This is a genomic window from Micromonospora sp. WMMD812 (assembly GCF_027497215.1).
Taxonomy (GTDB): domain Bacteria; phylum Actinomycetota; class Actinomycetes; order Mycobacteriales; family Micromonosporaceae; genus Micromonospora.
This window is the reverse complement of record NZ_CP114904.1, coordinates 3902793-4015048: the sequence shown is the minus strand read 5'-3', so window position 1 is coordinate 4015048 and position 112256 is coordinate 3902793. Positions and strand designations below refer to the sequence as shown.

General features: G+C 73.8%; 113 protein-coding genes, 2 tRNA genes and 4 pseudogenes (2 of these 119 cut by a window edge). 68 read left to right on the top strand and 51 right to left on the bottom strand.

What is annotated here, in order from left to right; all coding sequences use genetic code 11:
• Positions 1–563, top strand: partial view of a potassium channel protein gene (locus O7603_RS18435; protein WP_281571047.1) — the 3' portion only. Its footprint begins 451 nt before the window's first position; the window shows 563 of its 1014 coding nt (coding positions 452–1014); the start codon falls outside the window, past its left edge; its stop codon occupies positions 561–563.
• A 16-nt stretch (positions 564–579) separates the two neighbouring features.
• Here O7603_RS18435 and O7603_RS18430 read toward each other — a convergent pair whose 3' ends face one another.
• Positions 580–1068: a MarR family winged helix-turn-helix transcriptional regulator gene (locus tag O7603_RS18430; RefSeq protein ID WP_281571046.1), complete on the bottom strand. Its 489-nt coding sequence runs from the start codon at positions 1066–1068 to the stop codon at positions 580–582.
• 82 nt (positions 1069–1150) lie between these two features.
• Here O7603_RS18430 and O7603_RS18425 point away from each other — a divergent pair, with 82 nt between their 5' ends.
• Positions 1151–1798, top strand: coding sequence for an NAD(P)H-dependent oxidoreductase (locus O7603_RS18425; RefSeq protein WP_281571045.1), 648 nt, complete (start codon positions 1151–1153; stop codon positions 1796–1798).
• Positions 1799–1873: 75 nt separating this feature from the next.
• Here O7603_RS18425 and O7603_RS18420 read toward each other — a convergent pair whose 3' ends face one another.
• From O7603_RS18420 to O7603_RS18410, 3 genes are all read right to left on the bottom strand, one after another.
• Positions 1874–2908, bottom strand: coding sequence for a 2-oxoacid:ferredoxin oxidoreductase subunit beta (locus tag O7603_RS18420; protein ID WP_281571044.1), 1035 nt, complete (start codon positions 2906–2908; stop codon positions 1874–1876).
• Positions 2901–4748 (bottom strand): 2-oxoacid:acceptor oxidoreductase subunit alpha, encoded by a 1848-nt coding sequence (locus O7603_RS18415; protein ID WP_281571043.1) that lies wholly within the window; start codon positions 4746–4748, stop codon positions 2901–2903. The genes O7603_RS18420 and O7603_RS18415 overlap by 8 nt, the downstream gene beginning before the upstream one ends.
• A 297-nt stretch (positions 4749–5045) precedes the next feature.
• Entirely contained in the window at positions 5046–6470 is a 1425-nt protein-coding gene (locus tag O7603_RS18410; RefSeq protein ID WP_281571042.1) for a hypothetical protein, read from the bottom strand.
• Between the two features lie 161 nt (positions 6471–6631).
• Between O7603_RS18410 and ndhC the strand changes: the two genes are divergently transcribed.
• Positions 6632–7009 (top strand): NADH-quinone oxidoreductase subunit A, encoded by a 378-nt coding sequence (gene ndhC, locus O7603_RS18405; protein WP_281571041.1) that lies wholly within the window; start codon positions 6632–6634, stop codon positions 7007–7009.
• 33 nt (positions 7010–7042) lie between these two features.
• Here ndhC and folP read toward each other — a convergent pair whose 3' ends face one another.
• Positions 7043–7912: a dihydropteroate synthase gene (folP, locus tag O7603_RS18400; protein ID WP_281571040.1), complete on the bottom strand. Its 870-nt coding sequence runs from the start codon at positions 7910–7912 to the stop codon at positions 7043–7045.
• A gap of 150 nt (positions 7913–8062) precedes the next feature.
• On the opposite strand from folP, the gene O7603_RS18395 reads away from it, so the two are divergent.
• Positions 8063–8746 carry a DivIVA domain-containing protein gene (locus O7603_RS18395; RefSeq protein WP_281571039.1) on the top strand — a complete coding sequence of 228 codons (684 nt, stop codon included), beginning with the start codon at positions 8063–8065 and terminating at the stop codon, positions 8744–8746.
• A complete protein-coding gene (locus tag O7603_RS18390; RefSeq protein ID WP_281571038.1) occupies positions 8743–9240 on the top strand; it encodes an SRPBCC family protein in 498 nt (165 codons plus the stop codon). Before O7603_RS18395 ends, O7603_RS18390 begins: the two co-directional genes overlap by 4 nt.
• A gap of 23 nt (positions 9241–9263) precedes the next feature.
• Here the strand turns inward: O7603_RS18390 and O7603_RS18385 are convergent, their stop codons facing one another.
• Complete coding sequence (locus tag O7603_RS18385) at positions 9264–10256, bottom strand: sterol desaturase family protein (protein ID WP_281571037.1); 993 nt, start codon at positions 10254–10256, stop codon at positions 9264–9266.
• Positions 10257–10398: 142 nt separating this feature from the next.
• On the opposite strand from O7603_RS18385, the gene O7603_RS18380 reads away from it, so the two are divergent.
• Both O7603_RS18380 and O7603_RS18375 read left to right on the top strand, forming a co-directional pair.
• A complete protein-coding gene (locus O7603_RS18380; protein WP_281571036.1) occupies positions 10399–10980 on the top strand; it encodes a DNA-3-methyladenine glycosylase I in 582 nt (193 codons plus the stop codon).
• Positions 10981–10993: 13 nt separating this feature from the next.
• Positions 10994–11614, top strand: a complete 621-nt coding sequence (locus O7603_RS18375) for a hypothetical protein (protein ID WP_281571035.1) — start codon at positions 10994–10996, stop codon at positions 11612–11614.
• 37 nt (positions 11615–11651) lie between these two features.
• On the opposite strand, the gene O7603_RS18370 is transcribed toward O7603_RS18375, so the two are convergent.
• Both O7603_RS18370 and O7603_RS18365 read right to left on the bottom strand, forming a co-directional pair.
• The gene (locus tag O7603_RS18370) at positions 11652–12443 is read right to left on the bottom strand and encodes an enoyl-CoA hydratase-related protein (protein ID WP_281571034.1); all 792 of its coding nucleotides are present in this window, start codon (positions 12441–12443) and stop codon (positions 11652–11654) included.
• 4 nt (positions 12444–12447) lie between these two features.
• Positions 12448–13266 carry a PaaX family transcriptional regulator C-terminal domain-containing protein gene (locus O7603_RS18365; RefSeq protein ID WP_281571033.1) on the bottom strand — a complete coding sequence of 273 codons (819 nt, stop codon included), beginning with the start codon at positions 13264–13266 and terminating at the stop codon, positions 12448–12450.
• Between the two features lie 189 nt (positions 13267–13455).
• On the opposite strand from O7603_RS18365, the gene O7603_RS18360 reads away from it, so the two are divergent.
• Together O7603_RS18360 and O7603_RS18355 are read left to right on the top strand one after the other, a co-directional pair.
• Complete coding sequence (locus O7603_RS18360; protein WP_007455245.1) at positions 13456–13623, top strand: DUF3117 domain-containing protein; 168 nt, start codon at positions 13456–13458, stop codon at positions 13621–13623.
• 146 nt (positions 13624–13769) lie between these two features.
• Positions 13770–15242: a leucyl aminopeptidase family protein gene (locus O7603_RS18355; protein WP_281571032.1), complete on the top strand. Its 1473-nt coding sequence runs from the start codon at positions 13770–13772 to the stop codon at positions 15240–15242.
• Positions 15243–15291: 49 nt separating this feature from the next.
• On the opposite strand, the gene O7603_RS18350 is transcribed toward O7603_RS18355, so the two are convergent.
• A complete protein-coding gene (locus O7603_RS18350) occupies positions 15292–15864 on the bottom strand; it encodes an O-methyltransferase (RefSeq protein ID WP_348651024.1) in 573 nt (190 codons plus the stop codon).
• A 298-nt stretch (positions 15865–16162) separates the two neighbouring features.
• Between O7603_RS18350 and O7603_RS18345 the strand changes: the two genes are divergently transcribed.
• Both O7603_RS18345 and O7603_RS18340 read left to right on the top strand, forming a co-directional pair.
• Positions 16163–17497: a trypsin-like peptidase domain-containing protein gene (locus O7603_RS18345; RefSeq protein ID WP_281576728.1), complete on the top strand. Its 1335-nt coding sequence runs from the start codon at positions 16163–16165 to the stop codon at positions 17495–17497.
• 76 nt (positions 17498–17573) lie between these two features.
• Entirely contained in the window at positions 17574–17996 is a 423-nt protein-coding gene (locus tag O7603_RS18340; protein WP_281571031.1) for a preprotein translocase subunit TatB, read from the top strand.
• A gap of 509 nt (positions 17997–18505) precedes the next feature.
• Here O7603_RS18340 and O7603_RS18335 read toward each other — a convergent pair.
• The 3 genes from O7603_RS18335 to O7603_RS18325 all read right to left on the bottom strand — a co-directional run bounded on the left by O7603_RS18335 (position 18506) and on the right by O7603_RS18325 (position 21701).
• Positions 18506–19654, bottom strand: coding sequence for an Mrp/NBP35 family ATP-binding protein (locus tag O7603_RS18335; RefSeq protein WP_281571030.1), 1149 nt, complete (start codon positions 19652–19654; stop codon positions 18506–18508).
• A 165-nt stretch (positions 19655–19819) separates the two neighbouring features.
• Positions 19820–20425: a DUF1003 domain-containing protein gene (locus tag O7603_RS18330; protein ID WP_281571029.1), complete on the bottom strand. Its 606-nt coding sequence runs from the start codon at positions 20423–20425 to the stop codon at positions 19820–19822.
• Entirely contained in the window at positions 20418–21701 is a 1284-nt protein-coding gene (locus O7603_RS18325; RefSeq protein WP_281571028.1) for a CBS domain-containing protein, read from the bottom strand. Before O7603_RS18325 ends, O7603_RS18330 begins: the two co-directional genes overlap by 8 nt.
• Positions 21702–21734: 33 nt before the next feature.
• Here O7603_RS18325 and O7603_RS18320 point away from each other — a divergent pair, with 33 nt between their 5' ends.
• Both O7603_RS18320 and O7603_RS18315 read left to right on the top strand, forming a co-directional pair.
• Entirely contained in the window at positions 21735–22604 is an 870-nt protein-coding gene (locus tag O7603_RS18320) for a PhzF family phenazine biosynthesis protein (RefSeq protein ID WP_281571027.1), read from the top strand.
• A 59-nt stretch (positions 22605–22663) separates the two neighbouring features.
• Entirely contained in the window at positions 22664–23173 is a 510-nt protein-coding gene (locus O7603_RS18315) for a hypothetical protein (RefSeq protein ID WP_281571026.1), read from the top strand.
• A 58-nt stretch (positions 23174–23231) separates the two neighbouring features.
• Here the strand turns inward: O7603_RS18315 and O7603_RS18310 are convergent.
• Positions 23232–23909 (bottom strand): annotated as a pseudogene (locus tag O7603_RS18310) (HAD family hydrolase); the annotation flags it as partial.
• A 94-nt stretch (positions 23910–24003) separates the two neighbouring features.
• On the opposite strand from O7603_RS18310, the gene O7603_RS18305 reads away from it, so the two are divergent.
• From O7603_RS18305 to O7603_RS18290, 4 genes are all read left to right on the top strand, one after another.
• Positions 24004–24963 carry a DMT family transporter gene (locus O7603_RS18305; protein ID WP_281571025.1) on the top strand — a complete coding sequence of 320 codons (960 nt, stop codon included), beginning with the start codon at positions 24004–24006 and terminating at the stop codon, positions 24961–24963.
• A 159-nt stretch (positions 24964–25122) separates the two neighbouring features.
• Complete coding sequence (locus tag O7603_RS18300; protein ID WP_281571024.1) at positions 25123–27327, top strand: APC family permease; 2205 nt, start codon at positions 25123–25125, stop codon at positions 27325–27327.
• Positions 27328–27393: 66 nt separating this feature from the next.
• Positions 27394–27921 carry a SigE family RNA polymerase sigma factor gene (locus tag O7603_RS18295; protein WP_281571023.1) on the top strand — a complete coding sequence of 176 codons (528 nt, stop codon included), beginning with the start codon at positions 27394–27396 and terminating at the stop codon, positions 27919–27921.
• Positions 27918–29294 carry a hypothetical protein gene (locus tag O7603_RS18290; protein WP_281571022.1) on the top strand — a complete coding sequence of 459 codons (1377 nt, stop codon included), beginning with the start codon at positions 27918–27920 and terminating at the stop codon, positions 29292–29294. The genes O7603_RS18295 and O7603_RS18290 overlap by 4 nt, the downstream gene beginning before the upstream one ends.
• 57 nt (positions 29295–29351) lie before the next feature.
• On the opposite strand, the gene O7603_RS18285 is transcribed toward O7603_RS18290, so the two are convergent.
• Together O7603_RS18285 and O7603_RS18280 are read right to left on the bottom strand one after the other, a co-directional pair.
• Positions 29352–30077: a GNAT family N-acetyltransferase gene (locus O7603_RS18285; RefSeq protein ID WP_281571021.1), complete on the bottom strand. Its 726-nt coding sequence runs from the start codon at positions 30075–30077 to the stop codon at positions 29352–29354.
• 49 nt (positions 30078–30126) lie between these two features.
• On the bottom strand, positions 30127–30951 hold the full coding sequence (locus O7603_RS18280) for an SDR family NAD(P)-dependent oxidoreductase (protein WP_281571020.1): 825 nt from the start codon (positions 30949–30951) through the stop codon (positions 30127–30129).
• 124 nt (positions 30952–31075) lie between these two features.
• On the opposite strand from O7603_RS18280, the gene O7603_RS18275 reads away from it, so the two are divergent.
• On the top strand, positions 31076–32032 hold the full coding sequence (locus O7603_RS18275) for a CoA ester lyase (protein WP_281571019.1): 957 nt from the start codon (positions 31076–31078) through the stop codon (positions 32030–32032).
• A gap of 25 nt (positions 32033–32057) precedes the next feature.
• Here O7603_RS18275 and O7603_RS18270 read toward each other — a convergent pair whose 3' ends face one another.
• On the bottom strand, positions 32058–32567 hold the full coding sequence (locus tag O7603_RS18270) for a DUF4190 domain-containing protein (RefSeq protein ID WP_281571018.1): 510 nt from the start codon (positions 32565–32567) through the stop codon (positions 32058–32060).
• A gap of 118 nt (positions 32568–32685) precedes the next feature.
• Here O7603_RS18270 and O7603_RS18265 point away from each other — a divergent pair, with 118 nt between their 5' ends.
• Positions 32686–33591, top strand: a complete 906-nt coding sequence (locus tag O7603_RS18265; protein ID WP_281571017.1) for an SDR family NAD(P)-dependent oxidoreductase — start codon at positions 32686–32688, stop codon at positions 33589–33591.
• A 27-nt stretch (positions 33592–33618) separates the two neighbouring features.
• Here O7603_RS18265 and O7603_RS18260 read toward each other — a convergent pair whose 3' ends face one another.
• Positions 33619–34203 (bottom strand): DUF4190 domain-containing protein, encoded by a 585-nt coding sequence (locus O7603_RS18260; RefSeq protein ID WP_281571016.1) that lies wholly within the window; start codon positions 34201–34203, stop codon positions 33619–33621.
• Between the two features lie 177 nt (positions 34204–34380).
• Here O7603_RS18260 and O7603_RS18255 point away from each other — a divergent pair, with 177 nt between their 5' ends.
• Positions 34381–35577, top strand: a complete 1197-nt coding sequence (locus O7603_RS18255) for an acyl-CoA dehydrogenase family protein (RefSeq protein WP_281571015.1) — start codon at positions 34381–34383, stop codon at positions 35575–35577.
• A gap of 42 nt (positions 35578–35619) precedes the next feature.
• Here O7603_RS18255 and O7603_RS18250 read toward each other — a convergent pair whose 3' ends face one another.
• From O7603_RS18250 to O7603_RS18240, 3 genes are all read right to left on the bottom strand, one after another.
• Positions 35620–36378 (bottom strand): hypothetical protein, encoded by a 759-nt coding sequence (locus tag O7603_RS18250; RefSeq protein ID WP_281571014.1) that lies wholly within the window; start codon positions 36376–36378, stop codon positions 35620–35622.
• Positions 36379–36571: 193 nt separating this feature from the next.
• Entirely contained in the window at positions 36572–36979 is a 408-nt protein-coding gene (locus O7603_RS18245) for a CoA-binding protein (protein WP_281571013.1), read from the bottom strand.
• 61 nt (positions 36980–37040) lie between these two features.
• Positions 37041–39107, bottom strand: coding sequence for an intein-containing Rv2578c family radical SAM protein (locus O7603_RS18240; RefSeq protein ID WP_281571012.1), 2067 nt, complete (start codon positions 39105–39107; stop codon positions 37041–37043).
• Positions 39108–39198: 91 nt separating this feature from the next.
• Between O7603_RS18240 and O7603_RS18235 the strand changes: the two genes are divergently transcribed.
• Positions 39199–39579 carry a DUF393 domain-containing protein gene (locus O7603_RS18235; protein ID WP_281571011.1) on the top strand — a complete coding sequence of 127 codons (381 nt, stop codon included), beginning with the start codon at positions 39199–39201 and terminating at the stop codon, positions 39577–39579.
• Between the two features lie 31 nt (positions 39580–39610).
• Here the strand turns inward: O7603_RS18235 and O7603_RS18230 are convergent, their stop codons facing one another.
• The 6 genes from O7603_RS18230 to O7603_RS18205 form a co-directional block, all read right to left on the bottom strand.
• Positions 39611–40306 (bottom strand): hypothetical protein, encoded by a 696-nt coding sequence (locus O7603_RS18230; protein ID WP_281571010.1) that lies wholly within the window; start codon positions 40304–40306, stop codon positions 39611–39613.
• Between the two features lie 89 nt (positions 40307–40395).
• Complete coding sequence (locus tag O7603_RS18225) at positions 40396–40776, bottom strand: DUF742 domain-containing protein (RefSeq protein ID WP_281571009.1); 381 nt, start codon at positions 40774–40776, stop codon at positions 40396–40398.
• Complete coding sequence (locus tag O7603_RS18220) at positions 40754–41212, bottom strand: roadblock/LC7 domain-containing protein (RefSeq protein ID WP_281571008.1); 459 nt, start codon at positions 41210–41212, stop codon at positions 40754–40756. The genes O7603_RS18225 and O7603_RS18220 overlap by 23 nt, the downstream gene beginning before the upstream one ends.
• On the bottom strand, positions 41209–43230 hold the full coding sequence (locus O7603_RS18215; RefSeq protein ID WP_281571007.1) for a nitrate- and nitrite sensing domain-containing protein: 2022 nt from the start codon (positions 43228–43230) through the stop codon (positions 41209–41211). The genes O7603_RS18220 and O7603_RS18215 overlap by 4 nt, the downstream gene beginning before the upstream one ends.
• Positions 43227–45797, bottom strand: a complete 2571-nt coding sequence (locus O7603_RS18210) for a LuxR family transcriptional regulator (RefSeq protein WP_281571006.1) — start codon at positions 45795–45797, stop codon at positions 43227–43229. The genes O7603_RS18215 and O7603_RS18210 overlap by 4 nt, the downstream gene beginning before the upstream one ends.
• 5 nt (positions 45798–45802) lie before the next feature.
• On the bottom strand, positions 45803–47074 hold the full coding sequence (locus O7603_RS18205) for an Hsp70 family protein (protein ID WP_281571005.1): 1272 nt from the start codon (positions 47072–47074) through the stop codon (positions 45803–45805).
• A gap of 302 nt (positions 47075–47376) precedes the next feature.
• Here O7603_RS18205 and O7603_RS18200 point away from each other — a divergent pair, with 302 nt between their 5' ends.
• The 3 genes from O7603_RS18200 (at position 47377) to O7603_RS18190 (ending at position 51711) form a co-directional block, all read left to right on the top strand.
• A complete protein-coding gene (locus O7603_RS18200; protein WP_281571004.1) occupies positions 47377–48270 on the top strand; it encodes an IniB N-terminal domain-containing protein in 894 nt (297 codons plus the stop codon).
• Between the two features lie 118 nt (positions 48271–48388).
• A complete protein-coding gene (locus O7603_RS18195; RefSeq protein WP_281571003.1) occupies positions 48389–50245 on the top strand; it encodes a dynamin family protein in 1857 nt (618 codons plus the stop codon).
• The gene (locus tag O7603_RS18190) at positions 50242–51711 is read left to right on the top strand and encodes a dynamin family protein (protein WP_281571002.1); all 1470 of its coding nucleotides are present in this window, start codon (positions 50242–50244) and stop codon (positions 51709–51711) included. Before O7603_RS18195 ends, O7603_RS18190 begins: the two co-directional genes overlap by 4 nt.
• A 51-nt stretch (positions 51712–51762) precedes the next feature.
• Here O7603_RS18190 and O7603_RS18185 read toward each other — a convergent pair.
• From O7603_RS18185 to trxA, 3 genes and pseudogenes are all read right to left on the bottom strand, one after another.
• A pseudogene (locus O7603_RS18185) lies at positions 51763–52572 on the bottom strand (MFS transporter permease); the annotation flags it as partial.
• Positions 52569–53009 (bottom strand): hypothetical protein, encoded by a 441-nt coding sequence (locus O7603_RS18180; protein WP_281571001.1) that lies wholly within the window; start codon positions 53007–53009, stop codon positions 52569–52571. The pseudogene O7603_RS18185 and the gene O7603_RS18180, both read right to left, overlap by 4 nt.
• A 130-nt stretch (positions 53010–53139) precedes the next feature.
• The gene (gene trxA / locus O7603_RS18175; RefSeq protein ID WP_281571000.1) at positions 53140–53502 is read right to left on the bottom strand and encodes a thioredoxin; all 363 of its coding nucleotides are present in this window, start codon (positions 53500–53502) and stop codon (positions 53140–53142) included.
• 550 nt (positions 53503–54052) lie between these two features.
• On the opposite strand from trxA, the gene O7603_RS18170 reads away from it, so the two are divergent.
• From O7603_RS18170 to O7603_RS18120, 11 genes are all read left to right on the top strand, one after another.
• Complete coding sequence (locus O7603_RS18170) at positions 54053–54568, top strand: MaoC family dehydratase (protein ID WP_281570999.1); 516 nt, start codon at positions 54053–54055, stop codon at positions 54566–54568.
• A 127-nt stretch (positions 54569–54695) separates the two neighbouring features.
• Positions 54696–55232 carry a hypothetical protein gene (locus tag O7603_RS18165; RefSeq protein ID WP_281570998.1) on the top strand — a complete coding sequence of 179 codons (537 nt, stop codon included), beginning with the start codon at positions 54696–54698 and terminating at the stop codon, positions 55230–55232.
• A gap of 75 nt (positions 55233–55307) precedes the next feature.
• Positions 55308–55931, top strand: a complete 624-nt coding sequence (locus tag O7603_RS18160; RefSeq protein ID WP_281570997.1) for an RNA methyltransferase — start codon at positions 55308–55310, stop codon at positions 55929–55931.
• 130 nt (positions 55932–56061) lie between these two features.
• A complete protein-coding gene (locus O7603_RS18155) occupies positions 56062–56760 on the top strand; it encodes a DUF6758 family protein (RefSeq protein ID WP_348651023.1) in 699 nt (232 codons plus the stop codon).
• A gap of 116 nt (positions 56761–56876) precedes the next feature.
• Positions 56877–57035, top strand: coding sequence for a hypothetical protein (locus tag O7603_RS18150; protein WP_007455302.1), 159 nt, complete (start codon positions 56877–56879; stop codon positions 57033–57035).
• Between the two features lie 6 nt (positions 57036–57041).
• A complete protein-coding gene (locus tag O7603_RS18145; protein ID WP_281570995.1) occupies positions 57042–57917 on the top strand; it encodes a PH domain-containing protein in 876 nt (291 codons plus the stop codon).
• Between the two features lie 103 nt (positions 57918–58020).
• Positions 58021–58863 carry a SigE family RNA polymerase sigma factor gene (locus O7603_RS18140; protein WP_281570994.1) on the top strand — a complete coding sequence of 281 codons (843 nt, stop codon included), beginning with the start codon at positions 58021–58023 and terminating at the stop codon, positions 58861–58863.
• Between the two features lie 56 nt (positions 58864–58919).
• Positions 58920–60125, top strand: a complete 1206-nt coding sequence (locus O7603_RS18135) for a hypothetical protein (protein ID WP_281570993.1) — start codon at positions 58920–58922, stop codon at positions 60123–60125.
• A 21-nt stretch (positions 60126–60146) separates the two neighbouring features.
• The gene (locus tag O7603_RS18130) at positions 60147–61025 is read left to right on the top strand and encodes a PHP domain-containing protein (protein ID WP_281570992.1); all 879 of its coding nucleotides are present in this window, start codon (positions 60147–60149) and stop codon (positions 61023–61025) included.
• Positions 61026–61065: 40 nt separating this feature from the next.
• On the top strand, positions 61066–61680 hold the full coding sequence (locus tag O7603_RS18125; RefSeq protein WP_281570991.1) for a MarC family protein: 615 nt from the start codon (positions 61066–61068) through the stop codon (positions 61678–61680).
• A gap of 44 nt (positions 61681–61724) precedes the next feature.
• Positions 61725–62660, top strand: a complete 936-nt coding sequence (locus O7603_RS18120) for a PD-(D/E)XK nuclease family protein (protein WP_281570990.1) — start codon at positions 61725–61727, stop codon at positions 62658–62660.
• A gap of 184 nt (positions 62661–62844) precedes the next feature.
• On the opposite strand, the gene O7603_RS18115 is transcribed toward O7603_RS18120, so the two are convergent.
• Together O7603_RS18115 and O7603_RS18110 are read right to left on the bottom strand one after the other, a co-directional pair.
• Positions 62845–63744 (bottom strand): oxygenase MpaB family protein, encoded by a 900-nt coding sequence (locus O7603_RS18115; RefSeq protein ID WP_281570989.1) that lies wholly within the window; start codon positions 63742–63744, stop codon positions 62845–62847.
• A gap of 32 nt (positions 63745–63776) precedes the next feature.
• Positions 63777–64205 carry a Fur family transcriptional regulator gene (locus O7603_RS18110; RefSeq protein WP_281570988.1) on the bottom strand — a complete coding sequence of 143 codons (429 nt, stop codon included), beginning with the start codon at positions 64203–64205 and terminating at the stop codon, positions 63777–63779.
• 196 nt (positions 64206–64401) lie between these two features.
• Here O7603_RS18110 and O7603_RS18105 point away from each other — a divergent pair, with 196 nt between their 5' ends.
• A complete protein-coding gene (locus O7603_RS18105; RefSeq protein ID WP_281570987.1) occupies positions 64402–64884 on the top strand; it encodes a DUF2231 domain-containing protein in 483 nt (160 codons plus the stop codon).
• Between the two features lie 48 nt (positions 64885–64932).
• On the opposite strand, the gene O7603_RS18100 is transcribed toward O7603_RS18105, so the two are convergent.
• Positions 64933–65268, bottom strand: a complete 336-nt coding sequence (locus O7603_RS18100; RefSeq protein ID WP_281570986.1) for a hypothetical protein — start codon at positions 65266–65268, stop codon at positions 64933–64935.
• Between the two features lie 117 nt (positions 65269–65385).
• Here O7603_RS18100 and O7603_RS18095 point away from each other — a divergent pair, with 117 nt between their 5' ends.
• Positions 65386–65559 carry a hypothetical protein gene (locus tag O7603_RS18095; RefSeq protein ID WP_281570985.1) on the top strand — a complete coding sequence of 58 codons (174 nt, stop codon included), beginning with the start codon at positions 65386–65388 and terminating at the stop codon, positions 65557–65559.
• 7 nt (positions 65560–65566) lie between these two features.
• Here O7603_RS18095 and O7603_RS18090 read toward each other — a convergent pair whose 3' ends face one another.
• The 3 genes and pseudogenes from O7603_RS18090 to O7603_RS18080 form a co-directional block, all read right to left on the bottom strand.
• On the bottom strand, positions 65567–65845 hold the full coding sequence (locus tag O7603_RS18090; protein WP_281570984.1) for a hypothetical protein: 279 nt from the start codon (positions 65843–65845) through the stop codon (positions 65567–65569).
• Positions 65846–66281: 436 nt separating this feature from the next.
• On the bottom strand, positions 66282–66629 hold the full coding sequence (locus tag O7603_RS18085) for an FmdB family zinc ribbon protein (RefSeq protein WP_281570983.1): 348 nt from the start codon (positions 66627–66629) through the stop codon (positions 66282–66284).
• A 194-nt stretch (positions 66630–66823) separates the two neighbouring features.
• Positions 66824–67435, bottom strand: a pseudogene (locus O7603_RS18080) (5-formyltetrahydrofolate cyclo-ligase); the annotation flags it as partial.
• An 85-nt stretch (positions 67436–67520) separates the two neighbouring features.
• Between O7603_RS18080 and O7603_RS18075 the strand changes: the two are divergent.
• The 6 genes from O7603_RS18075 to O7603_RS18050 all read left to right on the top strand — a co-directional run bounded on the left by O7603_RS18075 (position 67521) and on the right by O7603_RS18050 (position 74432).
• Positions 67521–70136, top strand: a complete 2616-nt coding sequence (locus tag O7603_RS18075; RefSeq protein WP_281570982.1) for a diguanylate cyclase — start codon at positions 67521–67523, stop codon at positions 70134–70136.
• Between the two features lie 9 nt (positions 70137–70145).
• Positions 70146–71102 (top strand): UTP--glucose-1-phosphate uridylyltransferase, encoded by a 957-nt coding sequence (locus O7603_RS18070; protein WP_281570981.1) that lies wholly within the window; start codon positions 70146–70148, stop codon positions 71100–71102.
• Positions 71099–72382, top strand: coding sequence for a gephyrin-like molybdotransferase Glp (glp, locus tag O7603_RS18065; protein ID WP_281570980.1), 1284 nt, complete (start codon positions 71099–71101; stop codon positions 72380–72382). The genes O7603_RS18070 and glp overlap by 4 nt, the downstream gene beginning before the upstream one ends.
• A 129-nt stretch (positions 72383–72511) precedes the next feature.
• Positions 72512–73162 carry a GNAT family protein gene (locus O7603_RS18060; protein ID WP_281570979.1) on the top strand — a complete coding sequence of 217 codons (651 nt, stop codon included), beginning with the start codon at positions 72512–72514 and terminating at the stop codon, positions 73160–73162.
• A 177-nt stretch (positions 73163–73339) separates the two neighbouring features.
• Complete coding sequence (locus tag O7603_RS18055; RefSeq protein WP_281570978.1) at positions 73340–74134, top strand: hypothetical protein; 795 nt, start codon at positions 73340–73342, stop codon at positions 74132–74134.
• Positions 74135–74358: 224 nt separating this feature from the next.
• Positions 74359–74432, top strand: a tRNA-Ala gene (locus O7603_RS18050).
• A gap of 60 nt (positions 74433–74492) precedes the next feature.
• On the opposite strand, the gene O7603_RS18045 is transcribed toward O7603_RS18050, so the two are convergent.
• Positions 74493–74669 carry a hypothetical protein gene (locus O7603_RS18045; RefSeq protein WP_281570977.1) on the bottom strand — a complete coding sequence of 59 codons (177 nt, stop codon included), beginning with the start codon at positions 74667–74669 and terminating at the stop codon, positions 74493–74495.
• A gap of 141 nt (positions 74670–74810) precedes the next feature.
• Between O7603_RS18045 and O7603_RS18040 the strand changes: the two genes are divergently transcribed.
• The 3 genes and pseudogenes from O7603_RS18040 to O7603_RS18030 form a co-directional block, all read left to right on the top strand.
• Entirely contained in the window at positions 74811–75242 is a 432-nt protein-coding gene (locus O7603_RS18040; protein ID WP_281570976.1) for a hypothetical protein, read from the top strand.
• Positions 75239–75535, top strand: coding sequence for a transcriptional regulator (locus tag O7603_RS18035; RefSeq protein ID WP_281570975.1), 297 nt, complete (start codon positions 75239–75241; stop codon positions 75533–75535). The genes O7603_RS18040 and O7603_RS18035 overlap by 4 nt, the downstream gene beginning before the upstream one ends.
• Positions 75536–75633: 98 nt before the next feature.
• A pseudogene (locus O7603_RS18030) lies at positions 75634–76119 on the top strand (transposase); the annotation flags it as partial.
• Here the strand turns inward: O7603_RS18030 and O7603_RS18025 are convergent.
• Positions 76107–77009, bottom strand: coding sequence for an NAD(P)H-binding protein (locus O7603_RS18025; protein ID WP_281570974.1), 903 nt, complete (start codon positions 77007–77009; stop codon positions 76107–76109). The pseudogene O7603_RS18030 and the gene O7603_RS18025 overlap by 13 nt on opposite strands.
• A gap of 92 nt (positions 77010–77101) precedes the next feature.
• On the bottom strand, positions 77102–77956 hold the full coding sequence (locus O7603_RS18020; protein ID WP_281570973.1) for a hypothetical protein: 855 nt from the start codon (positions 77954–77956) through the stop codon (positions 77102–77104).
• 287 nt (positions 77957–78243) lie between these two features.
• Here O7603_RS18020 and O7603_RS18015 point away from each other — a divergent pair, with 287 nt between their 5' ends.
• The gene (locus O7603_RS18015; RefSeq protein WP_281570972.1) at positions 78244–78840 is read left to right on the top strand and encodes a TetR family transcriptional regulator; all 597 of its coding nucleotides are present in this window, start codon (positions 78244–78246) and stop codon (positions 78838–78840) included.
• Positions 78841–78979: 139 nt separating this feature from the next.
• Here the strand turns inward: O7603_RS18015 and O7603_RS18010 are convergent, their stop codons facing one another.
• Positions 78980–79171 (bottom strand): general stress protein CsbD, encoded by a 192-nt coding sequence (locus tag O7603_RS18010; protein ID WP_281570971.1) that lies wholly within the window; start codon positions 79169–79171, stop codon positions 78980–78982.
• 182 nt (positions 79172–79353) lie between these two features.
• Between O7603_RS18010 and O7603_RS18005 the strand changes: the two genes are divergently transcribed.
• Positions 79354–79998, top strand: coding sequence for a GNAT family N-acetyltransferase (locus O7603_RS18005; RefSeq protein WP_281570970.1), 645 nt, complete (start codon positions 79354–79356; stop codon positions 79996–79998).
• 70 nt (positions 79999–80068) lie between these two features.
• Here O7603_RS18005 and O7603_RS18000 read toward each other — a convergent pair whose 3' ends face one another.
• Positions 80069–80488: a hypothetical protein gene (locus O7603_RS18000; protein ID WP_281570969.1), complete on the bottom strand. Its 420-nt coding sequence runs from the start codon at positions 80486–80488 to the stop codon at positions 80069–80071.
• Positions 80489–80583: 95 nt separating this feature from the next.
• Positions 80584–82017: an FAD-dependent oxidoreductase gene (locus O7603_RS17995; protein WP_281570968.1), complete on the bottom strand. Its 1434-nt coding sequence runs from the start codon at positions 82015–82017 to the stop codon at positions 80584–80586.
• A 167-nt stretch (positions 82018–82184) separates the two neighbouring features.
• Between O7603_RS17995 and O7603_RS17990 the strand changes: the two genes are divergently transcribed.
• Positions 82185–82622 carry a VOC family protein gene (locus O7603_RS17990; protein ID WP_281570967.1) on the top strand — a complete coding sequence of 146 codons (438 nt, stop codon included), beginning with the start codon at positions 82185–82187 and terminating at the stop codon, positions 82620–82622.
• Positions 82623–82717: 95 nt separating this feature from the next.
• On the opposite strand, the gene O7603_RS17985 is transcribed toward O7603_RS17990, so the two are convergent.
• Positions 82718–83374: a 4'-phosphopantetheinyl transferase superfamily protein gene (locus O7603_RS17985; protein ID WP_281570966.1), complete on the bottom strand. Its 657-nt coding sequence runs from the start codon at positions 83372–83374 to the stop codon at positions 82718–82720.
• A 193-nt stretch (positions 83375–83567) separates the two neighbouring features.
• Between O7603_RS17985 and O7603_RS17980 the strand changes: the two genes are divergently transcribed.
• Positions 83568–83834 (top strand): hypothetical protein, encoded by a 267-nt coding sequence (locus O7603_RS17980; protein ID WP_281570965.1) that lies wholly within the window; start codon positions 83568–83570, stop codon positions 83832–83834.
• Positions 83835–83884: 50 nt separating this feature from the next.
• Here the strand turns inward: O7603_RS17980 and O7603_RS17975 are convergent, their stop codons facing one another.
• The 3 genes from O7603_RS17975 to O7603_RS17965 form a co-directional block, all read right to left on the bottom strand.
• Positions 83885–84676 carry a peptidase gene (locus O7603_RS17975; RefSeq protein WP_281570964.1) on the bottom strand — a complete coding sequence of 264 codons (792 nt, stop codon included), beginning with the start codon at positions 84674–84676 and terminating at the stop codon, positions 83885–83887.
• 2 nt (positions 84677–84678) lie between these two features.
• Positions 84679–86022 (bottom strand): VWA domain-containing protein, encoded by a 1344-nt coding sequence (locus tag O7603_RS17970; protein WP_281570963.1) that lies wholly within the window; start codon positions 86020–86022, stop codon positions 84679–84681.
• Between the two features lie 415 nt (positions 86023–86437).
• Positions 86438–88129: a phospholipid carrier-dependent glycosyltransferase gene (locus O7603_RS17965; protein ID WP_281570962.1), complete on the bottom strand. Its 1692-nt coding sequence runs from the start codon at positions 88127–88129 to the stop codon at positions 86438–86440.
• Positions 88130–88212: 83 nt separating this feature from the next.
• Between O7603_RS17965 and rsmI the strand changes: the two genes are divergently transcribed.
• The gene (rsmI, locus tag O7603_RS17960) at positions 88213–89061 is read left to right on the top strand and encodes a 16S rRNA (cytidine(1402)-2'-O)-methyltransferase (protein WP_281570961.1); all 849 of its coding nucleotides are present in this window, start codon (positions 88213–88215) and stop codon (positions 89059–89061) included.
• Between the two features lie 55 nt (positions 89062–89116).
• On the opposite strand, the gene O7603_RS17955 is transcribed toward rsmI, so the two are convergent.
• Positions 89117–90307, bottom strand: coding sequence for a hypothetical protein (locus O7603_RS17955; protein WP_281570960.1), 1191 nt, complete (start codon positions 90305–90307; stop codon positions 89117–89119).
• A gap of 855 nt (positions 90308–91162) precedes the next feature.
• Here O7603_RS17955 and metG point away from each other — a divergent pair.
• On the top strand, positions 91163–92965 hold the full coding sequence (gene metG / locus O7603_RS17950; protein ID WP_281570959.1) for a methionine--tRNA ligase: 1803 nt from the start codon (positions 91163–91165) through the stop codon (positions 92963–92965).
• A 97-nt stretch (positions 92966–93062) separates the two neighbouring features.
• Here the strand turns inward: metG and O7603_RS17945 are convergent, their stop codons facing one another.
• On the bottom strand, positions 93063–93914 hold the full coding sequence (locus tag O7603_RS17945) for an alpha/beta hydrolase (protein ID WP_281570958.1): 852 nt from the start codon (positions 93912–93914) through the stop codon (positions 93063–93065).
• Between the two features lie 93 nt (positions 93915–94007).
• Entirely contained in the window at positions 94008–95255 is a 1248-nt protein-coding gene (locus tag O7603_RS17940; protein ID WP_281576727.1) for a hypothetical protein, read from the bottom strand.
• Between the two features lie 120 nt (positions 95256–95375).
• Between O7603_RS17940 and O7603_RS17935 the strand changes: the two genes are divergently transcribed.
• Positions 95376–96284, top strand: coding sequence for a TatD family hydrolase (locus tag O7603_RS17935; protein WP_281570957.1), 909 nt, complete (start codon positions 95376–95378; stop codon positions 96282–96284).
• A 44-nt stretch (positions 96285–96328) separates the two neighbouring features.
• On the opposite strand, the gene O7603_RS17930 is transcribed toward O7603_RS17935, so the two are convergent.
• Entirely contained in the window at positions 96329–96997 is a 669-nt protein-coding gene (locus O7603_RS17930) for a hypothetical protein (protein ID WP_281570956.1), read from the bottom strand.
• Positions 96998–97202: 205 nt separating this feature from the next.
• On the opposite strand from O7603_RS17930, the gene O7603_RS17925 reads away from it, so the two are divergent.
• The 8 genes from O7603_RS17925 (at position 97203) to O7603_RS17890 (ending at position 104354) form a co-directional block, all read left to right on the top strand.
• Positions 97203–98351 carry a histidine kinase gene (locus tag O7603_RS17925; protein WP_281570955.1) on the top strand — a complete coding sequence of 383 codons (1149 nt, stop codon included), beginning with the start codon at positions 97203–97205 and terminating at the stop codon, positions 98349–98351.
• Complete coding sequence (locus O7603_RS17920) at positions 98348–99004, top strand: response regulator transcription factor (protein ID WP_281570954.1); 657 nt, start codon at positions 98348–98350, stop codon at positions 99002–99004. Before O7603_RS17925 ends, O7603_RS17920 begins: the two co-directional genes overlap by 4 nt.
• Before the next feature lie 53 nt (positions 99005–99057).
• Positions 99058–99927: a 16S rRNA (adenine(1518)-N(6)/adenine(1519)-N(6))-dimethyltransferase RsmA gene (gene rsmA, locus O7603_RS17915; RefSeq protein ID WP_281570953.1), complete on the top strand. Its 870-nt coding sequence runs from the start codon at positions 99058–99060 to the stop codon at positions 99925–99927.
• A gap of 9 nt (positions 99928–99936) precedes the next feature.
• Positions 99937–100098, top strand: a complete 162-nt coding sequence (locus tag O7603_RS17910) for a hypothetical protein (RefSeq protein ID WP_281570952.1) — start codon at positions 99937–99939, stop codon at positions 100096–100098.
• Entirely contained in the window at positions 100095–101045 is a 951-nt protein-coding gene (locus tag O7603_RS17905) for a 4-(cytidine 5'-diphospho)-2-C-methyl-D-erythritol kinase (protein ID WP_281570951.1), read from the top strand. The genes O7603_RS17910 and O7603_RS17905 overlap by 4 nt, the downstream gene beginning before the upstream one ends.
• A gap of 269 nt (positions 101046–101314) precedes the next feature.
• The gene (locus O7603_RS17900) at positions 101315–103120 is read left to right on the top strand and encodes an ABC-F family ATP-binding cassette domain-containing protein (protein WP_281570950.1); all 1806 of its coding nucleotides are present in this window, start codon (positions 101315–101317) and stop codon (positions 103118–103120) included.
• Between the two features lie 134 nt (positions 103121–103254).
• Entirely contained in the window at positions 103255–103710 is a 456-nt protein-coding gene (locus O7603_RS17895) for a DUF4383 domain-containing protein (protein WP_281570949.1), read from the top strand.
• A 167-nt stretch (positions 103711–103877) separates the two neighbouring features.
• Entirely contained in the window at positions 103878–104354 is a 477-nt protein-coding gene (locus O7603_RS17890; protein WP_281570948.1) for a DUF4383 domain-containing protein, read from the top strand.
• A 111-nt stretch (positions 104355–104465) separates the two neighbouring features.
• Here the strand turns inward: O7603_RS17890 and O7603_RS17885 are convergent, their stop codons facing one another.
• Both O7603_RS17885 and O7603_RS17880 read right to left on the bottom strand, forming a co-directional pair.
• A complete protein-coding gene (locus O7603_RS17885; protein ID WP_281570947.1) occupies positions 104466–105152 on the bottom strand; it encodes a TetR/AcrR family transcriptional regulator in 687 nt (228 codons plus the stop codon).
• A 226-nt stretch (positions 105153–105378) separates the two neighbouring features.
• The gene (locus O7603_RS17880) at positions 105379–106335 is read right to left on the bottom strand and encodes an acyl-CoA desaturase (protein WP_281570946.1); all 957 of its coding nucleotides are present in this window, start codon (positions 106333–106335) and stop codon (positions 105379–105381) included.
• Between the two features lie 131 nt (positions 106336–106466).
• On the opposite strand from O7603_RS17880, the gene O7603_RS17875 reads away from it, so the two are divergent.
• From O7603_RS17875 to O7603_RS17845, 7 genes are all read left to right on the top strand, one after another.
• A complete protein-coding gene (locus O7603_RS17875) occupies positions 106467–107330 on the top strand; it encodes a helix-turn-helix domain-containing protein (RefSeq protein ID WP_281570945.1) in 864 nt (287 codons plus the stop codon).
• Between the two features lie 13 nt (positions 107331–107343).
• Positions 107344–107415, top strand: a tRNA-Gln gene (locus O7603_RS17870).
• 103 nt (positions 107416–107518) lie between these two features.
• Complete coding sequence (gene glmU / locus O7603_RS17865) at positions 107519–109054, top strand: bifunctional UDP-N-acetylglucosamine diphosphorylase/glucosamine-1-phosphate N-acetyltransferase GlmU (protein ID WP_348651022.1); 1536 nt, start codon at positions 107519–107521, stop codon at positions 109052–109054.
• 59 nt (positions 109055–109113) lie between these two features.
• Positions 109114–110094, top strand: a complete 981-nt coding sequence (locus O7603_RS17860) for a ribose-phosphate diphosphokinase (protein ID WP_281570944.1) — start codon at positions 109114–109116, stop codon at positions 110092–110094.
• 264 nt (positions 110095–110358) lie between these two features.
• Positions 110359–111057 (top strand): 50S ribosomal protein L25/general stress protein Ctc, encoded by a 699-nt coding sequence (locus O7603_RS17855; RefSeq protein WP_281570943.1) that lies wholly within the window; start codon positions 110359–110361, stop codon positions 111055–111057.
• Between the two features lie 101 nt (positions 111058–111158).
• Complete coding sequence (gene pth / locus O7603_RS17850) at positions 111159–111749, top strand: aminoacyl-tRNA hydrolase (protein ID WP_281570942.1); 591 nt, start codon at positions 111159–111161, stop codon at positions 111747–111749.
• Positions 111750–111882: 133 nt separating this feature from the next.
• Positions 111883–112256 carry the beginning of an inositol monophosphatase family protein gene (locus O7603_RS17845; protein WP_281570941.1) on the top strand. It continues 457 nt past the right edge of the window, so only the first 374 of its 831 coding nucleotides appear in the window; its start codon is at positions 111883–111885; its stop codon lies beyond the right edge, outside the window.

Sequence of the window (112256 nt, the reverse complement as noted above, 5' to 3'; positions counted from 1 at the left end):
CCGTCGTCGAGCGCAGCGGCGCGGCGCTGCGGCAGGCCACCTCGGCCGGGCTGGTCGCGATCGAGGGATCGGCCACCCGGTCGGCGACGCTGAACGAGGCCCACGTCCGCACCGCCAAGGCCGTGATCATCGCGACCGACAGCGACGACGCGTCGGTCCTCGTGGCGCTGACCGTGCGACAGTTGACCGCCGGGCAGGTGCGGATCATCGCGGCCGCCCGGGAGGCGGAGAACGCCCCGCTGCTCAAGCAGAGCGGCGCGCACCACGTGATCGTCTCCTCGGCGACCGCGGGTCGGCTGCTGGGCCTGTCCACCTCCGCCCCGCCGCTGATCGACGTCGTCGAGGACCTGCTCACCCCGGGGCAGGGCATGGCGCTGGCCATGCGGTCCGCCGAGCGGGACGAGGTGGGCCGCTCCCCGCGCGAGTTGGACTCCCTGGTCATCGCGTTGGTGCGGCGGGGCAAGGTGGTCACCCTGGCGGACCGGGCCGGCGCGGTCATCGAGACCGGCGACATGCTGGTGCACGTGCGGGACGACCGCCCGCAGTCGACGGCCGTCGTCTGACCGCCCCGGGCCCGGATCAGCAGCGCGGATCCGGCTCCTGGGGGATCGCGGTCGCGTCGGCGCAGCTCATCCCCGCGCCCGTGGCCGCGCGGCGGAGCAGGTCGTAGAGCGTGTCGCGGTCGGCCGGGTCCAGCGCGCCGAGCACCTCGTCCTCGGCGGTGGCGAGGGCGCATTCGGCCTCTCTGAGGCGTTTCCCGCCGGTGTCGGTCAGGGTCACGACGTGCCGGCGGCGGTCCTCGGGTGATCGTCGCCGTTCCACCAGGCCGGCCGTCTCGAGGTCGTTGAGCAGCCCCACCACGTTCGTGCCGTCGATCTGCAGGTTGCTCGCCAGCCCCTGCTGGCTGATCGCGCCCGCGTCGCGCAGCACGGTGAGTGCGACCAGGTGCCGGGGGCGCAGGCCGAGCGGCCCGAGCACCGACTCCGACCGCAGTCGCATCCGGCGGGCCAGGTAGTCGAGCAGCGCCCCGGAGCGGCTCTGTCGCTGGTCGACCGGCCCGGCAGTCATGTGACCCACTTTACCTCGCGACGAAAGGTCCGCCTGCTATAAATGGTTGGTGCCACACAAACGATCTGTGGAGGATTAGCAAATGTCACACCTGTTGCACATCGACTCGAGCATCCGCGGGGAGCAGTCCGTCAGCCGCCGGCTCACCGCACGCGCCGTCGCCGCCTGGCGCGCCGCCCACCCGGGCGGCACCGTGACCCACCGTGATCTCGGCAAGCACCCGCTGCCGCACCTGGACGAGGCGGGTGGCCTGGCGCGGATGGTGCCGGCGGAGCAGCACACGCCGGAGCAGCGCGCGTCCTGGGAGCTGACCGAGCAGTTGGTCGCCGAGGTGAAGCGGGCCGACACCGTCCTGCTCGGTCTCCCGCTCTACAACTACGGCGCGCCGAGCAGCGTGAAGGCCTGGGTCGACCACCTCATCGCCGCAGGCCTGTCGTACGACCCGGCCACCGGCGCCGGCCTGCTCGGCGACCGCGATTTCATCGTGCTGGCCAGCCGCGGCGGCGGCTACGGCGCGGGTACCCCACGCGAGGGCTGGGACCACGCCGAGCCCTGGCTCCCGCACGGCATCTCGCAGACCGGCCTGGAGCCGCGGTTCATCGCCGCCGAGCTGACCCTCGCCCCGGTGGTGCCGGCGATGGCCAAGCTGGTGCCGCTGCACGAGGAGAGCCTCGCGTCGGCCGAGCGCGCCATCGACGAGCTCTGGGTGCCGGCCTCGGCGGCGGCCTGACGGGCGCGCCCCTCGTACGACGCAAGGGCGGGCCGTTCCGGATGGAAACGGCCCGCCCTTCGGCGTCTCGGCGGGTCACATGATGGTCCAGGTGTCCCCACTGCTCAACAGGCCGGCGAGCTGCTGCTCCGGGGTCTCGGTGACCTTCGCCCGCGCCGCCTCCAGCTGGGTCTGCACCACGCTGTCGTAGGACGGTCGGTCCACCGAGCGGAACACCCCGATCGGGGTGTTGCGCAGATCCAGGCCGGGCAGGCGGGAGAGCGCGAAGGCGTACGCCGGGTCGGTGACCGTCGCGTCGTGCACGACGATCTCGTCGGAGCTCGTCGCCGCGGTCTCCCGGACCTCCAGGCCGAAGCCGCCCGGCGGGTGCACGACGCAGAACTGCCCGTCCTTGCCGAACGTGATCGGCTGGCCGTGCTCCAGCCGGATCAGGAAGTCGTCCCGGGTGGCCGGCTCCTTGAGCTGGTCGAACGCGCCGTCGTTGAAGATGTTGCAGTTCTGGTAGATCTCGACGAACGCCGAGCCCTGGTGTTCGGCGGCGGCGCGGAGCACCGACTGGAGGTGCTTGCGGTCGGAGTCGATGGTGCGGGCCACGAAGGTCGCCTCGGCGCCGAGGGCGAGCGAGAGCGGGTTGAACGGCGCGTCCGCGGAGCCGACCGGCGTCGACTTCGTGATCTTGCCCAGCTCGGAGGTGGGGGAGTACTGGCCCTTGGTGAGCCCGTAGATCCGGTTGTTGAAGAGCAGGATCTTGAGGTTGACGTTGCGGCGCAGCGCGTGGATCAGGTGGTTGCCGCCGATGGAGAGGGCGTCACCGTCACCGGTGACCACCCAGACCGAGAGGTCGGGGCGGGTGGCGGACAGGCCGGTGGCGATCGCCGGGGCGCGGCCGTGGATGGAGTGCATCCCGTAGGTGTTCATGTAGTACGGGAAGCGCGAGGAGCAGCCGATGCCGGAGATGAAGACGGTGCGTTCGCGGGGGATGTTCAGCTCCGGCATGAACTGCTGAACGGCGGCCAGAATGGCGTAGTCGCCGCAGCCGGGGCACCAGCGCACCTCCTGGTCGGACTTGAAGTCCTTGGCGGTGAGCTTGAGGGCGATGGGCTCAGACATTCTTCAGGACCTCTTCCAGCATCGTCTCCAGCTCGGCGGCGGTGAAGGGCAGGCCGCGGACCTGGTTGTAGCCGATCGCGTCGACCAGATACCTCGCCCGGATCACGTGGGCGAGCTGGCCGAGGTTCATCTCGGGGATGACCACGCGGTCGTACGAGCGCAGCACCACCTCGAGGTTGGCCGGCATCGGGTTCAGGTGCCGCAGGTGCGCCTGGGCGATGGAGTGCCCGCGCTGGCGCAGGCCGCGGCAGGCGGCGCCGATCGGTCCGTACGTCGACCCCCAGCCGAGCACCAGCACCCGGGCGTCGCCGTCCGGGTCCTCCACCTCGACATCCGGCACCGGGATGGTCTCGATCCGGGCGGCCCGGGTGCGCACCATGAAGTCGTGGTTCGCCGGGTCGTACGAGATGTCGCCGGTCTTGTCGGCCTTCTCCAGCCCGCCGATCCGGTGCTCCAACCCCGGCGTGCCCGGGATGGCCCACGGCCGGGCCAGGGTCTCCGGGTCGCGCAGGTACGGCAGGAAGGTGGTGCCGTCCTCGCCGTTCGGCGCGGTGGCGAACTCCACCCGCAGGTCGGGCAGGGACTCCACGTCGGGCAGCAGCCACGGCTCGGAGCCGTTGGCGACGTAGTTGTCCGACAGCAGGATCACCGGGGTGCGGTAGGTGAGCGCGATCCGGGCGGCCTCCAGCGCTGCATAGAAGCAGTCGGACGGCGACTTCGGCGCGATCACGGCCACCGGGGCCTCGCCGTGCCGGCCGTAGAGCGCCATGTTCAGGTCGGCCTGCTCGGTCTTGGTCGGCATGCCGGTCGACGGCCCGGCCCGCTGCACGTCGACGACGACCAGCGGCAGCTCCAGCGCCACCGCCAGGGAGATCGTCTCGCTCTTCAGCGCCACACCGGGGCCCGAGGTGGTGGTCACCCCGAGTGCACCGCCGTACGACGCGCCGAGCGCGGCGCCGACGGCGGCGATCTCGTCCTCGGCCTGCATGGTGAGGACGCCGAACTCTTTGTGCTTGGACAGCTCGTGCAGGATGTCCGAGGCCGGCGTGATCGGGTACGCGCCGAGGAACACCGGCAGCCCGGAGCGGACGCCGGCGGCGACCAGACCGAGCGACAGCGCGGCGTTGCCGGTGATGTTGCGGTAGGTGCCCGGCTGCATCTTCGCCGGCTTGACCTCGTAGCGGACCGCGAAGTCCTCCGTGGTCTCGCCGAAGTTCCAGCCGGCCCGGAAGGCGGCGACGTTCGCGGCCACCAGCTCCGGCCGGGCCGCGAACTTGCGCTCCAGGAACCGCAGCGTCGACTCGTACGGCCGGGAGTACATCCAGGAGAGCAGGCCGAGCGCGAACATATTCTTCGCCCGCTCGGCGTCCTTCTTGGACACTTCCTGGTCGGCGAGGGCGCCGATCGTCATCGAGGTCAGCGCGACCGGGTGCACCACGTAGCCGGCGAGCGACTCGTCGTCGAGCGGGCTGACCTGGTAGCCCACCTTCGCCAGGTTGCGCCGGGTGAACTCGTCGGTGTTGACGATGATGTCCGCGCCGCGGGGCAGGTCCGCCAGGTTCGCCTTCAGCGCCGCCGGGTTCATCGCGACCAGCACGTTCGGCGCGTCACCCGGGGTCAGGATGTCGTAGTCGGCGAAGTGCACCTGGAAACTCGACACGCCGGGCAGGGTGCCGGCCGGCGCCCGGATCTCGGCCGGGAAGTTGGGCAGGGTCGAGATGTCGTTGCCGAGCTGCGCCGTCTCCGAGGTGAACCGGTCCCCGGTGAGCTGCATGCCGTCACCGGAGTCGCCGGCGAACCGGATGACCACCCGGTCCAGTTGACGGATCTGCTTGGTCACGCCTGCACCTCGCTTCGCTGCGCGCGGTCGCGCGGGCGGCTCGCAATGATGGTGACCTCGCCTTGCCCGGCCACGGGACCTCCTTGACACACCGCTGCACCGCACCGGGACGTGAAGTGGCCCGGCCTGCCGTGGTTTCTCACCTGAGAGCCTACGTCGGATCGACCCGTCACCTTCCCAAGAGGTTCGCCGACTGGGACCGAATCGTGGGGCGAAATTCACCTTTTAGTGGCGTTTCCCACGGCCCGCGTAATCGAGATCACCGTTGGCCGATGCTCGCGCGGGGCGCCGGCCCGCTCAATCCCGCGCCGTGGCCGTCGGCTCGGTCACCGGCTCGTTGAGCCGTCGGCGCAGCGAGGTGGTCGCCAGCCAGAGCGCGAGCACGACCAGCAGGGTCGAGACCGCGACGAGGATTCCCGCCGTACGCCGCACCGAGGTCTCCCCGCCGGCGGCCGGCGCGGGATTGCCGGCCAGCACCCCCTGTGAGCCGGTCGGCGCGGGGGCGGCGGCCACCGGGGTGGCCAGCGCCGCCACGGCGGTGATCCGGAAGCTCATCTGCACCTGTCTGGTCCGGCCACTGCGGGGGTCGAGCCGACCGACCACGGCGCCCGAGAGCGGCGCCTGCCGCTGGGCCTCCGGCGTCGCCTCGACCGGCAGGCGGAGTTCGGTGTTCTCTCCGGCGGGGACGGCACCCACGTCGCAGCGGGTCCGGGTCGGGTCGACCATGACGCAGCCCGCGGGCGGGGCCGGCACCGTGACCCCGTCGGGAAGGATCACCTCGATCCCGCCGGCCGCGTCCACCGTGCCGGTGTTGCCCAGCCGCACGCTGAGGTCGCTCGCCGTCCCGCTGATGTCGAACGCCACCTCGTCGGCCGCCAGCGCGATCCCGGGCACCGGCGGACCCGGCGGGAACAGCACGGCGAAGCCCTCGTCGTCGCTCGCCGTGCCGGACAGGCCGGGCGCGTACGCGGTGACCGCGACCGAGCCGCTGAGCGGCATCCGCCGCCAGGCGTCGCCGGAGACCCGGACCCGGATCAGGGTGCTGAACCGGGCGCCGGCCCGGGCCGTCCACTCACCGCAGTGGAACGCGCCGCCACCCCCGGCGTCGCAGCCCTTCGTGCCGGCGTCCGTCAGTCCGGCGGGAAGCGTGTAGGAGAGCCGCATCCGCGCGGCCGCGGTGCCGGTGTTCGCCACGGTGACCCGCAGCGTGGTGACCGTGCTCGCCACGTTCCAGTACTGCCCGGGCAGGGCGACGTCGCCCGTGGTGACCCGGACCCCGAGTGGCTTCGGCGCCGGGGCGGCCCCGGGTGCCGGTGGCCGGACCGGTGGCGGCGCCGGCGGGAGCGGCGGACGGCTCGAGGTGCCGGGGCCCGGGGTGGGCGGCGTGGTGCTGGGCGCCACCGTCTCCGGTGCGGTGGTGACCGGGGCCGGTCCGGTGGTCTCCGGCGGTGACGTCGTCTCGTCAGGCGGATCGATCGTCGGCGGTGCCGTGGTCGGGTCGGTGCCGGTCCCGGTCGGCTCCGCCGTCGGGGTCTCCCCGCCCGGGTTCTCCGCCGGATCGGTGGCCACGGCGACCGGGCTCGTCGCCGGTCGGGCCGCGGTGGCCCAGCTCGGCACGAGGGCGACCGCGGCCAGCACGCCCAGGGTGAGCGAGACCGCCAGCGCGGGCGCGTGCCGGCGGCCTCGCGCTGGTCGCTCGGGTGGTACGTCCACGCTGGTCATCGGTCCCCCCTGTCGCCGGCCGTCTGGTCGCCTACTGGCGGGTAAGACGGTCCGGCGTCCAATGTTCGGCAACGCTTGCCCCGCGGCACTAGTACCGTCCGGAAACAAATCCGTAACGTGTTCGGGACGGGGCACCCGGGGCGGGCGGTAGGCTGCCGACCGTGACCGGATACCTGGGCTCGTACGCGACGCTCGGGCTGTTGCTGCTCGCCAGCGTTCTCTTCTTCGTTACGGCGTTCTCGGCCAATCGGATGTTACGTCCTGGCCGTCCGGCTGATCCTCCGGGCAAGCGGGCCAGCTACGAGTGCGGCCTGGATCCGGTCGGCGGCGACTGGGCCCAGATGCAGATCCGCTACTACGTGTACGCCTACCTGTACGTGCTGTTCGCGGTGGAGGCGGTGTTCCTCTTCCCCTGGGCGGTGGTGTTCGACCGGCCCGGGTTCGGCGTGGTCACGGTCGTCGAGATGGCGATCTTCGTGGCGGTGCTGGCGCTGGGCATCCTCTACGCCTGGCGCAGGAACATCCTGCGCTGGACCTGATCCCACCGGCCGTTCGTCGGCCGGCACCGCGGGTCAGGCGAGACCGCGCCGGGTGGCCGCCGGCGGGCGGTCGCCCCGGATCGCGGCGACCATGTCGAGCACCCGCCGGGTCGGCCGGACCTGGTGGGCCCGGAACACCCGGGCGCCCAGCCAGGCGGAGATCGCCGTCGCCGCCAGCGTCCCCTCCAGCCGCTCGGCGACCGGCAGGTCGAGCGTCTCGCCGACGAAGTCCTTGTTCGAGAGCGCGACCAGCAGCGGCCAGCCGGTGGCGGTGAGCTCGTCCAGCCGTCGGGTGATCTCGAGCGAGTGGCGGGTGTTCTTGCCGAAGTCGTGCGCCGGGTCGATCAGGATGCCGTCGCGGCGTACGCCCAGGGCGACCGCGCGCTCGGCGAGGCCGGTGACCGTGCCGACCACGTCGGCCACCACGTCGTCGAACGCGGCGCGGTGCGGCCGGGTGCGCGGGGTGAGGCCGCCGGCGTGCGAGCAGACCAGGCCGGCGCCGGTCTCCGCCGCGACCCGGGCCAGTGCGGGGTCGGCGCCGGACCAGGTGTCGTTCAACAGGTCCGCCCCGGCGGCCACCGCCTCCACCGCGACCTCCGCCCGCCAGGTGTCTATGGAGATCACCACGTCGGGGAAGGCCTCCCGGACGGCCGCGATGGTGTCCACGGTGCGCCGGATCTCCTCGGCCGCGTCGACCTCGGTGCCCGGGCCGGCCTTGACCCCGCCGATGTCGACGATCCCGGCGCCCTCGTCGACCGCCCGCTCCACCGCGCGCAGCGCGCTGTCCGCGGCGAAGGTCGCGCCCCGGTCGAAGAACGAGTCCGGGGTGCGGTTCACGATCGCCATCACCACCAGCTCGCCGGGGGCGAACGCCCGCCCACCGAGCCGCAGCTCCCCGGCCATGCCGCCTCCCTCAGGTCCGCCTGCCGACGCACCGCGCCGCCGGCCGATCACGACGCTAGCCGGTCCCGCAGCCCCTCCTCCGGGCGGTCCGGCGGACCCGGCGTGGGTGGCGGGGTCGCTCCGGCCCGGTCGACATGCCACGATCTGTGCATGGGTCAGGTTCTGCTCACGCTGGTCGTGGCGTTGACCGTCGCGGCGGTCGTCTTCGGGGTGACGGTGCTGGTCAGCGGCCGGGATCCCGGCCTGGCGCCCGCCGAGCCGGACGGGAGCGCGGTGCCGCTGCCGGGCAACCGGCCGCTCCGCGAGACGGACGTGGGGGACGTCCGGTTCGACACCGCGCTGCGCGGGTACCGGATGACGCAGGTCGATCAGGCGATGCGCCGCGCGGCGTACGACATCGGCTACAAGTCGGAGCTGATCGGCGTGCTGGAAGCGGAGGTGACCGCGTTGCGCGAGGGACGGACGGCGGACGCCGAAGCCCTGCGCCGGGCGCGCGAGCAGGCGGCCGGGGCCTCGACGGCGGCCAACGGCGTGGTCTCCGTGCCGGGTGCGGCCCCCGCCCCGGCGGCCGGTCAGCCGGCGGTCGGGCCGGTCACGGTGACGGCGGCCGACAGCGAGCCGGCAGCCGGCCGTCCGACGCCCGCGGGCGGCGTGCCCGCGAACGGTGCGGCGTCGACGGCCCCGCTGCCGGGCGACGCCGATGGCGCAGGGCAGCCCCGGTTCCCCGACGCCACCGCGTCGCCGGCGGACGCCGACGGCACGGCGCCGGCCGGCGGCGAGCCGACCGAGGGGGCGGGACGGCCCGGTCCGGTGGTGCCCTCGGAGTCGGCGTGACGGATTCCGACGGCGACGACGGCCTGCGCGAGGCGGCCCAGCCGGGCGCCGGCGAGGTGACCGCCACGGTGATCGTCGACGCCCCGGCCGAGCGGGTCTTCGCGGCGCTGCTCGCCTGGGAACGCCAGTCGGACTGGATCCCGTTCACCCGGGTGCGCGTGGTGGCGGGCGACGGCCGTGAGGGCAGCCTCGTCGAGGCGGTCACCATGCTCGGCCCGGCCGAGTTGCGGGACGAGATGCGGGTGGTCCGGGTCGACGAGCCGTACGAGATCGGGGTCGTGCACTGCGGCAGGCTGCTGCGCGGCCCGGGCGTGCTGCGGTGCACCCCGTTGGCGCGCGACCGCACCCAGGTGGTGTGGCACGAGTGGTTCCACGTCCCGGGCGGGCCGGTCGGCCGGGTGACCTGGCCGGTGCTCTGGCCCGGCTCCAAGTTCGGCCTGACCCAGGCGCTGCGGAGGTTCGGCCGCCTGGTCGAGCAGGGCCGCCTTCCCTGAACGCCCCGGCCCGCGTCAGCCTGTCAGGCCGGCTTGACACCGCTCGCGGTCGCTGGGCTGGCCGTGCCGGCCGGCCTGCGGGCGTCCGCCGCCCGCCCACCGCCGGCCGGCACGGGGTCGTCCGCCGCCGGACCGGAGCCGACCGGACCGGGTGCGCGCACGGCGGCGGCCAGTGACCCGCCCGCCGGGGCGGGCTGCCAGCCGGGTGAGCGGAACAGGTGGCCGGCGCGCTGCCGCCAACTCGCCGCGGCCCGCAGGTCACGGCCGATCGCCACGTACTCGTGGAAGGCCACCCGGACGGGGTTGTAGGTGCCGATGTTCTTGGTGAGGCCGTAGACGCAGCGCTCGCCCTCGGGGGCGAACGTGCCGAAGAGCCGGTCCCAGACGATGAAGATGCCGCCGAAGTTGCGGTCCAGGTAGCCGCCCTGCGAGGCGTGGTGCACCCGGTGGTGCGACGGGGTGTTGAACACCGCCTCGTACCAGCGGGGCAGCTTGTCGATCCGCTCGGTGTGGATCCAGAACTGGTAGAGCAGGTTGACCGAGCCGGCGAAGGCGACCACGGCCGGGTGCACCCCGGCCAGGATCATCGGGATGTAGAAGACCCAGCTGGTCAGGCCGGTCCACGGCTGGCGCAGCGCGGTGGAGAGGTTGAACCGCTGGGACGAGTGGTGCACGACGTGCGAGGCCCAGAGGATGCGGATGACGTGGTGCCCGCGGTGCGACCAGTAGTAGCAGAAGTCCTGAGCGACCAGGATCAGCGGCCAGCTCCACCACACCTCGGCGACCCGCAGCGGGGTGACCGCGTAGAGCAGCGCGTACGCGGCGGCGACCGGGACCTTCCACAGCAGGTCGGTGAAGACGCTGCCCAGCCCCATCGTCAGGCTGGTCGCGGTGTCCGCGCCGCCGTAGCCGACCTCGTCGTCGTCCCGGTGCATGAAGTACGAGATGCGTTCCAGCACGATCAGCAGCAGGAAGGCCGGGATCGACCAGGCGATGATGTCCGGGAACTCCTTCATGGGCGGCCTCCCGCGGTCGGTGCCCTCGGCGCGGCCGGCGCCCATCGACGATGCCGCTCCTACCGGTCGGTAACCTGCACGATAGGCAGCCTTCGGCCGGGAGGCAATGGGGCTGTCGGACGCCTGCCCTAGCGTGTAGGCCGTGAGTGACCTGGTGATCGGCGCCGACGGGCTGCCACGCTGTGCCTGGGGGGCGAGCACCCCGGACTACGCCCTCTACCACGACACCGAGTGGGGCCAGCCGTTGCACGGCGACGACGCGCTCTACGAACGGATGACGCTGGAGGCTTTCCAGTCCGGGCTGTCCTGGTTGACCATCCTGCGCAAGCGGCCGGCGTTCCGGCTGGCCTTCGACGAGTTCCGGATCCCGACGGTGGCCGGCTACGGCGACGCTGACGTGACCCGGCTGCTCGGCGACGCCGGCATCGTCCGCAACCGGGCCAAGATCGAGGCAGCGATCGCGAACGCGCGGGCGGCCAGCGAGTTGCCCGAGGGGCTCTCCGCGCTGCTCTGGTCGTTCGCCCCGGCGCCCCGGCCGGTCCGCCCGGCCTCGTTCGCCGGCGTGCCCGCGATCACCCCCGAGTCCACCGCGATGGCCAAGGCGCTCAAGAAGCGCGGCTTCCGCTTCGTCGGGCCCACCACGGGTTACGCGCTGATGCAGGCCACCGGGATGGTCGACGACCACCTCGACGGCTGCCACGTCAAGCCGACCGGGACGGCGTGATGGGATGGACGCCATGACGACCGACACCGCGCACCGGGCGAACGGGACGAGTCGGCCGGCGAGCACCGCGGCCTGGGCGGTGCTGCTGCCCGCCGGCCGCTACGACGCCGAGCGGCTCGTGCACCACGACACGCTCGACCTGACCGGCCTGGACGACGCCGGCCGGCCGCAACCCGGCGACGACGTGGCGGTGCTGGTCGACGAGCCGCTCCGGCTGGTCGCGCTCGGCCGGGTAGCCGCGCCGAGCGGCGCGCGTCCGGAGGACCCGGACGACCCGCAGTCCGACCGCGAGGCGGCGCTGGTGGTGACGTACACCCGGCGGTCCTTCGACGAGCCGGTGCCGACCGGGCAGCTCACGCTCGACGGGCCGGTCACCGCGCTCGACCCGGCGGCCTACCGCGCGCTGGCCGACCGGCTCGGTCCGCCGCCGCCCCGCCGCACCTGGCTGGTCAGCCTGGACCTGCCGATCGAGGCCGACTCGCCGGCCGAGGCGGTCCGGCTGTTCTGGTCCTACGTGCAGGAGCTGGGCCCGCGCGAGCTGCCCGCCTTCGTCTCGCCCTCCGGCGACGAGCTGGCCATGCAGGCGTTCGTGCTCGGCGCGGAGGCCAACCAGGATCCGGAGGAGGACGACTGACCCAACCCGGGCGTCCGGGTGGGGTGCCGCGGGTGGCTCAACGCCCCTCGAAGACCGGCTTCTGCTTGCCGACGAAGGCCATGGTGGCCGCGCGGTGGTCGGCGGTGGTGCCGCAGATCGTCTGCGCCTGCGCCTCCGCGGCCAAGGCGTCGGCGAGGGTGCCCGCGTCGGCGATGGAGAGCTGCCGCTTGATCGCCCCGTACGCGACGGTGGGTCCGGCGGCCAGGCGGGCGGCCAACTCCTGGGCGGCCGGCAGCACCTGCTCGTCGTCGTCCACGAGGCGGTTCAGCAGTCCGAGCCGGCAGGCCTCCTCGGCGCGGACCGGCTCGGCGAGCATCAGCAGCTCGATCGCCTTGGCGTGGCCGACCAGTCGGGGCAGCGTCCACGAGGCGCCGGTGTCGGCGGCGAGCCCGACCTTGGCGAACGCCATCAGGAAGCTGGTGGTCGGGCCGCCGATCCGGATGTCGGCGAGGAAGGCCAGCGAGGCCCCCGCGCCGGCGGCCATCCCGCGCACCGCGGCCACCACCGGCTTGGGCAGGTTGGCCAGGCGGGCGGCGATCGGGTTGTAGTGCGCCCGGACGGTGGACAGCGGGTCGCCGGCGGCGGACTCCAGGGTCGCCACGTGCTCGCGCAGGTCCTGCCCGGCGCTGAACGACCCGCCCGCCCCGGCGAGCACCACGGCGCGGCAGGTCCGGTCGGTCTCCAGCTCGGCCAGGGTGTCCCGGAGCGCCTCCTTGAGTGCCACGTCGAGCGCGTTCATCGCCCTCGGGCGGTTCAGCGTCAGGGTGACGACGGCGTCGGTCCGGTCGACGAGCAGCGGCTCGGTCACTTGTTCAACGACCCTTCTGTCGGGCGATGCGGTTGCCGTTGTCGAGGCACTGCTCGACGTACCGGTCGGCGGCCGGCCGCAGCCGGGCCGCGTGCCGGTCGAAGAAGCTGGCCGCGGCCGTGCCGGGCCAGCGTTCCGGGAGCAGAGCCGGGGGCAGCTGCGGGTCCCGGAACAGGAACGTACGCCACGCGTGCACCAGCCGGAACCGGGCGGCGTACGCCTCCTCGTCTCCGCTGCGCACGGTCACCCCGGCCAGCAGCGGGCGCTGCTCGGCGACGAACCGCTCGTACGCCCGGCCGATCTCGGCCAGGTCCCAGGCGCGGCGCACGACGCCCATCGCCCCCGGGGTGCCGGCGGCGTGGGCCGCGGTGAACCGCTCGTACCGCACGCCGGCCTCCGTGAGCAGCAGGTCGACGTCCTCGCCCGCGCGGGTCGCCACCCAGGTGCACTCGTCGAGCGTGCCGTAGCCGAGGAAGCTCAGGTTGGCGGCGAGCCGCTGGCGCTCCCGCCGGGAGGCCGGCGCCTCCAGCACCAGCAGGTCGAAGCGGCCGTCCCACCCGACGCGGCCGGTCCGGTAGATCCGCGCCGCCGCCTCGTCGAGTCGCCGGGCGGCTTTCGGCGTGATCGAATATCCCGGCCCGGACGCCAGCCGGAGCGGGTCGAGCCAGCCCTGGCGGACCATCCGGGAGACCGCGGTGCGCACGGCCGGCGGGGCGATGCCGAGCGGCGCCAACAGCTTGACCAGGGCGGCGACCGGTGCGCGGCCACCCCGCGGTCGGAGGTGGTCGCCGTACAGGTCGAAGAGTGCCGACCGTGCCTGCATGACCGCACATTGTGACAGGCCTTCTCAAGATAAGCTAGATGCTGTTACATCAATGCTGCTTCGGTTTGGGTCCGGCGGTGTTCATCAGGGAAAATCGTTGGTCGACACCCCGCGGCGGTTGCGGGTGGTCGTGACGAAGTGGCTGTGGGGCAACCCACCGACCCTGGTGTAGGTCTGAGGGGAGACAACATGGCGGCGATGAAGCCGCGGACGGGCGACGGTCCGCTGGAAGTCACCAAGGAGGGCCGCGGCATCGTCATGCGGGTCCCGCTGGAGGGCGGTGGCCGGCTCGTCGTCGAGATGACTCCGGACGAGGCCAACGCGCTCGGTGACGCGCTGAAGGCGGCCGCCGGCTGATCGAGGAATGGTTTGGACGGCGGCCGCCGTCCGGACGGTTCGTCATACCCTGAGCCACCGGCCGGTGCCGGTGGCTCAGGGCATCACCGGTGCGGAGCGTCGGGATGTCCCGCTCCGCGAACCCATTTCTGGAGGTACGGTCCCGCGTGCTCGCCATCCGTCTGGTAGCCGAGCCCGAACGGCTCGACACCCTCGTCCTGCCCATCCGACCGGCCGGGACGGAGGCGGGCGGCGACGCTCCGGCCGTGCCGCTCCCCGCCGCGGTGACACTCCCCGACGGCGTCGCCGACGAGGCCACCGCGCTGGCCCCCGCCGCCCGGCTCACCGGCCGGGCCGGTGAGGTCCGCACCCATCTGCGTCCGGGGGGCACGCCCGGCGTGCTGGTCCTGGCCGGGGTGGGCGGCGGCGACGAGACGGGCTGGCGGCGGGCCGGCGCCGCGATCGCCCGCACCGCCAAGGATGAGACGCACATCACGATCGCGCTGCCGGGCGACGCGTCTCCGGCCGCCGTCCGCGGTCTCCACGAGGGGCTGCTGCTCGCCTCCTACCGCTTCCGGCTGACCGACGCCGGCGAGGTGCCGGCGCTCGCCGGGGTCGACCTGCTGGTCGGCGACCCGGACCGGTATCTGGCCGTGACCGAGACGGCGCGCACCACCGCCCGGATGACGCGGTGGGCCCGCGACCTCACGAACACCCCGTCCTCGGTGAAGAACCCGGAGTGGTTCGCCGCGCAGGTCGCCGAGCGCGCCGTCGGGGCGCCCGACCTGCACCTGCGGGTACGCGAACCGGCCGAACTGGCGGCCGAGGGCTTCGGCGGCATCCTCGCCGTCGGCGGCGGATCGGCCAGCGGCCCGCGCCTGGTCGAACTGGACTGGCGCCCGGCCGGCGCGACCACGCACGTGGTGCTGGTCGGCAAGGGCATCACCTTCGACACCGGCGGCATCTCCATCAAGCCGGTGCCGGCGATGAAGCTGATGCGCAAGGACATGGGCGGCGCGGCCGCGGTGGTCGCCGCCACCCTCGGCGCGGCCGCGCTGCGCCTCCCGGTCCGGGTCACCGCGCTGGCGCCGCTCGCCGAGAACGCGGTCAGCGGTGCGGCCTTCCGTCCCGGCGACGTGATCCGGCACTACGGCGGGTTGACCAGCGAGTCCACCAACTCCGACGCCGAGGGGCGGCTGGTGCTCGCCGACGCGCTCGCGTACGCCGTCGCGCGGCTCAAGCCGGACCTGCTGGTCGACCTGGCCACGCTGACCGGCGCGAACGCCGTGGCGCTGGGCAAGCGCACCGGCGCCCTCTACAGCGAGAACGACCAGCTCGCCGCCGACGTGCTCGCGGCGATCGAGGCGGCCGGCGAGGCGGCCTGGCGGATGCCGCTGCCCACCGACTACGTCGAGTACCTGGGCAGCGAGGTGGCCGACCTGTACAGCGCGCCCGAGCCGGCCAAATCCGTCACGTCCGCGCTCTTCCTGCGCGAGTTCACCGGCGACCTGCGCGATCGCTGGCTGCACGTGGACATGTCCGCGCCGTCCTGGGCCGAATCCGACGACGCGGAGCTGACCAAGGGCGCGACCGGCTGGGGCGTACGCTCCCTGCTGCGCTGGCTTGCCACGCTGGGCTGACCGGCCGACGGAGCCCCACCCCGACGGGCCGGCCGCCCGCCGGGGAGGCTCAGCACTTGACCGCGGCCAGCAGCCCGTGCCCGACCGGCAGCAGCGCCGGGATCCAGTGCTCCGACTCCCGGATCGCCTTGATCGTCTCCCGTACGGTCACCGTCTCGGCGTCCCGGGCGGCCGGGTCGCCGATGCGGCCGCCGGCCAGCGTGCCGTTGAGCGCGAGCACGCCGCCGGGGCGCAGCAGCCGCAGCGCGGCGTCGACGCAGGCGTGGAACCCTGTCGCCTCGGCGTCCACGAAGACGAGGTCGTACGCCCCGTCGGCGAGTCGGGGCAGCACGTCCAGGGCACGACCGGTGATGATCCGGGTCCGGCCCGCGGCGAAGCCCGCCTCGGCGAAGATCCGTCGGGCGATCCGCTGGTGCTCCACCTCGACGTCGATCGTGGTGAGCACGCCGTCCGCGCGCATCCCGCGCAGCAGCCAGACGCCGCTCACGCCGGTGCCGGTGCCGATCTCGACCACGGCGCGGGCGTTGCCGGCCGCGGCGAGCAGCCGCAGCGCGGCGCCCGAGCCGGGCGTCACCGCGTCGAGGCCCACCTCGCGGGCGATACTGCGGGCGGTACGCAGCACGAGGTCCTCGGTGACGTACTGCTCGGCGAACTGCAGGGCCGGGCTCGTGGAACTCCCGGAACCGGCGACCGTGGCGATGGGGCACCTCCGGGCGGCGAGTGGTGCGGGGGGCGGGTTGGCGCTATGAGCCTAGAGGCGGCGTGTCGCGGGCGCAGCCGCGCATCCGGCCTACTGGATCACGCCGGTGGCAACCGGTGACCCCAACCCGGACATCCGTGCAATCCTGGAAGCGGTGTCCCGCCAGTCGCGGCCCCGGCGCGTGTGTCGTCGGGCCGTACGGCGGGAGCCGGGGGACGGACTGGGAGGCACCGACGTGACCGACGGCTGGGACTGGCGCCGGCCCGGTGAGGCTTCGGCTCCGGGGGGACCACCGGGGGCGGGCACCCCGCCGGCGTCGGGCGCCGCGGGCAGCGCCGGGGACGGCACCGCGTCGCCCTGGTGGTCCGATGCGCTGGCCGACCCCTGGCGGGATCCGGCGGCGCCGGCCGCGGTGGTCGTCCCCGCGGCGATCGACACCGGGACGCAGCCCGAGCCGGTCACCGACCCCGACGCTCCCGGCCGGCCCGCGCTCCGCCAACTGCTGCTGATCCCCCTGGTGACGGCGCTGCTCGCCGGCACGCTCGGCGGCGCGCTCGGCTACGCGTTCGCGGTCCGTGGCGGCGCCGGGGCCGGCACGGTGCTGGGCGCAGACCCGGCTCAGCCGCCCGGGCTCGCCCAGCGCAAGCCGGAGTCGCTGGCCGGGGTCGCCGAACGGGTCCTGCCCAGCGTGGTGACCGTCCGGGTGAGCAGCCTCGGCGGGACGAGCGAGGGCTCCGGCTTCGTCGTGAGCGCCGACGGGCACGTGATCACCAACGACCACGTGGTCGCCGGCGGGACCGGCAAGGCCTCGGTGGTCTTCAACGACGGCAGTTCCGCCCCCGCGACGGTGATCGGGCAGGACCCGGAGTCGGACGTCGCCGTGATCAAGGTGGACCGCACCGGGCTGCGGCCGGTGGAGTTCGGCGACTCCGAGGCGCTGGCCGTCGGCGATCCGGTCCTGGCGATCGGCTCGCCGCTCTCGCTGGCCAACACGGTCACCGCCGGCATCGTGAGCGCCCTGGACCGGACGATGCAGGCCGGCGAGCCGGGCGGTCCGGTCCGCTATTACGCCGCCATCCAGACCGACGCGGCGGTGAACCACGGCAACTCCGGCGGGCCGCTGGTCGACGCGGCCGGCCGGGTGGTCGGGGTGAACTCCACGATCAAGTCGCTGGTCTCCGACGGGCAGGAGGCGGGCAACATCGGGCTCGCGTTCGCCATCCCGATCAACCAGGCCAAGCGGGTGACCCAGGACATCATCGGCACCGGCAAGGCTCGGCGTACGGTGATCGGCGCCCAGGTCGGTGGCCCGGGGGCGGGCGTGGCCGGCGGCGGCGTACGCCTGGCGAGCGTCGAGCCGTCCGGGCCGGCGGCCGGAGCCGGGCTGAAGGCCGGCGACGTGATCCTGCGGTTGAACGGCCGGCCGATGAGCGAGCCGCCCGACCTGATCGCGCTGGTGCGCAAGTTCGCGCCCGGCTCGGTGGTCACCGTCGAGTACCGCCGGGGATCGAGCCGGCAGAATGCCTCGGTGACGCTCGCCGCGGATGCCAAGTGAGGACCTCGTCACCCCCTCCCCGGTCCGTCCCCGACGTGCGTAGTCTTGCTGCGGATGCCGAGAGGAGGCCCGCCGCATGTTCGAGAACCTGAACTGGTGGGAGATCGGTGCGCTGCTGCTCCTGGCGCTGCTGATCTTCGGTGACCGGCTGCCGGCGGTCATCAACGACGGTCTGCGCCTGGTGCGCAACCTGCGCAACATGGCCCGCAACGCCACCGGCGACCTGAGTCGGGAGCTCGGCACCGACATCCAGCTGGAGGACCTGCACCCGAAGGCGTTCATCCGCAAGCACCTCCTCAGCGAGGAGGACGAGCAGGCGATCCGGAAGCCGCTGCAGGGCGTCTACGACAACCTGCGCGCGGACGTCACCGGTGTGCACAACGACCTGAAGGACGTGGCCGAGGCGGCCGACCTCCGGTCGAACGGCGGCCGGCCGGCAACCGCCACCGGAGGCGCCTCCGCACCCGCCCAGCGCGCCAGCTACGACGACGCCACCTGATCCGTCCCGCCGCGAGCCGTCGCGAGCCCGGCCGGCGTCGCCCGGGGATGTGTGGGTCGCGTCCTTGAGAGCTGAGTCGCCTGCGTCATCACGCGCGCCAGGCGCTGCGTGCTGCCCCGCGGATTTGACGGACCGGTGATGGGCCGCCAGCCGTGGATCGTCTTCGGCGAGATGCTCACCCGCAACGGCGTTTGCGCAGCGTGTCGCGTTCGTGCCTCGCTGGCTGAAGCTAGGTGGCTGACGCTGCGCTGCGCTGGCGCTGACGCCGGCCTTGGGTGGCGTCGAGGCGGTCGACGTCTACCGGGCGCACGCGTGGGACCCGCTGACCCCGCTGCCGCCGGCGAGCGGATGAATCGTTTGCGATATCAGCTCTAAAGGACACCCGCAGGCACGTCGACCCGTCGCGCCCAGAGCGGAGCCGGCCACGTCACGAAAACCGGCCCGGGGTCGCGCCGCCCAGTGGTGCCGCGCGCCCTTGGCTGCTGGTCGAATCTTGGTGTGGCGTCGGGTCAGCGGTTGGAGGGCTTGAGGCCGAGGGGCTTGCCCAGCAGGGACTCGCGCCGGACGGCGAGGCGGTCGGCCACCGTGCCCAGCGCCACCGCGGCCGGCGAGTCCGGCTCGGCCAGCACGATCGGGTTGCCCGCGTCGCCGGCCTCGCGGACCCGGGTGTCCAGCGGGATCTGCCCGAGCAGCGGCACCTGGGCGCCGATGGTCCGGCTCAGCGACTCGGCGACCGTCTGTCCCCCGCCCGCGCCGAAGATCTCCATCCGGGAGCCGTCCGGCAGCTCCAGCCAGGACATGTTCTCGATGACGCCGACGACCCGCTGGTGGGTCTGCAGCGCGATCGCGCCGGCCCGCTCCGCCACCTCGGCGGCGGCGGCCTGCGGCGTGGTCACCACGAGGATCTCCGAGTTGGGCAGCAGCTGGGCCAGCGAGATGGCCACGTCGCCGGTGCCCGGGGGGAGGTCGAGCAGGAGCACGTCCAGGTCGCCCCAGTAGACGTCCGCGAGGAACTGCTGCAGCGCCCGGTGCAGCATCGGGCCGCGCCACACCACGGCCGCGTTGCCGGCGGTGAACATGCCGATCGAGATGACCTTCACGCCGTGCGACTGCGGGGGCATGATCATGTCTTCGACCCGGGTCGGTCGGCCGTCCGCGCCGAGCATCCGGGGCACCGAGTGACCGTAGATGTCCGCGTCGACCACGCCGACGGAGAGCCCGCGGGCGGCCAGGGCCGCGGCCAGGTTCACCGTCACGCTGGACTTGCCGACGCCACCCTTGCCGCTGGCCACCGCGTAAACGCGGGTGCGGGAACCGGGCTGGGCGAACGGGATCACCGGCTCCGCGGCCGCGTTCCCGCCCCGCAGCTTCGCCTGGAGCGACTGGCGCTGCTCCGGGCTCATCACGCCGAACTCGATCTCCACGCCGGTCACGCCCGGAACCGCGCCGACCGCGGCGGTGATGTCCGCGCGCAGCTTGTCCTTCAGCGGGCAGCCGGCGACGGTGAGCAGCAGCTCGACCCGTACCACGCCGTCCGAGCCGATCACGGCGGACCGGACCATGCCCAGCTCGGTGATGGGCCGACGGATCTCCGGGTCGTTGACGGTGGCCAGGGCGGCCTGGATCGCGTCCTCGACGGTGCTGACGGGTGCTGACATGACGGCAATGCTACGTCGGCGGCGATCCCCGACCGCCGCAGCGGGTGCCGGTGTGAGCGAATCGATGGCGGCGGACGAGCCCCGTCCGGGGGCTGGACGGCCACCCGGCGAAGTGGGACGATCGAGACGAACGCCGCTCGCCTGGCCCCTTGAGGCGCGCGGCGTTCAAAAGTTTCCGGTGCGGTCGCTGTCCACCTCGTCCCGCGGCTCGTCCAGACCCTCGCCACCGCCGGTCCGGGGCGCGCCCCGCTCCTGCCTGTCCTGCTGGCGCCGCTCGAGCCGCTGCCGGCGCTGGCCCGCCTCGTCCAGCTCCTCGGCCAGCCGGGCCAGCTCGGTGCGCAGGAAGTCCCGCGTGGCCACCTCGCCCATCGCGATCCGCAGCGCCGCGATCTCCCGCGCCAGGTACTCGGTGTCCGCCTTCTGCGCGGTCGCCCGCCGCCGGTCCTCCTCCAGCGCCACCCGGTCCCGGTCCGCCTGCCGGTTCTGCGCCAGCAGGATCAGCGGCGCCGCGTAGCTGGCCTGCAACGACAGCACCAGGGTGAGGAACGTGAAGGTGTACGGGTCGAACCGCACCGCGGGCGGGGCCAGGGTGTTCCAGGCGAACCAGAGCCCGATCACGACCGTCATGTAGACGATGAAGTTCGCCGTGCCCATGCTCCGGGCGATCCCCTCCGACCAGCGGCCGAACGCCTCCGGGTCGAACCGGGGCAGCTTGACGGCCCGGGGCTCGCGCGGCTGGTCCAGCCGCTGCGCCCGCCGCTGCTCAGCCATCCGCGCCGTCCAGCGTCGCGGCGGAGCCCGGGACGGGGCTGGCATCCCGTTCCCGCCAGTCACGCGGCAGCGAGTGGTCCAGCACGTCGTCGACCGTCACGGCGCCGACCAGCCGGTTGTTCCGGTCGATCACCGGCATGGCGACCAGGTCGTACGTGGCCATCCGGCGGGTGATCTCCGGCAGCGGGGTGGTCGGCCGCAGGGGGTCGATGTCGTTGACCACCACGCCGCCGAGCATGTCGGCCGGCGCCTCGCGGAGCAGCCGCTGGAAGTGCACCATGCCCAGGTAGCGCCCGGTCGGAGTGGTCATCGGCGCCCGGGTCACGAAGACCTGCGCCGCCACGGCGGGAGAGAGCTGCGGCTCCCGGATCCGCGCCAGCGCCTCGGCGACGGTCGCGTCCGGCGGCAGGATCACCGGTTCGGAGGTCATGACGCTGCCGGCCGTGCCCGGGCTGTACTTGAGCAGCTGCCGCACCGGGTCGGCCTCGTCCGGCTGCATCAGGTCGAGCAGCACGTCCTGCTCCGGCGGGGGCAACTCGCTGAGCAGGTCGGCGGCGTCGTCCGGGTCCATCTCCTCCAGCACGTCGGCGGCCCGTTCCCGGTCCAACGCGGCGAGGATCTCCACCTGGTCGTGCTCGGGCAGCTCGCTGAGCACGTCCGCCAGGCGCTCGTCGTCCAGCGCCGCGGCGACCTCGTTGCGCCGGGCGTCCGGCAGGTCCTGCAGGGCGTTGGCGAGGTCGGCCGGGCGCATGTCCTCCAGCACCGCGAGCAGATTGGCCGTTCCCCGGTCGTCGGCGATGCCGCTCAGCCCGCGTACCCGGTCCCAGTCGACCTGGTGCAGATGACCACGGCGGGTGAGCCGACCGGTCTGCTCGCGGACGGCGACCCGGGTGAGCGACCATTCCCCGCCCCGGCTGCACTCCATCGCCACGTCGACCACCGTGCCGTTCTGGCCGCCCGGGTCGACCTGCACCCGCCGGTCCAGCAGTTCCTGGAGCACCAGCAGCTCGTTCGGGCGCTTCTCGAAGCGGCGCAGGTTGAGCGTGCCGCTGCCCAACACGATCGCGTCGGCGTCGATCGAGGTGATCCGGTTGAGGGAGAGGAAGATGCGCCGCCGCAGCGGCATCTCGGCGACGAGCCCGACCACCTCGGGCGGCCGCTGGGTCGACCGGAGCCGGGCCACCGCGTCACGGACCCGGCCCACCTGGTCGCCGTTGGGGTCGAAGACGGCGACTCCGGCGAGACGGGCGATGTAGACCCGGGTCGGGGTACTCACGGGCACCAGCCTAAGCGCCTAGTGTTTATCAGCATGTCGACCTTGGCGTACGAGATCGTGGACGTCTTCACCGACCGCCCGTTCGCCGGCAACCCGCTGGCCGTGGTGTTCGGCGGCGAAGGCCTCGCCGCTGATCAGATGCAGGCGCTCGCGCTGGAGTTCAACCTCTCCGAGACAGTGTTCGTGCTGCCCCCCACCCAGGTCGGCGCCACCTACCGCGCCCGGATCTTCACCCCCGTGGCGGAACTGCCGTTCGCCGGCCATCCGAGCGTCGGCGCCGCGGTGACCGCGAGTCGCCGGGGCCTGTTCGACGCCGGGCCGGTCACCCAGGAGTGCGAGGCCGGCGTGCTCCCGATCGAGGTCACCGCGACCGGGGCCACGCTGACCGGCGGCCTCCCGACCCTCGGCCCCGAGCTGGACCCGGAGCCGTTGCTGGAGATCGCCGGGCTCACCCCGGCCGACCACGCCGGCCCGGCGCCGCGGGTCGCCGGGTGCGGGCTCGAGTTCCCGTACCTCCCGGTCCGCCCGGACGCGGTGGCCCGGGCACGGCCGAACGCGGCGGCGGCACAGCGGTACGGGGTGGAGCACGTCAGCGTCTTCTCCTGGGACGCCACCGCGCAAACCGCGCACGCCCGGGTCTTCGTGCCCGGGCTCGGCATCCCGGAGGATCCGGCGACCGGCTCGGCCGCGCTCGGTCTCGGCGTCTGGCTGGTGGCCAGCGGCCTGCTGCCCGGCGACGGTCGTTCGTCGTACGCCGTCAGCCAGGGCGTCGAGATCAACCGGCCCTCCTCGCTGGCCTGCACCGTGACCGCCGAGAACGGCACGGCGGTGGGCGCGACGGTCGCCGGCCAGGTCGTCCCGGTCGCCCGGGGCGAGATCATGGTGCCGCCGTTCCTCGGCTGAGCGCCCCGGATCGGCACGCCACGCTGACGGGCACCCGCCCGGTGGGAGAGGATGCGGCTGTGACGGACGAGGACGGGTGGAACAGCACGCCCCTGGTCGACGAGGTGATCAAGAAGGCCGCGGTGGCCTGGGTGAGCGCCGGCGGCCCGGCCGTGGCGCTGTGGTGCGCCCCGCTGGAGGGGGCGCTGGTCGTGGTCAGCGGGCCTGGCGAACAGGCCGCCCCCGGGCTCGCGGACGCGACGCAGGCGCAGGTCACGATGCGCGGTGACCACGGCGGCCGGATCGTGACCTGGCCGGCGCGGGTCACGCGGGTGCGGCCGGGCACCGAGGACTGGGAGACCCTCGCGCCGTTGGTCGCGGCGAAGCGGTTGAACGCGACCGGGCCGGCCGCCGAGCTGGTGCGGCGGTGGGCGGACGAGGGCTGTGCGCTGAACCGGCTCACCCCGGCTGGCGAGCCGCTCGCCGGCGACGCGCTCCCCACCGGATCGCTGGCCGAGCCGCCCCGGGAGTCGCTGGCGGTGCGGGCGACTCGTCGGCCGTTCCGGCTGCACCGGGTGCGCCGCCGCTGACCGTCGCCGCCGCGCCCGCCGCCCGCTCGCCTTCGCTGACCGCTGAGGTCGCCGCGGCGTCGACCAGGTCGACCACGTCGAGAAGTGAGCCCAGGACCGGGCCGGTCCAGTCCAGGTCGGCGTTGAAGACCATGTGTTCGGCGAGGTCGGGAGCCGCCAGCCGGGCCGCGCTCATCCCCACCCGCTCCGCCCCCGTCAGCTCCTGGCTGCCACCGTCGCCAACGTAGAGGCAGCTCTCCGGGGCGATGCCGAGCCGGCGGCACGCCGCCAGGTAGAGCGCCCGGTCCGGCTTGCACCGCCCCACCTGCACCGAGAAGACCCGGGCGTCGAGCAGCGGGTCGATCGACAGCTGCGGGAGGAACGCCGGCAGCTCGTGGGTGCAGTCGCTGATCAGCCCGGTGCGCAGACCCCGCGCGCGCAGCGCGGCCAGTGTCGGCGCCGCGTCGGGGCGCAGCCGGGTGTCCGCGCGTACCGCCCGGTGGCGGGACACCACCGCCGCCCGTACCGCGGCTGGCGACGGGTGCACACCCGCCTGCGCGCAGACCCAACGCAGGGTCGCCTCGGCGTTGCCGAGCTGCCCGGTGGCCCGCTGGTAGAACGTCCGGTTGAGCACGTCGGTGAGCGTGTCGAGGGAGCAGCCCAGCAGCTCGGCCGTGCCGTGGTGGGCCTCGCCACGTTGGACGGACGACGTCAGGGTGCCGAAGAAGTCGAAGAGTACGGCCTGGTACCTGGGCATGGGGGAGCGCCTCCGGGCGTGGGGTGTCGCCGGCGCGGACCGCATGATCGTAACCGAGCGTTGACGGTCCGTGGTGGCCCGGCGCATGTGAGGATTGCTCTCCGTGTCACTCCCTCAGCACCGCCCGCCGCTCGATCCGGTGACCACCGGCGCGGTGGCCCTCGCCGTCGTCGCCGTCTCGTCGTCCGCGCCGCTGGTCGCCTTCGCGGCCGCCCCGGCGCTGGCGATCGCGTTCTGGCGCAACATGCTGTCGGTCGCCGTGCTCGGCCCGTTCTCGGCCGCCCGGCGTCGCGCCGAGTTCCGGGCGCTGACCGTGGGCGCGGGGCGGCGCGAGGGCTGGTACTGCGTGCTGTCCGGCGTCGCGTTGGCCGCCCACTTCGCGACGTGGATGCCGAGCGCCCAGCTCACCTCGGTCGCGGCCGCCACGGCCCTGGGCGCGACCCAGCCGGTCTGGCAGGGGCTGATCGCCCGCGCCCAGGGGCGCCGGCTCCCGGTGGTGGTCTGGGCCGGCATCGGGGTGGCGGTGGCCGGCGCCGTCGTCGCCACCGGCGCCGACTTCGCCGCGTCCGGGCGCGCGTTCGCCGGCGACCTGCTGGCGGTGGCCGGCGGGATGTTCGCCGCCGTCTACACCGCGTTCGGGGAGCGGGCCCGGGCCAGCATCAGTACCACCACGTACACGACCATCTGCTACGGCGTCTGCGCGCTGATCCTGCTGGGCGTCTGCCTGGTCGGAGGGGTGCGGCTCACCGGCTTCGACGGCCGGACCTGGCTGGCCATCCTCGCCCTGGTGGCGGGCGCCCAGCTGCTCGGACACTCGATGTTCAACTACGCGCTGCGTCGGGTCTCCGCGACCACGGTCAGCGTGCTGGTCCTGCTGGAGGCGCCGGGGGCTGCCCTGATCGGCTGGGTCTGGCTCCGCCAGTTGCCGCGTCCGCTCGCCCTGCCCGGCCTGGCGCTGCTGCTTGCCGGGGTGGCCGTGGTGGTGCTCGGCGGCGCCCGCGCCGGCCGTCGCACCGGGCCGGTCCCCGCGGACGCCGCCGCGGCCTCGGACTGACCCACCGGCGTGGTCGCCCCCGCTGACCCGCCACGCACCCCCGACCGACTCGGCTCGGCCTCGGGAGGAGCACTTTCCCGCCGAAGAGTCGTCATTCCGCCACCGGACGGTGCGCTTTCGGTGACAGTGCGGGGGGAGGCAGGCGCGAGGAAGGCGGGGATGGGGCGGCGCGACGGCGGAGCTGACGAGAAGGGCGAGCCGGGGACGGTCGTCACACCCTCGGCCGAGTTCCCGCCGCTCGACGAGCAGGAACTGGGGGCGCTGCGCCGGATCGGCGAGCAGTGGCGGGCGGCCGGACCGTCCCGGCCCTCCGGCGACCTGCCGATCGATCCCACCCTGCGTCGGCACCCCGGCGAGCCCGCTCCCGGCCGGTTCGGCCGCCTCGCTCCGATCGCGATGTTCCAGGTGGGCGAGCCCGGCGAGCTGGTCGCGACCGAGCCGGCGAACGTGCCGGGGACCCGGCTCGGCCGGGAGCTGGGCCGGCTCCGGCGAGCGCTCTTCGGGCCGCCGTTGCGGAGTACGGCGGTGCTTTACGAGCGGATGCGGAAGCTGGTGGCCCTCCCGGTGCTCTCCTCCGACCTGCTCAGCTCGGTGGCCTACGGGCCGGAGGCGATGCTGGCCGTGCTGGTGCTGGCCGGCAGCGGCGCGCTCGGACTGTCGCTGCCGCTCGCCGCCGTGCTGGCCGTGCTCATGGTCGCCGTCGGCCTCTCCTACCGGCAGACCGTGGTCGCCTACCCGCACGGCGCCGGTTCGTACGTGGTGGCCACCGACAACCTCGGTGCCCGGCCGGGGCTCGCCGCGGCGGCCGGCCTGATGGTGGACTACGTGCTCACCGTGGCGGTCTCGGTGGCGGCCGGGGTGCACGCGGTGACCTCGGCGATGCCCCGGCTGGCCGAGTTCGCCGTGCCGCTCGGGGTGCTGACCATCGCCGTCCTGCTCGCCGGCAACCTGCGCGGCGTACGGGCCGCGGGCAACCTCTTCGTCTGGCCCACGTACGCCTTCGTCTTCGCGCTGCTGGCGGTGCTCGTGGTCGGCTATGCCCGCGCGGGCGCACGGGATTTCGCCCCGGTCGCGCCGCCGCCGGTGCCGGTCGTCGAGGGGGTGGGCCTGCTGCTGGTGTTGCGGGCCTTCGCCTCGGGCGCGGTGTCGATGACCGGCATCGAGGCCGTCTCGAACGCGGTGCCGGCGTTCCGTCCGCCGGAGTGGCGCAACGCCCGCACGACCCTCGGCTGGATGGTCGGGATGCTGGTGCTGCTCTTCGTGGGGCTCACCGTGCTGATCCACCTCAACGGGCTGGTGCCCACCCCGGAGGCGACGCTGTTGTCCCAGCTGGCCCGAGCCACCTTCCCGGCCGGACCCTGGTACGGCATCGTGCAGGCGACCACAGCGCTGATCCTGCTGCTGGCCGCGAACACCGCGTTCGCCGGCTTTCCCCGGCTGCTGTTCTTCATGGCCCGGGCCGGTCACGCCCCGCGGCGGTTCCTGCACATGGGCGACCGGCTGGCCTTCAGCGACGGCCTGGTCGCGCTAGCGCTCGCGGCCGGCGTGGTCTTCGTGGCGTTCCGCGGCTACACCGAGTCGCTGATTCCGCTCTACGCGGTCGGGGTCTTCCTCGCCTTCACCCTCTCCCAGGCCGGCATGGTGGTGCACTGGCACCGGCGGCGCGGGCGGGGGTGGCGCCGCCGGGCGGTCGTGAACGCCGTCGGCGGCACCCTGTCCGGATTGGTCCTGGTGACCGCCGCGTTCAGCAAGTTCACCGAGGGCGCCTGGGTGGTGGTGCTCGCCGTGCCGCTGCTCGTCCTGCTGTCGCTGGCCATCCACCGGCACTACCGGATGCTGAACCGGTCGCTGGCGCTGCACCCGTCGCCGGACGGCCCCGGGCCGGCCACCGCCCCGGCGCCGCTGCCCGGCGCGGCCGAACCGGGTGCGCCGGGCGAGGCCCAGGAACTCCCGCAGCAGGTACGACACCTGGTGGTCGTGCCGGTCGCCCGCCTGAACCGCGCCGCGCTGCGGGCCCTCGCGTACGCGGTCTCGCTCGGCCAGCCGACCCTCGCCGTCCACATCGCGCCCGAGGACCCCGAGGCGGACCGGTTCCGTGAACAGTGGCGGGCCTGGGGCGACCACGTGCGGCTGGAGACGATCGTGTCGCCGTACCGGGCCGTGATCGGGCCGCTCGCCCACTACCTGGAGGCTCTGCACACCACCCGGCCCGAGGTGCTGCTCACCGTGGTCGTGCCCGAGGTGGTGGTCCGCAGCCGGTGGCACCGGCCGCTGCACAGCCGGACCGAGCAGCGGCTGCGCCGCGCCCTGCGTCCGCTGCCTGGCGTGGTGGTGACCAACCTGCCGGTGCACCTCGACCACTAGCCGGCACCGGTACGGTTCCCTCCACAGCGGGTCCGCTCGGCGTCTGTGCGGGTGAGGAGGGGCGACGTGACGACTGAGGACCGGGCCCGGATCGGCTTCGCCGAGTTCGTGCGGGCCGAGATCGCCGGGCTGACCAGGTTCGCGTACCTGCTGACCGGCGACCGGCACCACGCCGAGGACCTGGTGCAGACGTCACTGGCCCGCGTCGCGGTGCGCTGGGAGCGGATCGACGATCCGGGCGCGTACCTGCGCCGGGTGCTCTGCACCCAGGCGGCGAGCTGGTGGCGGTGGCGCCGCGCGCGTCCGCCGGAACAGCTCGCGCCGGTCGTGCCGGACCGGACGGCCCGCACCGGCGAGGACGCCGACCTGCGGCTGGTGCTGCGCGGGGCGCTCGCCCGGCTGACCGCACGGCAGCGCGCGGTGCTGGTGCTGCGGTACTACGAGGACCGCTCCGAGTCGGAAACCGCGGCGCTGCTCGGCTGCCAGGTCGGCACCGTCAAGAGCCAGACCCGGCACGCCCTCGCCCGGCTGCGCGTCCTCGCCCCCGAGCTGGCCGAGTTGGTCGGCGGAACCCCGGCGGAGGTGAAGCGGTGACGACGAGACTGACCGAGGCGTTGCGCCACCTGGCGGACGGGGTGCCGCCCGCCGCCGTACCGGACGCGCTCTTCGACGCCGCCCGCCGCCGGCACCGACGTCGCCGGGCCGCCGCGGCCGGGGCGCTCGCCGTCCTGGTCCTGCTGATCGCCACCGGGTACGCGCTGCGACCGCCCCCGCTGCCGGCGCCCGCGGTGCCGCGTCTCGACGCCCCCGGGCTGCCCACCCGGCTCGTCGCCCCGCCGCTGCGCACCGCCACGGTGCACGACTCGGCCCCGGGCGCCGCGGCGATGCTCTTCGGCGGCCCGGCCGTCCGCACCGGCTGGAACGAGACCCGGCAGGGCGTGGTGGCCGCCGACGCCGACCGGTACCGGGTGCTGGACGGCGCCTACACGACCGCCGGCTTCGACACGTTGCTCTCCCCGGACGGCCGGTACGCCTGGACCGGCACCGGACTGCTCGACCTGACGTCCGGACGGCCCACTCCGGACGCCGTGGACGGCTACCCGCTCGCGTTCGCGCCGGACGGTGTCCGACTGGCCTACGCCGACGAGGACGCCACGTTCACCCCGCCGAACACGTACGCCACCCCGTATGTCGGCGTGTACGACCGGGAGCGCCGGACCGACGTGCTGCGGGTACCGGTCGGCAACGCCTGGATCCCGCCGGGACGCACCGCGGCGCTTTCGCCCGACGGCGAGGTGCTGGCCCTCCAGGTCCGTGACGAGGTGTGGCTGACCCGCATCGCCGACGCGGGCGCCGACCGCACCGCCGAGCCGTACCGGCGGCTGCCGCTGGCCGGCGGACGGCTCGCCGGCGCCGGGTCCTGGTCCCCGGACGGCGGGTCGGTGGCCGTGGTGGAGCGCTCCCGCTGCACCGACTGCCCGGTGCCGTCGTACCCGCGCACCTGGCGGCTGGTGACCCGGTCCGTCACCGACACCGCCCCGCGGACCGCGCCGGCCTTCCCGGAGCTGCGCTCCCGCTCGTACGTCCAGGTGCTCGGCTGGCGTTCGGCGGACGAGGCGGTGGCGTTGGTGGGGGTGCCCGGCCCGGACGCGGTGGACCAGCCGGAGGACCACGACATCGCCTGGGGTCCCTACCACGAGCCGGGCACCGACGCGGTCGAGCTGGTGCTGCTGCGGCGGGGCGCCTCGGCGCCGGAGGTGCTCTTCCGCACGCCGGCCGGCATCACGGAGCTGTCCGTCGCCGCCGACCTCGCGGTCGACGGCGCGGTACGCGAGTCCGGCCGCCCCGAGTACGGCCCGCTGCCGTTCTGGCTGGTCGCCCTCGGGCTGGTCGGTGCGGCGGCGGTGGTCGTCCCGCTGTTCCTCCTGGTCCGCCGCTGGCGCAGCCGACGCCTGGCCAGCCGCTGAGCCCGCCGCCTCGGGACGTGCGCGACGCCCCGGGGCAGCCGGCCCGGGGGCGGCCGGTCAGACGTCCCGCACCGGGAGCACGCGGGTGACCGGTGCGGCGTCGCCGAGCGCGGCCCGCAACGCCACCCGTTCCGGGTCGGCGAGGAAGGTCTCGAGACCGGTCCGGCTGACGAAACGGATCACGTGCACCTCGGTGCCGCCGTCGTCGGTGCGCAGCCGCCGCTCCAGCCGCCCGCCGTGCCGGCCGAGCAGGGCGAGCACCGCGTCCTCGTACCGCTGCCCGGCCGCCGGGTCGGTCATCTCGACCAGCGCGACCAGCCGCAGGGTGTCGGCCGGGTCCGCCGCCAGCGACTTCCAGAAGTGGTGGTCGACGTGACCGCCGGGGATGCCGTCCCGGATGCCGGTGTCGCTGTAGCCGTGCCGCCGGTAGAAGTGCGGCGCCTGGAAGGAGAACGACGCCACCGAGATCTCGGTGCAGCCCCGCCGGCGGGCCTCCTCCTCGGCGGCGCGCAGCAACCGGCCGCCCCAGCCCTCGCGCCGGCGGTCCGCCCGCACCCACATCGTGTTGATCCCGGCCCGCCCGCCCCAGGTCCAGCCGGTCAGGCCGGCGACCAGCTCCCCGTCGGCGTCGGTGACCCGGACGGAGAGCCCGGCCTCGTCGTCCGCGCCCGTGGCGGCGTTGTTGAAGGCGGTCAGCTCCCGGTCGATCCTTGCGGCCAGGTCGGCGTCCTCGCCGCCCAGGTGCAGGGCCGGCGTGTTCGGATCGTGTCCCGTCGTCGTCACGAGGCGGAGTATGGCAGCGGCCGGGGCCGCCGGACACCCCGAGCCGGGTTCAGTCGTCGATGCCGACGGCCTTGGCGCTGGCCGACCAGAGCCGCGCGGCGAGCTGCGGGTCGGCCGCCTTGCGGAGCGGCCGGCGCAGCCGGCGGTTGTAGTAGTAGGCCCCGTTCACCAGCCGGGCCGGGTCGGAGTTGACGAGCCACAACAGCGTCTCCGCGCCCTTCTCCGGGCTGCGGAACGGCAGCACCCGCATGCCGAGAGCGACCAGCCGGCTGTCGTTGCCGAACCGGGTGCGGACGACGCCGGGATGGAAGCTGTGCGCGTGGATTCCCGGCCAGCGCCGGGCCACCTCGGCGGCGAAGAGGATGTTGGCCTGCTTGCTGGTGCCGTACGCGGTCATCGCCCGGAACCGGCGCAGCGGGGCGTTCAGGTCGTCCGGGTCCAGCACACCGCTGCGGTGGGCGCCGGACGCGGTCACCACCGTCCGGCCGATCCGGTCCTTCAGCAGGTTGCTGAGCAGGAACGGAGCCAGGTGGTTGGCCTGGATGGAGAGTTCGAACCCGTCCACGGTGGTGACCGGTTGCAGCACGATGGCGCCCGCGTTGTTGACCAGCACGTCGATCCGGTCGTACGTGGCCCGCAGCCGGTCGGCCAGCCGCCGGACGTCGTCCAGCACCGCGAAGTCGGCCCGGAACAGCTCCGGGCGCTCCCCGGCCGCCTCGCGGACCCGGTCACCGGCCGCCTGCAACCGGGCCGGGTCTCGCCCGACCAGTACCACCTGGTCACCGCGGCGCGCCAGGTCCACCGCCGCCGCCAGCCCGATCCCCGAGCTGGCTCCGGTCACCACCACCAGGCGGCGGCCAGTGAGATCTTCCACAGGTCCATTCACCCCGGTCATGGCGCGAGGTTACCGTGGCGTAACACCCTTTGGGATCGTTAAGTTCCTCGGTCTTCGTCAGCTGGCGTCGGCGTGTCCGCCGCACGCTGGAAGGAGCGCATCCATGGCCGCAGTCGGTCGCCCCCGCCGGTCCTGCCTCGCGGTACCCGGTTCCAGCGTCAAGATGCTCGGCAAGGCCCAGGGCCTCCCCGCCGACCAGGTCTTCCTCGACCTGGAGGACGCGGTCGCACCGCTGGCCAAGCCGGACGCCCGCAAGAACATCGTGGCGGCGCTCAACGAGGGCGACTGGACCGGCAAGACCCGGGTGGTCCGGGTCAACGACCTGACCACCCCGTGGACGTACCGGGACGTCATCGACGTGGTCGAGGGCGCCGGCGCCAACCTCGACTGCGTCATGCTGCCCAAGGTGCAGAACGCCGCCCAGGTGCAGTGGCTGGACCTGACCCTGACCCAGCTGGAGCGGACGCTCGGCCTGGAGGTCGGCCGGATCGGCATCGAGGCGCAGATCGAGAACGCCGCCGGGCTGGTCAACGTGGACGAGATCGCCGCCGCCTCACCCCGGGTGGAGACCATCATCTTCGGCCCGGCCGACTTCATGGCGTCCATCAACATGAAGTCCCTGGTCGTGGGCGCGCTCATCCCGGACTACCCGGGCGACCCCTACCACTACATCCTGATGCGCATCCTGATGGCCGCCCGCATGCACGACAAGCAGGCCATCGACGGCCCGTTCCTGCAGATCCGGGACGTCGACGCGTTCCGTGAGGTGGCCAAGCGCTCGGCCGCGCTCGGTTTCGACGGCAAGTGGGTGCTGCACCCCGGCCAGATCGACGCGGCGAACGAGGTCTACTCGCCGGCCCAGGCCGACTACGACCACGCCGAGCTGATCCTCGACGCGTACGAGCACTACACCTCGGAGGCGGGCGGCCGGCTCGGCGCGGTGATGCTCGGCGACGAGATGATCGACGAAGCGTCCCGCAAGATGGCCCTGGTGATCTCGGCCAAGGGCCGGGCCGCCGGGATGAGCCGGACGACCTCCTTCACCCCGCCGGCGGAGTGACCCGCCGGCGGGTCGACGGCCGGGATCAGTACGTGGTGTCGCCGCTCTGGGTGATGGCGAAGACGATCGCCACGACGTAGAAGACGATCAACAGCACCAACAGCGCGGTCAGGATCCAGCCGACGATGATGGCGGCCTTGGCCATTCCCTCGCCGCCCTCGCCGCTGAGCCGGATCTGCTTCTGCGCCACGTGCCCGAGGATCGCGCCGATCGGCGCGGTGATGCAGGACGTCAGACCGATCAGCGAGAGCACCAGGGCCGCGATGGCCAGCCCGTTGGTCTTCTGCGGCGGCGCGTAGCCGTAACCGGGGTAGCCCGGGGCCGGCGCCGGATAGCCCGGCAGCGCGTACGGGGCGGTGGCCGGCGACTGCTGCCCGGCCGCGTACGGATCGGCCGGGGCGTACGGGTCGACCGGGCCGGGCTGCGTGGGCACCGGCTGACCGCCGATCGGCAGCGTAGGGTCGACCGGCGGGCTGGACTGCTGGCCCGACCACGCCGGATCGTTCCAGCCGCCGGACGGTGGGGGATTGGTCATGCGCTTCTCTCCGTTGGGTACGGGTGCGCCGTCAGGGTAGCCAGCGGTGGGCAAACCCGATGCCCCTGCTTCCGGGTGCCGCGTTGCCCGGACCGGCCGGAACGGGCAGGATCCAGGCATGGCAATCGACGCGCGCGCCGCGGACCGTTCCGGCAGCCGACCGAGGCGGGACGCGAGCCGTCCCGGCCTCGCGCGGCGCAGCCGCGCCGCCACGCCGGCCGCCCCGGGCGGTCAGGACGCGCCCGCCCCGCAGCCCGAGCCGGTGACCATGCGACTCGACGGCCGGGTCGCGTTGGTGACGGGGGCCGGCAGCGCCGACGGGATCGGCTACGCGACCGCGCGGCGGCTCGCCGACCTGGGTGCCCGGGTCGCGATCGTCTCCACCACCCGGCGGATCCACGAGCGGGCGAGCGAGCTGGGGGTCACCGGCTTCGTCGCCGACCTGACCGACGAGTCCGAGGTGGGCGCGCTCGCCGACGCGGTCGCCGACCAGCTCGGCGACGTCGAGGTGCTGGTCAACAACGCCGGGCTGGCCAGCCGGGCGAGCCCGGAGGTGCTCCGCCCGGTCGCCCAGCTCAGCTACGACGAGTGGCGCGGCGAGATCGACCGCAACCTCACCACCGCGTTCCTGTGCAGCCGGGCGTTCATCGGCGGGATGGCCGAGCGCGGCTGGGGGCGGATCGTCAACCTGTCCGCCACCGCCGGGCCGGTCAACGCCCTGCCCACCGAGGCCGCCTACGCCGCGGCGAAGGCGGGCGTGGTCGGGCTGACCCGAGCCCTCGCGATGGAGATGATCGCCGACGGGGTGACCGTGAACGCGGTCGCGCCCGGCACCATCTACACCGCGGCGTCCACGATGGCCGAGATCAAGCAGGGGCTCGGCACCCCGGTCGGGCGGCCGGGCACACCGGACGAGGTCGCCGCCGCGATCGCCTTCCTCTGCTCGCCGGCCGCGTCGTACATCACCGGTCAGATGCTCGTGGTCGACGGCGGCAACAGCGTCCGCGAGGCGCAGTTCCGCTGAGCCGGTCCCAGTAGCCTGAGCCCGGCCTCAGTAGCCGCCGCCGTTGCCGGTGCTGCCGGCGAAGGCCACCAGGGCGATCCAGCCGCAGCAGACCAGCAGGCCCAGGCCGGTGAACACGTAGCCGAGGATGAGCCCCCAGGTGGCGAGTTGCTCGCCGTCCTCGCCGCTGGCGCGGATCTGCCGCTTGGCCACGTGGCCGAGCACCGCGCCGGCCGGCGGGAACACGAACGCGAAGACCAGCGACAGGATCGCCAACACGTTGGTGGGACGCCCGGGCCCGCCGGGTGGCGGGCCGTACTGCCCGTACGGCACCTGCGGGGCGTACGACGGCTGCTGCCCCCACTGCGGGCCGGGCGGGTAGCCGCCCGGTTGGCCGAACGGCGGCTGGTCGGGGGCCGGCGCGGCGGGCGACTGGTCGGCGGGCGGGCCGTACGGCGACCCCTGCGGCGGCGGGCCGAACGGCGACTGGTCCGGCGGCGGGGCGTAGGGCGAGCGCTCCGTCGGCGGCTCGTACGGCGACGGGGGCTGCTCGGGGCGGGGCGGCTCGTAGGGCGACGGCGGCTGCTCGGAACCGGACGGCTCGGGCGGTCCGGACGGCGGCGGATGGGTCACGGTCTCCTCCTCGTGCCGGCGCCGGTCATGGGCCCTCTTGCCGGACGCTACCCGCAGCGGTGAACCTTTTCACAGCGGTTGTGTGGACTGGTCACCTTGGCCTCGCCGCCCCGGAGACCGATACTGACCGAGCGTTCAGTTACCCATGAGTAATGCGCCGATCCCCCGGAGGCTGAGATGGCCCGACTCGCCCAGACGCCCGGCCTGACCGACGTGCAGCAGTCGATCCTGGAGACCGTCCGGGAGTTCGCCGACAAGGAGATCATCCCGCACGCGCAGCGGCTGGAGCACGCCGACGAGTACCCGACCGACATCCTCGACGGGATGCGCGAGATGGGGCTGTTCGGCCTCACCATCGACGAGGAGTACGGCGGGCTCGGCGAGTCCCTGCTCACCTACGCCCTGGTGGTCGAGCAACTCTCCCGGGGCTGGATGTCGATCTCCGGCATCGTCAACACCCACTTCATCGTCGCGTACCTGATCTCGCAGCACGGGTCGGCCGAGCAGAAGAGCCGGCTGCTCCCGAAGATGGCCACCGGGGAGGTGCGCGGCGCGTTCTCGATGTCCGAGCCCGAGTGCGGCTCCGACGTCTCGGCCATCAAGTCGAAGGCCGTCCGCGAGGGCGACAGCTACGTGCTCAACGGCCAGAAGATGTGGCTGACCAACGGCGCGTACTCGTCGGTCGTCGCCACCCTGGTCAAGACCGAGACCGGCGCCGACTCGGTCTACGGCAACATGAGCACCTTCCTGCTGGAGAAGGAGCCCGGTTTCGGCGAGACCGCCCCCGGCCTCACCATCCCCGGCAAGATCGACAAGATGGGCTACAAGGGCGTCGAGACCACCGAGATGGTGCTCGACGGCGTCACCGTGCCCGCCTCGGCCGTGCTCGGCGGCGCGGAGAAGGTCGGCCGGGGCTTTTACCAGATGATGGACGGCATCGAGGTCGGCCGGGTCAACGTCGCCGCCCGCGCCTGCGGCATCTCGATCCGCGCCTTCGAACTCGCCGTCGCGTACGCCCAGCAACGCCGCACCTTCGGCCAGCCCCTCGCGAAGCACCAGGCCATCGCGTTCAAGCTCGCCGAGATGGGTACGAAGATCGAGGCCGCCCACGCCCTGATGGTCAACGCCGCCCGGCTCAAGGACGCCGGCCAGCGCAACGACGTCGAGGCCGGGATGGCCAAGCTGCTCGCCTCCGAGTACTGCGCCGAGGTGGTGCAGGAGGCGTTCCGCATCCACGGCGGCTACGGCTACTCCAAGGAGTACGAGATCGAGCGGCTGATGCGCGAGGCGCCGTTCCTGCTGATCGGCGAGGGCACCTCGGAGATCCAGAAGACGATCATCTCCCGCGGCCTGCTCAAGGAGTACAAGCTCTGATTCGTCACCGGTCGACGTTTCGGCCACGGCGGAGACCGGCCGTCAATGCCGGGCCGGCGCCGGCCCGGGTGCGGTGACCGGTAGGCCGACGGCCAGCACCTCGGGCCGGGACCGGAAATGGTCGATCGCGGCGAGCAGCCGCTCGTCCGGCACGGCCGTCGTCCGGCCCCCCACCCTCCGTTCGTGCTTCGTCGGCAGCCACACCTTCGGGCGCAGGTACACCCCGTCGACCCGGCCCTTCGTCCTGTGCAGGCGTGCCTGGTCGATGTTGGACCAGTCGTGCCAGCGGCGTTCCTGCCGGATGCCGCTGGCCGTCAACGCGAGCGCGCCCGAGAATCGCGCCATATCGTAGACGACCCGGCCGGCGAACGCGGCGATGCCGACCGCGATCACGATGCGCACGACGCGGCTCCAGCCCTGGTCCGGCAGCGACGCCAGCAGCGCCAGGGACAACAGGGCGGCGCCGGCCACCTCCGTCAACGGACCGGCCCATCCGGCCGCCGAGCGCCGCGCCACCAGACCCGGCTCGAAGCCGTGCAACCCGGCCACCCGTACCTGCCACACCAGCCGGGCCCGGCGACGTGGGTACCAGGTCCGCGACGACAGCAGCAGCGCACCGGTGAGCAGCCAACCGGCGAGGTCCACCGCACCGGAGTCCATCGCGTCCAGCGGCATCCGGACGGCCGCGATGCCCGCACCAGCGGCGGCCACCGCCGCGGCCGCGAGCGCCGCCGAACGGCGCACCCAGAGCCCATGCCGATCGACTCCGGAAGCGGCAACGCCCGACCCACCCAGCGACATGGCCGAAGGGTACGACCGGCACGCATCTCTGCGGCAGGGCGAGCCGTGCTCGGTAAGTGGAGTGCCGGTGCGTTCGGCAGAGCCTGTGGAGCTGAGTCGTCTACGACATCAGCTCCGAAGCGTCCGCGCGGAAAACGCCGGCCACCACGCGGGATCGGCCGGTGACCGCCGGGACGCTCTGGCGCCCGAGCGGTCAGCCCAGCCGGGTGAGGCCGGCGGCGGCCCGCTCCACGATCAGGCAGCGGTTCTCCACGTAGTCGATGCCCGCCTCCTCCGCGATCCGCCGCGCCTCCGGCGAGACGATGCCGAGTTGCAGCCACACCGCCGGGGCGCCGATCGCCACCGCCTGGCGGACCACCTCGACCGCGTCCTCCGCCGGCCGGAACACGTCGACCAGGTCGACCGGGTGCGGGATGTCGGCCAGTGACCGGTAGACGGGCTCACCGAAGAGTTCGTCGGCGGTCGGGTTGACCGGGATGATCCGCCAGCCGTACCGCTGCATCTGCAACGGCACGCTGTGCGCGGCCTTGAGCGGGTCGCGGGACGCGCCCACGACGGCGATCACGGCGGAGTCGGCGAGGATCTGCTGAGCGGTACGCACCCGGCGACTGTAACTCCGGCGCGGCGCGCCCGGCCGCTGGCTGGTCGATCAGGCAGCCCCGTCAGAGCAGGGTCAGCTGTTCGGCGGCCGGGGGTGGCGGCGGCTCCGGCAGGCTCCGGTTCTCGCCGGACTCGGCGCGGTGCAGGCCGTGCCGTCGGGCCGCGATCCGCACCCGCGCGGTCAGTTCCCGCTGGTAGGCCTGCGGTGCGTAGGAGCCCGCGCGGTAGAGCTCGCGGTAGCGGGGCACGAGGTGCGGAAACTCCCGGGCCAGCCAGTGCGCGTACCACTCGCGGGCGCCGGGGCGCAGGTGCAGGGGGATCGGCGTCACACTGGTCGCTCCGGCGGCCGCGATCGCCGCGACGGTGGCGTCGATCGACTCGTCGCTGTCGCTGAGGCCCGGCAGGATCGGCGCCATCAACACACCGACCGGGAAGCCGGCGTCGGTGAGCGCCCGGACCGCGTCGAGCCGCCGCCGCGGGCTCGGGGTGCCCGGCTCGACGGCGCGCCAGAGCCGCTCGTCGACGAAACCCACCGAGTAGGAGACACCGACCCGGGTGACTTCGGCGGCCTGACGCAGCAGCGGCAGGTCGCGCAGGATCAGCGTGCCCTTGGTGAGGATGGAGAACGGGTTGGCGAAGTCGCGCAGCGCTCCGATGATCTGCGGCATGAGCTGGTAGCGCCCCTCGGCCCGCTGGTAGCAGTCGACGTTCGTGCCCATCGCGATGTGCGCTCCGCGCCAGCGCGGCGCGGCCAGCTCCCGGCGGACCAAATCGCCCGCGTTGACCTTGACGATCACCTTCCGGTCGAAGTCCGCCCCCGCGTCGAGATCGAGGTAGGTGTGCGTGTTGCGGGCAAAGCAGTTGTGGCTGACCACGCCGTCGGCGATGAAGTCGCCGGTGCCGGTGGTGATGTCCCAGAGCGGCAGCTCCAGGCCCGACGGCTCGATCGCGGTCACCCGCAGCTGCGCCTGGCACTTCAGAGCCGCGCCTTCGATGGAGCGCTTGCGGGTGATGGCCGGGTCGGTCAGGTGGAAGAAGCGCAGGCGCTCGGCGAGACCGCCGGTCAGCCGGACGTTCCGCACCCCGTTCGACGGCCGTGGATCCTCGAGGACGGACCGGAAGCCGAAGTGGGCCAGGCACCGCCGCACCTGGTCGAGGATCTCCTCGTCGCCGTTACTGATGCGAAAGACACCCCGGCTGCAACTGCCCTCCGCGTCGAAGATGCCCGCGAGGAAGCCACGCCGCCAGTCATCACTGGGCTCGGACGGCCACCGGATCAGGTCGGTGATCGCCTCGATGTGCGCCAGTCGAGAGGTGCGAATCGCCGAGATGGCGCGGCGGCGGGTCGTGGCTGGCGCGAAGGCGAAGCGCGTCGTCTCGATGCCGGCGTCGGCCAGGTAACGCTCGCTGCGGAAGAGCGCCTCGTCGTCGGCGAGGGCGAGGCGAAAACGGTGCACCGAGCCGGTGGCGTAGTGGTAGCTCGCCAGGTTGGCGTCGCCCCGGACCATGCCGCACAGGTAACCCCGGCGGTAGTCGGGCGAGTCCTTCGGCCCGTCGGCGAAGCGGCCGGTGCCGATCAACCGGTTGTTGGTGGTCAGGTAGGGACGCTGTCCTGGACCCTGCATGGCACCCGTCACGTACTTCCAGCCGCGGTCGGAGAGGAAGCGGTGGTCGCCGCTCGCCACCAGCGTGGTCCCGTCGGCGAGCGTGACACGGTAGGCGGGCTTGACCGTCGACCACTTGGCCAGCACGGTCGTGACCACGTAGCGGCGATAGGCGCCCCGGCGCTCGGTGCCGTAGATCCGGTCGCCGATCTCCAGGTCTCGGATCTGCTTGGTCCGACCGTCGGCCATGAGAACGGGGGTGTCGCCGCCCACGCAGTACACACACGCATGGCTGCATCCCCGGTAGGGGTTGATCGTCCACTCGAAGGGGACGCGGGAGGCGCCCGGCACCCGGTTGATGATCGACTTGGCCTGCACCTCGTAGAACGTCATGCCGGCGAAGCCCGGGGTGTCGAAGGTGCGGACGGTCGCGCCGGGCAGCGCCAGCGGCAGGGGTGGCGTCGCTGGCGCTGCCCGCTCGGGAACTCCCTCGACCGGGGGAGCGGTGAGGTTGTCCCAGCGCATGGCCATCATTCGAACACACGTACGAGCCGGATGCAAGCGACGCGCGCCACCTCGACACCCGGTCGCAGCTCGGTGGGTGGAGGATGGGGGCATGGACAGGTCGACGTTCGTCTACGACGGGGACTGCGCGTTCTGCACCCGCTGCGCGGAGTTCATCGAGCGGCACATCCCCACCGCCGCGCGGGTGGTGCCGTGGCAGTTCGCCGACCTCGCCGCCCTGGGGCTGACCGAGGCCGAGTGCGAGCAGGCCGTGCAGTGGGTGGGCGCCGACGGCGTACGGGCCGCCGGGCCGGACGCCATCGCCCGGCTGCTGGCCGCCAGCGGGCCGGTCTGGCGGGTAGCGGGCGCCGGGCTGCGGTTCCCGCCGGTGCGCGCGGCGGCCTGGCCGGCGTACCGCTGGGTGGCCCGCAACCGGCACCGCCTGCCCGGCGGCACCGCGGCCTGCGCGGTGCCCTCGGCCAGGCGCGACTGATCCTCTGGAGGGAGGCCGGCCGCGCCGATGGTCAGTCGGGCAGGCCGGCGCAGGCGGCGCCGTCGATCGTGCACGCGGTCGGGGTGGCGCTGATGGGCGCGCCCGCCACCCGGAAGGTGACCCGGACCGAGCCCCGGCCGGGGACCTGGCCGGCCGGCCCGTCCGGCACGAAGGTCCAGGTCGCGCCGTCGCGGCTGGCGCGGGCCCCGGTCACCCCGGTGACGTCGAGTGACTCCCGGGGCAGCGTGATCACCAGTTTCCAGTCCGGCGCCCCGGCGGGGCCGGGGTTGCCGATGGTGACGGCCGCGCCGTAGCTGAGCAGTGCGCTGTCCGCGATGGCGAAGTCGGCGCGCAGCGGCACCGGGGCGGCGGCGGTGGTGCGCGCCGGCCCGTCGGTGGTGGGCGGCGGTGCGGTGGTCGGGGCGGCGGCACTGGTGGACTGGCTGGGCGTCGGCCGGGTGGACGTGGCCGGTCTGGCTTCCGCGCCGGGTGTCCCGTGCTCGGTGGTCTCCGGCATCGCGGGCTCGGGCGGCGGGTCCAGCGCCACCGGGGCCAGGCGCTCCGGCGTCCGCAGCACCAGGACGACGGGGACCGCCGTGGCGACCAGCACCGCGAGCGACGCGAGGGCGGCGACCCGGACGACCGCCGACCCGCCACCCTGTCCGGTGAGCGCACGCCGGGCGGCCCCGACGAGGGCCACGAATCGGTCGAGCAGGATGATCGCCACGGTCCTACGTGGTTGCGGCGGTGATGCCGGCACTACCTGGTTCCCCTCTCAGATCTTCCACCGACGCGCCACCGCGGTCGGTCGCCCGCTCACAGCGCGCGCAGTCCGGCGAGCAGTTCCCTGAGCAGTTCCTCGGACGGCAGCTCGGAGAGTGTCGGCGGTTCGTGCGTCTCGATCAGCCCGGCGTCGAGCAGGTCGCCGAGGAGCACCCGGACGGTGCCCACCGGCAGGTCCAGTTCGGCGCCGACCTCGGCCACCGAGAGCGGCTGCCGGCACATCTCGACGATCGCGGCCTGCTCCGGGAAGAGCTGCGCGGTCGATGCCACCGTGCCTCGGGTCACGACCAGAGTGATCAGGTCGAACCGGCCACGGTCGGGGGCGCTGCGCCCACCGGTCACGGCGTACGGCCGGACCACCGGCCCGGCGTCGTCGTCGTACCACGCTTCGTCAGCTCCGCCGGTGGGCTGCACCGATCTCCCCGCCCGTCGCAGTCGGGGCCGGTTCGAGGTACACCGGCAGGTGCCGCTCGGCCTGGCCGACGAAGAGCGCCACCTCGTACGCCATGTCGCCGACCTCGGCGTCGCCGCCGATCCGCACGGTGAGGATCGCCCCGTTGCGGGTCGTGGCGACGAAGAGGAAGGCGCGCGCCATCTGCACGACGACCTGGCGCAGCCCTCCGCCGACGCACACCCGGGTGGCGGCCATGCCGAGCGCCTCCAGGCCGGCGACCAGGCTGGAAAGCTGTTCGGCCAGGTCGTCGTCGACGTTGCGGCTTGCGCCGAGCAGCAGCCCGTCGGGGGACAGCACCACCGCGAACTCGGCCCCGTGCACCCGGTCGACCAGGTCGTTCAGGGCATCGGTCAGGCCGTCGGTCAGGCCGTCGGCGGTGACCACTGAATGCGTCATCTGTGTCCTCTCGCTGCTCTCGAGACCGGTATCTCGACCGTGTCGGACCCCGCCGTGCCTGGCCCGGGCCGCACCGACCCGGGTTGCCGGGTCCGCACCGGCAGGTCGCCGGCGACGCCGGATCCGGACGTCGTTCCCACCGCCGGGCCGGGCCGGGGGCCACCCGGCCCGGTCGCTGCGCCGTCGGGCCCGGTCTGGGTGACCAGGGTGGGAGGGAGCAGCACGACCGCCGCCGTTCCGCCGCGCGGCCCGGGGTGCAACGAGACCCGGGCGCCGCAGCGAGCGGCGAGCAGGGCAGCAGCGTACAGCCCGGTGCGGCCGTTCGGTGGACCCGTCGGTGGCGGATCGGCCAGGAGGCGGTTCGCTTCGGCGAGGGTGGCGGGGTCGAGGCCGGGCCCGTCGTCGGTGACCTCGACGGCGCAGCCGGTGGGCCTCTCCTCGCCGCCCAGCCGCACGGTGGTGCTGGCCGGCGAGTACGCCAGCGCGTTCTCGACGAGTTCGGCGAGCAGGTGGGTGACGTCGGTGACCGCGGGGCCGGCGAGTGACCAGGGCCACTGCGGTGCGACCAGCACCCGCTGGTAGTCGGCGACCTCGGCGACGGCGCCCCGCACCACGTCGAGCAGGGGTACGGGCCGGCGCCAGCGCCGGGCGGGCCGGGCGCCGGCGAGCGTGACCAGCTTCTCGACGTTACGTCGCAGGCGGGTGGCGAGATGATCGAGCTGGAACAGGTCGGCCGTGTCCTCCGCGTTGTGCTCCCGTCGCTCCATCGCGTCGAGCAGCGTGAACTGCTCGCGTAGCAGCGCCTGGTTGCGTTGCGTGACGCGGAGGAAGAGATCTCGGGTGGCCGGTCCGGGGCCGGGCTGGTTCCCGGCCGGTACGTGGCCCGTGCCCGCCGGTGGGGCGGCTGGCTCGGTGTGGACCGGCAGCTGTGGTGGAGCAGCGGTGGCCGCCGGGAGGGGACCCGAGGCGGTCGTGCCGTCGGCGATCGGTGGATTCTGGCTCGGCGCGCGCGTTCCGGCGGAGAGCCGGCGGACGGTGCCGGTGCCGGCGACCAGCAGGGCGAGCACCGCGATGAGGCCGAGCCCCAGGACCGCGCCGGTGCGGGTGACCACGAGGGCGGCGCCGGGTGTGGCGCGTTCGACGCTGCGGCGGGCCGTGGATCGGACCAGCTCGTGCAGGCCGGCCAGGGCGGAGTCGGCCGCCGGGCGCCAGCTGTCCACGCCGAACGCCGGCCGGTCGTCGCCGGGGCGCAGCAGCTGATCCTCGAGGGACAGCAGCTCGGCGAACCGGGGTCCCTCCAGCAGGGTCCGGTAGGCCGCCTGGTCGGCGGCGGGCAGCCCGGTGACCGCCTCGGCGCCGGCGTACCGCTGGTTGCTGATCAGTTCGGTGAGCCGGCGCCGGTCGTCGGCGGTGATTCGGCCGTTGGTCAGCGCGGTGGTGAGCAGGGTGTCCTCCCGGGCGAGCAGTTCCCGGGAGCGGGCGAGCGCGACGACGGCCCGGGTCTCGGCCGCCAGGTTGGTCTCCCGGGCGCCCCACTCGGGTCCGTACACCGCGAAGGCGGTGTCGATCAGACGGTCGTAGCCGGCGACGGCCTCGGCGCGGCCGGCGTCCGCCTCGGCTCGTAGCCCGGGGAGCCCGTCGAGGTGGCGGAGCAGCTGGTCGGCGCGGTCACGGACGGCGCCGGCGGTGAGCAGCCGCAGGTCGGTGCCGGCGGCGGTGTCGCGCAGGGTGGTCACGGTCCGGTCGGTGCCGTCGCGGGCGCCGGCGAGCGCGGCCCGCGCCCGGGGGGTGTTGGCGATGGTGCCGGCGGTGAGGCGCCGCTCGGTCTGGAGGTCGAGGATCAGCCGGTCGGTGGGTTGGCCGAGGGTCTCCGCCAGGGCCCGGATGCGGAGCAGGTCGGCCGCGTCGCGGCCGGTCAGGTAGGCGGCGTACGACCAGAGCGCGACCAGGACGACCGCCGTGGCGACGAACTGTCGCCGGAGGTGCTGACCGGTCGACGCCGCCCCGTGCCCGCTCACCGGGTCGGCCGTTCGGGCCACGGCTGGCCGGCCCCGGTGTCGGACCGGTCGGCCACGATGGTGCGCAGCAGGGCCAGCAGTTCGGCGCGGTTGGCGCAGTTGAGGCGGGAGCGCATGCGTGCCACGTGGTGCTCCACGGTCTTGGCCGAGATGAAGAGCCGGTCGCCGATCTCCCGGTAGGTCAGCCCGGCCAGCACCAGTTCGGCGACCTCACGTTCCCGGTCGCTGAGCCGGTGCGCGGCCGGTGCGGTGAGGGCGTCCGCGACCTGACCGTCGGCGCCGGCGGTGGGACGCTGACCGCCCTTCGCCCCGGCGGGGCGGCCCTGGAGCATCCGGGCGCAGTCCAGCAGGGTGGTCATGGCCCGCCGGTCGGCGGTGCGGATCGCGGCCTGCCCGGCGAGCCGGGCGCCGTCCCAGCAGAGCCCGGCGTCGTGCAGGCCGCGGGCGGCCGCTTCGACGCGGATCGGGTCGACCACCCCGCGCAGGACGTCGACCCAGCTGGTGGCGGCCGCGGCGACAACGGTGGCGTACCGGCTGTGCGGCGCCGCGGTGAGCAGCGCGGCTACGTGGTCGTCGGCGGCGGCGGGTGCTTCGGTGAGGATCGCCGCGTGCAGCCCGCTCCAGTGCAGGGGTGTGCTCCACAGTGGTGGGTCGCCGAGACGGGCCAGCAGGGCCCGGGCCTCGCGCAGGTAGGGCGCCAGCCGGTCCAGGTCGCCGAGGCGGGCGCCCGCGATGGCCAGCTCGCCGAGGGGCAGCAGGGTGAACAGGTCCACCGGGTGGCGGACCACGGCTTCCAGCGCGTGGCCCCAGCCGCGCTGGAGCGCGCCGAGGTCGCTGTTCCGCCGGGCGATTCCCAGTTCCAGCGCGGTGGCGAAGAGCAGGTCCCGCGATTCGAGCGGCCGGCCGACGGCGGTGACCGCGGCGAGCCGGTCGGCGGCGACGGCCGTGTGGCCCCGGACCAGCAGGATCCAGGCCTGGAGCAGCCGATGCCGGCGGGCCATCAGCGGGCCGCCGATGCCGCTGGCGAGGGCGCGGTCGAGCACCCGGTCGGCGATGTCGAGTTCACCGCAGTGCACGGCGGTGAGCGCGGCGAGCGCGGCCGGGCTGTCCGGCAGGAGCACCGCCCGTCCGTCCGGTTCCAGCAGCGCCGTGGCCTGCACCAGGGTGGACAGTGCGGCGGTGGGTGACCCGTCGACGCTCTCCGCGACGCCGTCGGCCATCAGTTGGGCGGCGCTGGCGTGCAGGGTGGGCGGGCCGCCCCGGTCGCCTCGGGGCCCACCCGTCGCGCCGGCCCGGTCACCGCCGGCGAGCGCGCCGACGGTGGCGAACGCGGTGGCCGGGGCGGCGCCCGACCACCGGTACAGCTCCACGCTGCGGCCGACCTGGCCGCGGTGCGCGAGTGCCGTCGCGGCGACCAGGGCCGCCTCCGCCCGCTCGGTCGGCGTCGCCGAGGCGAGCAATCGGTCGGCGAGCCGGAGGGCGGCGTCGAGATCGCCGGCGAGTGCCGCGGCGACCGCCTGGCGGGCGGCCACCGGCCGGCCCGCGGCCGCGGCCGCAGCGAAGAGCTCCGCCGCGAGGGCCGGGTCGGCGCCGAGCGCCTCCTCGGCGGCGGCCTCGAGCGTCCCCGCCGGGCAGTCGCCGGCTACCCCGGCGGTGAGCAGCGCGCGGACCAGCGGCAGCACCGGGCCGCCGCGGGCCAGTTGTACCTCGCTGAGGCGGCGCCACACGGCGGTCCGTTCGGTGGCCGGGCTGAGCGCGACCACGGCCCGGCGGACCAGTGGCGCGAGGCGTCCGTCCGCGCCGAGCAGGCCGGCCGCCCGGGTCGCCGCGACGAGCGCGTCCACGTCGGCCGGGTCGCGGCCGAGCAGCGTGCCGAGCAGCTCCATCGGCAGCGGTACGCCGGCGGCGACGGCGAGCAGCAGCCGCCGGACGTCGGGGGTGAGGTCCTCCAGGTCCGGCCCGAACTCGAGGACGACCTGCCGGGGCGGTTCGGCCGGTACGCCGGGACGGGGCTCCGCACCGCGGAGCCCGCGGGCGAGGCGTTCGACGTCGCGAGGTACGCCCGCGGTCTGCCCGTGCACGAAGTCGAGCAGCTCCGCGCGGCGGCCCAGCTCCGGTACGGCGGCGAGGTGGGCGGCCGTCTGCTCCCGGGCGAACGGGGTGAGCAGGACCAGTTGCCCGTCCCGCCGGAGGGTGTCGGCCAGCTCGACCAGCCCGGCGGGTCGCGGCCACGGCCGGTAGCCGACGGCCACGCGGTGCCGCCGCCCGGCGACGAGGCGGCGCAGGGTTTCGAGTCGGGCGTCGTCGAGCAGATGGGCGTCGTCGACCAGCAGGACCGTCTCCGGGTCGACCTGGTCGGGCGACTCCGGCGGGTTCTCCCGCACGGCGACGCCGGCCCGCCGGTAGATCCGGGCCAGTTCCTGGAGGTACGCGGTGCGCCCGTGGCCGCCCGGGCCGGTCACGGCGAGCGCGAGCGGTGCCCCGGGGTCCGTGGCGACCGCGTCGAGCAGGGCCTGTGGCGCGCGGTCCAGCACCAGTCGGCTTCCGGCGACAGTGCTCATGATCATGGTGGTCATCCTTCGCGTCCCCGCCCTCGGGCCAGCGCCAGGCGGGACGGCCTCGGCAGGTCCAGCGGGGTGATGCGGACCGGTGGGCGTGGTGGGGGTTCACTGTGGACCGGTCGGTCGTGGTCGGGTCGTCGTGGCGCGGGTACCGCCGCGCCGCCGCGTCGTGGGCCGGCGGCGGGTTGCTGCGCGCGCTCCGGTGCGGCCGGTCGCGGGCGCGGTGACATCACCTGGCAGGCGGCCAGCGCCGCGCCCGTGGCGGCGGTCAGCTGCGGGTCGGGCTCCACCTCGATCGGCACCGGGAATGCGGCGGTGAGGAGTTCGCCGACCAGCGGGATCCGGGTGGACCCGCCGGTCAGCAGGACGGCGTCGAGTTCCGCGGGCCGCAGCCCGGCGGAGCGGACGGTGCGGTCCAGCAGCTCCACGGTGGCCTGCACGGCCGGCCGGATCATCTCCTCGAACTGCACGCGGCTCACCGGCACCCGGGTCGGCCCGGTGGGCAGGGTCAGCAGCACGTCGGTGTCGGTGCTGACGGTCAGTTCGCGCTTGGCCCGGTCGCATTCGGGCCGGAGGGCGCGCAGGGTGGCGTACGTCTCCCGCCGGCCGGCGGCGGCGATCTCCCGGGCGAGCACGGTGCGGACGTGTTCGGCCAGCGCCTCGTCGAAGTCGGCGCCGCCGATCCAGTCCAGCCCCTGCGGGAAACCGACGGTCTCGTAGCGGCCGCGTTCGTTGCACCGGACGAGCGCGGCCTCGAAGCTGTTGCCGCCCAGGGCGTAGACGGCGGCGGTGCCGCCGGCGAAGCCCCGGGCCGCGTGACTCTCGGCGACGGTCACGGTACGCGGCAGCAGCGTCACGTGAGCCAGCCCCTGCTCCCACAGGGCGGCGTGCAGCAGGTCACGCCGGTGCCGTCCCCAGCCCGCGGGGTGGCTGACCACGACCGCGTCGGCCGGCTCGCCCTCCCGGTCGTGAACCCGCTCGACCACCCAGGTGGCCAGGACGGCGGTGAGCATCTGCGGCGGGCACGCCTCGCCGGCGAGCAGCAGCGGCACGTCGTCACCGACCCGGCGGACGAAGCCGCGGGCGGTCCGGTTGCCGTCGTCGCCGCCGGACTCGCCGACGACGAGGGTGCCGTCCGTGCCCAGGTGCAGCACCGACGGCAGGGTCGCCGAACCGGCGTCGAGCGCGACGACCTCGGGTCGTGCCCAGCTCGCCCCCCGCCGCCGGGCCATGGTGGCGGCGGTGGTGGTGTTTCCGATGTCTATCCCCAGGACGTACGGCATTCGCTTCTTCCTCGACCGCGAGTCGGCCGGCCGCGGGCCACGGGTATCCCATCGTGCGGACGGCCCACCCCCGGTGAATCCCCGTGGGCTCCTACGTTCGTACCAGAGAACTCTCCGGCATCGAGACCCTAAATCTGGCCGGCCCGGTTCCCCCAGTCCCCCTAACGGCGGAGGGGGTTGACGCCCTAACCGAGCGGAGTGGGTTGCGGGCAGTTCCCCGATGACCGGCGCCGCTCGGGGGTCATAGCGTCGATGTCGACGAGCGGCGGTCGACGACGCCCACATTCGAGGAGATCCGGCACATGGACCAGACCCTGCACGACTTCGTGCTCAACCTGCTCACCGACGCCGACGCCCGGTCGGCCTTCGACCTCGACCCGGAGGGCGCGCTGCAGGCCGCGGGGCTCACCGACATCACCGCCGCCGACGTGCAGGACGTGGTGCCGCTGGTGGTCGACTACGCCCCGGTCGGCGGCCTGGCGCCGGTCGCCCCGCTGACGGGTCAGCTCGGCGCCGACCCGCTGGTGAACGACGCGACCGACGTGGTCGGCCAGTTGCAGAGCGTGGCGCAGCAGATCACGGTCAGCAGCACCTACTCCGGTGTGGACGTCAAGGCCGGCGTGCTCGGCGCCATCGCCGTCGACCCCACGGCGGTCGCCGTCGGCGCGACGGTGCTGCCGGGGATCGGCGTGGGCGTCGGGCCGGGCGGGATCGCCACCGACCTGACCGGGGTGAACGACGTCGCGCACACCCTCGACGCCGACGTGGTGGGCGTGGTCGACACGGTCGCCGACCCGGTGGTCGGAGACGTGACCGGTGCCGTCGGCGCCCCGGACACCGTTCTCGACGCCACCGACCACGGCCTGCTCGGCACGCCGGACGGGCTGCTCGGCGGCACCCTCTCCGGCACCACCGGCCAGGTCGGCGGCCTCGTCGACTCGCTCGGTGTGAACGACACCCTGGGCGGGCTCGGCCTGAACGGCGGCGACGCGGGCTCGGTCGGCCCGGTCGACGTGCCGTCCACGGTGGGCGGCGTGACGCACCAGGTGGATGGCGTCCTCTCCGGCGTCACCGGCACGGTGGGCAGCGTGACCGGTGGCGTCACCGGCGGGGTGACCGGCGACGCCGGGGTCCACGGGGACGCGTCCGCGTCTCACGGCGGCGGCCTGCTGGGCATCACCGACGGTCTGCTCTGACCGACGCCCGGTCGGAGCGGGGAGGCCGGGTCACCGATAGCGGTGACCCGGCCCTTCCCCGTCTCCGGGATTCCTGCCTCTTGATAATTGCGCTGAAATCAGCACACTTGGTGCGGTGATGGCGGGGATCTGGCTGGACGTTCTCGACGAGATCGCCCGTACGTGCCGTGAACACGGGCGCGGCGACCTGCTCCAGGCCGTCCGGCAGCGACGTGCCCAACTGCTCGATCCGACGCTGCGCGTCCTCGTGATCGGCGAGCCGCACCAGGGCAAGAGCCAGTTGGTGAACGGGATCGTCAACGCGCCGGTCTGCCCGGTCGGGGACGGCCGCACCACCGTGCTGCCGACCGTCGTGCGGCACGCCGAGGCGGCGGCCGTGGCGGTGGTCCAGACGCCGCCGGCCGCCCCCGGCCGGTCCGCGGGCACGGCCCTCCCGGTGACGGCCGAACGGACCCCGGTGCCGCTGGACCGGATCGCGGCCGGCGTCGCCGGCACGCTCGGCCGCCGGCCGGGTGGTGGCCCGGCGTACGTCGAGATCGGACTCCCGCGCGCGCTGCTCGCCGCCGGACTGGTGTTCGTGGACACGCCGGGCAGTGACGAGGTGCGCACGCTGGGCGGCGGTGTCCCGGTCGCCGGGCTGAACCGCGCGGACGCCGTGCTGCTGGTCTCCGACTCGACCCGGGAACTGTCGGTGGCCGAGCTGAACATGCTGCTGCACGTCACCCGGTCACACCCGAACGTCGTCGTGGTGCAGACCAAGATCGACCTGGTGCCGGACTGGCGCGTGGTCGCCGAGCGCAATCGCCGGCACCTGGCCGAGGCCGGTGTGCCGGCGGCGCTGATCCCGGTCTCGGCGTCGCTGCGGCTGCGCGCGGCCGCCGCCGACGACCGTGGGCTCAACGCCGAGTCGGGCTTCCCGGCGCTGATCGCCCGGCTCCAGCGCGACCTCGCCGGCAAGGCCGACGTGCTGGCCCGGGCCTCGGTGGGGCTGACCGCCCGGACGGTGGTGGAGCAGTTGGCCGCGCCGCTGCGCGCCGAGCTGGAGAGCCAGCGGGCCGAGGAGCAGTCCGGCCCGATGTCCCGGCTGCACGCGGCCCAGCGCGAGGTGGACGAGCTGCGACGGTGCTCCACACGCTGGCAGAACACCCTCAACGACGAGATGGCCGACCTGCTGTCCGACATCGAGTACGACCTGCGCGACCGGACCCGGCAGATCCTGCGGGCGGTCGACGACGCGTTCGAGACGGCCGATCCGCTGGTCGCCTGGGACACCTTCCAGGACTGGTTGACCCGCAGCCTGATCGAGGCGGCGGAGGCCAACCACGAGTGGCTGGCGCAGCGCTGCGATCACGCCGCACGCCGGGTCGCCGGCAACTTCGCCCGGTACGGCTACGACGTGCTGCCGCCCTGGTCCATGACCGTTCCCGACGATCTCGCTTACCGGCTGCCGGAGCTCGAGCGGCCGAGCATCGACCGGTTCACCGCCACCCAGAAGGTGATCACGGGGATGAAGGGCTCCTACGGTGGCCTCCTGATGTTCGGCCTGGCGATGACGCTGGCCGGCATGCCGATGATCAACCCGGTGTCGATCGGCGCGGGCGCGCTGTTCGGCGGCAAGAGCATCCGGGACGAGAGCAAGCAGCTGCTCCGCCGGCGGCAGGCGACCGTGAAGACGGCCATCCAGCGGCACGTGGACGACTTCTTCGTCCGGATGACGAAGGACTGCCGGGACGCGGCCCGCCAGGTGCAGCGGATGCTGCGGGACCACTTCACCGCGCTGACCGACGAGTTGCAGGAGGCCATCGTCCAGTCGCTGCGGACGGCCAAGCAGGCGGCCGACACCGACGCGGCGGTCCGCGACCAGCGGCAGCGGGAGATCAAGGTGAAGATGACGCGGTTGGCCGCGCTCTACGAGCAGGCCCAGCAGTTGACCGGCGCCCGGCCCGCGCCGACACCGCTGGAGCCCCGCGCGTGACCGTCGGCCTGCGCCTCGACGAGGCGGTGTGGGGGCTGCTGCACCAGGCACTCCAGCTCTACCGGGACGACCCGCGGGCCACCGGGCACCTGCGGGGCCAGCTGGCGCGACTGGAACAGCCGCTCCGGGTGGCGATCGCCGGCCCGTGGCGCGCCGGCAAGTCGACCCTGCTGAACGCGCTGATGGGTGAGGAGGTCGCCCCGGTCGCCGGTGCGGACGGCAGCGGCGCCTTCACCTGGTACGAGGACGGCCCGCAGCCGCGGGCGACCGGTTACTCGTCCAGCCACCCGCCGCAGGAGCTGGCGATGGTCCGGTCGGCGACCGGGATGCGGGTGGACCTGGTCGGCTGGCGGGCCGGCGAGCTGCGCGACATCGTGGTGCGCTGGCCCACCCGGGCCCTGCGCCAGGTGACCCTGGTCGACACGCCGGCGGTCGGCGGTCCCGGCGAGCAGGACCGGTCGCCGGTGATGGACCGGGTGCTGCGGGAGGCCGACGCGGTGCTCTACCTCACCCGGGACGGGCGCGGCACCGACCTACGGATGCTGGAGGCCGGCCGGGAGAGCGCGGTCGGGCAGGCCGCCCCGGTCAATGTGATCATGGTGCGGTCCCGCGCGGACGAGATCGGCGGCGGGAAGATCGACGCGCTGCTCACCGCCCGCCAGCTCGCCCGCCGGCAGTTCCGCGATCCGCGGGCGAACGCGCTCTGCGTCGGCGTGGTGGCGTGCAGCGGGCTGATCGGCCTGGCCGGCCGGGTGCTCAGCGAGTCCGACTTCGCCGCCGTCGCGCAACTGGCCGCGGTCCCCCGCCCGGAGCTGGACGCGTACCTGCTCTCCGCCGACCGGTTCCTCCGCGGCGAGCTGCCGGTGCCGGTGGACGCCGAGGTACGCGCCGGCCTGCTGGACCGGCTCAGCCTTTTCGGGGTGCGGCTCGCCACCACGCTGGTCCGCACCGGCAGCGACAGCCGGGCGACCCTCTCGGCCGAGTTGATCCGCCGCAGCGGCCTGGCCGAGCTGCGCGAGTCGGTGAGCCGCTTCTTCGTCGACCGGCGGGACACGCTCAAGTCGCGCTCGGCCCTCGCCGCGGTGGAGGAACTACTGCGCGCCGAGCCCGCGCCGGGCACCGCGGAGCTGCTCGGCACGGTCGAGCAGATCCTCGCCGGCGCCCACGAGTTCCAGGAGCTTCGCCTGCTGGCGGCGCTACGGGACACCCGGCTCGGGTTCGACGCCGAACTCGCGGCGGAGGCGCGGCGCCTGGTCGGCGGCGACGGGGTCGGCCTGGCCACCCGGCTCGGGATCGAGCACGACGCCGGCGTGCAGCGGCTCTGGGAGGTCGCCGCCGAGGCGCAGTGGCGCTGGCGGGACCGCGCCGAGGACCCCCTGCTCCGGTTGGCCCAGCGGCGCGGCGCGCAGGTGGTCGTCCGCAGCTGCGAGGGGATGCTCGCCGAGTTGGCCGAGGGCGGCCGCTGACGCGGAGCGAGCCGGTCGCTGAGCCGGCCCGCCGGGGAGGGCGCCACGGCGCCGGCGCAGCCACTCGACCGGGCGGATCCGTTCCAGGGGCAGGAAGCTCGCCATCGCCGCCAGGTGCGGGGCGAACGAGATGGTGATGGTCGCGACGGTGACCACGTGGAAGGAGTAGAAGAAGCCCACCATGGCCAGCCGCCACCGCTCGGGCAGCAGGAACACCAGCGGGCTGGCCAGCTCGAAGGCGACGATGCCGAACTGGGCGACGATCAACAGGTACGGCACCTGGGCGATCAGGTCGGCCAGCTCGGTGCCGCGCCGGATGATTGCCCGGGCCAGCACCGACCCGGTCAGCCAGTCGAGGCCGCCGAACCGCAACTTCGCCCAGGCGGCCAGGAAGTATGTGCAGATCACCGCGATCTGGGTGACCCGCAGCGCCCAGCCGCCCGCCTCCGTACGGGTCGGGTCGCCGTGCCGCGCCCGCCCGGCGGTGGGCAGTACGGCCAGCGCGACGAGCAGGCCGACCCGGTCGTGGTCCACCTTGCCGTAGCTCATCGCGATGATCATCCACTCGAGGTACAGCGCGCAGACCGCCCAGCCGAGCAGTCGGGGCGCCCGCCCGGTGGCCGCGAGCAGGGAGAGCACCAGCAGCGCCCAGAAGATCACCGCCACCAGCGCCGGGGTCGGCGTCGGCAGCGGCAGCAGCCGCCCGACCAGCAGCGGCTGGTAGAGCTCGCCGGGCACGCTCACCCGGGTGCGTACCCAGGGGGTGAAGACCACCAGGTCGGCCGCGACGAACAGGTAGATCAGGGTGCGGAAGGCGGCCACCCGGCCGCGGGGCACCGGCTCGGTCAACCAGCGGGTCATCGCTCCGCCTGCCAGCGGACCACCGTCTCGTCGGTGTAGCGGCCGGTCGGGCGCCCCTCCCGGATGCCGTACCAGCGGATCACGATGCGGACCTCGACCAGGTCGGGGGCGTCGGGGTGCCGCTCGGCGTACGCGTCGGCAACCTCGGCGAGCAGCGCCGGGTCGCCGGCGTAGCGGTCCTGCTGGCCTTCGATCTCCGCCCGGCGGATGCCGGTCGCCTCCTGGCCGAGACCGACCACCGCGCCGGTGGCGTCCACACCCTCCACCCGGGTGTCCGGCGCCGGTGCGTTCGGAGGGTTCGACGTCGAGTACATCCGGAAGGGGCCGAACGGGAAGTCGTCGTCGGTGCCCCAGAGGGTGCCGGCGAGGAGCACGGCGAAGCCGAGCGCGGTGACGCCGAGCCGGGCGGCCCGCCCGCGAGTGGTCAAGGTCTCCATCAGGATCGTGACGATACGGGAAACGCCGCCTTGACCGGGTCCGTCCGACGGTCAAACCTGCCTGCCGCGTACGACGACGGCCGGGCCCCTGGTGGGGCCCGGCCGTGGGTGCCGTGCGTGGTGCGCCGGCTCAGTGCTTGTGCTCGGCCAGCTGCTTGCGGACGTCATCCATGTCGAGCGCCTCGACCTGCTCGATCAGGTTCTCCAGCGCGGACTCGGGCAGGGCGCCCGGCTGCGCGAAGACGATCACGCCGTCCCGGATGGCCATGATCGTCGGGATCGACCGGATGTCGAACTTGGCGCCCAGCGCCTGCTGCGCCTCGGTGTCGACCTTGCCGAAGACGATGTCCGGGTGCTTCTCCGAGGAGCGCTCGTAGACCGGGGCGAACCGCTTACACGGGCCACACCAGTCGGCCCAGAAGTCGACCAGCACGATGCCGTCGTTGCTGGTCACCTCGTCAAAGTTCGCCGTGGTCAGCTCAACGGTTGCCATTGCACTCTCCGATCACCGCAGATTACCTACGTTCCGTAGAACCAGGGCTGACCACATCGCATTCCCACCTCGGCGGGGGTGAAACGTGTCACCCGGGGCGACGTTCGGCGCGGCCCGGTCATCGACCCCCGTCCCTACGGTCCGGTGCTGCGGAACGCACATGCAGGTCGCACTTGCGTGACCAATCGTGATGGGAGCGCTTCCAAGGGGATCCATGGCATTGGCCGGCGCAAATCGACGACGCGACGCTTGACAAGGAGCTATCCGGCCTGCGGAGATCGCTCCCAGGCGCGCCGCTGATAACGCAGCGTATTGTTACGAAATCATAAATGTGACCGCGGTCTCTGTTGGGACAGGACGCGCGTACGGCAGAATCTTTCACATCAGAGCGTGGGCGGCGGGTGCCGGGGAGGGCCCCGCCGCTCATTGCGTCTCCCCTCGGTTGTGGCCGGTGTGACTTTTCCGCGCGGCCCACGCCCCGCCGGTCGCCTTAACCCTCGATAAGGCATGCTGTGCCGAACTCCATCGCCGCCCGTCGAAGGGGACAAGGATGCAGTTCGGCCGCTACTACGAGGAGTTCGAGGTCGGCGCGGTCTACCGCCACTGGCCGGGCAAGACCGTCACCGAGTACGACGACCACCTCTTCTGCCTGCTCACCATGAACCACCACCCGCTGCACATGGACGCCCACTACGCCGAGTCGGCGAGCCAGTTCAAGCGCAACGTCGTGGTCGGCAACTACATCTACTCGTTGGTGCTCGGCATGTCCGTCCCCGACGTGAGCGGCAAGGCGATCGCCAACCTGGAGGTCGAGTCCCTCCGGCACGTCGCCCCCACCTTCCACGGCGACACGATCTACGGCGAGACCACGGTGCTGGACAAGCGGGAGTCGGCCTCCAAGCCGGACCGGGGCGTGGTGTCGGTGGAGACCCGCGGCTACAACCAGGACGGCACGATGGTCTGCGTCTTCCGCCGCCGGGTCATGGTTCCCAAGCGGGAGTACGCGGCCGCGGGCGTCCCCGAGGGCGTGGATCCGGAGCGGCCCAGCTTCCCCGAGCCGCGCTGACCGAGGAGCGGCCCCTCGGGGCCGCCGGGTCGGTGGCGCCGGACCGCCGGGGCAGCCGTCGGCGAGTGTCGGGCTCCGCCCCGCCGTGTTGCGGCGGGATGGGGCCCTTTTCGCGATCCGGGTGCATATGCTGGCGCCGGAGGTCCCCATGAGCCACTCCGTCGCCGGAGAGCCGCCCTCTGCCGGCCGCCGCGCCGCACCGCTGACCACCGCCGTCTACTCCGCCGCCGAGTGGGACCTGCTCACCAGCCTGCCCGGCCGGGTCATCGTGGTCTCCGCCGCGCCCGGCCCCGGCCGGCCCCGCCGGGGCGTCGCCGAGGGGCTCGCCGGCCTGGACGCGGTCGCCGCCGGCCGGTCCTTCGACAGCGACCTGGTCCGCGCCGTGGTCTCCGCGATCTACGCGCGGCACGACGGCGGGCCGGCGGGCGACGACGGCAACACCGACCTGGTGGACCTGCTCGCGGCCTGCCGGGCGGCGGTCCGGGTCCTCGACCGTCGGGCCGACCCCGCCGACTCGGCGGCGTACCGCCAGTGGGTGCAGTCGGTCGCGGCCCGCGTCTGCCGGGCGGTGCCCACCGGCCGGGTGCGCGTCGTGGGCGACGGGCCCGCCCCGGCCGACCGGCGCTTCCTCGACCGGCTCGGCGACGCGCTGGGCCTGCGCTGACCGGCGTCCGCCGCGGCCGTCGACGGGCGGGGCGGCCTCGTCCGGTGGCCGCGCGGTCCGTACCCTCTGGTGACCGTGACCGGTGACCAGCTCGACGTCGGCGTGGGCCCCTGGCCGGGCGACCCGCCGGACGACCCGCGATACGACCCCGAGCTGCTCGCCGAGGGGGACCGGCGCAACGTGGTCGACCGCTACCGCTACTGGCGGCGGGAGGCGGTCGTCGCCGACCTGGACCGGCGTCGGCACGACTTCCACGTGGCGATCGAGAACTGGCAGCACGACTTCAACATCGGCACGGTGGTCCGCAACGCGAACGCGTTCCTCGCCGCCGAGGTGCACATCGTGGGGCGGCGGCGGTGGAACCGGCGCGGCGCCATGGTGACCGACCGCTACCAGCACGTCCGGCACCACGAGACGATCGAGGAGTTCGTGGCCTGGGCGGTCGGACACGATGTGCCGATCGTCGGCATCGACAACCTGCCCGGCTCGCGTCCGATGGAGACCACGACCCTGCCGCGGCGCTGCGTGCTGCTCTTCGGCCAGGAGGGGCCCGGCCTGTCGGCTCCGGCGCGTGCCGCCTGCGACCAACTCTTCTCCATCGCCCAGTACGGCTCCACCCGTTCGATCAACGCCGGCGTGGCCAGCGGCATCGCCATGCACGCGTGGATCCGGGCGCACGCCGGCCCGCCGCCGGACTGACCCTCAGCGGATCAGTGGCCCGGCGCTCCGCCCCGGGCGCCACGATCGACCGCCACCGGATCGTGGCGGACCCGGCACGGAAACCTCCGCTCCGCTTGACGGCCCCGCCCCGCGGGGTGACGGTGGGGATGTGAGTGTCGCGGTGAGTTGTCCCAGATGCGGGGGCCCGGTCCGGTCACCGGACCTCATGCACAGCGAATCGCGGTGCGTGCGGTGCGGGCCGGTGGCGCCATTGCACGTGCCGGAGCACATCGGAGCCGAGATCGTGGCCAGCGTGGTGGAGCGCGTCGTGGCGGCCGCGGACCCGCCACGGCGGGCGGCCGCGCCGCTCTGGTGCCCGTGGCCGCTGCCGCCGGGCTGGACGATGACCGGCGTGGCGTACGCCGGTGACGACCGCACCGGCGTACGGGCCACCGCGGTCGCCTGCGCGGGCCCGGCGCCGCTCGGCGGCGGCCCGGCCGACCTGGTCTTCGTCGCCGAGGAGCCGGGCGTCGGCCTGGGCACCCGGCTCGCCGGGATGGCGGGGCCGGACCCCGGACCGCAGCTCGCGGAGGCGTTGACCGACCCCGGCCCGGGCCACCCCGAGCACGTCGGCCAGGCCCGGATCCGGGTGGCCGGACACCCTACTCCACTGTGGCTGGTGCATTCGCCGATGGATCGAAGCGCGTACGCCGGCGAGGCTCGGGGAATGTGGCTGCATGCGATAGCCTGGCCGGCGAGTGCGGGGCATCTGCTCGCGGAGGACGTCGTGCTGCACGACCTGACCGAGTGGACACCGCCCGAACTCGTGTACGGCGCACCGTCTCCGTACCTGCACGGGAAGGCTTGACAACCGTCCCGGAATGGCGGAGAACGGACGCAGATATTCACTGTACGACACCACACTGATACTCTGGGTGCCGCTGCGGTAATGGGACCCGGCGCCGCGCGAGAGGATGGCCCGCCATGGTCAAGAAGGTCCTCACCTGGGCCGGTATCGCATTCTTGATCTTCTTCGTCGCCTACCGGCCGAACTCCGCCGCGGACGTGTTCAAGTCGCTCGGCGGCGGGATCATGGACATCGCCCAGGGCTTCGGCGACTTCTTCACCAGCCTCGTCGCCTGACCGCCCATGGGCAGCCCCGCCGGTCCACCGTTCGACCCCGACGACCCCGATCGGGAACGCCGGGAACGTGACACCGAGCCCATCCCCCGGGTTCCCCCGGAGGAGGGTCCCGGCTACGGCTCCGGCCCGGGTCTCTCCGACGGTCCCTCCCTTTCGGACGACGTCGGCTACGGCGACGGGCCCGGCTACGCCGGCGAGGGCCGCTCCGGGCGGTCCTGGATCCGCGACCCGGAGGCCGGCTACCAGCCGCCGGCGATCTCCGAGGACGAGTTGGCCGGTCTGCGCGCCGACGCCGCGGGAAACACGCCCCGGCGGGTGCTGCCGCTGGAGGACGAGCCCAGCTCACTGGTGGCCCGCTACCTCTTCCCCACCGAGCGCTACCGCGGGGAGTGGAAGCGGCACTGGATCCACCTCGCCACCCCGATCCTCATCGGGATCGCGGCGACCTTCGTGCTCGGCTACCTCTCCGGCTTCCTCGCCGGCCAGGACGTGGGCGCGCTCACCACGGTCGCGGTGCTGCTGTGGTTCGCCGTGATGGGCTGGGTGGCGTGGAAGGTCGCCGACTGGTGGTACGACCGCTTCATCCTCACCAACAAGCGGGTGATGGTGGTCAACGGAATCATCACCCGCCGGGTGGCCATGATGCCGCTGGTCCGGGTCACCGACATGAAGTACGAGCAGACCCCGAGCGGCCGGGCCCTCAACTACGGCACGTTCGTGCTCGAGTCGGCCGGCCAGGAGCAGGCGCTCCGCGAGATCAAGAACCTACCCAACCCGAACGAGCTCTACCTGCGTGTGGTGGAAGAGATGTACGAGCCGCAGGCGGTCGAGGCCCGGTTGGGCAAGGAGCAGGACGAGGCCAAGGCGGATGACGGCGCTTGACCGTTTCGGTCCGAACAACCGATGAAATGAGCACCTTTTGCCGTCGACCTGGGCACCTCGGTCATGGCAGCCTGCCAGGACGGCCAGGTCATGGAGGTGAGCGGTGGCGAGCAGGGATCCGCTGGAGGAGGAGTTCCGCGAGTTCGTCGCGGCCCGCTCCGGAGCCCTGCTGCGCACCGCCTACCTGCTGACCGGCGACTGGCCCACCGCTGAGGACCTGCTCCAGACCGCGCTCACCAAGACCTACCTCGCCTGGAAGCGGCTCGGTGGGATCGAGGCGATCGAGCCGTACGCCCGGCGTGTGATGGTGAACACGTCGACCAGTTGGTGGCGACGTCGCTGGCACGGCGAGCGTCCCACCGAGGTGCTGCCGGAGTTGCCTGCGGCCGACGAGATCGAGCGGCAGCTCGACCGCGACGTGCTCTGGCGGCACCTGAGCGCCCTGCCCACCCGGCAGCGGGCGGTCCTGGTGCTCCGCTTCTACGAGGACATGTCGGAGGCGCAGACCGCCGCGCTGCTCGGCATCTCGACGGGCACGGTGAAGAGCCAGACCTCCCGGGCGCTCGGCACGCTGCGGCGGCGGATGGGTGCCGAGGCCGCGCTCGACCTGCCCGCCGAGTCGACGCCCGCGCCGGTGCGGGCACCGCGACCGGGGCGGCTACGGCCGGCCGTGCCCTCGGGATCGCCGTCCGCTGCCCCCGTGGCGCGGTCGTCCGAGCCGTCCGTACTGCCGGCCGCACCCCCGTTCGACCCGACCGTCGGCCTGGAGGCCACCGCGCCGACGGCCGGGCGTGGCGACCAGCCCGCCGACGCCCCGGCGGTGATCCGTCCGGCCAAGGACCCGGCGGGCGCGCCCGCCGAGGACGTCCCGGTCCCGGCCGTCGCCCTCCGCGGCGCGCCGATGCCCGTCGTACCGGCCGGCATCCCGCACGGGGAGCAGCGGTGAGCGCGAACCCGCGTCGAAGTGACAACCCGACGGACGCCCCGACGCGTCCATTCCAGGTGACGCAAGACGAGCTGGAACGGGCGGTGCGGGAGACGTTCTCCCGGCAGGTCGCCATGCCCCGGCCGCTCGCCGCCGACCCCGCGGGTCTGGCCATCCGCCGGGCTCGGCGCATCCAGCGCCAGCGCACCCTGACCGGGCTGGCCATGGCCGCCGTCGCGGTGGTGGCGGTCAGTACCGGGATGGCCCAGCTCGGCGCCGAACCGCGCCGGCCCACCCAGCCGACGGTGGTGCTGGGCGACCCGAATGCCTCCGGCCGACCCGATCCGCTTCCGTCGTCGGAGTCGCCGAAGCTCGACCGGCCGCCGTCCGGGGTCGACGTGATCGTCGGAAACGCCCTCGCCGCCACCGACGGGCAGCAGGTGCCGCTGGCCGGGATCGGCCCCGCCGACCGGGCCCAGCGGCTGCCCGAGAACGCCGGCTGGATGGTGGTCGGCGCGCCCACGGCCGCGGGCCGCACGCTCTGGGCCGTGTCTCCGGACGGCGCCGCCCAGGTGTTGCTGGCCGGCGCGGACGCGATCACCGTGGCGGCCGGTGGGCGGCAGGTGGCCTGGCGGGACGGCGCCGAGCTGTTCGCGGCCGGAATCGTCGGCACGCAGCTCATCTCGCCGGTGAAGACTCCCGCGCCGGCGACGGCGGTGCCGGTCGGCTTCCTCGGGGACGCCGTACTGGTTCGGCCGGATCCGGCCCGGCCCGGTCACACCCTGTGGCGTCCGGCCGTGGGCCCGCTGGCCGAGGGCCGCGACCGGGACAGCCTGAACCTGTACGGGGTGCTGCCCGACGGCCGGGTGGTCGCGCAGGTCCCCGGCGGCAGCGCCGACCGCCCCTGCCTGGGCCTGCTCGATCCGAGCCGCGAACTGGCCCCGGTGAGCACCGGGTGCGGGCCCACGCTGAGTCGCGACGGGCTCGGCGCGGTCTCCGTGGACGGGCGGTGGCTGCTCGTGAACGGCACGGAGGGGCGCACGGCGAGCGCCCTGCTGGTCGACCTCTCCCGGATCGGCAAAGACCCGCAGGCCCGACCCGCCGGCCCGCCGGTGACCGGTGCGGTGACCTGGTCGTCCGGGGAGGAGGCGGCGTACGTGGACGGCTCGGGCCAGCTGGTGCGGCTACGGGTCGACGACGTGATGGCCGGCAAGCGAGCGGCGGCGACCCCGATGCCCGGCGCCGGCCCGAAGAACCCTCCCGTGGTCGTGACCGGCTCCTGAGCGCCCGGTAGCGTCCGAGCGGTGATTCCGCCCACCGGACCGGCCGACCGGATCGACCTGCACACCCACTCCACGGCCAGCGACGGCACGCTGAGCCCGGCCGAGCTGGTACGCGCCGCCGCCGACGCCGGGCTCGACGTGGTGGCGATCACCGACCACGACACCACCGCCGGGTGGGCGCCCGCGCTGACCGCGCTGCCTCCGGGGCTCCGCCTGGTCCGGGGCGCGGAACTCTCCTGCCGGTGGTTCGGCGCGGAGCCGGCGGTCCCACTGCACCTGTTGGCGTACCTCTTCGACCCGGACCACCCGGAGCTGGTCGCCGAGCTGGCCCGGGTGCGGGCCGCGCGGGAGGCGCGCGGCGAGCGGATCGTGGACCTGCTGCGGGCCGACGGCGTCGACATCAGCTGGCCGGAGATCCTGGCGGGCGCGGCCGGCGGCACGGTGGGACGGCCGCACATCGCGCAGGCGCTGATCCGGGTCGGCCTGGTCACCAGCACCAGCGAGGCCTTCGGGCCGGATTGGCTGGGCGAACGCTACCGGCTGCCCAAGGAGGACCTGGACGTGTTCCACGCGGTCCGGCTGGTCCGCGCGGCGGGCGGCGTACCGGTCTTCGCCCACCCGCGCGCCACCCGCCGGGGCCGGGTGGTGCCGGGCGGGTTGATCGCCGAGCTGGCCGCCGCCGGGCTCGCCGGGCTGGAGGCCGACCACGAGGACCACTCCCCGGACGAGCGGGCGCACGTCCGCGCGCTCGCCGCCGAGCTGGGGCTGCTGGTCACCGGCTCGTCCGACTTCCACGGCACGCACAAGACCGTCCGGCTCGGCGCGTTCACCACCGCCACCGAGGCGTACGAGCGGATCGTCGCCGAGGCCAGTGGGGTGACCGGCGTCGCTTCCGGCTGATCCCCGGATCGCCGCTCAGAGCCGCCGTTAGGTTGATCAGGTGGATCTGAAGCTCTTCGGCGAGGTGTTCGTGACCCTGCTGGTGATCACCGACCCGCCGGGAATGCTGCCGATCTTCGTCGCGCTGACCGGCCCGCTGCCCGCGCGTGACCGCAACCGGGCAGCGTGGCAGGCGGTCGCGCTGGCCCTCGGTGTGATCGTGATCTTCGCGGTCGCCGGTCAGACCCTGCTCGAGTACCTGCACGTGGACCTGCCGGCGCTCCAGGCCGCCGGTGGTCTCCTGCTGGTGCTGGTCGCCCTGGAGCTGCTGACCGGCAAGGGCGACGAGCCGAGCGGGCCGTCCACGTCGAACGTCGCGCTGGTGCCGCTGGGCACGCCCCTGCTCGCCGGCCCCGGTGCGATCGTGGCCACGATGCTCTTCGTCCAGCAGGCCGAGGGCGCCACCGACTACGTCGCGATCGCCGCCGGGATCGTCGCGGTGATGATCGCGGTCTGGATCGCGTTGCGCTTCTCCGGCGGGATCGTCAAGATCCTGCGGCCGGGCGGGATCGAGGTGCTGACCCGCATCGCCGGCCTGCTGCTGGCGGCGATCGCCGTGCAGCTCATCGCCGACGCGGTGGCCGCGTTCGTCACGCAGTACGTGAACATGAACTGAGCGCGCCGGGCCGGCTGTCGTACGTGGATGGCAGGATCGCAGGCGTGCGACGACCCACTCCAGCCGGCCGACCGTCCCCCGCGGGCCGGGCGCCGCGCCCCCGCGACGGGCAGGCCGAGCAGCTCGGCTTCGAGGGCATGCCGGAGCGGCTCTTCGTGTGCACGCCGAGCAAGCTCGGCGCCTACGCCGACTGCCCCCGCCGCTACCGCTACTCCTACGTCGACCGTCCGGCGCCGCAGAAGGGGCCGCCCTGGGCGCACAACTCGCTCGGCGCCAGCGTGCACACCGCCCTGCGCAACTGGTATGCGCTGTCCCCCGAGCGACGCCGGCCGGAGGCGCTGGCCGGGCTGCTCCGGGGCACCTGGGTGCGCGAGGGCTACCGCGACGACGAGCAGGAGCGGGCCGCCTATCGGCGGGCGCTCGGCTGGCTGGAGGCCTACGTCGACACGCTGGAGCCCGGGGTCGACCCGCTCGGCGTCGAGCGGGTGGTGGCGGTCAAGACCGCGGTGCTGGCCTTCAACGGCCGGGCCGACCGGATCGACTCCCGCCCCGGGCCCGACGGTCCCGAGCTGGTCATCGTCGACTACAAGACCGGCCGCACCGGGCTGGACGCCGACGACGCGCGCGGCTCGCAGGCCCTGGCCCTCTACGCGTACGCGGCCGAGCGGGTCTTCCGCCGGCCGTGCCGCCGGGTCGAGCTGCACCACCTGCCGACCGGCACGGTGGCCGGGCACGACCACACCGTCGAGTCGCTCGCCCGGCAGGTCGACCGCGCGGAGGAGACGGCCCGCGACATCATGGCCGCCGAGCGGGCGGTCGCCGACGGCCGAGATCCCGACGAGGCCTTCCCGACCACGCCGAGCCCTCGGTGCGGCTGGTGCGACTACCGGCGCACCTGCCCGGCGGGGGCGCAGACGCCGGGCAAGGAGCCGTGGGCCGCGGTCGAGCGCCCCGCCGACGCGGGGCCCGGCGCGGCCTGAGCGCCGGGTCGACTTAGGCCCGGCGCGGCCCGACCTCGCCCGGTCGACGTGAGGCCGAGCCAGAACCGGCTCAGATCCGGTTTCGCCGCCGGCCGGCTCAGCCGCCGGCTGGGGATGGCGTCGCCGGCGCATTGGCCCGCGTTCCGGCTCGCGTCTCGGCCCGCGCTGTTGCTCGCGAGTCGGTCTACGGCTGGGCCAGGCTTCCGGCGTGCCTTTCGGCATCCGGCTCGGCCGGTGCGGCGGTGCGGCGGGCGGCGCGCGCCTTCGCGGCCTGCTGCAACGGCCCCTCCCGCCAGTTGCGGGGCAGCGCGGCGAGGGCCAGCCGCAGCGTCCGCACGGTCAGATCAGCCGACAGGGCGGTGCTGGGCAACCCGAGTCCGCCGTACATCCGGCGGGCCCAGGCCGGCAGCAGCGCGAGCGCGGTGCCGGCGATGCCGAGGTACGCCCACCGTGGCGGGCCTAGGGTGAGCCCGAGCCGGGCCGGCAGGCTGAGCTTCCACGGCAGCGGCGGCGCGGTGAGGAAGAGCGCGGTCTCGGCGGCCTCCCGGGTCATCCGCAGCTGTGGGCGGACCGTCCGGTAGTAGTCCGCCACCTCGGCGGCGGTGCCCGGGACCGTGGCCGGGTCCAGGCCGACCAGGGCGGCGGCGCGGCGCTGCTCGGTGTAGTAGCCGTCCGCCTCGGCGGGCGTCAGGGGCAGGCCGGCGCGCCGGGCGGTGTCCAGGAACGACTCGACCTCGGTGACGTGCACCCAGCGGAGCAGGTCCGGGTCGTCGATGCGGAACTGCTCGCCGGTGACGGGGTCGGTCGCCCGGAGCCGGGCGTGCAGGCGGCGCAGCCGGCGACCGGCCTCCTCCGCCTCGGCCGTGGTGCCGTAGACGGTGGTGCCGACGTAGTTGGCGGTGCGGACCAGGCGACCCCAGGCGTCGGTGCGGTAGTTGCTGTTCTGCGCCACGCCGGCCATCGCGCGGGGATGCAGCGCCTGCAGGTAGAGCGAGCGGAGGCCGGCGACGATCAGGATCGGCTCCTCGTGCAGCTTCCACGTGACCGAACCCGGACCGAAGAGGCCTAGGTCATCGGAGTCCACCGACCAAGAGTGCCATGCGCCGGCGGCGCGGGTCACTCGTCGGCGGTGCGGCGGGCCTGGCAGGTCGGGCAGAGCCCCCAGAAGGTCACTTCCGCCTCGTCGACCTCGAAGCCGTGCGAGACGTTCGGGTCGAGGCAGGGGGCGCTGCCGACGGCGCAGTCGACGTCGGCGATCTCGCCACAGCCCCGGCAGACGACGTGGTGATGGTTGTCGCCGACGCGGGCCTCATAACGGGCAGGGCTGCCGGCCGGCTCGATCCGACGGGACAGGCCGGCCCGGGACAGTGCGCCGAGGACGTCGTACACCGCCTGGGTGGAGACGGAGTCGAGCCGCTCCCGCACCCGGCGGGTGATCTCGTCGACCTCCAGGTGGCCGCCCGCGGCCAGCACGTCCAGCACGGCGAGGCGCGGCCGGGTGACCCGCAGGCCCCTCGACCGGAGCAGTTCCTCGCCGTTCGACATGCGCCAATGACAGCACGCGCGACCTGCGTCGACAACCTTCCGACGGTGAGGCGTGGCCCCGACCACAGCCCGACACCGGCTCCGGCCCCTGAACCGGACCGGGACGGCCTGCGTGTAGCCGGACGAGAGCCTGGGCGGGCGGACCGGCGAACCGTAGGCTGGCTGACCGCGAACCGAGATCCTTCCGGAGGTGCCGATGTTCGAGCAGATCCAGGGCCTGCCGGTCCACGTCCTGGTGGTGCACGCGGTCGTGGTGTTCGTGCCGCTGCTCGCGGTGCTCGCCGTGGCGTACGTCGGGCTGCCCCGCTGGCGGCCCCGGCTGGACTGGGCGGTGGGGATCCTCGCCGTGCTCGCGCCGCTGACCGCGTTCGTCGCCATCCAGTCCGGTGAGGCCCTCACCGACGCGCTGGTGGCGCGGGGCTTCCAGGGGCCGATTCTCGATCAGATCTTCGAGCACTCCCGGTACGGGGACATCCTGTTCCGGCTCGTCCTCCCGCTCGGCATCGTGGTCCTCCTGCTGCTGGTCGCGACGAGCGGGCACCGGCGGGTGCCGAAGCTGCCGCCGCTGGTCACCCCGGTCCTGTCGGTCGCCGTGGTCGCGCTCGCGATCGCCTCGCTGGTCTACGTCTTCCTGACCGGGCACTCCGGCGCCGAGACCGTCTGGGGCACCACGCTCTGACCGCCCTGCCGGCCGGACCGGCCTCCTCGAGCGGCGGCCGGCCGGCGCTCAGAAGATGATCCGGGAACAGAGCACGCAGACCAGGATCACCAGCACCACCCCGGCCAGCGCGCCGAAGCCGTAGGTGACCCGCTGCGCCCGCTGCTCCGCCGCGTCCAGCGCGGCCATGTCCTGCGGCGGCAGGCTCCGCGGCGGGGCCGGGCGCAGGTGTACGGGTGGCCGCCAACCGGCCGGTGGCGGCGTGCTCGGTGGCGGCCCGGTGTAGCCGCCAGCTGCCCCGCTGCCGCCGGTGGGGGCCGCGGACTGGTCGGGCAGCCCCTCGCTGCCGGCCGGTGGCCGCCGCCAGTAGTCGTCCGGGGAACTGCCGCCGGTGGGGTTCGTCACGCCGTCCGACGCTACCAACGCCAGGGCCCGCTCACCGGGGGACGCGGCCGTCGCCGGACCGGGCGCACCGGCTCGGCGGCCGGGGCGGCGGACGGGCCTGCGCTACCCTTGCCGGTCGTGAGCACCAAGGACCCGGGTTTCGGCGGCGACGAGAACCGCACGGTCGACCTGAGCGACGACTTCGAGGTGCTGCCCGAGCAGACGGCCGACGACACCGACCGCGGCTGGGGCGAGCGGACCGGCGGCAACGACGACTGGCTGCTCGCCGAGCGCCCCCCGCACTGGGACTGACGGACCCTCAGTCGCGTACGACGACGGCGAACCGGCTGCCCTCCGGCTGGCCGACGGTGCGCTGCGCCTGGTCGGGAGCGAGGGCGAGGTAGAGCGCGGAAGAGCCGTCGGTCGCGCCGGCGCCCACCACGTCGAGCACCAGCGCCCGGGTTGCCAGCAGGCTCGCCTCGGCGGGGCGACCGCCGGCCGGCACCGCGAGCAGGTCGACCCGGGCGCCCCGCCGGACCACCGCGAGCGCGGCCGGCTCGGCCAGGCGGACCGGGACGCCCACCGCGCCGGCGGGCAACGGCAGCGGTCCGCCGCGCCGGTCCGGTCGACCGGCTCCGGCCCGGCGACCTTGTCCGTGCCACTGGCCGCGCCCGGTGCGGCCGGGGACGCCGTCGGCGCGGCCACCGGGGTCGGCGGGCAGCCGGGCGGGGTGTGCAGCAAGACTGCGGCGAGACCGAGCAGCACGGCGACCAGGCTGGCGCGGAGCAGTGCGCTGCCGCGCGGGAGGTGCGGCCGGCGTACCGGGCGGAGTGATCCTGCCCTGCCCGTGCCTCCGCCGGCCATCACACGCCTCCCGCCCTCGGCCGGGCGCCGAAGCGGCACCCGATGGGCGGCACGCTACGGGCTGGTGGGCCGGCGGCCCGGCCGGGTAGCGACGGGCTGTGGACAACGGCCCGCCCTGTGGACAACTCCCGTGCGCTGTCCCGCTGTGCTAGACGGCGGGAGCCCCGAGGTCAGGACGCGGAGCTGGAGCCGCTGGCGGCCGGGGCCTTGGTCGTCCCGCCGCTGGACGAACCGCTCGACGACGACGTGGACGTGGTGGTCGACGTGGTCGAGCCGGACGACGACTCGGACTTCGCGGGCTTGGCGGCGCCACCGTTCGACGCGGTGTCGCCACCGCCGGAGGACCGGGAGTCGGTGCGGTAGAAGCCGGAGCCCTTGAACACGATGCCGACCGAGTTGAAGACCTTGCGCAGCCGCCCCTCACACGCCGGGCACTCGGTCAGCGGCGCGTCGGAGAAGGACTGCACCGCCTCGAGCTGGTGGCCGCACGCGGTGCAGGCGTACTGGTACGTGGGCACGTTCTCCTCCGGTTCTGGACTCGGCCGGTTGGCACTCAGCGCATTCGAGTGCCAATGGTGCGTCATGCGCCCCGGGTTCGTCCAGCGGACGTGTGGGGCGCGACACTCGGCGGCGCACCCGGCGCGGCAGCCTCGTCGGACGCACCGGACCCGCCGGACGCACCCCCCACACGTGGCAGGGACGGCGGGGCGGCGTCCAGCGTACGCAGCCCGGCGGTGGGGGTGACCACCGCGCGTACCGGACGGTCGTGCGGCTCGGCCGGCACCGCCGCGACCAGTTCCCCGTCGTGCAGCGGGACCACGGTCAGGGTCGGTGCCGGCACCCGGGCCAGCGCGCGGTCGTACGAGCCGCCGCCCCGGCCCAGCCGAATCCCACGCCGGTCGACCGCCAGCGCCGGAACCACCACCAGCCCGGCGTCGGTGATCGCCCCCACCCCGAGCCGCGGCCCGGTCGGCTCACGCATCCCCCGGCCGGCCGCGGCGAGGGAGTCGGCCCCGTCGTAGCGGGCCCAGTCGAGATCCAGGTCGGGGCGGAGCACCGGCAGCAGCAACTCGCCGCCCGGCGGCAGCGCGGCGCGCAGCGCCTCCGGCAGCTCCGGCCCGCCCGGCTCGGAGCCGACCGGCACGTACGCCGTCACCCGGACCGGGCGCAGCCGGTGTACCAGAGCGACCAGCTCGGCCTGGACGCGCGCCGCGGCCGCCGCCCGGGCCCGGGCGCTCAGTTCCCGCCGGCGGGCGAGCAGAGCCGTACGCATGTCGCGTTTCGCCACATGGGTCACTTCCGCTTCATCAGAAAATTCCGGCACGCAACACTCCTGACGCAACGCCTCTCCCATGGTTGCTCTGTGTCAGCATCGCAGCATCGGAGGCGGAACTTCCGGGGGGAACCGAGTGACGCTACGCGGGCGGTTGACGGCGGCCTTCCTCGCGGTCGTCCTCGGCCCGGTCCTGCTCGGCGCCCTCTTCGTCGCCTCGACCGTCGACGCCGTCGACCGCGGCCGTTCCACCGAGCGGCTGGCCGTGGCCGCGGCGACCGTGCGTACCTCGGTGGACGCCCTCTGCCAGCAGTTGCGCGCCGCGGCCGACGCGGTCGCGCTCGCCGCCGGTGACCGGGCCGGCACCGCGGGCCAGGTGGTCAGCCGGGGCCTGGCCGCCGCGGTGGTGGTGCGGGACACGGTCGGCGAGATCACCTACGCCACGCCCGGCCCGCCCGCGACGCCGTGGCAGGAGTGCGCCGGCCCGGCACCCGCTGACGGCCCGGTCGGGGCGCTGACCGCCCGGGTCGACCTGCGGGACCGCGCCGGCACGACGCTCGGCACGGTCACCGCGGCGCAACCGGTCGACCCGGCTTTCGTGGCCCGGCTGGCCGCGGTGACCGGCGTCGCGGTCACCCTCCTCGACGACGGCACCGGGCCCGCGCGGGTCACCCACACCACCGAGTCGAGGGAGGTACGCGACGCGGTGCTGGCCGCCGCCGGCACGCTCGACGGCGAGCAGGTCAGCGAGACCGACGACGGTCGGTACGTACGCCGGATCGGGCCCTCGTCCACCCAGCCGCTGCCGCTGGTGCTCTCCGTGCCGAGCGACCAGCCGCCCGGGCTGCACACCACGCTGGTCGCCGCCGTGGTGCTGGCCGCGTTGCTCGCCGTGCTGGCCGCCTGGCGGCTCGCCCGGGTCACCACCCGGCCACTGGTCGAGCTGGCCGCCGCGGCCGACCGGGTCGCGCACGGCGACCTGAGCGCCCGCGTCCCGGTCCGGACCCGCGACGAGGTGGGACGGCTCGCCGGCGCCTTCAACCGCATGACCCGGGAGACCGGCTCGTACGTGACGGCACTGACCAGCAGCCGGGACCAGTTGCGCGGCCACCTGGCGGTGCTGGGGGACACCCTCGCCAGCACCCACGACCTGCAACGCATCCTGCGGGTGATCCTGCACAGCGCGATCGCGGCGACCGGCGCCCGGGCCGGAGCGGTGCTGCTGGTCGACTCCGGCGGGCTGCTCGTGGCGCAGTGCGCCGAGGGTCTCGACGGGCGCTGGCCCGAGGGGGAGGCCCCGACGACCCTACGGGTGCCGGTCGGCAGCGGCGTGCTCGGCGCGGTCGCGGCCACGGGCGAGCCGCGGTGCGGCCGGATGGAACCGGCCGACGTGCCGCCGGGGGAGCCGCGCTGCCGGACGTACGTCGCGGTCCCGTTCGCCGCCCCCGCCGGGCTCGGCTCGGCCGGGCTCGGCTCGTCCGGCGTCCCGGCCGGGGCCGGTCCGGCGGACGGGCCCGCCGCGACGGGCGGACGCGGCACGGCCGACGGGGTGGCGGTGCCCGGCCCGGTCGGCCCGCCCGTGGACGCGGTACCCGGTCCGGCCGGCGCGGCCACGGCGGGCGCCGGGTACGGCGCGGACGACACACCGACCGCCGAGCTGCCCGGCGGCGTCGGCTTCGGGATTGGCGGGGAGGCGGGCGTCCCGGCGACCCTCGGCGTCCTCGCCCTCTACGACCGGCTCGGCGCGGACGAGTTCGACGACGACGACCTGGTCACCCTGCGCACCTTCGCCGGTCATGCGGCGGTGGCGGTGGACAACGTCCGGGTGCACGAGGAGGCGCAGCGCCTGTCCCTCACCGATCCGCTGACCGGGCTGTGGAACTACCGCTACCTGCGCGAGTCGATCCGGCGGGAGGTGGAGCGGGCGAGCCGCTTCGGCCGGATGCTCAGCGTGCTTGCACTGGACCTGGACCGGTTCAAGGACGTCAACGACACCTACGGGCACGCGGCGGGGGACACCGTCCTGGCCGAGTTCGCCCGCCGGGTCCGTGGCGAGATCCGCGAGGTGGACCTGGCCTTCCGGCAGGGCGGGGAGGAGTTCGTCCTGCTGCTGCCGGAGACGGACGCCCGGGGAGCGGCGATCGTCGCGGAGCGGCTCGGCGCGGCCATCCGGGACACCTCCGTCCCGGTCGAGGCGCACTCCGGCTCCCCGGTGCCGATCCGGGTGACCGTCTCCATCGGCATCGCCGTCTACCCCGACCACGCCAGCACCGGCCAGCAGGTGCTGGACGCCGCCGACGACGCGCTGTACGCCGCCAAGGCCGCCGGCCGGGACACCTACCGGGTCAGCCCGCGCCGGGCGCTGTTCGCGCGCGAGCTGCCGGTGCCGGCGGGCGCGATGAGCCCGCCGGACGGCCTGCCCCGCGCCGGCCGTGCCGCCGTGCCCACCCGGCCCGAACCCGCCGTGCCCACCCGATCCCAACCGGCCGCGTCGACCCGATCCGAACCGGCCGCGTCGACCCGGCCCGAGCCGGCCGTGCCGCTCCGCGCCGAGGTTCCCGCGGCGTGCGCCGCCGAGGTCACCGCGCGTGTCGAACCGGCGCCCGCCGAGGTCGAGACCACCGACGACTCGCTCGGCCCGGCGCTCACCGGCCCGGACGTCGCCCGGGCCGGGCCCGGTTCCCCGCGTTCGACCCCGGGCGGCGGCGCGTCTTCCGGGCCACACCCGCCGCGGCAGAGCCGTGGCCGATAGTCTCGCGGCATGTCGGTGCACTCAGCGAACTCCTCAGGTACGGCCGCCGCGACCGGCCGTACTCACGCGGTCAAGGCCGTCATCCCTGCCGCCGGTCTGGCCACCCGGTTCCTGCCGGCGACGAAGGCGGTGCCCAAGGAGCTGCTGCCGGTGGTCGACCGGCCGGTGTTGCAGTACATCGTCGAGGAGGCCACCCAGGCCGGCATCAACGACGTGCTGTTGATCACCGGACGGGGTAAGACCTCGATGGTGGACCACTTCGACCGCCGTCCCGACCTGGAGGCCCGGCTGGAGAACAAGCCGGAGATCCTGGCCGCAGTGCAGCGCCCCAGCGAGCTGGCCGAGATCTACACCGTCCGGCAGCCCGAGCAGCTCGGCCTCGGCCACGCCGTCGGGTACGCCGAGTCACACGTCGGCGATCAGCCCTTCGCGGTGCTCCTCGGCGACGAGTTCGTCAAGCTCGACCAGCCCCTGCTGCCGGCCATGCTGGAGCTCCAGGCCCGCACCGGGGGCGTGGTGCTGGCGTTCTTCGAGGTCGACCCGGCCGAGACCAAGCGGTACGGCATCGCCTCGGTCGAGCCGGCCGAGGCGGAGCTGACCGACATCGGCGAAGTCGTCAAGGTCACCGGCATGGTGGAGAAGCCCAAGCCGGAGGACGCGCCGAGCAACCTCGCCGTCCTCGGCCGGTACGTGCTGCCCGGGACGATCTTCGACGCGATCCGGCGTACCGAGCCGGGCAGCGGCGGCGAGATCCAGCTGACCGACGCGATGGAGCTGCTGCGCACCGAGGGCACGCCGGTGCACGCGATCGTCTACCGGGGCATCCGCTACGACACCGGCATGCCGCTGGGCTACCTCCAGACGGTGGTGCAGATCGCCGTCGAGCGCGACGACCTCGGCGCCGAGTTCCGCAAGTGGCTGGTCGACTTCGTCAACTCCGACGCGTCGGGTGGATCTGGTACATGACCGCGACGGCCGACGCCGAGGCGGCCGCGAACGAGTTGACGCCGCTCGCCGACTACCTGGGCAGCGTGCTGCGCAGGTTACGCGCGCTGCCTCCGCTCGACCTCGACCTCACCCAGGCGTACGGCAACGTCCTCGCCGAGGACGTCGTCGCGCCGCACGCCTTCCCGGCGTTCGACCAGGCGGCGGTGGACGGGTACGCGGCCCGCTGGGAGGACATCTCCGGCGCGGGCCGGGCCGCCGGCGGGCGGGCCGTACGCCTCAATGTGGTCGGTGACCTCGGCGCGGCGAGCTGGCGACCGGTCCGGCTCACCCCCGGCTCGTGCTTCTCGGTCGCCGCGGGGGCGCCGCTCCCGGTCGCCGCGGACGTGGTGGTCCCGGTGGAGTGGACCGACCAGGGCATGGCCGCGGTGGAGATCTACCGCACCCCCAAGCGGGGGTACGGCCTCCGCCGGGCCGGCGAGGAGGTGCCCGCCGGCACCGTGCTGGCCCGCGCCGGCACGTACGTCTCCCCGGCGCTGGTCGCGGTCTTCGCCGCCACCGGTATCGGGCACGTGGTGGTGCGGCCCAGCCCGCGGGTGGTCATCGTGGCCACCGGCGACGAGCTCGTCGACGTGGGCCGGGGGAGCCAGCCCGGCCAGGTGGTGGACGCGAACTCGCACGCGCTGACCGCGGCCGCCGTCGAGGCGGGCGCGCTGGCGTACCGGGTCGGGATCTGCGACGACGACCCGGAGGGGCTGCGCGGGCTGCTGGAGGACCAGACCCTGCGCGCCGACCTCATCATCACCACCGGTGGCACCGGTACCGGCCCCGGCGACATGGTCCGGCGGATCCTCTCCCGTCGGGAGGGCGGCCGGGCCGGGCCGGTGGCCTTCACCGACGTGGCGCTCTACCCGGGCACCGCGCTCGGGTTCGGCACCGTCGGGGCCGAGGAGGTGCCGGTCGTCTGCCTGCCCGGCGACCCCGGTGCGGCCCTCATCGGCTTCGAGGTGCTGGCCCGGCCGGCGATCCAACTGCTGGCCGGAGCCGAGCCGGTGTTCCGGCCCAGCGTCCGGGCACACCTGTTGGAGACCGTGTCGTCGCCCGGTGGACTGCGCGAGTTCCGCCCCGCCCACGTGGCCGAGCGACGCGGTGGCGGCTACACCGTCCAGCCGCTGAGTGGCGGGCCGTTCACCCTCTCCGGGCTGGCCGAGGCCAACGGCCTGCTCGTGCTCGGCGAGCGGGTCACCACGGCCGCCGCCGGGTCCACGGTGGACGTCCTGCTGCTGGACCGCCGACGATGACCGGACCCGCGAGCCCCGCCGCCGTCCACGGAGGGCCGGGCCGTCGGGTGCGCGAACCCGGCGGGCAGCGACCGGGGACGCTCGGTCCGTGCTCGCGAGATCCGCGGTCGCGGGCGTAGGGTCCCGCCCGTGAGCCTCTTCGGAACCGGACGACCGCCCGGCTGGCCCGCCGTCCTCGTGGACGGTCCGGTGGTGCTGCGGCCGTACCGGCGTTCGGACGCGGCCGCCTGGTCGGAGGTGCGGCGGGCGAACCAGAGCTGGCTGGCCCCGTGGGAGGCGTCGCTGCCCGGCGACTGGGACGAGCTGAACTCCCCGGCCGCGTTCCGCTGGGTGCACCGGGACCAGCGCCGCTCGGCGCGTACCGGCGAGGGGATGCCGTTCGCGGTCTGCCTGCGCGAGAACGGGCAGGAGCGCGTGGTCGGGCACCTCAACGTCGGCAGCATCGTCCGGCGGGCGTTCTGCTCCGGATACGTGGGTTACTGGGTGGACCACCGGGTGGCCGGGCGCGGCGTGATCCCGACCGCGCTGGCGCTCGCCGTGGACCACGCCTTCGGCCCGGGCGGGCTGCACCGGGTGGAGGTCAACATCCGGCCGGAGAACCGGCCGTCCCGCCGGGTGGTGGAGAAGCTCGGGTTCCGCGAGGAGTCGTACCACGTGCGCTACATGCACATCGACGGTGCGTGGCGGGACCACATCGGATACGCGATGACCAGCGAGGAGGTCGCCGCCGAGGGCGGACTGTTGGCCCGCTGGCACCGGGTACGTGCCGCGGCGAGGTGAACCGTCCCACGCACGGGATCGGCGCGCCGTACGGGCATCACGGACAGTCGCCCGTAACCTCAAGTAACTGCAAGCTGTGGCAAGCGCTGCATCGCCGTACGATCCACGCGGCCGACGCCGGTCGGCGAAAGATCCTGCGGCCGGGCGGCGGTTGCTCCGAATTCGGTGACGGGAGGGGTGAGGGTGCCGACCTCGGTGCTCCTCGCCGTCCTCGCCGCCGCCGGCCTGCTCGCCCTCGCTCCGGCGCTGGTTCGCCGGTACGACGCCACCGAGCGGCTGGTGGCGGAGCGGGCGCAGTCGACGGCGCGGGTGCTCCAGCGCCAGCGCCGCCGCCGTACTGTGCCGGGACGGCGGCCAGTGCACCCGCCCCGCTCCCTGGTAGTCACGCTCAGTGAGGATCCCGTTACGGGCGGTCTGAGTGCGCCGGTGTCCGGCCCACCCGCCGCGGCTCGCCGTTCGGGCCGGCTGAGCGCCGTGCCGCCCGCGCCCCACCGGGCCCGCCGCCGGCCGCCGCCCCGCCGGGCGCACACGCCGGCCGTCTACCGGCGCCGTCGGGTGCTCGCCGCACTGCTGCTGCTCAACGTCGTCGAACTGATCGGCGTGATCGTCGTCAGCCCCGGCTTCTGGATCAGCGTCTCCGTCACCGGCACGCTGCTCGTCGCGTACGTCGTACACCTGCGACAGCGGGCGATCGCCGACCAGCGGCGGCGGCGGGCGCGGGCCCGCGAGGCGGCCTGGCTGGCCGCCCGGCAGGCGGAGGTGCGTCGGGAGCAGGCCCGCCGGGCGGCGGCCCGCCGGGAGGCGCAGCGCCGCTTGGCGGCCCAGCGCGAGGTGGTACGCCGGGCCGCGATGGGTCTGGATCGGCCGGCCGACCTGCCCGCGGCGGCGAATGGCGGCTCGGTCTCCTACCGGCGCGCGGGCGGCCTCCGCGGCCGCCCCTACCAGTCCGCCCGCAATTCCCACCTGGCCTAACCCCCCGGCCCCCCCACTCGCGCGCCCCTCCACAGCGTCGATCATGCAGTTGTGGTGCCGGTTATTAGAAGGTTTGTGCGATTTGTGAGGCACCACAACTGCATGATCGGCAGGGGCGGCGTGGCGGGCGGGGGTGATTCGCCTCCCGGGTGCCGAACCTGTTAGCCTTGTCGCCGGCCCGCCCGGTGTCAGCCGGGTGGGACCGAAGCCGGTTCGCCGGCGGAGGGGCTGTGGCGCAGACCGGTAGCGCACCTCGTTCGCATCGAGGGGGTCAGGGGTTCAAATCCCCTCAGCTCCACCCAGTTCAAAGGCCGTTTCCCGTGGTGGGAGGCGGCCTTTTCCGATCTTGTACGGCAGCTCACAGGAACCGCTCGCCGAGCCGGGTGAGGGCCGTCTCGGTCGCCTCCGAGGTGACCTGGGCGTAGATGTTCATGGTCACGGCGATCTGGCTGTGCCGCAGAATCCGCATCATGACCCGGCGGTGGGCGTCGAGCGCCACCGGAAGGGTGGCGCAGGTGCGCCGGGTGGTGTGCACAGAGATCTTCCCGGACGCCGGCCTTGCGGCAGCGGGTCTCGAACTCCCGGTGAAAGCTGGGGCGCCGACCGGGGCCGCGGTTACGGCGCCTCATCCTGCAAATAGTTGCCAGGCCGGAAACTGTCTCATATAGTTGCCGGCATGGAAACTATCGATCCGAATTCCGATCCACACGAGGCATCCGCCGGACTCAAAGCCGTCGCCGATGCGCAGCGCGCAGTTCGAGATCGTCCATGGCCCCTCTGGCTGTACCCGGCCAACGCTCTGGTCCTGGGTGGACTGGCGCTGACGGGGCTCGTGGAGTCCTCGATGCTCGCTGCGTTCGTCGTGCTCGTACTTGGCGTTGCCCTAGCTGCGCTCAACTACTGGGCCGGTCACCTGATGGGCACGCCGTTCGCGGTTCCGACCAGCCGTGGCTTCCGCATCCTCGCCGCCCTATCCGGGGCGTTCGTGATCGTGTCGTTGTTCGCGCGCGCCGCGGACCTGGAATGGGCCATCATCGTGTGCGTCGCCGGGGCGGCGATCAGCTACAGCCTCGGTTCGGTGCTGCACTACCGGAGCACACACCGATGACCGGACAGCTGGACCCGGTCATCCACCCAACGCACCGGCTGAAGATTTGCGCCATGCTCGACACCGGTACGCCCGTGGAGATGTCCGTCATCAAGGACACCGTCGGCTTGAGCCGTTCCGCGCTCAGCAAGCAGGTCGCAGCGCTTGTCGACGCGGGATATGTCAACCAAGAACGCTCCCATCGCGACTCCCGGCGCATCTGGTTGACACTGACGAAAGAAGGCAAGAAGGCCTACCGCGCCCACGTCCAAGCGCTGCAAGAGATCGTCGCTGGCTCAATACAGCCCTCGTGAGGTTGCCGAAGTCCGATTCGGCGAACACCCACGTTGGCACCAGCGGGCGACACGGCAAGGACGCTGACCCCCGTAGAGAACCAGCGAACGCATCTCCCTCTGTGCAGGTGGCGGTGTTTCTGGCCTACGCCTCTGTCCGTGGGTACGCCCTGATCGATCGGGAGATCTACCTGCCGCACGGCTGGACCAACGATGCGGCCCGGTGTGCGGCCGCCGGCGCGCCGCCCACGGTCCGGTTCGCCAGGAAGATCACCCTGGCCCGGCGGATGCTGGACCGTACCTGGGAGTCCAGATCGACTGCCAGCACCAAAGTACAGCAGCCAACTGGGCCGAGCCCGACCGCGAGGACAGCCACCGGGCTGCCTGACCTCGCACCGAACCTCATTCAACCCGCCGTCAGTTCGCATCGAGGGGTCAGGGGTTCAAATCCCTCAGCTCCACCCAGTTCAAAGGCCGTTTCCCGTGTGGGAGACGGCCTTTTTCGATCTTGTTCGGCAGTGAAGTCCAGCGCTGAAGCGGCAGCGGCCCCGCGACAGTGGTCGCACTGGGGCCGGCGTTGGCCCGGGACGGGTCAGCCCAGGTAGAGGTCCTTGTGGGCGGCCACGAACGCCTCGATCGACTGGGGCGGGGTGCCCGTCACGCGCTCGACGCCGTCGGTCGTGCGGTCGTAACGGTTCTCCCGGTGCAGCCGGGCCATGGTGGCGACGTGCTGTTCGAGGTGCGGCGGCATTCCCAGCTTCGGCAGTTGGGCCTGCCACCGGTCCAGCGCTAGGTCCACATAGGTCACCGGACGATCCAGCGCCCGGGAGAAGGCCGCGGCCAACTCCGTCATGTCGACCGACCGCGGCCCGGTCAGCTCGTAGACCTGTCCGATGTGCGGAGCCGGGTCGCGGAGCACGGTGGCGACGACCCGTGCGACATCGTCCACGGCGACCGGCGAGGTGCGTCCGGTGCCGAACGGCAGCGCGATCGTGCCGTTCTCTCGAATCGACCGCGCCGCCATCGTGGTGAACAGGGGAGTGTCCAGGAACGCGGTCGGCCGGATGTGCACCACGGGCAGGCCGGACCAGTTCAGCACCTGCTCCGCCAGCCAGTGCAGCCGCTGCTGGTGCGACTCCTCGGTGCTGGTGGCGGTCATCTGCGACACCGTCATCTGCGACAGGTCGACCAGGGCCTCCAGTTGCCCGTACTCCTTCGCGACGGAGGCCGCCACAGTCGCCGCCAGCAGGTGGTCCGGCGACACGGCCATCGCGAAGTACATCCGCGTGACGCCCTGCAGCGCCGCCGCTACGGTCTCGGGCCGGGTCAGGTCACCGATGACGACCTCCGCGCCGAGCGCCCGCAGCTCAGCCGCACGCTCGTCCTCGCGACGGACCATGAAACGCACGGGCACCTCGTGAGCACGCAAATTTTCGAAGACAGTGCGGCCCACACCGCTGGCACCGGGGATGAGAACAAGGTTGCTGGCAACCATCGGTCGATCTCCTTGGAGTGATGGGATATCTGAGTGGCGGTGTGGTCAGAACGGTCAGTAAGGCGCTTTTCGCGACGGTGGGCGGCGAGCGCTCAGCCCTGGGTGGCGACCTGGCGGGCCCGGTTGGCGACCCGTCGGGCCAGCAGGCCCACCAGCAGCGCACCGAGCGCGGCCCACAACGCGAGGGTGATCAGCGGGCCGGCGACGTGGGCGCCGCTGAAGTAGCTGAGGTCGGTGACGGCCCGAATGGCGGCGCCGGGCGGAAGCAGCCCCGAGACAATGCGGGCCGGAGCGGGCAGCAGGACGACGCCGATGGTGGCGCCGCTGGTCGAGTTGCCGATGGTGAGGAGCAGCAGGGTGGCCACCGGGATGCCGATCGGGCCCAGCCAGGTGCCAAGCAGCTTGGTGGCGAACGCTGTCGCGGCGGCCAGCAGCGCGAGAGCACCCGCCAGGGGCAGGAAGGGTGCCGGTAGGGCTCCCAGGACGGGGCCGGCGATGGCGGCCGCGACGATGCCGCAGGCTGCCGCGAAGCCCCAGATCAGCCGGAACCGGTGGCGCAGGGGCAGCACGTGGCCGAGGCCGAGGGTGGCCTGGCCGAGAACGAACCCGGCGAGAGTCACACCGAACGCCACATAGAAGCCGGATAGTCCGCGACTGTCGTACTTGGCCAGCGGGACGATGTCCTCGGTCCGCAGGTGCTGACCCGCCTGGTTCGCATAGGTGGCGGCGAGGCCGGTGACGGCGTTGGTGGTGGACAGGCCGTTGGCTCCGGCCACGTCCAGCCGTAGCCCGCCGTCACTGTCGGGGCTGAGGGCCGCGACGGTGTCACGGTGGACGACCGCCCGGCGCGCCGACGCGGTGTCGGCTGCCTGGTGTACGTCGACTCGGTCGCCGAGCGTCTGCTGGACGTTCGTGGCGAGCTGCTGCCCGGCCACGGCCACTGGCACGGCCTGCGGCTGTGGATTGCGCTGAAGGCCCACATAAAGGCCGATAAAGGCTGATACCACGACCAGTCCGATGATCGCTGGTTGCAGCCAGGCCCGCACCGGCACCGTCCGTCGGGCGGACGGTCCGGACGGCGCAGGTGGCGCGGACGCCGCCGGCGTCGAGGGCTCGGTGGGCTCGGGCGGCGAGGTCATAGGTTCTCCACTGCTCTCGGCAATTAGATGTCGTCAACAATCTAAACAGTGCTACGATAGATGGCAAGTGACATCCATCTGAGGGGAGCGATCCCGTGGGCCGCGTGTCCCAGGCACAAGCGCAGGAGAACCGCCAGCGCGTCGTAGCCGTTGCTTCCCGGATGTTCCGTGAGAAGGGCACCGCGGTGAGCGTCGCCGATGTGATGAAGGCCGCCGGGCTCACCCACGGTGGGTTCTACAAGCAGTTCGCCTCCAAGGAGGACCTGGTCGACGAGGCCGCCGCCTACGCCTTCGACAAGCCGGCGGCATACTCGGCGGTGGCGATCGAGGAGCACGCCGGGGAGCCTGGGGCCGCCCGCCGGACGCTCATCGAGCGGTACCTCTCGGTCTGGCACCGCGATCACGCCGGGGAGGGCTGCCCCGTCTCCGGATTCGCCGCTGACCTGGGGCGCGAGCCCGACCAGGCCGCGCGTGCCCACCAGGCCTACCTCAACGGGGTACGGAATCTCGCCGCTCAGCTGGCCACCGGCGACGACGACGGCTTGGCCCAGCTCTGCACCATGGTCGGTGCCCTCGTCCTCGCCCGCGCCGCCCGGGGCAACCCGCTCTCCGAAGACCTGCTCCAGGCCGCGCGCACGGCGCTCACCGAGCGCGGCACCGAGCAGTCCGATCCGCGGCAGCGCACGGACTGACCGGGGCCGGCTGCCGGTGACGGCCGGGCCCGGCCGCACGGCCGACCGGGCCCGCAGGTCGACTTCAGACCGGGTCGAGCCCCGGCCCGCGGCCGGCGACGCCGCGGCTTCCGGGCCAGGGGCGTCGCCGTACGACGGATCAGCTCGTGAAGTTGTCCTTCGCGTCCCGAGCGTCCTCCTGGATGTGCTCGCCGGGCTGTTTGCCGCGGATCTCGTCCCGCTGTGCCACCCGATCCGCCCGGGACCGTTCTTCCTGGGTCAGGTCGCCCATCCGGGCCCGGGCCGGGCCGGCCAACTGCTCGATCTTGTCGTTCGCCCGCTCGAAGCTCATGTCGCCCTCCCTGCTGATCTGGCGGACCGGGGCGTTCGCCGCCTCCCTGGCTCGCGTCCCCGTCCACCAGTGGTGAAAACCCCACGGGCGGATCCCGAACCGGTCACCGGGCCGCAACCGGCGCGCGATGTCGAAAGCCCCAGCCGGTGGCGTGGCGCCGCTGGCTGGGCCAGGATTCACCCGTGGTTGATGCCTTCGAGCGGCGGCACGACGACCGCCGTGCGGACGTTCCGATCTCCGTCGTACCGGCGAACGAGGCGAGCTGGGATGACCTCCGGGCGGTGTTCGGCACGCGTGGCGAGGCGGCGCGCTGCCAGTGCCAGTGGTTCAAGGCGCGGGGCCGGGACTGGGCGTCGCTTCCCGTCGAGGCGCGGGCCGAGCGGCTGCGGGACGAGACGGGCTGCGGTGATCCGGAGGCCGACCGCACCAGCGGCCTCGTCGCGTACCTGGACGGCGAGCCGGTCGGCTGGTGCGCGGTCGAGCCGCGCACCGCGTACGAGCGGCTGCGGCACGCCCGGATCCCGTGGGCCGGGCGGGACGAGGACCGGGACGACGACGGCGTGTGGGCGGTGACCTGCTTCGTCACCCGGGTGGGCTTCCGCCGCCGTGGCGTCAGCCGTGCGCTGGCCGGGGCCGCCGTCGCGTTCGCGCGGGAGCGCGGTGCCCGCGCCGTCGAGGGCTACCCGCTGGTCCTCCGCCCCGGCCAGGAGGTGGCCTGGGGCGAGTTGTACGTGGGCAGCACCGGCATCTTCGCCGACGCCGGGTTCGTCGAGGTCAGCCGACCCACGCCCCGGCGAGCCGTGATGCGGGTCGACGTCACCTCGTAACCCGATGGCGGGTGACCCGAAGCCGGACGTGCCAACCCGTGGAGGAGCGGGCTCCACTTCGGGCGGCCAGTCAGTCGAGGAGCCAGCCCAACAACTCCTGCACTGGTGGAGTCAACGCGGAGACGGCGACGAGGGTCGTGAGGATCGTGCCGACGATCAGGCTTCGCGGATGCCCGGCGGCCCGCGACCGGGCCTTCGTGAGCCGGACGGTGGCAACGAAGGCCGTCGCCGCGGTGAAAAGCGGCGCCGTGCCGATCACGACGATCATGACCAGCGATGCCGGTCTCCAGAGGCCCGGCCACAGGTAGGCGTTCGCGGTGTACTCGTCGCCCTGCTGAGGCAGGTACAGGTGACCGGAGAAGGCGGCGGCGCGGCCGAGGGCGACGCCGATGGCCGCGACGTAGACAGCGGTCAGGATGAATTGGGTACGGGCCAGGGCGCGGCCGGAAGAGCCCGGGGCGGCGGTCAGATCGACATCAGCGGCTGTCATGACGCGCATGCTAGACGTGTCTCCTCGGGCGAGGGTGCCCGACGATCTCCTTCCGTGGACGACGTGTGGGCGAGGCTCCGGCGGCGACCGACTCGCTATGCCCGGCCGCCGGACGAGGGGGTGGGGCGGCCTCGGAACAGGCCGAGCCGGAGCGCTCGGAGCAGGGTGGCCGGCCGGCTCAGCGTCGCCGGATGGTCGAGCATGGTGGTGACCCGGTTCAGCCGGGAGCTGAGCACCGGATCGGTCTGCGAGGTCCGGAAGATGAGGTCTCCGAACCACTTGGTGATCCGGTATCCGCGCGGGTACGGCCCGTCGACGTGCGGCAGCTCGATGTCGGCGGTGGTGGAGACCTGCCAGGCGGCGTCGACGATCACCTTGACCTGGTCGAAGTACGCCCGCGCCGGCACCTCGTGCGGCCTCGGGCCGGACCGGAGGTACGCCGACAGGCAGGAGGCGTGCAGCGTCGCCGAGGTCATGCCCTGGCCGTACACCGGATTGAACGAGGCGACCGCGTCGCCGGCGGCGACCAGCCCGGCCGGCAGCCGGTCGAGCTTGTGGAAGTCCCGGCGCCGGCTGTCGGCCTGGTGGTACGTGACCACCCCGCCGAGCATCTCGCCGTGCTCGGCGATGTCGCCGAACATCGGCGGGTAGTGGTCGCGGCAGCGGGCGGCGTAGTCGGCGACGTCGCGGCTGGGCCGGTCGTCGTCGTAGCCGGCGACCAGCATGATCCAGCGGTCCGCCTCGACCGAGTTGATCCCACCGATCCGGGCGGTGCGGCCCTTGCCGGCCATCGCGTGGTAGACCACCACCCAGGTGTCGCTGACCTTCTCGTCCCGCTTGTAGAGCGCGGTCGCGTAGTTCAGCCTGATCGGCATCCGCTGCATCGGCGGACGGGGCCATCCGTTGTCGGACAGCCAGTCGCTCAGTCGGCTGGACCGGCCCATCGCGTCGACCACCAGGTCCGCCGGTTCGACGATCGGCTCGGCGCCGCCCTCGGGCACGTACCGGGCGCCGGTGACGCGCTGGTCGGCGAAGACCAGGCTCTCCGCGCGGCCGTACACCATCCGGATGTTGTCGACGGCGAGGGTCCGTCGCCGGACCAGGGCTTCCAGGAACGGACGCGTGGTGATCAGGGCCGGGCCACCGTCGGTCGGCGCCGGCGGAAGCCCCAATACGCCGTTCAGGAAGATCTTCGCCGCGCCCTCCTCGGCGGGCGGCGTCGGTGCGCCGAGCGCGATGGCCTCGTCGGCGATGCCGGGAAACCAGCGCTCCAACTGCATCTGGCCGGCCGGCAGCAGCGCGTGCACCTGGCTGCCCTGCGGTACGCCCGGCCGTGGCCCGTCATCGACCTCGGACGGATCCCGCTCGATGATCAGCACTTCCTCGGCGTGGTCACTGAGAACGCGGGCCGCCATCAGCCCGGCGATGCTGCCGCCGAGCACCACCGCCCGCCGCATGATCACTGTGGTCTCGGCCGGTCGTTCCGCCGTTGCTATCTCCGAGAAGAGCCGGGACGGGGAGGGGGGCACGCGATCACTCCTGGGGTGGTCGGGAAACCTCGGCATCCACGACCGTAGCCATCGAAGGCCACCGGTGAATGGTCAGCCGAGCCGCCGTTCCGGTGGACCGCGCGGTCGCACTGAGAGACCCGCGACCGGAGGTTGCCGGTCGCCCGTGCGCGATGCAGGCTGGCCCGATGGGCGACCCGTGGAGCATGACCTTCGACAGCGCGAACCCGCCGGCCCTGGCCGCCTTCTGGAAGACCGCGCTGGGCTACGTCGACGCGGCGCCGCCGGCGGGCTTCGCCGACTGGGCGTCGTTCCGGCGGCACTACGACGTGCCCGAGGAGGAGTGGGACGACGTCGCCTACCTGGCGGACCCGTCCGGTCGGGGGCCGCGCATCTCGTTTCTCCGGGTGCCGGAGGCGAAGGTGGCGAAGAACCGGATCCACCTGGACATCCAGGCCGGGGGCGGGCGCGGCGTCGCGTGGGAGGTCCGGGCGCCGAGGGTACGCGCCGCGGTCGAGCGGCTGATCGCGGCCGGCGCGACAATGCTGCGGGAGGACGAGGTGGACGGTCGGCTCGATCACGTCGTGATGGCCGATCCGGAGGGCAACGAGTTCTGCGTGGTGTGACTCCGTCGCCGGACGGGGCCCGAGACGGGCCGCTGCCCGTTGAGCGGAACGCCTCGTCGCCGGGGAGGGTCATGCGGCAGCGGGACGCCGGTGGATCAGTCCGTCGGGAGCACGGCGGCGGTGCGGACGAGCCCGTCCGCCACCACGAACCGGCCGCGCACCGTCCGTGGCGGGTTGTCGACGGGCGCGGCGTCGATCCGGGCCGGGGAGATCCGGGCGGTGAACGTTCCGGCGTCCGGATCCAGCTCGACGTGCGCGTCGGCGAAGTCCAGCCAGGTGCCGACCACCGGATGCCAGACCTTGTAGACGGTCTCCTTGGCGCTGAACAGCACCGCCGGCCAGGACACGCCGGCCGGCAGCGCGGCCATCCGCTCGTCCTCCTCCGGCAGGCTGATCAGTCGGCGTACCCCTGGATTGAGCTCCCGGTGCTGCTCGGCGTCCATGCCTACGGAGCGCACCACGCTGCTGCTGGCCGCGGCCGCCGCGCAGTAGCCGCGGGTGTGGGTGATCGTGCCGACCACGCCGGGCGGCCACACCGGCGCCCGGTCGGCGGCCGACAGTACAGCCGACGGCAGGAGCCCGAGCGCCGCCATCGCCCGCCGCGCGCAGACCCGCCCGGCGGTGAAGTCCCGCCGCCGGCTCTCGACCGCGCTGTCGCTGAGGCAGGCCAGCTCCGCGGCGAGCAGCGGCGCGGTCCAGTCGTCCGGGCCGGCCACGGCCACGGCGACCTCCGGCGGCAGCAGGTCACGCATCGCTCACCCCGCACCGGTACGCCCGCGGCCGGTCGACCGTCGGGTTTCTGACTGTCATGAATGGCGAAAGTACCGCAACCATGTATCACCGGATGGTGTCGGAGCGCGGCTCCGGCGGCGGTCGGCCCCGTGGCCGCCGTCAGGACGATCGTCCGGTCGCCCGGACCCCGTCAGGAACCGGAGAGGGAGTGCGATGACCGGTGGTGCGCAACCGGCAGGTCAGCGGAGCGACGAACACGCTCCGCTGACGCCGGTCTGGAGCTGCGGTTCCTGCGGTGAGGAGTGGCCGTGCGCGACGAAGCGCGCCCGGCTGCTGGAGGAGTACGGGGATCGGGCGATGCTCAGCGTCTATCTGGGCTCCTGTCTCGCCGCCGCCACCGAGGATCTGCGCACCGCGCCGGTCACGTCCCTGCAGGACCGGTTCATCGGGTGGCTGCCCCGCGGGCCCCGCCACCGCTGACCGCCACGCCATCCGGCGCCCGCGTGGGCGCCGGGCAGCGGGACGGTCTCTCAGGGGCGTCGGGGTCGGCGGGTCAGCGCGAAGCCGACCACCCCGGCCACGGCGGCGAGGACACCACCGGCGGTGGTCCAGATCCACCGGGAGCCCAGGGCGGGCAGCAGGTCGCCCAGGCCCTCCTCGTCGGCGTCGTTCCGGGGCGCGGCGGCCGACGCGTCGGTCAGCACGGCACCGGCCCGGGTGTTCGGCACCAGCGGCGCCGCCAACTCGCCGTCGTCGGCCGGGGCGCCCCCGTCGCCGTCCGCGGAGACCAGCAGCTCCACCTCGACCGGAGCGCCCAGGTCCGGCTCCGGCACGTCGATGACCGAGAGCCGGACGAAGTACGTGCCGGGCAGCGGGTCGGCCGACCACGGCTCGGCCCACGGCCGGACCTCGCGCAGCGTGCAGCCGAGCGACACGGTGGCGGCTGTCTTCTCGACGGTCGGCGTCTGCGCCCCGGCCGTGCACGCCTGTCGCCGGCGCAGCCCGTCGAAGACGTCGATGGTCCAGGTGGCCGCGCCGCTGCGGTCCCTGGGGAACGCCACGGCGGCGGTGATGTCGTGCACCTGGCCGGCCTCGGCCGTGAACGACCAGTAGAGGTGGTCACCGGTGGACGCGCCGACCCGGACCGGCTGGCCGGCGGCGATGGCGGTGGCGGTGAGGAACGACGTGCCCGCCCGGGTCACCGTCGCGGCGCCGGGCGAGGGGGTGGCCGTGGGGGTGGCGTCCGCGGCGGCCGCGGTGGGCAGCAGCGCGGGGCTGGCGGCGGCCAGCAGCGCCACCAGTGCCCTCGGGATGGTACGCACGCTCACTTCTCCCTCCAGGTGGCCACCCACCAGCGGGTGAGCAGACCGGTCACCAGACCGGCGAGCAGACCGGCGACGGTCAGCAGGGCCAGCAGCACCCAGCCCCGGCCGAGGTCCGGTCCGCGGGGGTCGGGCGACGCGGCCACCACGTCGACGGTCAGCTCGACGGGCATTCCCGGGGTCACCCCGGTGCCGGGTCGGGGTGCGAACGAGTTGCTGACCACCAGGCAGACGGTGGCCGGGACGGTCGGGTCGTCGGCGGTCCGGTCGGTGCCGCCCGCGCCCCCGTCGGCGTCCCGGTTCCCGGCGTCCCGGTTCCCGGCGTCGCGGTCCTCGGCGTCGCGGTCCTCGGGGTCGTCGTCCGACCAGCGCAGGCCGGCGGAGATGACGTCGGCCCGGCCGCTGCCCGCGTCCGCTCCGCGGACCAGTTCGCGGCCGTCCGGGGCGACGGCCCGTAGCAGCACGCCATAGTCCCGGTTGACCGGTCGGTCCAGCGCCACACTCACCGACGCGCGCAACTCCTGGCCCGGCCGCACCGGCACCCGGTACCAGCGGTGCTCGGAGAACGCCTCCCGGTCGGTGTAGACGCCGGGTCCGAGCAGCGGAGCGCCCGCGCAGGCGGTGCCGCCGCCGACCGCCGTCGGGGTCCGGGTGTACGTCTCGCCGGCCCGCTCGACCAACTGCTTGATCCGGTCGGTCAGCTCCGCGGTGCTCTGCGCCGCGGTGTACGTGCCGCCGGTCGCACCGGCGATGCAGAGCAGCTGCCGGCGTACCTTCTCGTCGGGCGCCAGGCCCAGCGTGTCGACCACCAACCGGGTGCCCTGGGCGGCCAGCTCCCGGGCCACGTCGCACGGGTCCGGCGGGGCGCACGTGTCCTCGCCGTCGGTGATCAGCACGATCCGGCGGGTGGTCGCGCCGGTGCCGAGGTCCTCGGCGGCCGCGCGCAGGGCGAGCCCGACCGGGGTGAAGCCGGTCGGCCGCAGGGTGGCCACCGCCGCCTTCGCCTGGGCCCGGTCGACCGGGCCCACCGGCGCGATCTGCTGGGTGTCCTGGCAGCCGACCTTCTTGTCCTTGCCCCGATACGTCGCGCCGAGCACCCGGATCCCCAGTTGGGTCTCCGCCGGCAGGGCGTCGACGACCTCGTTGAACGCCTGCTGCGCCACCGAGATCCGGCTTCGGCCGTCGATGTCCCGGGCGCCCATCGAACCGCTGACGTCGAGCACCAGCTCGACCCGGGGCGGCTCGGCGGGTGTCGGCTCGTCGGCCGCGGCGGGCACCGGCCCGAACAGCGCGGAGACCACCACCAGTCCAGCGAGGACGGTGGTGGATCGTCTTGAGTTGATCACCGGCGAAGTGTAGGAGCCGTCCATATAGGATGATCATCGGGGTGCGTGCACGAGCCGGCCCCGCTCGACCCTCGCCGCCGGCCGCCAACCCGTCGCGCGGCCGGCCCGCCGGAGGCGGGTCGACCGTCCAGCCGGGACCGCGCGTCCTCACTCGGTGACCCTGGGTCAGCTGCGGGTTCTGCCGGATCGTCGGGCGGGCATCCGTCAGAAATCTGACCCAAGTCGACCCGTTGTGCCGGTGGTGCGCGGTGGTTATTCTTCTCTTGCGCGCCCCAATCGCCCGCTTCCCCCGTGGCAGGCGATCGGGGCGCGCGTCTTTGTCGGTGCGGGCGACCGCGCGGCATCGCCGCAGCCGGGACACCCGGCACCCCGGTTCGATCGGCCGACGCGGCGGTGGAGCATCGCCGCCGACCGCTCAGATCCAGCGGCCGTCCAGCCACATCCGGGCCGCCCAGTCCGCGTACGGCATCAGCCGGCCCACGAAGATCGGGTAGAAGTACGCGAAGCAGAGCGCGACCAGCAGCACGTACGCGCCTGCCACGAGGCTGCCGACCAGGCGGCGGTCGTACCCCGCGTCACCCGGTGCGAGGGCCCTGGGCGCGCCGGCGCTCGCCGCGGCCGGCGAGGCGATCGCACCGAGCACGTAGACCACGGCCAGCACCAGGAACGGCACAGCCGGCGCGGTGTAGAACGAGAACATCGTCCGACCGTCGAGGGCGAACCAGAACCACGGCAGGAAGCCGGCGGCCACGGTGAGCAGGATCGCGCCGGCCCGCCAGTCGCGCCGCGCCAGGCCGAGCCAGGCCAGCGCCACCAGCGCCGGCAGGAACGACCACCAGAGCAGCGGCGTGCCGAGCAGCAGGATCTCCTCCGCGCAGCTGGCCGCCCCGCAGCCGCCGTCGCCGGACCAGTGGAACGCGACCGGCCGGCCGAGCAGCAACCACTGCCACGGCCAGGACTGGTACTTGTGCGGGTCGTCCAGGCCGGTGTGGAAGCCGTACGCCGCCTTGTGGTACTCGAACAGGTTGATCAGCGGCCCGATCACCGGCGTGTCGCTGAGCGGGGCGCCCGGGTAGTTCGCGGCGAGCCGGTAGTAACCGTCGTCGGTGAGCAGCCAGCCCGACCAGGTGGCGACGTAGGTGACCACCATCAGCACGCCCGCGAGCGCGAACCAGGGCAGCTCGTCGAGCACGGCGTCCCGCCACGGCCGGCGCACCCCGGCCGACCGGCGCACCCCGACCTCCCAGAGCAGCGCCAGCAGCACGAACGCCGGCACGAAGTAGAGCGCGCTCCACTTCACCGCGCAGGCGCAGCCGAGCAGCACCCCCGCGGCGAGCCGCCACCACGGCCAGCCCCGCCAACCCGTCGCAGGCCGCCCGGCCCGCCCCGGCCGGGACGGATCCAGCCCGGCGTCCAGCGCCCGCGCCCAGCGCCGGCGCCGCGCGTCCCGGTCGAGCACCAGGGCGCCGAACGCGGCCAGCACGAAGAAGAGCAGGAAGATGTCGAGCAGCGCCGTGCGGGAGAGCACCAGGTGGAAGCCGTCCAGGGCGAGCAGCAGCCCGGCGGCGCAGCCGAGCGCGGTGGACCGGAACATCCGCCGGCCGATCCGCACCAGCAGCAGCACCGAGAGAGTGCCGATGACGGCCGCCGAGAAGCGCCAGCCGAACTCCGGCGCCGTGGTGACCAGGTGCCCGGGCACCGAGATCCGGCTCTCCGCGTCCTGGTAGCCGAAGGCCCACTCGCCGAGGCCGATGAGCCACTTACCGAGCGGCGGGTGCACCACGTACGACGCGTTGCCGTCCTTGTAGTTCCACTCGACGCCACGCGCGATGAGGCCGTACGCGTCCTTGGCGTAGTAGGTCTCGTCGAAGATCTTGCCGCTCGGGTGGGAGAGGCCGACGAAGCGCAGGATGCCGGCGATGAGCACCACCACGCCGGTGGCCAGCCACGACCACCCGTCGAGCCGGGCGTCGACGGTGGCCAGCCGGCCGCGGACCACGCCGGCGACCCCGCCGTCGTCGGCCGGGGGCACGGTGGTCACCTCGACCGCCGGGCCGTCGCCCGTGCGGTCCGCGCTCGCGCTCTGTGCTGTCGACGCACTCGTCACCCGGCGATCGTAGGCTGCGAAGGTGGCCGGTGGCGCCCGTCGTCCCCGATACCGGAACCGTTGACGATCGAGGAGCGCAACCCGTGGGTGATATGTCGGATGTCGGGCGCCTCGTCCTGCTCGGCGCGCCGCTCGGCAACCCGGCCGACGCGTCCGCCCGCTTCCGCGAGGTGCTCGCGACCGCGGACGTGGTCGCCGCCGAGGACACCCGCCGGCTGACCCGGCTCGCCCGGGACCTCGACGTCACGATCCCCGGCCGGATCGTCTCCTACTTCGAGGGCAACGAGGAGCGGCGTACGCCGGAACTCGTCGAGGTCATCCAGGCCGGCTACCTGGTCGCGCTGGTCACCGACGGCGGCATGCCGAGCGTCTCCGACCCCGGCTACCGCCTGGTGCGGGCCGCCCTCGACGTCGGGGCGCCGGTCACCGCGGCACCGGGCCCGAGCGCCGTCACGACGGCCCTCGCCCTCTCCGGGCTGCCCTGCGACCGATTCTGCTTCGAGGGGTTCCTGCCCCGCTCGCCCGGCGCCCGCCGGTCCCGGCTGCGGGAACTCGCCAGCGAGCCGCGCACCCTCGTCCTCTTCGAGGCGCCGCACCGCGTCGCCGCCGCGCTGACCGACCTGGCGGACGCGTTCGGCGCGGATCGCCCGGCCGCGCTCTGCCGCGAACTCACCAAGACGTACGAGGAGGTGCTCCGCCGCCCACTGGGCGACCTGGCCCGCTGGGCGGTGGACGGGGAGCCGCGCGGCGAGATCACCCTCGTGGTGGCCGGCGCACCGGCGACCCCCGCGGAACGCCCCGACGACGACACGCTGCGCGCGGCGGTCGCCGACCGGGAAGCGGGCGGCCTCTCCCGGCGGGACGCGATCAGCGACGTCGCCACCAGCTACGGCCTGCGCCGGCGCGACGTCTACGGCGTCGTGCACCGCTGACGGAGTGGCCCCGCCAGCTCACCGGTTCGCGGCCGCCGGCCCGGCCGGCCACCGGTCACCAGGCGGCGACGAGGAAACCGAGGGCGATCAGCGCCGGCCCGGCGAACGCCGCACCGACCGCCCAGCGCCGGGCCCGTCGACCCGTCAGGAGCGTGGCGCCGGTCCACCGGGCGATCCCGGCGCCGCAGGCCGCCACCACCAGCAGGCCGAGCAGCCAGCGCAGGTGCTGGGCCAGGCCGGTGTCGGCGTACGCGGTGCCGCCCTTCGGGCCGGTCATCCGCGCCGGCAGCGCCGTGCCGGGCTTGGCGCGCTCGGCCGGCACGCCGCTGACCCGGACCCCGTGCGCGATGAAGCGACCGCCGTCGGCGGTGAAGATGCCGCGGCAGCGCTGGGTGAGGCCCCCGCCCGTGCAGTCGGCGATGACCACCGTGCCACCGGTGGCGTGGCCCATCGCGACCCAGAGCGGGCCCGCGCTGACCCACCCGAAGAAGGCCGCGACCAGACTCAGCGACAGCAGCACGGCGAGCCCCGGCAGCGGATCCGGCGGGCGGGGCGCCCGCTCCGCCCGGCGTCGCCGGGCCGGGTCGTCCCGCGCCTGCCGATCCCGCTCGTGCGGCGGCTCCGCCCGGATGGGCGTGCCGTCCCAGTGCACCTCCTCGATCGGCGGCCAGAACGCCGGGTCGTCGTCCTCCGCCGTGCCGCCGTCGGAGGCGCGGCCGGCGCGCCGCCGCCGCTTCGGCTGCCGGACCGGCGCCCGTCGCGGTAGCGCGTCCACCGGCGCCCCGGTCGTCGGCTCCAGCTCGGGGGCGGCCGCACCGGGCTGCTCGGGCGCCGCGTCGGGCGCGGACACACCAGCGCCGGGCGGTGGCGCCGGTTCGTGCGTGCGCGACGGCGCGGGCCCGTCCTCGCCGGCCGTCGCCGCCGACGGCTCGCCGTCCGGCAGCCCGGGTCCGCCGTCGACTGGCCGCTCCTCGGCCGGCCGGCCCCCGATCCGTCGGTCCTCGACCGGCCCGCCCTCGACCCGTTGATCCTCGACCGGCCGGTCCTCGACCAGCCGGCCGTCGACTGGCCGGTCCTCGACCCGTTGATCCTCGACTGGCCGGTCCTCGACTGGCCGGTCCTCGACTGGCCGGTCCTCGACCCGTCGGCCGTCGAGTGGCCGGTCCTCGACCCGTCGGCCCTCGACCGGGCGGCCCTTGGGCGGCGCGGCCGGCCCGCCGGGCCGGCGGCGGGCCGGCGCCGGCACCGGGCCGGGTCGGATCGGGGAGGGTGCCGGCCCTGGCCGGGTGGGGCTGGGCGGCGGCGGTGCCGGGGTCGGCACGGACGGGCCCGGCGAGGGCCGGTCCGCCTGCGCGGGCGTGGCCCGCCCTCGTGGTGCCGGCCTCGGCGGCGGTGGGTCCTCGGCCGAGGGAGCGGGCCGGGCCTGGGCCGGTGGTGTGGGCCGGGCCCGGCCCGCCGCCCTCGGCGGTGTCGCCTCCGCGGTACCGGTGGACTGTGCGGGCGGCCGGGAACCGTCGGCTTCGGGAGCGGGCCGGGGCTGTGCGGTCGGCGCGGTCGGTGCCGGCGGTGCGGTCGATGCGGATCGGGTCCGGGCCGGCGGCGCCGTCCGCGCGGAGGTCACGGGCAGGGCGGGCGGTGTGCCCTGGTCCGGCGGCGTGGCCTGGTTCAGCGGTGTGCCCTGGTTCGGCGGAGTGGCCTGGTTCGGCGGGGTGGCCGGGTCGGGGCCGGGTACCGGGCGGGGCTGTGGGGCGACCGACGGGCCCCGGTTCGGTCCGCCCCGGCCGGTCCGGCGGCGGGTCGGGCCCCCCGTGGGCCCGTTCCCGCCGGCCGCCGGCCCCGGTCCGGTCGCGCCGGCGTCGCCGGGCGGGTCGGGGCGGCCGTCCGCCCCGGTGGGGCGCTGGTCCTGGTCCCGGGCCGCTCGTCTGCCAGTCACGATGTTCATTGCACACCGGTGCCGGGGGCGGATCGGGCAGGTCAGGCGCGTGTCGGGAACAAATCGGACCAAAGGTCGAGCCCGGTCGACCGGTCCGCCGACCCCACGACGCCCCCGCACCCCTATTGGTTCGCAGGTGCCCGGCGCGGGTCGATAGGCTTGCTGGTCATGAGTCACGTTCTCGCGGCGGTTGCCTGGCCGTACGCCAACGGCCCGCGCCACATCGGCCACGTCTCCGGTTTTGGCGTTCCCTCCGACGTCTTCAGCCGGTACATGCGGATGGCGGGCCACGACGTGCTCATGGTCTCCGGCACCGACGAGCACGGCACCCCGATCCAGGTGCAGGCCGACGCCGAGGGGGTCACCCCGCGCGAGCTGGCCGACCGGTACAACCGGGTGATCGTCGAGGACCTGCACGGGCTCGGCCTGTCGTACGACCTGTTCACCCGCACCACCACCCGCAACCACTACGCGGTGGTGCAGGAGCTGTTCGAGGGGATGTACCGCAACGGCTACATCGTGCCCAAGACGACGATGGGGGCGATCTCGCCGTCCACCGGTCGCACCCTGCCCGACCGCTACATCGAGGGCACCTGCCCGATCTGCGGCTACGACAGTGCCCGCGGCGACCAGTGCGACAACTGCGGCAACCAGCTCGACCCGATCGACCTGATCAACCCACGGTCGAAGATCAACGGTGAGACGCCGGAGTTCGTGGAGACCGAGCACTTCTTCCTTGACCTGCCCGCCCTGGCCGACGTGCTGCGGCAGTGGCTGGACAGTCGGGAGGGCTGGCGGCCGAACGTGCTGCGGTTCTCGAAGAATCTCCTCGACGACCTCCAGCCCCGGGCGATCACCCGGGACCTGGAGTGGGGTGTGCCGATCCCGCTGGAGGGGTGGCGCGACCGGTCGGACAAGCGGATCTACGTCTGGTTCGACGCCGTGATCGGCTACCTCTCCGCGTCCATCGAGTGGGCCCGCCGCTCCGGCGACCCGGAGGCGTGGCGGCGGTGGTGGTCCACCGACGGGGCCGGCAAGGACGCCGAGACCTACTACTTCATGGGCAAGGACAACATCGTCTTCCACTCGGTGATCTGGCCGGCGCTGCTCGCCGGCTACTCCGGGGAGGGCGCGCGCGACGGCGAGCCGGGTGACCTGGGTCGCCTCAACCTCCCCACCGAGGTGGTCTCCAGCGAGTTCCTCACCATGGAGGGGCGGAAGTTCTCCTCGTCCCGCCGGATCGTCATCTACGTCCGCGACTTCCTCGAGCGCTACGACGCCGACGCGCTGCGCTACTTCATCGCGGTCGCCGGGCCGGAGAGCAACGACACCGACTTCACCTGGGCGGAGTTCCTCCGCCGCAACAACGACGAGCTGGTCGCCGGCTGGGGCAACCTGGTCAACCGGTCCATCTCGATGGCGGCGAAGAACTTCGGGGCGATCCCGCCGATCGACCCGGCCGGTCTCACCGAGGCGGACGAGTCGCTGCTCGCCACCGCCCGGGCCGGTTTCGCCACCGTCGGCGACCTGATCGGCCGGCACCGGCAGAAGCAGGCCATCGGCGAGGCCATGAAGGTGGTCGCCGAGGCGAACCGGTACCTGTCCGAGCAGGCCCCGTGGAAGCTCAAGGACGAGGCCGACAAGCCCCGGATGGGCACCATCCTGCACGTCGCCCTCCAGGTGGTCAGCGACGCCAACACCCTGCTCACCCCGTTCCTGCCGCACTCCGCGCAGAAGGTGCACGAGCTGCTCGGCGGCACCGGCGTGCACGCGCCGATGCCGCAGATCGTGCAGGTCGACGACCTCGACGGCGGGCCGTCGTACCCGGTGCTGACCGGGGACTACACGCAGGGCGCGCGCTGGGAGTCCGTACCCCTGGAGGTGGGCCGGGCGCTCGCGGCGCCGAAGCCGGTGTTCCGCAAGCTCGACCCGTCGATCGTCGACGAGGAGCTGGCCCGGCTGGCCGGCTGAGTTCCGTCACGACGGTGCGGCCCCGGGGCACCCCCGGGGCCGCACCTTCTTCTGACGTCGGCCGGCCGCGCCCGCACCGGGCGCCACCGGCGAGGCGTCAGGCGCGGGCCATGGCCGGCGAGCCGATGAAGTTCATGATCGCCTTGTTGACCTCGTCGGCGTTCGTCCATGGAATGCCGTGCGGAGCGCCCTTCAGCGTCACCAACTGGCTGCCGGCGAGCATCGGCTGCAACCGCTGCCCGGTCTTGGCGAACGGCAGCACGTTGTCCTTCTCGCCCTGCACGATCAGCACCGGCACGTCGATGTTGGGCAGGTCGCCCCGGAAGTCGGTCAGCCAGGCGCCCACACTGTCGTGCGTGCCCTTCGCCGAGGCGCGCGCGCCGATCTGCCAGTGCCCGCGGTACGCCTCCTCGCTGACCAGCTTCCCCTTGTTCTCCTTGTAGTTGAAGAACGCGTCGCAGAACTGGGTCAGGTAGGCGAACCGGTCGGCGAGGATCGCCTGCTGGAAGCCATCGAAGAGGCTCTTCTCGACACCCTCCGGGTTGTCCTGCGTCTTCAGCAGGTACGGCGCCAGCGGACACAGCAGCACCGCCTGGCTCACCCGCTGCGAGCCGTACGCGCCGAGGTAGCGGGTCACCTCACCGGTGCCCATCGAGTGGCCGACCAGGATCGCGTTGCGCAGATCCAGTTCGGTCATCAGCACGTCCAGGTCGGCGGCGAAGGTGTCGTAGTCGTACCCCATCGTCGGCTGCGCCGAATTTCCGAAACCGCGCCGGTCGTACGTGATGACCCGGTATCCGGCGTTCAGCAGCGGGATGGTCTGCTTCTCCCAGGTCGCCCCGTTGAACGGAAAACCGTGGACCAGCACGATCGGCTGACCGGAGCCGTGGTCCTCGTAATAGAGGTCGATGGGTGCCGAGTTTTCCGTCCCCACGGTGATGAACGGCATGCTCTTCTCCTGATGTCGGGCGGTTGTCTCCTCGCCCGGCGCATTCCCGCCCCACCCGTCGATATGCCCCGCGCCCCGACCGGCCGTCGCCGCCTACAGCGCGTACGGGACGTGCGTCACCTCGTCGTTCGTCACCTCTGCGCCCGGTGCCCAGACCTCGTAGATGCCCCGGTCGTGGCACTGTGCCGCCGTCACGGCCACGGCGTCCGGATCCGGCCGGCGCAGGCGCAGCCGCAGCCAGCCCGCCTCCTCGCGCAGCACGAGGCAGGGCACGCCGCGCCACTGCGCGAAACGCAGCCGCCGGGCCACCGCGTCGACCGGGTAGCGGGCGGCCCGGGTCATCGCCAGCACCCGGAACCCGCCGGGCATGTCGGCGACCGCCTCGTACTCGTTGCCGCCGTACGTGCCGACGAGCTGGGTGGAGCGGGGCGCGTCCCCGGTCGGCACGTACTCCTGATCCGGGGAGAGGCCCGGCACCGCGGCGAGCAGGTGCCGCCACTGCGGGCCGACCATCCGCAGCCAGCCCCGCTGCTCGGCCTGGTAGGTGTACAGCACCACCTCGACCCCCTCCGCCGGGTAGGCGAGCAGGGTGGCGTTCGCCGGCATCGGCAGGTCGGCAAAGTCGCGGGTGACGAACTCCGGGATCAGCTGGCTGCTGCTGGGCACGAAGCCGGTGCCGAGCACCGGCGGGCCCAACCGGTCCCGGGGTGGCAGCGCGCCCAGCCCCCGGTGCCCGTCGCCCACCGGCACGTCGTAGTCGACCGGGTCGGCGGCCCGCCAGCGCAGCGCGTACGCCACCTCTACGCCGTCCCGGCCCACCTCGCCGTCGGTACGCAACAGCGTCGTCGCCGCCGGCGTGCGCAGGTGGGCGATGTCGTACTCGCGGTAGCAGAAGCCGTGCGGCAGCCACCCCCGCACGTACCCGGCGAGCTGGCGCGCGGACAGGATCTTGACCATCCGGGTGCCCCGCCGGACGACCGCCGACGCGCGCATCGCGCCGAGCACCGGGTCCCCGGCGGCGTCCGGACGCTGGCTGAGCTGGTGCATCTGCGACCAGCCCCGCTCCCGGTGCGCCGGCATCATCAGCGCCGCCTCCGGCTCCTCGGCCGGCGGCGGCGCACCGTGTACCGCGGTCACCTCCGTCGCGTGCACGAACCGGCGCCAGGGCAGCACCGAGCCGGGGCGGGGCGCCCACTCGAAGCCGGCCACCTCGTCGGCGCTGAACAACTCGTACGCGGCGCCTCGGGCGATCTCCTCGGCCGGGTAGACGCCGCCGCCGTACGCCACCCGCAGCCCGGTCCGGTCACCCGCGTTTTCGCTGGCCTGAGGAGTGACGCTCAGGTGCTCACCTCGCTGTGCCCACGGCTCGCTCACCGGGCGACCGTAGAGTCGCCCTGGGTAGCCGAGGTGAACTGCGGGTGGCGGGCGGGTGGACACCCCCAGTGTGTGATCCTTTGGTGGATGACCGAGCCAACCGAACAGACGACCGGGCGGACCGAATCCCGCCGCGACCGGGCCGCCCGGCGCGCCGGCGAGTTCCCGCCGGCGCCCGAGCCGCTGCCCCACCCGGTGCTCGACAGCCACACCCACCTGGACATCACGGTCAGCGAGGCCGGCATGCCCGGCGGCGGCCCCGCCGACGACCCGGTCGCCGCGGCCGTCGCGGTCGCCGCCGGAGTCGGGGTCGACCGGCTGGTGCAGGTCGGGGTGGACGTGTCCTCCTCCCGCTGGGGCGCGCAGACCGCCGACAGGTACCCGGCGGTGGTGGCGACCGTGGCCCTGCACCCGAACGAGGCGCCTCGCCTCCCCGATCTGGACGAGGCGCTGCGCGAGATCGAGACGCTGGCCGCCCGGGACCGGGTGCGTGGCGTCGGCGAGACCGGGATGGACTTCTTCCGCACCGGCGACGAGGGGCGCGCCGCCCAGGAGGAGAGCTTCCGCGCGCACATCGCCATCGCCAAGCGGTACGGCAAGGCGTTGGTCATCCACGATCGGGAGGCGCACGCCGACGTGCTGCGCATCCTGGACGACGAGGGCGCGCCCGACACCGTCGTCCTGCACTGCTTCTCCGGCGACGCCGACTTCGCCGCCGAGTGCGTCCGCCGCGGCTACCTGCTCAGCTTCGCCGGCACCGTCACCTTCGGCAGCGCCGGCGCGCTCCGGGAGGCGGCCGCGCTGACCCCGCTCGACCAGATCCTGGTGGAGACCGACGCGCCCTACCTCACCCCCATGCCGCACCGCGGCCGGCCCAACGCGTCGTACCTCATCCCGCTGACCGTCCGCTCGCTCGCCGCCACCACCGGCGCGGACCTGGACGAGCTGTGCGCCGCCATCTCGGCCACCGGCGAGCGCGTCTTCGGCCCCTGGTGACGGCGCGGGGTGAGGCCGCGCACACGGCCCCACCCCACGCCGCGTCACGCCGCAGCCGGCACCGGCGTTGGCGCGGCGACCGACCCGGTCCCGGTGCGCCGGAGGACCCCGGACGCGAGCACCGAGAAGGCGGCCGTGGCCGCGAGCCCGAGCAGGACTCCGTTGTACGACCCGGGCGAGAAGTCACCGGCGAGGCAGAGGAAACCGAGCGGGGCGGCCCACGCCGGCACGAGGCGGGCCCGCCACGCGGCGACCGTGAACAGGGTGAGGCCCAGGTCGAAGCCGAACAGGTGCAGCACCAGCACCACGATGGCGGCGTTCCCCTCGGAGATCACTCCGTTGGCCGCGGCCATCGCGGTCCGGTCCGGGGCGAGCGCGAGGTCCCGCAGGGCGAGCAGCAGCACCGCGTGGGCGGCGAGGGCCACCGCGCCGAGGAAGGCCATGCTCCCCGCCACCCGTACGAACGTGCGCCCCCGGCCCGTGACCAGGCCCATCACGCCGCGGATCCCGACGGCGAACAGGACCATCGCGGCGAAGTACATCAGGTCGGCGGCGAGGAACGCCCCACTGTGGTCGGCGATCAGGGCCAGCTCGTCGACCGGGTTCTCGGTGTTGTCGCGGGGCACGACCAACTCGGAGGCGAGGGTGAGCAGCGGGGCGGCGACCAGGGCGGCGGCAAGCAGCCGAGCCGGCCGGGCAGGTCGATCGGTCATGGTGAGCTCCTGCGTACGTCGGATGAGCCGGCTCGCTGCCGGCCGGCGCCGTCGTCGCGGCGCCGGACCCCGACGCTAGGGACGCGGGCCGTCCGCCACCCCCGCCCGAGGTCGTGATCGCCTCCGCCAGCCGGCGGAACCGGGCGGCGGGCACCGGTACGACAGGAGGAGGCGAACAGCGCGTCCCCGCACCTACGCTGCCGCCATGGCAACCACCCCCGGCCCGCACCGCCTGCTGACCGATGTCGCCCCGGCGATCGCGCTCTGCGCCCTCGGCCTGGTGGAGGTGATGGTCGGAGAGCTGCGCGGCGGGATCCGCGTCCAGCACCTCGTCGGCGTGGTCCTGGCGACCACCGTGCTGGTGCTGCGTCGCCGGTACCCCGTGCCGGTGGCGACCGCGGTGACCGCAGTGGTCGTCGCCCTGGCGCTGGGCGGCGAACCGCCCGACGAGGTGGCCGGACTGATCGCGGTGCTGGTCGCGGCGTTCTCCGCCGGCGCGTACGCCTCGCTGCGCTGGGCCGCGGTGGCCGCCGCGACGCAGGCGGGCGGCATGGTCGTCGCGATCCTGCTGGACCCGTCGGACACCCTCGCCAACGTGGTGCCGTCGATCGTGCTGTTCGTCGTGGCACCGACCGCCATCGGCGCCGCCTACCGCCGACGCCGGCTCGACGGCGTGGCGGCGGTTCAGCGCGCCTCCCAGGCCGAGGCCACCCGGGACGAGCAGGCCCGGGCGGCGGTGGCCGCCGAACGCCGGTCGATCGCCCGTGAACTGCACGACCTGGTCTCGCACACGGTCAGCGTGATCGCGGTGCAGGCCGAAGCCGGTCACCAACTCGTCGACCGGGAACCCGCGAGCGCCCGGGCCGCCTTCGACGCGATCGCCGACGCGTCCCGCTCGGCCCTGGTCGAGTTGGCCCGACTGCTGCGACTGCTCAACGACGACGACGTCGTCCCGACCCGCGCCGAACTCGCACCCCAGCCCGGACTGACGCAGCTCGACGCGCTGATCGGGAGGTTCCGCGCGGCCGGCCTCGCCGTCCGACTGGAGATCGCCGGGCGTAACCGTCCGCTCGACCGGGGCGTCGAACTGGCCGCCTGCCTGCTCGTCCAGGAGTCGTTGACGAACGCGCTCCGGCACTCCGACGGCGGCGAGGTCGTCGTCCGGCTCCAGCACACGCCCGACGCGCTCGACATCGACGTCCACGACGACGGGACGCCCCGGCGCGGCACCGGCGGAACCGGCCGGGGCCTGATCGGCATGTGGGAACGGGTGGCGCTCTGTGGCGGCAGCCTGCAACTGGACGTGTCCGCCGGCTTCCGCGTCCGGGCCCGACTGCCGGTGGCCACGGCATGATCCGGGTGCTGATCGCCGACGACGAGACGCTGATCCGGCACGGACTGGCGGCGATCCTCGGCGCGATACCGGACATGGCGGTCGTCGGCGAGGCCGCCGACGGTCTCGCCGCCATCGAGGAGGCCCGGCGCACCACACCGGACGTCGTGCTGATGGACGTGCGGATGCCGCTGCTCGACGGCATCGAGGCGACCCGGCGGGTGGTCGCGCTCCCCGGCAACCCACGCGTCCTGATGCTCACCACCTTCGACCTCGACGAGTACGTCTACGAGGCAATGCGCGCCGGCGCCTCCGGCTTCCTGCTCAAGAGCGTGCCCCGCGAGCAACTCGCGCTCGGCGTCCGCACCGTGGCGACCGGCGACGCCCTGCTCGCCCCGGCGATCACCCGCCGGCTGCTCGAGGAGTTCCTCAGCCGCCCCGCCCCCGGCAGCCGCGTCCCGCCCAACCTGGCCGACCTCACCGCCCGGGAGACGGACGTCCTGCGGCTCGTCGGGCGGGGACTGTCGAACGCCGAGATCGCCGGGGAGCTGTTCCTCGCCGAGAGCACCGTGAAGACCCACGTGGCGAACCTGCTGGCCAAGCGGCGGCTGCGGGACCGGGCGCAACTCGTCGTGCTGGCGTACGAGTCCGGGCTGCTGCGCCCCGGCGGATGACCCGGACGCCCCGCCACCGGGGACGGCCGCCGGCCGCCGCTACGCTGCACCGTATGACCGGTCTCCTCGGCCCGGCGGAGATCCGCGACCTGGCCGCCCGCCTGGGCGTCGCCCCCACCAAGAAGCTCGGCCAGAACTTCGTGCACGACCCGAACACCGTGCGCCGGATCGTCACCGCCGCCGGGCTCACGCCCGAGGACGTGGCGCTGGAGGTCGGCCCCGGGCTCGGCTCACTCACCCTGGCCCTGCTCCCGGCCGCCGCGCACGTGCACGCCGTGGAGATCGACCCGGTGCTGGCCGGGGCGCTGCCGGAGACGGCCGCGCGGCACGCCGGCCCGGACGCCGGCCGGCTCACCGTGCACCGCGCCGACGCGCTGCGGGTCACCGCCGCCGACCTCGCCGACCCGGCCCCCACCGCGCTGGTCGCGAACCTGCCCTACAACGTGGCCGTGCCGGTGGTGCTGCACCTGCTCGCCGAACTTCCCGGCCTGCGGCACGGCCTCGTCATGGTGCAGAAGGAGGTCGCCGACCGGCTCGTCGCCGGCCCCGGCTCGAAGGTGTACGGCATCCCGTCGGTCAAGCTCGCCTGGTACGCGCGGGCCCGGGCCGCCGGCAAGGTCCCGCCGAACGTCTTCTGGCCGGTACCGAATGTCGACTCCGGACTGGTCGCCTTCACCCGGCGCGAACCGCCCCGCTCCGACGTGGCCCGGCAGCAGGTCTTCGCGGTGGTGGACGCGGCGTTCGCCCAGCGCCGCAAGACCCTCCGCGCGGCCCTCGCCGGCTGGGCGGGCGGCGCGGACCGGGCCGCCGCCGCGCTCACCGCCGCCGGCGTGGACCCGGGCGCCCGCGGCGAGTCGCTCACCGTCGAGCAGTTCGCCGCCATCGCCGCGTCGGCTCCGGCCCCCGCCCCCGCCGGGCAGTAGGCTGGCCCGGTGCCCGCCGCCGCCGGCGTCATCCACCACCGGCGGATCGGGCCGAATCCGCCGCACATGTACGCGTACGACCTGGTCGACGGCCGGTACGAGCCGGTCGCCGACGCCGCCGAGGAGCTGATCGTGGACAAGCCGTTCGACATCCGGGACGTCACCCCGTGACCGAGGCCTGGCGACCGGAGGGCGAGGACGAGCGGCGCGGAGCCAGCGGCCCGGTGAAGGTCCGGGTGCCCGCCAAGGTCAACCTGCACCTCGGGGTGGGCCCGCTGCGCCGCGACGGCTACCACGAGCTGAACACCGTCTACCACGCCATCTCCATCCACGACGAGCTCACCGCCCGCCGGGGTGACACCCTCACCCTGACCATGGAGGGCGAGGGCACCGGCGAGCTGGCCCTGGACGACACCAACCTGGTGATCCGCGCCGCCCACGCCCTGGCCGGCTACGCCGGTGTGCTCCCGCACGCCCGGTTGCACCTGCGCAAGCAGATCCCGCTCGCCGGCGGGCTGGCCGGGGGCAGCGCCGACGCGGCCGCCGCGCTCGTCGCCTGCGACGCGCTCTGGGGCACCGGCCTCTCCCGCGACGAACTGGCCGGCATCGCCGCCGACCTCGGCTCGGACGTGCCGTTCCTCATCCACGGCGGCACCGCCCTCGGCACCGGCCGTGGCGAGGCGGTCAGCCCCGTGCTCGCCCGACCCACCTCCTGGCACTGGGTGGTCGGCATCGCCGACGGCGGCCTCTCCACCCCGGCCGCCTACGCCGAACTCGACCGGCTCCGCGAGGCCGGCACCGCCGGCCCGCCGCTGGGCAGCACCGACCGGCTGCTCGCCGCACTCCGGCAGCGGGACCCGCGGGTGCTCGCCGCCGCACTGGGCAACGACCTCCAGGACGCCGCCCTCGCCATGCGTCCCGCGCTCGCCGACACCCTCAAGGCCGGCGAGGCGGCCGGCGCGCTCGCCGGCATCGTCTCCGGCTCCGGGCCGACCTGCGTCTTCCTCGCCAGCGACGAGGCACACGCCGGCCGCGTCGCCGCCGACCTGACCGCGGCCGGCGTGTGCCGCGAGGTCCGCGTCGCCCACGGGCCGGTGGCCGGCGCCCGGATCGTCTGACGCCCGCGCGGCCCCCGCCTCACCGGCCCCCGCCTCACCGGCCCCGCCCGGCGGCCGGACCACCCAAGATCCGCACACTGTCGCGGACGTTGCCGCCTCCCGGGCGAGGAAGGCAGCAACGTCGGGATGTTGCGCGGATCTTGACGTGCGCCGCGCGGGACGCGGGCGGTCCCGCCGGACGCGTGGATCTCGGGAGGCCCGCGTACCCTGGAAGACCAGGCGTCCCGTGCCCGCCGGCACCGGGACGCTTTGATCATGGAAGGTAGGTCGTGGCCAACATCGTCAACCTGGACCGGGTGTCCAAGGGCTACGGGGCCGCCGGTGCCCTGCTCACCGACGTCTCGCTCGGCCTCGACGACGCCGACCGGATCGGCGTCGTCGGCCTGAACGGCGCCGGCAAGTCCACCCTGCTCCGGCTGCTCACCCGCACCGAGGAGCCGGACGACGGCCGCGTCACCCACCGCCGGGACCTGCGGGTCGCCTGGCTGCCGCAGAACCTCACCCTCGCCCCGGACGCCACCGTCCGGGACGTGGTGCTCGGCACCGAATGGCTCGACGAGAGCATGGGCGCCGAGCACGAGTGGGCCGGCGACGCCGGAGTGCGCGCCATCCTCGACGGCCTCGGCATGCCCCACCTCGGCCTCGACCAGCCGGTCGGCCCGATGTCCGGCGGCGAGCGGCGCCGCGTCGCGCTCGCCGCGCTGCTGGTGCGCGACTCCGACCTGCTCATCCTCGACGAGCCCACCAACCACCTCGACGTCGGCGGCGTCGACTGGCTGGCCCGGCACCTGCTCACCCGCAAGGGCGCGCTCGTCGTCGTCACCCACGACCGCTGGTTCCTCGACGCCGTCTGCACCACCACCTGGGAGGTCGCCGACCAGACCGTCCGGGCGTACGACGGCGGCTTCGCCGCCTGGACGCTGGCCCGCGCCGAGCGGGAGCGAGTCGCCGCCGCCACCGAGGCCCGCCGGCAGAACCTGCTCCGCAAGGAGATCGCCTGGCTGCGGCGCGGCCCGCCCGCCCGGACCTCCAAGCCCCGCTTCCGCATCGACGCGGCCAACGCGCTGATCGCCGACGTCCCACCGCCGCGCGACACCATGTCGCTGCAACGGCTCGCCACGGCCCGGCTCGGCAAGCAGGTGTACGACCTGGAGCAGGTCACCCTGCACGCCGGCCCCAAGGAGATCCTGCACGACGCCACCTGGCAGGTCGGCCCCGGAGACCGGATCGCCATCCTCGGTGCCAACGGCGCCGGCAAGACCACCCTGCTCCGGATGCTCGCCGGCATCACCCACCCGCACGGCGGCCGGTTCGTCACCGGCTCCACCGTCCGACCCGCGTTCCTCTCCCAGGAACTGGCCGAACTCCCCGTCCAGCTGCGGGTGCTGGAGGCGGTCGAGGAGGTGGCCCGCCGGGTGCAGCTCGGCGACCGGGAGATCTCCGCCGCCCAGCTCGCCGAGGTCTTCGGCTTCGACGACCGGCGGCTCTGGACCCCGGTAGGCGACCTCTCCGGCGGCGAACGGCGCCGGCTGCAGATGCTGCGGCTGCTCGCCGGCGAGCCGAACGTGCTCCTCTTCGACGAGCCCACCAACGACCTGGACACCGACACCCTCGCCGCGCTCGAGGACCTGCTCGACTCGTGGCCGGGCACGGTGATCGTGGCCAGCCACGACCGGTACCTCATCGAGCGGGTCACCGACGCCGCGTACGGGATGTTCGGCGACGGTCGGCTGGTGCACCTGCCCGGCGGAGTGGAGGAATACCTGGACCGGGCCGCCACCCTGCCCGGGTCCGCCCGCGCCGAGGCCGTGCCGGCGGCCACCCCGGAGGCACCGGCCCGCGCCGGCATGTCCGCGGCCGAGGTGCGGCAGGCCCGCAAGGAGCTGGCCCGCCTGGAGCGGCAGATCGGCAAGCTCGAGCAGCGCGAGACGGCACTGCTCGACCAGCTCGCCGCGCACGCCACCGACTACGCGAAGGTCGCCGAGCTGGACGCCCAGCTCAAGGACCTGCGCGCCGAGCGGGAGCGCACCGAGGAGGCCTGGCTGGCCCTCGCCGAGGAACTGCCGGCGGACTGACCGGAGCCGACCCCCGCCCGGGTCGTCGCCGTCGAGCCGCCGCCACGCAGGTGGGGCCCCGTGTGCGGCGTCACATGCCGACGTGCGGGACAATCGTCGGCGACCCTCACCCGAACGGCGTTGGAGACTCAGACATGGCCCACACCCCCGTCAACCACCCCGCGCGGCCGATCTACCGGGCGATCGGCGGGCTGACCGGTCTGTACCTGGTGGTCTTCGGTGCGCTCGGCATCATCGAGACCGCCGGCAACGAGATCTTCGCCCAGGACGACACCCAGATCCTCGGTCAGGGCACCAACCTCGGCTTCTCGCTGCTCAGCGTCCTGCTCGGGGTGCTGGTGCTGGCCGGCACCGCGCTCGGCCGCAACATCGACGTCGTGATCAACCAGTGGCTGGCGTACGCCCTCATGGCGATCAGCCTCGGCGGGCTCGCCTTCATCCGGACCGACGCGAACCTCTTCAACTTCAGCATCGGCACCGTCATCGTGCTCATGGTGGCCGGCTTGGTCCTGCTGATGGTCGGCATGTACGGCAAGGTCGGCAGCGACGAGGAGAAGCAGGCCTTCGAGAAGGCCCGCCTGGTTCTCTGATCGCCGGCACGCGCTTCCGGTTCTCGCCGGAGCCCGACCCGCCGCGGACGGCCACGCATGATCCGTCCCCAGGTCGGGCCCCGGCGAAAACGGGTTCGCCGGACAACCCCCGTCGCCGCGGGTGACAATCCTCCGGAACCGGTCAACTCGGGCGGAGGCGAGGGGTCATGGCGCACTTTCCGGTGAACCATCCGGCGAGACCGATCTACCGGGTCCTCTCCGGTGTCATCGGGCTCTACATTCTGGTCTTCGGCGTCTGGGGCGTCGTGCAGACCGCCGGCGAGTCGCTCTTCGGCCGGGAGAGCAACTGGGTGCTGGGGCTCCGCACCAACCTCGCGTTCTCGCTGGCCTCGGTGATCTTCGGCGCCTTCCTGCTGGTCGGCGCGTCCCGACGGACCAACCTCGGCCACTACATGAACCTGACCGCCGGGATCATCTTCCTCGTCACCAGCATCCTCATGATGTCCGTGCTGCAGACCGACGCGAACTTCCTGAACTTCTCCATGTCGACCGTCATCGTGTCGATGCTGTTCGGCCTGGTGCTGCTCGGCACCGGCCTCTACGACAAGGTCGGCCCGCCGGAGCACGCGGAGGCGGCACGCCGCCACCGCAAGCACCCCGTCTCCGAGGCGCACACCCGCTGACACCCACCGGTGCCGCCACCGCGCCGCCGGCCCGCCGGTCGGGCCCGGCGGCACCGGGGCTCAGCGGCACCGGGGCTCAGCGGCACCGGGGCCCAGCGGCACCGAGGAGGCTCAGCGGCCCCGCGAGGTGATCAGCGTCGGCTTCGACTCCAGGTGGGACAGCCCGTTCCAGGCCAGGTTGACCAGGTGGGCCGCCACGGTCTCCTTGCGCGGCTTGCGGACCTCCAGCCACCAGCGGCCGGTCAACGCCACCATGCCCACCAGCGCCTGCGAGTAGAGCTCCGCCAGCTTCGGGTCGTACCCCCGGCTCTTGTACTCCGCGCCCAGGATGTGCTCCACCTGGTGTGCCACGTCGTTGAGCACGCTGCTGAAGTTGCCCGTCGCGGACCCCACCGGCGACTCGCGGACCAGCACCCGGAACCCGCTGGTCTCCTCCTCGATGTAGCCCAGCAGCGCCATCGCGGCCTGCTCCAGCAGCTCCCGCGGGTGCCCGGCGGTCAGCGCCGTGGTGATCCGGTCCAGCAACGCCCGGACCTCCCGGTCCACGACCACCGCGTAGAGCCCCTCCTTGCCGCCGAAGTGCTCGTAGACCACCGGCTTGGAGACCTTGGCCCGCGCCGCCACCTCCTCGATGGACGTGGCGTCGAACCCGCGCTCGGCGAAGAGCTGCCGACCGATCGAGATCAGCTGCTCGCGGCGCTGGGCCGCCGACATGCGTACCCGCGACGCGGGCTTGCCCGCAGCCGGGACCGCGCGTCGCCGGTCGCTGCCGCCCTGACTGCCTGGGACATCCGCCATCTCGTCACCTCGCTGGCGCTCGGTGACGCCCTGCCGTGGGATGGTGTCTCCGCTCTGCCCGCTCACGTCGCCGCCTCACTGGCGTTCGGTCGGAAGGCGCTGTCGCGCCAACCGACCGTATCCACCGCGGGCCCGGCCCCCCTCTCGCCGGGCCTGCCGGCGCGCCCCCCGCTCGGTTCGGTCACCCGGCCATACTGCCAGGTAACCACCCGGATCATCGCCCGCATTACCTCGCGGTCGGCGAGACCAGCTTCGCCGCGAGCCGCTCGGGCTTCGGCCAGCGGACGTCGTACGCCGCGCCGATCTTCTCGAAGAGCCAGATCACCCGGGCCGAGATGTCCACCTGGCCGCGCAGCACACCGTGCCGGGCGCACGTCGGGTCGGCGTGGTGCAGGTTGTGCCAGCTCTCGCCGAAGGACAGGATCGCCAGCGGCCAGAAGTTCGCCGCCCGGTCACCCTGACGCATGGCGAACGGGCGCTCTCCGTAGACGTGGCAGACCGAGTTGATGGACCAGGTCACGTGGTGCAGCAGCGCGATGCGGACCAGGCCGCCCCAGAAGAACGCGGTCAGCGCGCCCTGCCACGACCAGGTCAGCAGGCCACCCATCAGCGCCGGGCCGAGCACGGAGATCGTCACCAGCACCGGGAAGAGCCGGTCCACCCGGTTGATGTCCTTGTCGGCGATCAGGTCCGGTGCGAACCGCTCCCGGTTGGACAGCTCGCGGTTGAAGAGCCAGCCGACGTGCGCGTGGAACAGGCCCCGGGTCAGGCCCCGGACGTTCTCTCCGAACCGCCACGGCGAGTGCGGGTCACCCTCGAGGTCCGAGAAGGCGTGGTGGCGCCGGTGGTCGGCCACCCACTGGATGATCTCGCCCTGCACCGCGAGCGAGCCGGAGACCGCCAGCGTGGCCCGCAGCCAGCGCCGGGCCTTGAACGAGCCGTGCGTGAAGTAGCGGTGGTAGCCGACCGTGATGCCCAGCCCCGAGACCACATACCACAAGCCGGCGATGCCGACATCCGTCCAACTCAGCCAACCGCCCCAGGCCACCGGTATGGCGGCGATCAGCGCCACGAAGGGAATCACCACGAACGCCCAGAGGGCGGCCAGGATGCCGGGTGACTGGCTGCCCTGGGTGAGTGGCTTCGGTCCGGGGGCCTTGGGTTCGAGCAGAGTGGTGGACATGGCACCTCGCAGCAAGGGGATGGGGAAGATCAACGAAGTTACGCCTACGTCACCGTAACTTACGCAACCGTAGATCGCACGGGGAAGTTCACGATCCGGCTCCGTCGTACCGGCCCCCTAACGTCCGGGAAATGAGCGATCCGACCCCCGACGAGGTGCGCCGCCTGCGCGCCGTCGACGGGCTCTCCGTCCGTGAGATCCGGGCCCGCACCGGCCTCGGCCGCAACCGGGTGTACGAGCTGCTGCGCGGCGTTCCGCCGCCCGAGTGGACCCGCCGACCCAATGCGAAGGACGACCTGCGTGCCCGGGCGATCGAGCTGCGGGCCAGCGGTTGCTCGGTCCCGGACATCGCTGCCCGCCTCGGGGTGGCGAAATCGACCGCGTACCAGTGGGTGCGCCACCTGCCGGCCCGGCCGGACGACGACATCACCCGGGCGGGTGGCCGGGCCCGGATGAAGGCAGCGGCGGATGCCCGGTGGGCGGCGCACCGGGCGGAGCGGGACGCGGCCCGCGCCGGGCAGCACGAACGGGCCGCGACGACGGTCGGGTCGCTCGACGACCGGGATCTGCTGCTCCTCGGCGCGGCCGTCTACTGGTGCGAGGGCACCAAGTCGAAGCCGTGGCGACGGGACGACCACGTGCAGCTCGTCAACAGCGATCCGGGCCTGTTGGCGCTGTTCCTGCGTTTCCTCGAGACGTGTGGCGTCGACCGGTCGGTGCCCAGCTACCGGGTCAGCATCCACGAGACGGCCGACGCCGACGCCGCGACCACGTGGTGGGCGCGCCGGCTCGGCCTGCCGCCCGACCGCTTCGGCCGGCCGACCGTGAAGAAACACCGGCCGACCACCGTCCGCCGCAACGTCGGCGCCGACTACCACGGCTGTCTCGTGATCAACGTGCCACGCAGTCGCGAGCTCTACTGGCGGATCGAAGGTATGATCGCCGAGCTGTTCCGGAAAGCAGGCGGCACGGGCGTCGATTCGGCGGGTCGTTAGGCTTGACATTCAATGGGGTGTGGGGTAACGGCAACCCGCAGGCCTTTGGAGCCTTGAGCTCCTGGTTCGAATCCAGGCACCCCAGCTCACGCTGGTCCATCGCGTTTCGCCGTGGCCGTGCCAGCCGGCGCTTTCTGGCTGGTTAGCATGGCGCGAGAGTGTCCGCCGTCCCGACGGGAGCCCACGTCGTGTCCCAGCCCCACCTCCGCACCGTTGTCGTGCTCGCCGCCGGTGAGGGCAAGCGGATGAAGTCGGCGCTGCCCAAGGTGCTGCACCCGCTGCTCGGTCGTACGCTGCTCGGCCACGTGCTGAGCGCGGCGGCGCCGCTGGCCGCGGACCGCACCGTGGTGGTGGTCGGCCACGGCGCGGACCAGGTCCGCGCCCACCTCGCCGAGATCGCCCCCGACGCCACCCCGGTGCTCCAGGCGCAGCAGCTCGGCACCGGGCACGCGGTGCGGATCGTGCTGGAGGCCGTACCGGACGCCTCCGGCACCGTGGTCGTGATCAACGGGGACGTGCCGCTGCTGCGGTCGGAGACGGTGAGCGCCCTGGTGCAGGCGCACGAGGAGGAGGGCGCGGCGGCGACGGTGCTCGCCGCGGAGGTGCCCGACCCGACCGGCCTGGGCCGGATCGTGCGGGCCGCCGACGGCCGGCTGGAGCAGATCGTCGAGGAGCGGGACGCGACCCCGGCGCAGCGCGCGATCCGGGAGATCAACGCCGGCATCTACGCGTTCGACGTGGTCCGGCTGCGGGACGCGCTGGGCAAGCTCTCCACCGACAACGACCAGGGCGAGGAGTACCTGACCGACGTGTTCGGGCTGCTCGGCTCGGCGGGTGAGCCGGTGACCGTGCACGTCGCGGCGGACCACGTGGAGACGCTGGGCTGCAACGACCGGGTCGAGCTGGCGGCGCTGCGCCGGCTGCTGCGCGACCGGGTCAACGAGGCGTGGATGCGCACCGGGGTGAGCCTGCTCGACCCGGAGACCACCTGGATCGACGTGACCGTGGCGCTGGACCGGGACGCGGTGGTCGACCAGAACACCCAGCTCCGGGGCGGCACGGTCGTCGGCACCGGCGCGGTGGTCGGCCCGGACGTGACGCTGGTCGACACGGTGATCGGCGCGGGCGCGACGGTGCTGCGGAGCCACGCGATCGGCGCCGAGGTGGGCCCGGGGGCCAGCGTCGGCCCGTACGCGTACCTGCGGCCGGACGCGAAGCTGGCCGAGAAGTCGAAGGTCGGCACGTTCGTCGAGGTGAAGAACTCCGAGGTCGGCCCGGGCGCGAAGGTGCCGCACCTGTCGTACGTCGGTGACGCGACGATCGGGGCGAAGGCGAACATCGGCGCGGCGACGATCTTCGTGAACTACGACGGGGTCAACAAGAACCGGACGATCGTCGGCGAGGGGGCGTTCGTCGGCTGTGACACCACCCTGATCGCGCCGGTCGAGGTGGGCGCCGGGGCCTACGTGGCGGCGGGGAGCGCGATCGCGCAGGACGTGCCGCCGGGGGCGTTGGGTGTGACCCGGGCTCCGCATCGCAACGTCGAGGGCTGGGTGGCTCGCAAGCGGGCCGGGACGGTGGCCGCGGCGGCGGCGGAGCGGGCGCAGAGGGCGGCCGAGGGTGGGCCGGGCGGGGCGCGTGCCGCAAGTGAGGGTGAGGCAATCCACGGGGATGCCGAGTCGGTGGGCGGGGCGTCCGCCGCGGGAGATACTGCAACCGAATAGTCCCCGGCCCACCACCTCCGCGCCGGGTGCCACACCGACCAACGGGAGCAGACGGGCCCATGGGCAGCATCGTCGCCGAAAACCGCAAAAGCCTGATGCTCTTCTCCGGACGTGGGTTTCCGGAGCTGGCCAAGGAGATCGGAGAGGTGCTCGGCGTCGCGCCGACGCCCGCCGACGCGTACGAGTTCGCCAACGGTGAGATCTTCGTACGGTTCAAGGACTCGGTGCGTGGTTCGGACGCCTTCGTGGTGCAGTCCGTCACGCACGGCGTGAACACGTGGGTCATGGAGACCCTGATCATGATCGACGCGCTGAAGCGCGGGTCGGCGAAGCGGATCACGGTGGTGCTGCCGTTCTACCCATACGCGCGGCAGGACAAGAAGCACCGCGGTCGGGAGCCGATCTCGGCTCGGCTGATCGCCGACCTGTTGAAGACTGCCGGGGCCAACCGCATCCTCACGGTGGACCTGCACACCGCCCAGATCCAGGGCTTCTTTGACGGGCCGGTCGACCATCTGTTCGCGATGGACGTGCTGGCCGAGTACGTGGAGCGCCGGTACGCGGGCCGGCCGATGACGGTCGTCGCGCCGGACTCGGGCCGGGTGCGGGTGGCGGAGCGGTGGACCGACCGGCTCGGCGGTTGCCCGCTGGCGTTCATCCACAAGACCCGTGACCCGCTCAAGCCGAACCAGGTGGTGGCGAACCGGGTGGTCGGTGACGTGGAGGGCCGGGTGTGCCTGATCGTCGACGACATGATCGACACGGGTGGCACGATCTGCCGGGCGGCGGACATCCTCAAGGAGTCCGGTGCCGCTGACGTGATCGTCGCGTCCACCCACGCGTTGCTGTCGGATCCGGCGACCGAGCGGTTGAAGAACAGCCCGATCAGCGAGGTCGTGGTCACCAACACGCTGCCGTTGCCGCCGGAGAAGCAGCTCGACAAGCTGACCGTGCTGTCGATCGCGCCGCTGCTGGCCCGGGCGATCCGGGAGGTCTTCGACGACGGCTCGGTGACCACCCTTTTCGGTGGTTTGAGCTGACCTGGCGCGCCGTCCCGGCCGTGTTCTTCGCGGTCGGCGGCGGTGATCCGGGGACTGGCGGAGGGCCGGGATTCGGCTCGGGTAGACTGGTGCGGTTGCCACGGCGAGGGTGCCCGGCGGGCCGCTGACGAAGCGCCGCACGGAGGCACCGTCATCGACGCGGTGCTCCGGGCAGTCGTTCATGACGCATGAGCCCCAGCGAGCCCCTCGCCCCAGCACCGCCAGTCGACAAGCCGCCGCAGCGAAAGCATCAGGAGTTTCCCCGTGTCCGAGGTAAAGATCAGCGCCGAGCCCCGTACCGAGTTCGGCAAGGGTGGTGCCCGTCGTACCCGCCGGGCCGGCAAGGTGCCCGCCGTGCTGTACGGCCACGGCGAGAAGCCGAAGCACATCGCGCTGCCGGCCCGTGAGTTCGCGGCCGCGATCCGCAAGGGCGGCGCCAACCAGCTCTTCGCGATCGACGTGAGCGACGGCACCCAGGTGTTGGCGCTGCCGAAGGCGATCCAGCGTGACCCGATCAAGGACACCTTCGAGCACGTGGACCTGCTGCTGGTCCGCCGGGGCGAGAAGGTCACCGTCGAGGTTCCGGTCGAGCTGACCGGTGAGGCCGCGAAGGACACCCTGATCGTGCACGACCACGACACCCTGTCGGTGACCGCGGACGCCACGAAGGTGCCGGACCACCTGGAGGCGTCGATCGAGGGTGCCGAGCCGGGCGTCCAGATCACCGCCGCCGACGTGACGCTGCCGGCCGGCGTCGAGCTGGCCGCCGACCCGGAGCTGCCGGTCGCCACGGTGACCGCCGCGCCGACGGCGGAGCAGCTCGAGGCGACGCTGCCCGAGGTCGAGGTGGCTGCCGAGGAGGAAGAGGCCGAGGTCGGCGAGGTCACCGAGGAGTCCGAGGGTGCCGAGACCGCTCCGGGCGCCGAGGGCGAGGAGAACGCCGAGGCGCGTACCGAGGCCTGAGATCGAGGTCGCGTATCACGTGCGACAGGCGTCCCCGCGGGTTCGGGGGCGCCTGTCGGCGTATCGGGGTCGGGTGGGACTGACGCGGGAGAGGGCGGGTCGTGACGGACGAGGCGGGGCCGTGGCTGCTGGTCGGCCTGGGCAACCCGGGCCGGGAGTACGCGGGTAACCGGCACAACGTCGGGTTCATGGTGGCGGACCTGCTGGCCGGGCGGGTGGGCGCGAAGTTCGGGCGGCACCGTCGGGCGGTGGCGGAGGTGGCCGAGGGGCGGCTGGGCTTCGGGGGTCCGCGGCTGGTGCTGGTGAAGCCGCTGACGTACATGAATCTGTCCGGCGGGCCGGTGGCGGCGCTGGCCCAGTTCTACAAGGTGGCGCCGGGTCAGGTGGTCGCGGTGCACGACGAGCTGGACATCGCCTACGGGCAGGTGCGGGTGAAGTGCGGCGGCGGCGAGGGTGGGCACAACGGGCTGCGCTCGATGTCGAAGTCGTTGGGTACGAAGGACTACGTGCGGGTCCGGTTCGGCATCGGTCGGCCGCCGGGTCGGCAGGATCCGGCGGACTACGTGCTGTCGGACTTCGGCGCCGTCGAGCGCAAGGAGTTGGAGTTCCTCGTCGACCGTGCGGCGGACGTGGTGGAGTCGGTGATCACCCGTGGGGTGGAGCCGACGCAGAATCTGTACCACGGGGGCTGAAACCGGGCGGGGCGTACCGGATCGGTCGCCGCGGGCCGGTAGTCTGCGCCTTTCGGCGTGGTGCGACCGGCGGCGCGGGTCGCGGCGGGACGGCCTGACCAGGGGCCGTGGCGAGGCGACGGGAGCGGTAGTCATGGGCAGTCCTCCGATGGTCGACGGCGCGTTCGCCCGGTGGTTGGCGGCCCGGGCGGGTCAGGCGTTGCTGGGGCTGCGTGCGGAGATGGGTTTCACCGACCCGGGGGCGTTGAAGTCGGCTGGGGACAAGGTCTCGCACGACGTGATCCGCACCGCGTTGGCGAAGTGGCGCGCGGGCGACGCGGTGCTCTCCGAGGAGGACGAGGGGTCGCGGCTGGCCTGGGCGGCGGAGGTGAGCGCGGGGACGGTGTCCCGGTTGACCGCGGACCGGGTGTGGATCGTCGACCCGCTGGACGGCACCCGGGAGTTCGCCGAGGAGGGCCGGGCGGACTGGGCGGTGCATGTGGCGCTGTGGGCGCGGACCGCGCCGAG

What these genes read in the sequence shown, in the direction of transcription:
- O7603_RS18430 (WP_281571046.1), bottom strand. Translation starts at nt 1,068, where the DNA reads ATGACTGCCGGGCCGGTCGACCAGCGACAGAGCCGCTCCGGGGCGCTG.
- O7603_RS18425 (WP_281571045.1), top strand. Translation starts at nt 1,151, where the DNA reads ATGTCACACCTGTTGCACATCGACTCGAGCATCCGCGGGGAGCAGTCC.
- O7603_RS18420 (WP_281571044.1), bottom strand. Translation starts at nt 2,908, where the DNA reads ATGTCTGAGCCCATCGCCCTCAAGCTCACCGCCAAGGACTTCAAGTCC.
- O7603_RS18410 (WP_281571042.1), bottom strand. Translation starts at nt 6,470, where the DNA reads ATGACCAGCGTGGACGTACCACCCGAGCGACCAGCGCGAGGCCGCCGG.
- folP (WP_281571040.1), bottom strand. Translation starts at nt 7,912, where the DNA reads ATGGCCGGGGAGCTGCGGCTCGGTGGGCGGGCGTTCGCCCCCGGCGAG.
- O7603_RS18395 (WP_281571039.1), top strand. Translation starts at nt 8,063, where the DNA reads ATGGGTCAGGTTCTGCTCACGCTGGTCGTGGCGTTGACCGTCGCGGCG.
- O7603_RS18385 (WP_281571037.1), bottom strand. Translation starts at nt 10,256, where the DNA reads ATGAAGGAGTTCCCGGACATCATCGCCTGGTCGATCCCGGCCTTCCTG.
- O7603_RS18375 (WP_281571035.1), top strand. Translation starts at nt 10,994, where the DNA reads ATGACGACCGACACCGCGCACCGGGCGAACGGGACGAGTCGGCCGGCG.
- O7603_RS18365 (WP_281571033.1), bottom strand. Translation starts at nt 13,266, where the DNA reads ATGCAGGCACGGTCGGCACTCTTCGACCTGTACGGCGACCACCTCCGA.
- O7603_RS18360 (WP_007455245.1), top strand. Translation starts at nt 13,456, where the DNA reads ATGGCGGCGATGAAGCCGCGGACGGGCGACGGTCCGCTGGAAGTCACC.
- O7603_RS18340 (WP_281571031.1), top strand. Translation starts at nt 17,574, where the DNA reads ATGTTCGAGAACCTGAACTGGTGGGAGATCGGTGCGCTGCTGCTCCTG.
- O7603_RS18335 (WP_281571030.1), bottom strand. Translation starts at nt 19,654, where the DNA reads ATGTCAGCACCCGTCAGCACCGTCGAGGACGCGATCCAGGCCGCCCTG.
- O7603_RS18330 (WP_281571029.1), bottom strand. Translation starts at nt 20,425, where the DNA reads ATGGCTGAGCAGCGGCGGGCGCAGCGGCTGGACCAGCCGCGCGAGCCC.
- O7603_RS18320 (WP_281571027.1), top strand. Translation starts at nt 21,735, where the DNA reads ATGTCGACCTTGGCGTACGAGATCGTGGACGTCTTCACCGACCGCCCG.
- O7603_RS18300 (WP_281571024.1), top strand. Translation starts at nt 25,123, where the DNA reads ATGGGGCGGCGCGACGGCGGAGCTGACGAGAAGGGCGAGCCGGGGACG.
- O7603_RS18275 (WP_281571019.1), top strand. Translation starts at nt 31,076, where the DNA reads ATGGCCGCAGTCGGTCGCCCCCGCCGGTCCTGCCTCGCGGTACCCGGT.
- O7603_RS18270 (WP_281571018.1), bottom strand. Translation starts at nt 32,567, where the DNA reads ATGACCAATCCCCCACCGTCCGGCGGCTGGAACGATCCGGCGTGGTCG.
- O7603_RS18265 (WP_281571017.1), top strand. Translation starts at nt 32,686, where the DNA reads ATGGCAATCGACGCGCGCGCCGCGGACCGTTCCGGCAGCCGACCGAGG.
- O7603_RS18255 (WP_281571015.1), top strand. Translation starts at nt 34,381, where the DNA reads ATGGCCCGACTCGCCCAGACGCCCGGCCTGACCGACGTGCAGCAGTCG.
- O7603_RS18250 (WP_281571014.1), bottom strand. Translation starts at nt 36,378, where the DNA reads ATGTCGCTGGGTGGGTCGGGCGTTGCCGCTTCCGGAGTCGATCGGCAT.
- O7603_RS18240 (WP_281571012.1), bottom strand. Translation starts at nt 39,107, where the DNA reads ATGCGCTGGGACAACCTCACCGCTCCCCCGGTCGAGGGAGTTCCCGAG.
- O7603_RS18235 (WP_281571011.1), top strand. Translation starts at nt 39,199, where the DNA reads ATGGACAGGTCGACGTTCGTCTACGACGGGGACTGCGCGTTCTGCACC.
- O7603_RS18220 (WP_281571008.1), bottom strand. Translation starts at nt 41,212, where the DNA reads ATGACGCATTCAGTGGTCACCGCCGACGGCCTGACCGACGGCCTGACC.
- O7603_RS18210 (WP_281571006.1), bottom strand. Translation starts at nt 45,797, where the DNA reads ATGATCATGAGCACTGTCGCCGGAAGCCGACTGGTGCTGGACCGCGCG.
- O7603_RS18205 (WP_281571005.1), bottom strand. Translation starts at nt 47,074, where the DNA reads ATGCCGTACGTCCTGGGGATAGACATCGGAAACACCACCACCGCCGCC.
- O7603_RS18200 (WP_281571004.1), top strand. Translation starts at nt 47,377, where the DNA reads ATGGACCAGACCCTGCACGACTTCGTGCTCAACCTGCTCACCGACGCC.
- O7603_RS18195 (WP_281571003.1), top strand. Translation starts at nt 48,389, where the DNA reads ATGGCGGGGATCTGGCTGGACGTTCTCGACGAGATCGCCCGTACGTGC.
- O7603_RS18180 (WP_281571001.1), bottom strand. Translation starts at nt 53,009, where the DNA reads ATGGAGACCTTGACCACTCGCGGGCGGGCCGCCCGGCTCGGCGTCACC.
- trxA (WP_281571000.1), bottom strand. Translation starts at nt 53,502, where the DNA reads ATGGCAACCGTTGAGCTGACCACGGCGAACTTTGACGAGGTGACCAGC.
- O7603_RS18170 (WP_281570999.1), top strand. Translation starts at nt 54,053, where the DNA reads ATGCAGTTCGGCCGCTACTACGAGGAGTTCGAGGTCGGCGCGGTCTAC.
- O7603_RS18165 (WP_281570998.1), top strand. Translation starts at nt 54,696, where the DNA reads ATGCTGGCGCCGGAGGTCCCCATGAGCCACTCCGTCGCCGGAGAGCCG.
- O7603_RS18150 (WP_007455302.1), top strand. Translation starts at nt 56,877, where the DNA reads ATGGTCAAGAAGGTCCTCACCTGGGCCGGTATCGCATTCTTGATCTTC.
- O7603_RS18145 (WP_281570995.1), top strand. Translation starts at nt 57,042, where the DNA reads ATGGGCAGCCCCGCCGGTCCACCGTTCGACCCCGACGACCCCGATCGG.
- O7603_RS18110 (WP_281570988.1), bottom strand. Translation starts at nt 64,205, where the DNA reads ATGTCGAACGGCGAGGAACTGCTCCGGTCGAGGGGCCTGCGGGTCACC.
- O7603_RS18105 (WP_281570987.1), top strand. Translation starts at nt 64,402, where the DNA reads ATGTTCGAGCAGATCCAGGGCCTGCCGGTCCACGTCCTGGTGGTGCAC.
- O7603_RS18070 (WP_281570981.1), top strand. Translation starts at nt 70,146, where the DNA reads ATGTCGGTGCACTCAGCGAACTCCTCAGGTACGGCCGCCGCGACCGGC.
- glp (WP_281570980.1), top strand. Translation starts at nt 71,099, where the DNA reads ATGACCGCGACGGCCGACGCCGAGGCGGCCGCGAACGAGTTGACGCCG.
- O7603_RS18040 (WP_281570976.1), top strand. Translation starts at nt 74,811, where the DNA reads ATGGAAACTATCGATCCGAATTCCGATCCACACGAGGCATCCGCCGGA.
- O7603_RS18035 (WP_281570975.1), top strand. Translation starts at nt 75,239, where the DNA reads ATGACCGGACAGCTGGACCCGGTCATCCACCCAACGCACCGGCTGAAG.
- O7603_RS18025 (WP_281570974.1), bottom strand. Translation starts at nt 77,009, where the DNA reads ATGGTTGCCAGCAACCTTGTTCTCATCCCCGGTGCCAGCGGTGTGGGC.
- O7603_RS18010 (WP_281570971.1), bottom strand. Translation starts at nt 79,171, where the DNA reads ATGAGCTTCGAGCGGGCGAACGACAAGATCGAGCAGTTGGCCGGCCCG.
- O7603_RS18000 (WP_281570969.1), bottom strand. Translation starts at nt 80,488, where the DNA reads ATGACAGCCGCTGATGTCGATCTGACCGCCGCCCCGGGCTCTTCCGGC.
- O7603_RS17990 (WP_281570967.1), top strand. Translation starts at nt 82,185, where the DNA reads ATGGGCGACCCGTGGAGCATGACCTTCGACAGCGCGAACCCGCCGGCC.
- O7603_RS17985 (WP_281570966.1), bottom strand. Translation starts at nt 83,374, where the DNA reads ATGCGTGACCTGCTGCCGCCGGAGGTCGCCGTGGCCGTGGCCGGCCCG.
- O7603_RS17980 (WP_281570965.1), top strand. Translation starts at nt 83,568, where the DNA reads ATGACCGGTGGTGCGCAACCGGCAGGTCAGCGGAGCGACGAACACGCT.
- metG (WP_281570959.1), top strand. Translation starts at nt 91,163, where the DNA reads ATGAGTCACGTTCTCGCGGCGGTTGCCTGGCCGTACGCCAACGGCCCG.
- O7603_RS17945 (WP_281570958.1), bottom strand. Translation starts at nt 93,914, where the DNA reads ATGCCGTTCATCACCGTGGGGACGGAAAACTCGGCACCCATCGACCTC.
- O7603_RS17935 (WP_281570957.1), top strand. Translation starts at nt 95,376, where the DNA reads ATGACCGAGCCAACCGAACAGACGACCGGGCGGACCGAATCCCGCCGC.
- O7603_RS17930 (WP_281570956.1), bottom strand. Translation starts at nt 96,997, where the DNA reads ATGACCGATCGACCTGCCCGGCCGGCTCGGCTGCTTGCCGCCGCCCTG.
- O7603_RS17925 (WP_281570955.1), top strand. Translation starts at nt 97,203, where the DNA reads ATGGCAACCACCCCCGGCCCGCACCGCCTGCTGACCGATGTCGCCCCG.
- O7603_RS17920 (WP_281570954.1), top strand. Translation starts at nt 98,348, where the DNA reads ATGATCCGGGTGCTGATCGCCGACGACGAGACGCTGATCCGGCACGGA.
- rsmA (WP_281570953.1), top strand. Translation starts at nt 99,058, where the DNA reads ATGACCGGTCTCCTCGGCCCGGCGGAGATCCGCGACCTGGCCGCCCGC.
- O7603_RS17895 (WP_281570949.1), top strand. Translation starts at nt 103,255, where the DNA reads ATGGCCCACACCCCCGTCAACCACCCCGCGCGGCCGATCTACCGGGCG.
- O7603_RS17890 (WP_281570948.1), top strand. Translation starts at nt 103,878, where the DNA reads ATGGCGCACTTTCCGGTGAACCATCCGGCGAGACCGATCTACCGGGTC.
- O7603_RS17885 (WP_281570947.1), bottom strand. Translation starts at nt 105,152, where the DNA reads ATGGCGGATGTCCCAGGCAGTCAGGGCGGCAGCGACCGGCGACGCGCG.
- O7603_RS17880 (WP_281570946.1), bottom strand. Translation starts at nt 106,335, where the DNA reads ATGTCCACCACTCTGCTCGAACCCAAGGCCCCCGGACCGAAGCCACTC.
- O7603_RS17875 (WP_281570945.1), top strand. Translation starts at nt 106,467, where the DNA reads ATGAGCGATCCGACCCCCGACGAGGTGCGCCGCCTGCGCGCCGTCGAC.
- O7603_RS17860 (WP_281570944.1), top strand. Translation starts at nt 109,114, where the DNA reads ATGGGCAGCATCGTCGCCGAAAACCGCAAAAGCCTGATGCTCTTCTCC.